The organism is Streptomyces sp. NBC_00572, assembly GCF_026341815.1.
GTDB lineage: Bacteria > Actinomycetota > Actinomycetes > Streptomycetales > Streptomycetaceae > Streptomyces.
Map to the genome: position 1 here is coordinate 6,947,318 of NZ_JAPENX010000001.1, position 115,343 is coordinate 7,062,660.

94 protein-coding genes, 1 tRNA gene and 4 pseudogenes (1 of these 99 cut by a window edge) are annotated in these 115,343 nt (G+C 71.3%); 40 read left to right on the forward strand and 59 right to left on the reverse strand.

Annotated features, from left to right (window positions below; all coding sequences use genetic code 11):
- Positions 1 to 99: the 3' portion of a type I glyceraldehyde-3-phosphate dehydrogenase gene (gap, locus tag OG514_RS31320; protein ID WP_266900498.1), read on the forward strand. 897 nt of this gene lie to the left of the window's left edge; only the last 99 of its 996 coding nucleotides appear in the window; the start codon falls outside the window, past its left edge; the stop codon is at positions 97 to 99.
- Positions 100 to 295: 196 nt separating this feature from the next.
- A complete protein-coding gene (locus tag OG514_RS31325; RefSeq protein ID WP_266900500.1) occupies positions 296 to 1,171 on the forward strand; it encodes an acetylxylan esterase in 876 nt (291 codons plus the stop codon).
- A gap of 77 nt (positions 1,172 to 1,248) precedes the next feature.
- Here OG514_RS31325 and OG514_RS31330 read toward each other — a convergent pair whose 3' ends face one another.
- The 4 genes from OG514_RS31330 to OG514_RS31345 all read right to left on the reverse strand — a co-directional run bounded on the left by OG514_RS31330 (position 1,249) and on the right by OG514_RS31345 (position 7,368).
- A complete protein-coding gene (locus OG514_RS31330; protein ID WP_266900502.1) occupies positions 1,249 to 1,803 on the reverse strand; it encodes a hypothetical protein in 555 nt (184 codons plus the stop codon).
- On the reverse strand, positions 1,800 to 2,171 hold the full coding sequence (locus OG514_RS31335) for a PadR family transcriptional regulator (protein ID WP_266900504.1): 372 nt from the start codon (positions 2,169 to 2,171) through the stop codon (positions 1,800 to 1,802). Before OG514_RS31335 ends, OG514_RS31330 begins: the two co-directional genes overlap by 4 nt.
- A gap of 96 nt (positions 2,172 to 2,267) precedes the next feature.
- Positions 2,268 to 5,348, reverse strand: coding sequence for a glycoside hydrolase family 3 N-terminal domain-containing protein (locus OG514_RS31340; RefSeq protein ID WP_266900506.1), 3,081 nt, complete (start codon positions 5,346 to 5,348; stop codon positions 2,268 to 2,270).
- 55 nt (positions 5,349 to 5,403) lie between these two features.
- Complete coding sequence (locus tag OG514_RS31345; RefSeq protein ID WP_266900508.1) at positions 5,404 to 7,368, reverse strand: lectin; 1,965 nt, start codon at positions 7,366 to 7,368, stop codon at positions 5,404 to 5,406.
- Between the two features lie 192 nt (positions 7,369 to 7,560).
- On the opposite strand from OG514_RS31345, the gene OG514_RS31350 reads away from it, so the two are divergent.
- The 8 genes from OG514_RS31350 (at position 7,561) to OG514_RS31385 (ending at position 23,759) form a co-directional block, all read left to right on the forward strand.
- On the forward strand, positions 7,561 to 8,571 hold the full coding sequence (locus OG514_RS31350) for a LacI family DNA-binding transcriptional regulator (protein ID WP_266900510.1): 1,011 nt from the start codon (positions 7,561 to 7,563) through the stop codon (positions 8,569 to 8,571).
- 295 nt (positions 8,572 to 8,866) lie between these two features.
- Entirely contained in the window at positions 8,867 to 12,241 is a 3,375-nt protein-coding gene (locus tag OG514_RS31355) for a CARDB domain-containing protein (RefSeq protein WP_266900512.1), read from the forward strand.
- Positions 12,242 to 12,272: 31 nt separating this feature from the next.
- Positions 12,273 to 16,559, forward strand: coding sequence for a discoidin domain-containing protein (locus OG514_RS31360; protein ID WP_266900514.1), 4,287 nt, complete (start codon positions 12,273 to 12,275; stop codon positions 16,557 to 16,559).
- A gap of 322 nt (positions 16,560 to 16,881) precedes the next feature.
- Positions 16,882 to 18,300 (forward strand): ABC transporter substrate-binding protein, encoded by a 1,419-nt coding sequence (locus OG514_RS31365; RefSeq protein ID WP_266900516.1) that lies wholly within the window; start codon positions 16,882 to 16,884, stop codon positions 18,298 to 18,300.
- Positions 18,301 to 18,392: 92 nt separating this feature from the next.
- Positions 18,393 to 19,358: a carbohydrate ABC transporter permease gene (locus tag OG514_RS31370; RefSeq protein ID WP_266900518.1), complete on the forward strand. Its 966-nt coding sequence runs from the start codon at positions 18,393 to 18,395 to the stop codon at positions 19,356 to 19,358.
- A gap of 16 nt (positions 19,359 to 19,374) precedes the next feature.
- Positions 19,375 to 20,250, forward strand: coding sequence for a carbohydrate ABC transporter permease (locus OG514_RS31375; RefSeq protein WP_266900520.1), 876 nt, complete (start codon positions 19,375 to 19,377; stop codon positions 20,248 to 20,250).
- 141 nt (positions 20,251 to 20,391) lie between these two features.
- Positions 20,392 to 22,002: a glycoside hydrolase family 13 protein gene (locus OG514_RS31380; RefSeq protein WP_266900522.1), complete on the forward strand. Its 1,611-nt coding sequence runs from the start codon at positions 20,392 to 20,394 to the stop codon at positions 22,000 to 22,002.
- 146 nt (positions 22,003 to 22,148) lie between these two features.
- A complete protein-coding gene (locus OG514_RS31385; RefSeq protein WP_266900524.1) occupies positions 22,149 to 23,759 on the forward strand; it encodes a serine/threonine-protein kinase in 1,611 nt (536 codons plus the stop codon).
- Positions 23,760 to 23,777: 18 nt separating this feature from the next.
- On the opposite strand, the gene OG514_RS31390 is transcribed toward OG514_RS31385, so the two are convergent.
- From OG514_RS31390 to OG514_RS31405, 4 genes are all read right to left on the reverse strand, one after another.
- Complete coding sequence (locus tag OG514_RS31390; protein WP_266900526.1) at positions 23,778 to 24,530, reverse strand: NUDIX hydrolase; 753 nt, start codon at positions 24,528 to 24,530, stop codon at positions 23,778 to 23,780.
- Entirely contained in the window at positions 24,530 to 25,168 is a 639-nt protein-coding gene (locus OG514_RS31395) for a methyltransferase domain-containing protein (RefSeq protein WP_266900528.1), read from the reverse strand. Before OG514_RS31395 ends, OG514_RS31390 begins: the two co-directional genes overlap by 1 nt.
- Positions 25,165 to 25,650: an NUDIX domain-containing protein gene (locus OG514_RS31400; RefSeq protein WP_266900530.1), complete on the reverse strand. Its 486-nt coding sequence runs from the start codon at positions 25,648 to 25,650 to the stop codon at positions 25,165 to 25,167. Before OG514_RS31400 ends, OG514_RS31395 begins: the two co-directional genes overlap by 4 nt.
- A gap of 81 nt (positions 25,651 to 25,731) precedes the next feature.
- On the reverse strand, positions 25,732 to 26,775 hold the full coding sequence (locus OG514_RS31405; protein WP_266900532.1) for a phosphotransferase enzyme family protein: 1,044 nt from the start codon (positions 26,773 to 26,775) through the stop codon (positions 25,732 to 25,734).
- Between the two features lie 142 nt (positions 26,776 to 26,917).
- Between OG514_RS31405 and OG514_RS31410 the strand changes: the two genes are divergently transcribed.
- Positions 26,918 to 27,295, forward strand: a complete 378-nt coding sequence (locus tag OG514_RS31410; RefSeq protein ID WP_266900534.1) for an MFS transporter — start codon at positions 26,918 to 26,920, stop codon at positions 27,293 to 27,295.
- On the opposite strand, the gene OG514_RS31415 is transcribed toward OG514_RS31410, so the two are convergent.
- From OG514_RS31415 to OG514_RS31475, 13 genes are all read right to left on the reverse strand, one after another.
- Complete coding sequence (locus OG514_RS31415; RefSeq protein WP_266900536.1) at positions 27,292 to 28,695, reverse strand: hypothetical protein; 1,404 nt, start codon at positions 28,693 to 28,695, stop codon at positions 27,292 to 27,294. The genes OG514_RS31410 and OG514_RS31415 overlap by 4 nt on opposite strands.
- Positions 28,696 to 28,802: 107 nt before the next feature.
- Positions 28,803 to 30,062: a zinc ribbon domain-containing protein gene (locus OG514_RS31420; RefSeq protein ID WP_266900538.1), complete on the reverse strand. Its 1,260-nt coding sequence runs from the start codon at positions 30,060 to 30,062 to the stop codon at positions 28,803 to 28,805.
- A gap of 5 nt (positions 30,063 to 30,067) precedes the next feature.
- Positions 30,068 to 30,658, reverse strand: coding sequence for a phage tail protein (locus tag OG514_RS31425; protein WP_266900540.1), 591 nt, complete (start codon positions 30,656 to 30,658; stop codon positions 30,068 to 30,070).
- Positions 30,655 to 32,643: a putative baseplate assembly protein gene (locus OG514_RS31430; protein WP_266900542.1), complete on the reverse strand. Its 1,989-nt coding sequence runs from the start codon at positions 32,641 to 32,643 to the stop codon at positions 30,655 to 30,657. The genes OG514_RS31425 and OG514_RS31430 overlap by 4 nt, the downstream gene beginning before the upstream one ends.
- Positions 32,644 to 32,653: 10 nt before the next feature.
- Positions 32,654 to 33,052: a GPW/gp25 family protein gene (locus tag OG514_RS31435; RefSeq protein WP_030317086.1), complete on the reverse strand. Its 399-nt coding sequence runs from the start codon at positions 33,050 to 33,052 to the stop codon at positions 32,654 to 32,656.
- A gap of 46 nt (positions 33,053 to 33,098) precedes the next feature.
- Positions 33,099 to 34,913, reverse strand: coding sequence for a VgrG-related protein (locus OG514_RS31440; RefSeq protein ID WP_266900545.1), 1,815 nt, complete (start codon positions 34,911 to 34,913; stop codon positions 33,099 to 33,101).
- On the reverse strand, positions 34,910 to 35,650 hold the full coding sequence (locus OG514_RS31445) for a LysM peptidoglycan-binding domain-containing protein (RefSeq protein ID WP_266900546.1): 741 nt from the start codon (positions 35,648 to 35,650) through the stop codon (positions 34,910 to 34,912). The genes OG514_RS31440 and OG514_RS31445 overlap by 4 nt, the downstream gene beginning before the upstream one ends.
- 1 nt (position 35,651) lies before the next feature.
- Entirely contained in the window at positions 35,652 to 36,089 is a 438-nt protein-coding gene (locus OG514_RS31450) for a phage tail protein (RefSeq protein ID WP_266900547.1), read from the reverse strand.
- 53 nt (positions 36,090 to 36,142) lie between these two features.
- Positions 36,143 to 36,937, reverse strand: a complete 795-nt coding sequence (locus OG514_RS31455) for a hypothetical protein (RefSeq protein WP_266900548.1) — start codon at positions 36,935 to 36,937, stop codon at positions 36,143 to 36,145.
- Positions 36,938 to 39,184: 2,247 nt separating this feature from the next.
- A complete protein-coding gene (locus tag OG514_RS31460) occupies positions 39,185 to 39,337 on the reverse strand; it encodes a DUF6760 family protein (RefSeq protein WP_266900549.1) in 153 nt (50 codons plus the stop codon).
- Positions 39,334 to 39,753: a hypothetical protein gene (locus OG514_RS31465; RefSeq protein WP_266900550.1), complete on the reverse strand. Its 420-nt coding sequence runs from the start codon at positions 39,751 to 39,753 to the stop codon at positions 39,334 to 39,336. Before OG514_RS31465 ends, OG514_RS31460 begins: the two co-directional genes overlap by 4 nt.
- On the reverse strand, positions 39,753 to 40,196 hold the full coding sequence (locus OG514_RS31470) for a phage tail protein (protein ID WP_073814308.1): 444 nt from the start codon (positions 40,194 to 40,196) through the stop codon (positions 39,753 to 39,755). The genes OG514_RS31465 and OG514_RS31470 overlap by 1 nt, the downstream gene beginning before the upstream one ends.
- A gap of 93 nt (positions 40,197 to 40,289) precedes the next feature.
- On the reverse strand, positions 40,290 to 41,879 hold the full coding sequence (locus OG514_RS31475) for a phage tail sheath subtilisin-like domain-containing protein (protein ID WP_266900551.1): 1,590 nt from the start codon (positions 41,877 to 41,879) through the stop codon (positions 40,290 to 40,292).
- A gap of 399 nt (positions 41,880 to 42,278) precedes the next feature.
- Here OG514_RS31475 and OG514_RS31480 point away from each other — a divergent pair, with 399 nt between their 5' ends.
- Entirely contained in the window at positions 42,279 to 43,952 is a 1,674-nt protein-coding gene (locus OG514_RS31480; protein WP_266900552.1) for a peptidoglycan-binding protein, read from the forward strand.
- A gap of 90 nt (positions 43,953 to 44,042) precedes the next feature.
- Here the strand turns inward: OG514_RS31480 and OG514_RS31485 are convergent, their stop codons facing one another.
- The 5 genes from OG514_RS31485 to OG514_RS31505 all read right to left on the reverse strand — a co-directional run bounded on the left by OG514_RS31485 (position 44,043) and on the right by OG514_RS31505 (position 50,957).
- Positions 44,043 to 46,043 carry an ATP-binding protein gene (locus OG514_RS31485; protein ID WP_266900553.1) on the reverse strand — a complete coding sequence of 667 codons (2,001 nt, stop codon included), beginning with the start codon at positions 46,041 to 46,043 and terminating at the stop codon, positions 44,043 to 44,045.
- Positions 46,040 to 46,717 (reverse strand): DUF4255 domain-containing protein, encoded by a 678-nt coding sequence (locus tag OG514_RS31490; RefSeq protein WP_266900554.1) that lies wholly within the window; start codon positions 46,715 to 46,717, stop codon positions 46,040 to 46,042. The genes OG514_RS31485 and OG514_RS31490 overlap by 4 nt, the downstream gene beginning before the upstream one ends.
- Positions 46,717 to 47,367: a response regulator transcription factor gene (locus OG514_RS31495; RefSeq protein ID WP_266900555.1), complete on the reverse strand. Its 651-nt coding sequence runs from the start codon at positions 47,365 to 47,367 to the stop codon at positions 46,717 to 46,719. The genes OG514_RS31490 and OG514_RS31495 overlap by 1 nt, the downstream gene beginning before the upstream one ends.
- A gap of 305 nt (positions 47,368 to 47,672) precedes the next feature.
- Complete coding sequence (locus tag OG514_RS31500; RefSeq protein WP_266900556.1) at positions 47,673 to 49,820, reverse strand: FUSC family protein; 2,148 nt, start codon at positions 49,818 to 49,820, stop codon at positions 47,673 to 47,675.
- Between the two features lie 138 nt (positions 49,821 to 49,958).
- Positions 49,959 to 50,957: a helix-turn-helix transcriptional regulator gene (locus tag OG514_RS31505; protein WP_266900557.1), complete on the reverse strand. Its 999-nt coding sequence runs from the start codon at positions 50,955 to 50,957 to the stop codon at positions 49,959 to 49,961.
- Between the two features lie 251 nt (positions 50,958 to 51,208).
- Between OG514_RS31505 and OG514_RS31510 the strand changes: the two genes are divergently transcribed.
- Entirely contained in the window at positions 51,209 to 52,183 is a 975-nt protein-coding gene (locus OG514_RS31510) for a YncE family protein (RefSeq protein WP_266900558.1), read from the forward strand.
- A gap of 98 nt (positions 52,184 to 52,281) precedes the next feature.
- On the opposite strand, the gene OG514_RS31515 is transcribed toward OG514_RS31510, so the two are convergent.
- From OG514_RS31515 to OG514_RS31535, 5 genes are read right to left on the reverse strand one after another with little or no spacing between them, the layout of a single operon-like run.
- On the reverse strand, positions 52,282 to 53,712 hold the full coding sequence (locus tag OG514_RS31515; RefSeq protein ID WP_266900559.1) for a cellulose binding domain-containing protein: 1,431 nt from the start codon (positions 53,710 to 53,712) through the stop codon (positions 52,282 to 52,284).
- A 55-nt stretch (positions 53,713 to 53,767) separates the two neighbouring features.
- The gene (locus OG514_RS31520; protein ID WP_266900560.1) at positions 53,768 to 55,273 is read right to left on the reverse strand and encodes a beta-N-acetylhexosaminidase; all 1,506 of its coding nucleotides are present in this window, start codon (positions 55,271 to 55,273) and stop codon (positions 53,768 to 53,770) included.
- Between the two features lie 9 nt (positions 55,274 to 55,282).
- Entirely contained in the window at positions 55,283 to 56,116 is an 834-nt protein-coding gene (locus OG514_RS31525; protein WP_266900561.1) for a carbohydrate ABC transporter permease, read from the reverse strand.
- The gene (locus OG514_RS31530; protein WP_266900562.1) at positions 56,113 to 57,039 is read right to left on the reverse strand and encodes a carbohydrate ABC transporter permease; all 927 of its coding nucleotides are present in this window, start codon (positions 57,037 to 57,039) and stop codon (positions 56,113 to 56,115) included. Before OG514_RS31530 ends, OG514_RS31525 begins: the two co-directional genes overlap by 4 nt.
- Positions 57,036 to 58,295, reverse strand: a complete 1,260-nt coding sequence (locus OG514_RS31535; protein ID WP_266900563.1) for an extracellular solute-binding protein — start codon at positions 58,293 to 58,295, stop codon at positions 57,036 to 57,038. Before OG514_RS31535 ends, OG514_RS31530 begins: the two co-directional genes overlap by 4 nt.
- 180 nt (positions 58,296 to 58,475) lie before the next feature.
- Here OG514_RS31535 and OG514_RS31540 point away from each other — a divergent pair, with 180 nt between their 5' ends.
- Entirely contained in the window at positions 58,476 to 59,243 is a 768-nt protein-coding gene (locus OG514_RS31540) for a GntR family transcriptional regulator (protein ID WP_266900564.1), read from the forward strand.
- 34 nt (positions 59,244 to 59,277) lie between these two features.
- Positions 59,278 to 60,057: a GntR family transcriptional regulator gene (locus OG514_RS31545; protein ID WP_266900565.1), complete on the forward strand. Its 780-nt coding sequence runs from the start codon at positions 59,278 to 59,280 to the stop codon at positions 60,055 to 60,057.
- A 120-nt stretch (positions 60,058 to 60,177) separates the two neighbouring features.
- On the opposite strand, the gene OG514_RS31550 is transcribed toward OG514_RS31545, so the two are convergent.
- On the reverse strand, positions 60,178 to 61,176 hold the full coding sequence (locus OG514_RS31550; RefSeq protein ID WP_266900566.1) for a TIGR03620 family F420-dependent LLM class oxidoreductase: 999 nt from the start codon (positions 61,174 to 61,176) through the stop codon (positions 60,178 to 60,180).
- Between the two features lie 122 nt (positions 61,177 to 61,298).
- On the opposite strand from OG514_RS31550, the gene OG514_RS31555 reads away from it, so the two are divergent.
- Complete coding sequence (locus OG514_RS31555) at positions 61,299 to 61,886, forward strand: TetR/AcrR family transcriptional regulator (protein ID WP_266900567.1); 588 nt, start codon at positions 61,299 to 61,301, stop codon at positions 61,884 to 61,886.
- Between the two features lie 343 nt (positions 61,887 to 62,229).
- Positions 62,230 to 63,081, forward strand: a complete 852-nt coding sequence (locus OG514_RS31560; protein WP_266900568.1) for an MBL fold metallo-hydrolase — start codon at positions 62,230 to 62,232, stop codon at positions 63,079 to 63,081.
- Between the two features lie 187 nt (positions 63,082 to 63,268).
- Here the strand turns inward: OG514_RS31560 and OG514_RS31565 are convergent, their stop codons facing one another.
- Genes OG514_RS31565 through OG514_RS31575 form a run of 3 tightly spaced genes read right to left on the reverse strand, consistent with a single transcriptional unit; the run spans position 63,269 to position 64,930 of the window.
- Entirely contained in the window at positions 63,269 to 63,571 is a 303-nt protein-coding gene (locus tag OG514_RS31565) for a hypothetical protein (protein WP_266900569.1), read from the reverse strand.
- Positions 63,572 to 63,611: 40 nt separating this feature from the next.
- Positions 63,612 to 64,001 carry a hypothetical protein gene (locus tag OG514_RS31570; RefSeq protein ID WP_266900570.1) on the reverse strand — a complete coding sequence of 130 codons (390 nt, stop codon included), beginning with the start codon at positions 63,999 to 64,001 and terminating at the stop codon, positions 63,612 to 63,614.
- A gap of 20 nt (positions 64,002 to 64,021) precedes the next feature.
- Positions 64,022 to 64,930, reverse strand: a complete 909-nt coding sequence (locus OG514_RS31575; protein WP_266900571.1) for an ADP-ribosylglycohydrolase family protein — start codon at positions 64,928 to 64,930, stop codon at positions 64,022 to 64,024.
- Positions 64,931 to 65,076: 146 nt separating this feature from the next.
- On the opposite strand from OG514_RS31575, the gene OG514_RS31580 reads away from it, so the two are divergent.
- Positions 65,077 to 65,538, forward strand: a complete 462-nt coding sequence (locus tag OG514_RS31580; protein ID WP_266900572.1) for a hypothetical protein — start codon at positions 65,077 to 65,079, stop codon at positions 65,536 to 65,538.
- Between the two features lie 69 nt (positions 65,539 to 65,607).
- Here the strand turns inward: OG514_RS31580 and OG514_RS31585 are convergent, their stop codons facing one another.
- From OG514_RS31585 to OG514_RS31600, 4 genes and pseudogenes are all read right to left on the reverse strand, one after another.
- Positions 65,608 to 66,807, reverse strand: coding sequence for an ABC transporter permease (locus OG514_RS31585; protein WP_266900573.1), 1,200 nt, complete (start codon positions 66,805 to 66,807; stop codon positions 65,608 to 65,610).
- 248 nt (positions 66,808 to 67,055) lie between these two features.
- Positions 67,056 to 67,772, reverse strand: a pseudogene (locus OG514_RS31590) (ABC transporter ATP-binding protein); the annotation flags it as partial.
- On the reverse strand, positions 67,769 to 68,863 hold the full coding sequence (locus tag OG514_RS31595; protein WP_266900574.1) for a peptidoglycan-binding protein: 1,095 nt from the start codon (positions 68,861 to 68,863) through the stop codon (positions 67,769 to 67,771). The gene OG514_RS31595 and the pseudogene OG514_RS31590, both read right to left, overlap by 4 nt.
- Entirely contained in the window at positions 68,860 to 69,375 is a 516-nt protein-coding gene (locus OG514_RS31600) for a hypothetical protein (RefSeq protein WP_266900575.1), read from the reverse strand. The genes OG514_RS31595 and OG514_RS31600 overlap by 4 nt, the downstream gene beginning before the upstream one ends.
- A gap of 89 nt (positions 69,376 to 69,464) precedes the next feature.
- On the opposite strand from OG514_RS31600, the gene OG514_RS31605 reads away from it, so the two are divergent.
- On the forward strand, positions 69,465 to 70,124 hold the full coding sequence (locus tag OG514_RS31605; RefSeq protein WP_266900576.1) for a response regulator transcription factor: 660 nt from the start codon (positions 69,465 to 69,467) through the stop codon (positions 70,122 to 70,124).
- A 92-nt stretch (positions 70,125 to 70,216) separates the two neighbouring features.
- Entirely contained in the window at positions 70,217 to 71,437 is a 1,221-nt protein-coding gene (locus tag OG514_RS31610) for an ATP-binding protein (protein ID WP_266901024.1), read from the forward strand.
- Between the two features lie 138 nt (positions 71,438 to 71,575).
- Here OG514_RS31610 and OG514_RS31615 read toward each other — a convergent pair whose 3' ends face one another.
- Positions 71,576 to 72,877: an MFS transporter gene (locus OG514_RS31615; RefSeq protein WP_266900577.1), complete on the reverse strand. Its 1,302-nt coding sequence runs from the start codon at positions 72,875 to 72,877 to the stop codon at positions 71,576 to 71,578.
- A gap of 154 nt (positions 72,878 to 73,031) precedes the next feature.
- Here OG514_RS31615 and OG514_RS31620 point away from each other — a divergent pair, with 154 nt between their 5' ends.
- From OG514_RS31620 to OG514_RS31650, 7 genes are all read left to right on the forward strand, one after another.
- Positions 73,032 to 74,105: an ABC transporter substrate-binding protein gene (locus OG514_RS31620; RefSeq protein ID WP_266900578.1), complete on the forward strand. Its 1,074-nt coding sequence runs from the start codon at positions 73,032 to 73,034 to the stop codon at positions 74,103 to 74,105.
- Positions 74,095 to 75,258: an iron ABC transporter permease gene (locus OG514_RS31625; protein ID WP_266900579.1), complete on the forward strand. Its 1,164-nt coding sequence runs from the start codon at positions 74,095 to 74,097 to the stop codon at positions 75,256 to 75,258. Before OG514_RS31620 ends, OG514_RS31625 begins: the two co-directional genes overlap by 11 nt.
- The gene (locus OG514_RS31630) at positions 75,255 to 76,052 is read left to right on the forward strand and encodes an ABC transporter ATP-binding protein (protein WP_266900580.1); all 798 of its coding nucleotides are present in this window, start codon (positions 75,255 to 75,257) and stop codon (positions 76,050 to 76,052) included. The genes OG514_RS31625 and OG514_RS31630 overlap by 4 nt, the downstream gene beginning before the upstream one ends.
- Before the next feature lie 115 nt (positions 76,053 to 76,167).
- Positions 76,168 to 76,971, forward strand: coding sequence for a DUF364 domain-containing protein (locus tag OG514_RS31635; protein ID WP_266901025.1), 804 nt, complete (start codon positions 76,168 to 76,170; stop codon positions 76,969 to 76,971).
- The gene (locus OG514_RS31640) at positions 76,968 to 78,101 is read left to right on the forward strand and encodes a GHMP kinase (protein ID WP_266900581.1); all 1,134 of its coding nucleotides are present in this window, start codon (positions 76,968 to 76,970) and stop codon (positions 78,099 to 78,101) included. Before OG514_RS31635 ends, OG514_RS31640 begins: the two co-directional genes overlap by 4 nt.
- Positions 78,022 to 79,038, forward strand: a complete 1,017-nt coding sequence (locus OG514_RS31645) for a pyridoxal-phosphate dependent enzyme (RefSeq protein WP_266900582.1) — start codon at positions 78,022 to 78,024, stop codon at positions 79,036 to 79,038. The genes OG514_RS31640 and OG514_RS31645 overlap by 80 nt, the downstream gene beginning before the upstream one ends.
- 121 nt (positions 79,039 to 79,159) lie before the next feature.
- Complete coding sequence (locus OG514_RS31650; protein ID WP_266900583.1) at positions 79,160 to 80,395, forward strand: sensor histidine kinase; 1,236 nt, start codon at positions 79,160 to 79,162, stop codon at positions 80,393 to 80,395.
- Between the two features lie 104 nt (positions 80,396 to 80,499).
- Here the strand turns inward: OG514_RS31650 and OG514_RS31655 are convergent, their stop codons facing one another.
- The 6 genes from OG514_RS31655 to OG514_RS31680 all read right to left on the reverse strand — a co-directional run bounded on the left by OG514_RS31655 (position 80,500) and on the right by OG514_RS31680 (position 88,315).
- On the reverse strand, positions 80,500 to 81,192 hold the full coding sequence (locus OG514_RS31655; RefSeq protein ID WP_266900584.1) for a D-Ala-D-Ala carboxypeptidase family metallohydrolase: 693 nt from the start codon (positions 81,190 to 81,192) through the stop codon (positions 80,500 to 80,502).
- Positions 81,193 to 81,507: 315 nt separating this feature from the next.
- Entirely contained in the window at positions 81,508 to 82,587 is a 1,080-nt protein-coding gene (locus OG514_RS31660) for a C40 family peptidase (protein WP_266900585.1), read from the reverse strand.
- Positions 82,588 to 82,603: 16 nt separating this feature from the next.
- Positions 82,604 to 83,086: a poly-gamma-glutamate biosynthesis protein PgsC/CapC gene (locus OG514_RS31665; protein ID WP_266900586.1), complete on the reverse strand. Its 483-nt coding sequence runs from the start codon at positions 83,084 to 83,086 to the stop codon at positions 82,604 to 82,606.
- A 75-nt stretch (positions 83,087 to 83,161) separates the two neighbouring features.
- The gene (pgsB, locus tag OG514_RS31670; protein ID WP_266900587.1) at positions 83,162 to 84,667 is read right to left on the reverse strand and encodes a poly-gamma-glutamate synthase PgsB; all 1,506 of its coding nucleotides are present in this window, start codon (positions 84,665 to 84,667) and stop codon (positions 83,162 to 83,164) included.
- 7 nt (positions 84,668 to 84,674) lie between these two features.
- Complete coding sequence (locus OG514_RS31675; RefSeq protein ID WP_266901026.1) at positions 84,675 to 86,930, reverse strand: HAMP domain-containing protein; 2,256 nt, start codon at positions 86,928 to 86,930, stop codon at positions 84,675 to 84,677.
- 206 nt (positions 86,931 to 87,136) lie between these two features.
- Positions 87,137 to 88,315 (reverse strand): CapA family protein, encoded by a 1,179-nt coding sequence (locus OG514_RS31680; protein ID WP_266900588.1) that lies wholly within the window; start codon positions 88,313 to 88,315, stop codon positions 87,137 to 87,139.
- 17 nt (positions 88,316 to 88,332) lie between these two features.
- Between OG514_RS31680 and OG514_RS31685 the strand changes: the two genes are divergently transcribed.
- From OG514_RS31685 to OG514_RS31705, 5 genes are all read left to right on the forward strand, one after another.
- Positions 88,333 to 89,325, forward strand: a complete 993-nt coding sequence (locus OG514_RS31685) for a hypothetical protein (protein ID WP_266900589.1) — start codon at positions 88,333 to 88,335, stop codon at positions 89,323 to 89,325.
- Positions 89,326 to 89,564: 239 nt separating this feature from the next.
- Positions 89,565 to 89,640: transfer RNA gene (locus OG514_RS31690), tRNA-Trp, on the forward strand.
- A gap of 120 nt (positions 89,641 to 89,760) precedes the next feature.
- Positions 89,761 to 90,150, forward strand: a complete 390-nt coding sequence (locus OG514_RS31695) for a hypothetical protein (RefSeq protein ID WP_266900590.1) — start codon at positions 89,761 to 89,763, stop codon at positions 90,148 to 90,150.
- A gap of 39 nt (positions 90,151 to 90,189) precedes the next feature.
- Positions 90,190 to 92,268 (forward strand): NAD-dependent DNA ligase LigA, encoded by a 2,079-nt coding sequence (ligA, locus tag OG514_RS31700; protein ID WP_266900591.1) that lies wholly within the window; start codon positions 90,190 to 90,192, stop codon positions 92,266 to 92,268.
- Between the two features lie 103 nt (positions 92,269 to 92,371).
- A complete protein-coding gene (locus tag OG514_RS31705; RefSeq protein WP_266900592.1) occupies positions 92,372 to 92,971 on the forward strand; it encodes a TIGR03086 family metal-binding protein in 600 nt (199 codons plus the stop codon).
- A gap of 58 nt (positions 92,972 to 93,029) precedes the next feature.
- Here OG514_RS31705 and OG514_RS31710 read toward each other — a convergent pair whose 3' ends face one another.
- The 4 genes and pseudogenes from OG514_RS31710 to OG514_RS31720 all read right to left on the reverse strand — a co-directional run bounded on the left by OG514_RS31710 (position 93,030) and on the right by OG514_RS31720 (position 94,879).
- Positions 93,030 to 93,584, reverse strand: a complete 555-nt coding sequence (locus tag OG514_RS31710) for an SUKH-4 family immunity protein (protein ID WP_266901027.1) — start codon at positions 93,582 to 93,584, stop codon at positions 93,030 to 93,032.
- 15 nt (positions 93,585 to 93,599) lie between these two features.
- A pseudogene (locus OG514_RS31715) lies at positions 93,600 to 93,857 on the reverse strand (hypothetical protein); the annotation flags it as partial.
- Positions 93,858 to 94,089: 232 nt separating this feature from the next.
- The gene (locus OG514_RS39490; RefSeq protein WP_353962706.1) at positions 94,090 to 94,206 is read right to left on the reverse strand and encodes an RICIN domain-containing protein; all 117 of its coding nucleotides are present in this window, start codon (positions 94,204 to 94,206) and stop codon (positions 94,090 to 94,092) included.
- Positions 94,169 to 94,879, reverse strand: coding sequence for a hypothetical protein (locus tag OG514_RS31720; RefSeq protein ID WP_266900593.1), 711 nt, complete (start codon positions 94,877 to 94,879; stop codon positions 94,169 to 94,171). Before OG514_RS31720 ends, OG514_RS39490 begins: the two co-directional genes overlap by 38 nt.
- A gap of 83 nt (positions 94,880 to 94,962) precedes the next feature.
- Here OG514_RS31720 and OG514_RS31725 point away from each other — a divergent pair, with 83 nt between their 5' ends.
- Together OG514_RS31725 and OG514_RS31730 are read left to right on the forward strand one after the other, a co-directional pair.
- A complete protein-coding gene (locus OG514_RS31725; protein ID WP_266900594.1) occupies positions 94,963 to 96,213 on the forward strand; it encodes an MFS transporter in 1,251 nt (416 codons plus the stop codon).
- Between the two features lie 837 nt (positions 96,214 to 97,050).
- On the forward strand, positions 97,051 to 97,866 hold the full coding sequence (locus OG514_RS31730; protein ID WP_266900595.1) for an alpha/beta fold hydrolase: 816 nt from the start codon (positions 97,051 to 97,053) through the stop codon (positions 97,864 to 97,866).
- Positions 97,867 to 97,997: 131 nt separating this feature from the next.
- On the opposite strand, the gene OG514_RS31735 is transcribed toward OG514_RS31730, so the two are convergent.
- The 3 genes from OG514_RS31735 to OG514_RS31745 all read right to left on the reverse strand — a co-directional run bounded on the left by OG514_RS31735 (position 97,998) and on the right by OG514_RS31745 (position 102,909).
- Positions 97,998 to 100,526: a DEAD/DEAH box helicase gene (locus tag OG514_RS31735; protein ID WP_266900596.1), complete on the reverse strand. Its 2,529-nt coding sequence runs from the start codon at positions 100,524 to 100,526 to the stop codon at positions 97,998 to 98,000.
- Positions 100,527 to 100,697: 171 nt separating this feature from the next.
- On the reverse strand, positions 100,698 to 101,726 hold the full coding sequence (locus OG514_RS31740) for a tellurite resistance/C4-dicarboxylate transporter family protein (RefSeq protein ID WP_266900597.1): 1,029 nt from the start codon (positions 101,724 to 101,726) through the stop codon (positions 100,698 to 100,700).
- A 184-nt stretch (positions 101,727 to 101,910) separates the two neighbouring features.
- Positions 101,911 to 102,909 (reverse strand): hypothetical protein, encoded by a 999-nt coding sequence (locus OG514_RS31745; protein ID WP_266900598.1) that lies wholly within the window; start codon positions 102,907 to 102,909, stop codon positions 101,911 to 101,913.
- A gap of 277 nt (positions 102,910 to 103,186) precedes the next feature.
- On the opposite strand from OG514_RS31745, the gene OG514_RS31750 reads away from it, so the two are divergent.
- Positions 103,187 to 104,680 carry a tetratricopeptide repeat protein gene (locus OG514_RS31750; protein ID WP_266900599.1) on the forward strand — a complete coding sequence of 498 codons (1,494 nt, stop codon included), beginning with the start codon at positions 103,187 to 103,189 and terminating at the stop codon, positions 104,678 to 104,680.
- Positions 104,681 to 104,950: 270 nt separating this feature from the next.
- On the opposite strand, the gene OG514_RS31755 is transcribed toward OG514_RS31750, so the two are convergent.
- Positions 104,951 to 106,078, reverse strand: a complete 1,128-nt coding sequence (locus OG514_RS31755) for an NADH:flavin oxidoreductase (protein ID WP_266900600.1) — start codon at positions 106,076 to 106,078, stop codon at positions 104,951 to 104,953.
- Between the two features lie 118 nt (positions 106,079 to 106,196).
- On the opposite strand from OG514_RS31755, the gene OG514_RS31760 reads away from it, so the two are divergent.
- On the forward strand, positions 106,197 to 106,631 hold the full coding sequence (locus OG514_RS31760; RefSeq protein WP_266900601.1) for a MarR family winged helix-turn-helix transcriptional regulator: 435 nt from the start codon (positions 106,197 to 106,199) through the stop codon (positions 106,629 to 106,631).
- A gap of 204 nt (positions 106,632 to 106,835) precedes the next feature.
- Here the strand turns inward: OG514_RS31760 and OG514_RS31765 are convergent, their stop codons facing one another.
- Both OG514_RS31765 and OG514_RS31770 read right to left on the reverse strand, forming a co-directional pair.
- On the reverse strand, positions 106,836 to 107,276 hold the full coding sequence (locus OG514_RS31765) for a VOC family protein (RefSeq protein WP_266900602.1): 441 nt from the start codon (positions 107,274 to 107,276) through the stop codon (positions 106,836 to 106,838).
- A 645-nt stretch (positions 107,277 to 107,921) separates the two neighbouring features.
- Positions 107,922 to 108,179, reverse strand: a complete 258-nt coding sequence (locus OG514_RS31770; protein ID WP_266900603.1) for a WhiB family transcriptional regulator — start codon at positions 108,177 to 108,179, stop codon at positions 107,922 to 107,924.
- A 599-nt stretch (positions 108,180 to 108,778) separates the two neighbouring features.
- Here OG514_RS31770 and OG514_RS31775 point away from each other — a divergent pair.
- From OG514_RS31775 to OG514_RS31790, 4 genes and pseudogenes are all read left to right on the forward strand, one after another.
- Positions 108,779 to 109,123, forward strand: a complete 345-nt coding sequence (locus tag OG514_RS31775) for a hypothetical protein (RefSeq protein ID WP_266900604.1) — start codon at positions 108,779 to 108,781, stop codon at positions 109,121 to 109,123.
- A gap of 755 nt (positions 109,124 to 109,878) precedes the next feature.
- Positions 109,879 to 110,033: pseudogene (locus OG514_RS31780) on the forward strand (hydrophobic protein).
- A gap of 24 nt (positions 110,034 to 110,057) precedes the next feature.
- Positions 110,058 to 110,187: pseudogene (locus tag OG514_RS31785) on the forward strand (RNA polymerase sigma factor SigF); the annotation flags it as partial.
- Positions 110,188 to 110,994: 807 nt separating this feature from the next.
- A complete protein-coding gene (locus OG514_RS31790) occupies positions 110,995 to 111,708 on the forward strand; it encodes a hypothetical protein (protein WP_323181646.1) in 714 nt (237 codons plus the stop codon).
- 472 nt (positions 111,709 to 112,180) lie between these two features.
- Here the strand turns inward: OG514_RS31790 and OG514_RS31795 are convergent, their stop codons facing one another.
- From OG514_RS31795 to OG514_RS31805, 3 genes are all read right to left on the reverse strand, one after another.
- A complete protein-coding gene (locus OG514_RS31795; RefSeq protein ID WP_266900606.1) occupies positions 112,181 to 112,987 on the reverse strand; it encodes a polysaccharide deacetylase family protein in 807 nt (268 codons plus the stop codon).
- 114 nt (positions 112,988 to 113,101) lie between these two features.
- Positions 113,102 to 113,938 (reverse strand): pyridoxamine 5'-phosphate oxidase family protein, encoded by an 837-nt coding sequence (locus tag OG514_RS31800; RefSeq protein ID WP_266900607.1) that lies wholly within the window; start codon positions 113,936 to 113,938, stop codon positions 113,102 to 113,104.
- Positions 113,935 to 115,281, reverse strand: coding sequence for a globin domain-containing protein (locus OG514_RS31805; protein WP_266900608.1), 1,347 nt, complete (start codon positions 115,279 to 115,281; stop codon positions 113,935 to 113,937). The genes OG514_RS31800 and OG514_RS31805 overlap by 4 nt, the downstream gene beginning before the upstream one ends.
- Positions 115,282 to 115,343 lie beyond the last annotated feature (62 nt).

Here is a 115,343-nt window from a genome sequence, read left to right on the forward strand (position 1 = left end):
CGCGTCGAGGGCCGCCACATCAAGGTCGTCGCCTGGTACGACAACGAGTGGGGCTTCTCGAACCGCGTGATCGACACCCTCCAGCTGCTGGCCCGCTGACCCGGCCCGCCACCACCGCCCGCTGCCCCCACCGAACCACGGATTCGGCGGGGGCGGCGGGCGTTCTGGGCAGATGCCCAAGGAGACCCCCGAAGGTCTGGGCTCCTGCGGACAGACACTCGCCCCCGCGAGCTCGATCATGGCCTGGTCACGCTTGCGAGGACGCGCAACGTGCCGGATCCGTAAAGGAGTTCGTATGCCAGGGAGAACGAGCCGTGTGTTCGGCGGCCTTCTGCTCGCCGCCGTGATGGCCGTGTGCACCACACCGGGGACTGCCGGCGCGGCCGCCGACGCGGGGACCGCGGGCACCATCCCGTCCGTCGGCACCGACTGGGGCCGGACGGGCCCGTACGAGGTGAGCGTCGACATCGAGGCCGTGCACACCTTCTACTACCCGCGGACCATGGGGCAGTCGGGGGAGCGCCACCCGGTGATCATCTGGGGCAACGGCACGGGCGCCGTGCCCGGCATCTACAGCTCGCTGCTGCGCCACTGGGCGAGTCAGGGCTTCATCGTCGCCGCCGCCAACACCCCCACGTCGAACTTCGCGATCAGCATGCGCGCGGGAATCGACGTCCTGGAGCACCGGAACGCCGACAGCTCCAGCAAGTTCCACGGCAAGGTGGACCTCGAACACATCGCCTCCGCCGGGCACTCGCAGGGCGGAGCAGCCGCCGTCAACGCGGCGGTCGACCCGCGGGTCGACACTGCCGTCCCGATCCAGCCGGGTCCGCTGACCGACCCCGACCTGATGGACGAGCCCGTCTTCTATCTGGCGGGCCAGCGCGACCTGACCGTGTGGCCGGCCCTGGTGAAGGCCCTGTACCGGGACACGGATCACGCCCCCGCCGTGTACGGCGAGGTCCGCGGCGCCGGACACCTCAGCTCCATCGGCGACGGCGGGGACTTCCGCGCCCCGACCACCGCCTGGCTGCGGTTCTGGCTGCTCGGCGACGAGAACGCTCGTGGGGAGTTCTTCGGCCCCGGGTGCGGCTACTGCGTCGACACCGATCTGTGGTCGGGCTGGGACCGTAACGCCAAGGCGCTCCAGATCCCCGGGCCCACCGCCTGACGTCACCTCGGCACGTACGAACGGCTCCGGGCCTCCCTCGGCAGGAGGGCGTCCCGGAGCCGTGTCGTGCCCCGGCGTCAGCGGCGTACGGCGCGCCGCAGGAGGACGGCGCCGAAAACCGGGACGACCAGCGAGAAGGCGATGAACAGCAGGAGTTCCGTCGGGCCGATCCGGGACGAGGCCCCGAGCAGGGAGCCCAGCACGACCAGGGCCGGAACGGCCAGGGCGGTGAGGGCGCCGATCCGCCTGTGGCGCCTGTCCCACTGGGGGGAAGCCCACAGCAGTGCCAGAACGACGATCAGTACCACCGCCCCCACGTACGGCGCGAACACGAACAGCAGTCCGGAGATGCCGAGCAGGACGGTGATCGGCTTCGTGCGGCCGGGCGCGGCCGGGGAGGCCGAGCCGGCCGGCGCCTCCTCGGCGAGGGCGGAGGCGGCGACGGTACGGGGCTCGCCGAGCTCGGCGAGGACCGCGCGGACCTGGTCGTCGCCGTCCGCGCCGCTGACCTCGATGTGCTCGCGGAGGTCCGCGAGGAGCTCGGCCCGGCGCTCGGCGGGCAGCTCGGCCGTCTCGCGCGCGACGGCGTCGAGGTAGGCGGCGACGAGTGGGTGCTGGTCGGTGGCGTTCATGCGGAATCCCCCTGTGGGTCGGTGAGGAAGTGGTCGACGGCGTCCCTGAACAGCGGCCACGCCTGGGCGAACTCGGCGAGGGAGGCCCGGCCGACGCCCGTGAGCGTGTAGTAGCGGCGCGACGGCCCGCTGGGGGAGTCGCGCAGCTCGGTGTCGACGAGCCCTTCGCGCCGCAGCCGCGACAGCAGGGGGTAGATCGTGCCCTGGCTGGTGGTCATGACGCTGACCGCGGAGAGCTCGGCGACGAGCTCGACGCCGTACTTCGGCTCGTCCCTGAGCAGCGCGAGGACGCAGTACTCCAGCACTCCCTTGCGGAGCTGACTGGGGACCCTGTCGCCCGCCTCGTTCATTGCGTTACCAGGAACCATGCAATGCAAGATAGCTCGGGAAGGTGATCATGACAAGCGCGACCCCCCGAGGGTGTCTCTCCCTCGGGAGGTCGGGCCCTGTTCCTGCGCTCTCCGTCAGCCCGCGGCCCGGTACGCCTCCGTCAGCTTGCCGACCGCGCCCCCGAGATCACCCGTGAGCAGCAGATGGTCCGCGTCGGCGAACGGCTTCGCCGACGCCTCGGTGATGTTCTGGCCGATCTTCTTCTGCGCGATCTGCCGCGCCACCGCGAGGAGCTTCCGCCCCTCGGGGGAGTCGCCCCGGCCGACCGCCTGGAGTGCCTTGGCCGCGACCCGCAGCGCTCGCAGCGCGGGCTCGCCTCCGGTCGGCGCCGGGGTGAGGGTGGTCAGCCCCCAGCCGTACGGGTACTGCGGGTCGTAGCTGCTGTCACCCACGTTGAGGGGCAGCTGCGCCTCCGACTTCGGCCAGGTCACCGGAAGCTGACCGGTGAACGGCTGCCTGCCGTAGAGGACGTCGGCGACGCCGTCGCCCTCCGTGCCCGGCAGCCAGGACGCGACCAGGGTGTCGACGGCCGGCAGCCGGTCGCCGATGAGCTGAGGCCGTCCCGACACCACCAGGACCGCGCACGGCATCGCCGCGCAGACCTTGTCGACCGCGTCCTTGTCGGCGGCCGTCAGGTCGAGGTCGTTGCCGTTGCCCACGTCCCCGAAGCCCTCGGCGTACGGGGTCTCGCCGACCACCACCACACCGACGTCATAGCCCTCGGTCGGCGCGGAGGCGTCCTTCGACCAGCCGATCTCGGCCCCCGGCGCGGCCTTCCGCATCCCTTCGAGGATCGTCGTACCGGTCGTCGTACGCCCGGAGGAGCCCTGCCAGCTGATCGTCCACCCACCGGCCTGGTTACCGAGGTCATCGGCGTTCGACCCGGCCACGTAGACCTTCTGGGAAGGCTTCAGCGGCAGGACGGAGCCCTCGTTCTTGAGGAGCACCTGCGACTTCGCCACGGCCTCCCGCGCCACCGCGCGGTGCTCGGCCGAGCCGATCGACGGCAGGTTCGTGGTGTCCGCGTACGGCTTCTCGAACAGACCGAGGCGGAACTTCTGGGTCAGGATGCGGGCCACCGCGTCGTCGATCCGCCCGGTGGTGATCCGCCCGGCCCCGACCTCGGCGGTCAGGGTCCGGGTGAAGTCCTGGTAGTTCGTCGGCACCATGATCATGTCGAGGCCGGCGTTGACCGAGGTGCGCACATCGCTGGGGTAGTCGCCGGGGATCTGGTCGATGGCCTGCCAGTCGCTGATGACGAAGCCCTCGAAGCCCATCCGGTCCTTCAGGACGCCGTTGATCATCTCGGCGTTGGCGTGCATCTTCACCGGACCCTGCTCGTCACCCAGGATGTCCAGGGACGAGTACGAGGGCATGACCGTGCCGGTGCCGCGCTTCACCGCCTCGGCGAACGGCGCGAGGTGCACCGCTTCCAGCTCCGCGCGGGTGACCTTGGTGACGCCCTGGTCGATCGTGTACGAACCGGTGGCCGAGGAGCCGAACGCGGTCCCGCCGTCGCCGACGAAGTGCTTGGCACTGGTGAGGACCTTGTCGTTGCGGTCGAGGTCCTTGCCGTTCCGCGCGCCCTGCATGCCGTTGATGACGGTCTCCATCGCGGTCACCAGCGCCGGATCCTCGCCGAAGGCCTCGTAGGAACGGCCCCAGCGCTCGTCGCGGGTCACACAGAGACACGGGGCGAAGTCCCACGGGACGCCGGTCGCCCGTACCTCCTTCGCGGTCACCGAGCCGGTCCGCGCGGCGAGCTCCGGGTCACGGCCCGCGCCGATGCCGATGTTGTGCGGCATGATCGTCGCGCCGATGACGTTGTTGTGCCCGTGCACCGCGTCCACGCCGTAGATCAGCGGGATCTGGAATCGGGTCGCCTGCGCGCGCAGCTGGTAGGCGTCCACCATCGCGGCCCAGGCCGCGGGCGTGTTGGGCGTGGGGACCGAGCCGCCGCCCGAGAGCAGGGACCCGAGGGAGTATCCGGCGATGTCGCCCGGAGCCCGCAGCGCGTTGCGCTCGGCCTGGGTCATCTGGCCGGCCTTCTCCTCCAGGGACATCCGGGAAAGGAGATCGGCGACCCGCTTCCGTACCGGCAGCCTGGTGTCGAGGTACGGCAGGCCGTGGGCGTTCACCACGACCAGCGGGGTCTCGGCCGGGGCCTTGGCGCCGTCCACCGTGAGCCGCAGCGGAATCGTCTCGGCGGACTCGGCGGCACCGTCCTTCAGGGTCTGCACGGTGATCGAGCGCGTCGTACCCGAGGGCGTCCCGGCGGGGAACACGACGCTGCCCGTGACCGGTCGGTAGTCCTTCCCGGGCTCGGCGCCGCCGCCGGTCTCCGTCTCGTACGCCACGGTGACCGGCTCACCGATCGGCCCGGAGCCGGTGGTGGCCACCGAGACGTCGACCCGGGCGCTGCCGCCCTCGTCGACGGGGTGCACGACGGACTTCGTGACCACCTTGGTGTTCAGGGCGGGCTCCGCCGTGCCGTACAGCTCCACGCCGTCCAGGGCGAACGCCCCCGGCGCACCGGTCGGGAGCGTGACGGCGTACCCCCACATCCGGTCGAGCCCGAGCACCTGGTCGATTCCGCCGACGGGCTGGTAGTCGGCCCGGTACTGGAAGGTGGAGAACGGGATCTCCACGAGGTGCCAGCCCTCCCAGTCGTCGGTGAAGGAGGTCGTCCACAGCTCGGACGCCTCGCCGTTCGCGCCGCCGTCCTTGATCTCCAGGGCGATCCGCTTGCCCGAGCCGGGCGGCAGCGGCGCCGTGTTCTGGCCGTACCACCAGAAGCGGATGCCCCTGTACGCCGTCCAGTCGTGCGCCGGCTGGTCGAACGCGAAGTCGTGGGTGAAGCCGCCCCAGCCGCTGATGTCGTAGCGGCCTTCGAGGACCTTGCCGCCCTCGGGGGCGTCGGCGCGCTCCTTCAGTTCGAGCTTCGGGTGGGACTCGGTGGCATTGCCCCAGGTGAACAGGCCTTCCGCGGGCGGCGGCGCGAACGGGATCTCCCCCTCGAACCGGTCGACGGCTCGGGGTACGGGTTCCTGGGCGGCGGCACTCGGCAGGCCGCCGGTGAGCAGACCGGTGAGGACGGCGGTCGCGGCGACGACCGCGGCGCTCACCGTTCTTCTGCTGGGACGAGCGGGGGGCATGCGGGCTCCTTGAAGGGCCTTCTGATGGGGGAGGAGGGCGGAGGGGCGGGCCGGATCAGGCCGCGTTGTGCGTCCACTTCTGGTTGGCCCCGCCGGTGCAGGACCAGATCTGGGCCCGAGTCCCGTCGGCGGAGGAGTTGCCGGTGATGTCCAGGCACTTGTTCGCGCCGGTGTTGACCACGTCGTGCGTGGTGGCGTTGTACGTCCAGCGCTGCGCGGCCGTGCCGTTGCAGTTGTACAACTGGACCTGGGCGCCGTCGGCCGTCGAACCGCCGCTGACGTCGAGACACTTGCCGAGCGCCCGCACGCTGCCGTCGGCGGCGAGCGTCCAGCGCTGCGCCTCGGTGCCGTTGCAGCCGTACAGCTGGACGGGGGTGCCGTCGGCGGTGGCGCCACCGGCCACGTCCAGGCACTTCCCGGCCAGACCGGTCAGCGTCCCGCCGCCCGTCTCACCGCCGCCGGTCGTCCCCGACCAGGTGAAGGTCGCCGTGGTGCGGGCGGGCAGGGTGTACGTGAAGGACTGGTTGCCCCAGTTGACCCGGACGGACTGGGCGGAGGTGCCGCCGTTGTGGGCGATCAGCGCCTTGGAGCCGTCGGAGTTGCGCCAGGCCACGTTCTGGACCGTGCTGTTCGCGGTGGAGTCGATGCGGTACGCGCCGGGCTTCACGAACTTGGTGAGGTGACCCGTCGTGTAGTACTCGACCGTGTAGTCGACCTGGCCGGCCCGGGCGCCCCCCTCCTGCACGGTGATGAGACCGGTGCAGGTGCCGCAGCCGCCGTTGTGCGGGCCCATGCTCTGGTTGAGCCCGAGGCTCCACTTGACCAGGCTGCCGCTCCAGTTGCGGGCGTAGTTGACGATGTCGCTCAGGTCCTCGTTGTGCTGGTTCCCGATCCAGGTGCCGCCCGAGTGCTCGGTGCTGAACTGCTTCACCGACGGGTACTGGTTGTGGACCTGGGTGCCCACGGCCGGGTCGCCGGCGTAGCCGTGCCAGGCGATGCCGCCGAACAGCGGGTCGTTGCGCACGCCCGCGTCGTTGAGGATCCCGGCGCCGAAGTTGGCGTAGTCGCCGTAGTTCCAGTCGTGCACCAGGACCTTGGTGGTGATGCCCGCGGCCCGGAAGGCCGGGTAGACGTGGTTCTTGGTGAACTCGACGAGCCCGGCCGGGTTCCAGCTCATGCCCGGGTAGTTCATGGCGGTCGGGTTGCCGGCCTGACAGCAGTTCGGCTCGTTCTGCACGGAGAGGTAGTCGACCTTCACCCCGGCGGCCTGGTAGCTCTGTACGTACTTCACCAGGTACTGGGCGTACAGCGGGTAGTACTCCGCCTTCAGCCAGCCCATCTGGTCCATCCGGCCGTTGTCCTTCATCCAGCCCGGGGCGCTCCACGGCACGCCCTTGACGCGCAGGGCCGGGTTGAGCTGCTTGGCCTGGGCGGTCAGCAGCCGGACGTCGGTGTCGTAGCCGTTGCTCCCGAAGTCGTTGAGGTCGCAGCAGGTGTCGTCGAGGGAGACGTTCCCGGGCCGGGAGAGGTCCGAGGCACCGATGGGGTTGCGGACGAAGGACAGGCCGATGCCCTCGGTCGGCGAGAACAGCTTGCGCATCACCTCGTCACGGGTCGCGGCGCTGACGGCTCCGCCGCGCAGCAGATGCGCGGTGGTGTCGGTGATGGACGCGCCACCGCCCTCGAACTGCTGGTACGTGGTGTTCTCGTTGACGGTGATCGTGTGGTTCGCGGTGCCACCGGACGGGCCGAACGCGAGGGGCGCCTGCTGGGCGAGACCGCGCGTGACGGTACGGCCGCCGGAGTCGGAGGTGGTGGTGAGCCAGACGTCGACCCGCTCGCCGGCGGCCTGTGCGGTGCCGGGGCCGGTGAGGACGAGGCTGCTCGCGACGAGGGCTCCCGCGGTGAGTGCGGTCAGTGGCCGCAGACGGTGGGTGCGGGGCCCGGCGTCGTCTCCTCGCTCCGCTCTCCCCGCTCCTCGCCGGAGGAACGTGCGTACCCGCATGCGTGTGGTCTGCACCTGACAACCCTTTCGCCGTTTCGCGCCCGACGGACAACAACAGCAAGCCTTTTATCAAGGCCTGAAGTTATGAGGCGCCCTTCTGCCCGTCAACCCTTCAAGCGTTGTCGGCTCTCATGGGTTGCGTTCGTCGACCGCAAGAGCATGCCAACGACGCAACTCGCTTGCGAAGTTTGCGATACTCTTGCGTTCATGACGCGACGACTTGCTCAAGTGGCCAAGAAGGTGGGAGTCAGCGAGGCGACGGTCAGCCGTGTCCTCAACGGAAAGCCCGGTGTCTCCGAGGCGACACGGCAGTCCGTTCTCACCGCTCTCGACGTGCTCGGCTACGAGCGGCCCACGCAGCTGCGGGGCGAGCGCGCCCGCCTGGTCGGCCTGGTCCTGCCGGAGCTGCAGAACCCCATCTTCCCCGCGTTCGCGGAGGTGATCGGCGGCGCGCTCGCACAGCAGGGCCTCACTCCCGTCCTGTGCACCCAGACCAAGGGCGGCGTCTCCGAGGCGGACTACGTGGACCTCCTCCTCCAGCAGCAGGTGTCCGGAGTCGTCTTCGCCGGCGGCTTGTTCGCGCAGGCCGACGCGCCGCACGACCACTACCACCAGCTCGCCGAGCGCAACATCCCGGTGGTCCTGATCAACGCCTCCATCAAGGGGCTCAACTTCCCCTGCGTCTCCTGCGACGACGCCGTCGCCGTCGAACAGGCCTGGCGCCACCTGGCCTCCCTCGGGCACGAGCGGATCGGGCTCGTGCTCGGCCCCAGTGATCACGTCCCCTCGCGCCGCAAGCTCGAAGCGGCCCGGGCCGTGGCCGAGGCCGCCGGCGGTGCGCTGCCGGACGAGTTCGTCGTACGGTCGATCTTCTCGCTCGAAGGCGGGCAGGCCGCCGCCACCCGTCTCCTGGAGCGCGGTGTCACCGGCATCGTGTGCGCCAGCGACCCGCTCGCCCTCGGCGCCATCAGGGCCGCGCGCCGCCGCGGACTCTCGGTCCCCTCGCAGGTGTCGGTCGTCGGCTTCGACGACTCCGCCTTCATGAACTGCACCGAACCGCCGCTCTCCACCGTGCGCCAGCCCATCGAGGCGATGGGGCGGGCCGCCGTCGAGCTGCTGTGCGCCCAGATCTCGGGCACCCAGACGGATCCCGGCGAGCTTCTCTTCGAGCCCGAACTCGTGGTGCGCGGTTCGACGGCGCCGCCGCCCACCGTCTGATCCTTCCGCTCTCCGTTCCCCGGCTCCGGCGCCGGGGAGGCCTCACCGCCTCCCCGGCGCCGGAGCCGTTTGTCGTTGACCTGCGCGGATGTGAGCCCTCAACTTCCGTTTCTGCCACGGCTGTTGACAAAGCGGTGACCTGCTAGAAACCTGACACCCCGGCGGCGCAAAAGATTAACGAAAATGCTCAATAAGTCTGTATCTCGCCGTCATTCATTGTCAGAGTTCCGCTGGGTTCCTGGCGAGAGGCCCTGTGTCGGCTCCGAGCCGTGGCCCAGCAGACGGAGAGGCCCATATGAGAGGCAAAATCCTGAGCTGGCGGCTGACGGTCGGCGTACTGATAGCCGGACTGATCGCCGTCGGACTCCTGCCCGTCACCGCGTACGCGGCAGCCGCACCCAACCTGGCCCTCGGCAGAACGGCGACGGCAACCGGCGCCCACGGCGCGTACCCGGCCGGCAATGTCACCGACGGAAGCCAGCAGTCCTACTGGGAGGGCCCGGCCGGGTCGTTCCCACAGTGGGTCCAGGTCGACCTCGGCGCCGGAACCCGCGTCGACAGCGTCGTACTGAAGCTCCCCACCACCTGGGAGGCCCGCTCCCAGACCGTCGCCGTGCTCGGCAGCACCGACGGCGGCACCTTCACCACCCTCGCCGCACCCCAGTCACGGGCGTTCGACCCCTCCTCGGCGAACACCGTCACCCTCGGCGTCACCTCCGCCACGACCCGGTACCTCCGCGTCCAGGTGACCGCCAACACCGGCTGGAACGCGGCCCAGCTCTCCGAGGTCGAGGTCTACGGCGAGGGCGACCAGGGACCGGTCGACCCGCCGCCCAGCGGCACCAACCTGGCTCGCAACAAGCCCATCGAGGCGACCTCGACGACCCAGACGTACGTCGCGGCCAACGCCAACGACGACACCACCGCCTCCTACTGGGAGTCCGCGGGCTTCCCGTCCAGCCTCACCGTGAAGCTCGGCGCCAACGCGAACGTCACGGGCGTCGTCGTCAAGCTCAACCCCGACCAGGCCTGGGGCCCCCGGACGCAGGCGATCCAGGTCCTCGGGCGTGAGCAGGCCGCCTCCGGCTTCACCTCGCTCAAGGCGCGGGCCGACTACGCGTTCAGCCCCTCCACCGGACAGAACACCGTCACCATCCCGGTGACCGGCAGCTATGCCGACCTGCGGCTGACGTTCTTCTCCAACACCGGCGCCCCCGGCGCCCAGGTCGCGGAGTTCCAGGTCGTCGGCACGGCGGCACCCAGCCCCGACCTCACCGTCACCGACCTCACCTGGAGTCCGTCCGCCCCCTCCGAGACGGACCCCGTGACCGTCAACGCCACCGTGCGCAACGCCGGCACCGCCGTGGCCGCCGCCACCACCGTCGAGGTCAGCGTCGAGGGCGCCGTGGCAGGGTCCGCCCAGGTCGGCGCGCTCGCCGCCGGTGCCTCGGCGACCGTGCCGGTCACCATCGGCAAGCGGCCCATGGGCTCGTACACGGTCTCGGCCGTGGTCGACCCGACCGACACCGTCCCCGAGCCGGACAACGGCAACAACAGCCGGACGGCCTCGACGAAGCTCGTCGTCGGCCAGAGCCCCGGCCCCGACCTGCGGGTCACCGGCATCACCACCAACCCGACCAGCCCGGCAGTCGGCTCCGCCGTCACCTTCACCGTCGCGGTCCAGAACCGCGGCACCACCACCGCACCCGCCGGCACGATCACCCGGCTGACCGCCGGAACCAGCACCCTCAACGGCTCCACCGGCGCCATCGCCGCAGGCCAGACGGTCAACGTGCCGATCTCCGGGAGCTGGACCGCCACCACCGGCGGTGCCACGCTCACCGCGACCGCCGACGCCACCGCCACCCTCACCGAGATCGACGAGACCAACAACGTCTTCTCGCGCTCCCTCGTCGTCGGCCGGGGCGCGGCCGTTCCCTACACCGAGTACGAGGCGGAGGACGCCCGCTACCAGGGCACCCTGCTCACCGCCGACCAGAAACGGACCTTCGGACACACCAACTTCGCCACCGAGTCATCCGGCCGCAAGTCGGTCCGCCTCAACACCACCGGCGAGTTCGTCGAGTTCACCTCCACCAACCCGGCCAACTCCGTCGTCGTCCGCAACTCCGTGCCCGACGCGGCTGCCGGCGGCGGCGCCGAGGCCACCATCAGTCTCTACGCGAACGACGTCTTCGTCCGCAAGCTGACCCTGACGTCCAAGCACAGCTGGCTGTACGGCAGCACCGACGACCCCGAGGGACTCACCAACCGGCCCGGCGGCGACGCCCGGCGCCTGTTCGACGAATCCCACGCGCTGCTCGCCCAGTCGTATCCGGTGGGCACGAAGTTCCGCCTCCAGCGCGACGCCGGGGACTCGGCGTCCTTCTACGTCATCGACCTGATCGACCTGGAGCAGGTCGCGCCCCCGGCCGCGAAGCCGGCGAACTGCGTGTCCATCACCGAATACGGAGCCGTCCCCAACGACGGCATCGACGACACCGACGCCCTCCAGCGCGCGGTGACCGCCGACCAGAACGGCCAGATCCCCTGCGTCTGGATCCCCGCCGGCCAGTGGCGCCAGGAGCAGAAGATCCTCACCGACGACCCGCTCAACCGCGGCCAGTTCAACCAGGTGGGCATCCGCGACGTCACCATCCGCGGCGCGGGCATGTGGCACTCCCAGCTCTACACCCTCACCCCGCCGCACGAGGCCGGCGGCATCAACCACCCGCACGAGGGCAACTTCGGCTTCGACATCGACCACAACACCCAGATCTCCGACATCGCCATCTTCGGCTCGGGCGCGATCCGCGGCGGTGACGGCAACGCCGAGGGCGGCGTCGGCCTCAACGGGCGCTTCGGCAAGGACACCAAGATCAGCAACGTCTGGATCGAGCACGCCAACGTCGGCGTCTGGGCCGGGCGCGACTACTCCAACATCCCCGAGCTGTGGGGCCCCGGAGACGGCCTGGAGTTCACCGGCATGCGGATCCGCAACACCTACGCCGACGGCATCAACTTCGCCAACGGCACCCGCAACTCGACCGTCTTCAACTCGTCCTTCCGCAACACCGGAGACGACGCCCTGGCCGTCTGGGCCAGCAAGTACGTCAAGGACACCGCGGTCGACGTCGGCCACGACAACCACTTCCGCAACAACACCATCCAGCTGCCCTGGCGGGCCAACGGCATCGCGGTCTACGGCGGCTACGGCAACACCATCGAGAACAACATCATCTCCGACACCATGAACTACCCCGGCATCATGCTGGCGACCGACCACGACCCGCTGCCCTTCTCCGGCCAGACCCTCATCTCCAACAACGCGCTGCACCGTACCGGCGGCGCGTTCTGGAACGAGGACCAGGAGTTCGGCGCCATCACCCTCTTCGCCCAGGGCCAGCCCATCCCCGGCGTCACCATCCGGGACACCGAGATCCTCGACTCGACCTACGACGGCATCCAGTTCAAGACGGGTGGCGGCGAGATGCCGGACGTGAAGATCACCAACGTCCGCATCGACAAGTCGGTCAACGGCTCCGGGATCCTCGCGATGAGCGGCGCCCGCGGCAGCGCGACGCTGACCGGCGTGACCATCACCAACTCGGCCGAGGGCGACGTCCTCGTCGAGCCCGGTTCCCAGTTCGTCGTCAACCGGACCGGCTGACCCCGTGCACACGAATCGAGAGCGAGGACCGATGAGTTTCCGCCACTGGCGATCACGGGGCCTGAGCGCCGCGATCGCCACCAGCCTCCTGGCACTGGGAGGACCCCTCATGTCCGCCCAGGCGGCGGGCGGCCCCAACATCGCCCTGGGCGACGCCGCCGCGGCGTCCGGTGCCCACGCCGAGTACGGCGCCGCGAACATCACCGACGGCAATCAGGGCACGTACTGGCAGAGCGCCGGCAGCACCCTGCCCCAATGGGTCCAGGTCGACCTCGGCGCCACGACCCGCGTCGACGAGGTGGTTCTCAAGCTGCCGGCCGGCTGGGAGAGCCGTGACCAGACGCTCTCCGTCCAGGGCAGCGCCGACGGCACGAGCTTCGCCACCCTGAAGAACTCCGCCTCCTACACCTTCAGTCCGGGCGCCGCCAACACCGTCACGGTCGCCTTCCCCGCCACCCAGACCCGGTTCGTACGGGTCGACATCACCGCCAACACCGGCTGGCAGGCCGCGCAGCTCTCCGAACTGGAGGTCCACGCGGCCGACGGGTCCTCGGCCGACCTGGCGAGCGGCCGCACCCTCACCGCGAGCAGCCACACCGAGGTCTACGCGGCGGGCAACGCCAACGACGGCAACCGGGCAACCTACTGGGAGAGCACCAACAACGCCCTCCCGCAGTGGATCCAGGCCGACCTCGGCGCGTCCGTCCGCGTCGACCGGGTCGTCCTCCGGCTTCCCGACGGCTGGGGCGCGCGAAGTCAGACCCTCAAGATCCAGGGCAGCGCGAACGGCACTGCCTTCACCGATCTGACCGCATCCCAGGCGTACACCTTCGACGCCGCCGGAGGACGGGCCGCGACCATCACCTTCGACGCGACCACCACCCGGTACGTCCGGGTCCTCGTCACGGCGAACAGCGTCCAGCCCGCCGCCCAGCTCTCCGAGCTGGAGATCTACGGACCGCAGACGGGCGACACCCAGGCCCCGACCGCCCCGGCGAACCTCGCCTTCACCCAGCCGGGCACCGATCAGATCCGCCTCACCTGGAACGCCGCCAGCGACAACACCGGCGTGACCGGCTACGACATCTACGCCAACGGCACCCTGCTGACCAGCGTCGCGGGCAACGTCACCACCTTCACCGACACCCGGCCGGCGAGCCAGACGGTCACCTACCGGGTCCGCGCCAAGGACGCCGCCGGCAACCAGTCGGCCGACAGCAACGCCGTCACCCGCACCGGCGACACGGGGGACACCCAGGCCCCGACGGCTCCCGCGTACCTCGCGTTCACCGAGCCCGCAGCCGGTCAGATCAAGCTGACCTGGAACGCCTCCTCGGACAACACCGGCGTCACCGGCTACGACGTCTACACCGACAACGTCCTCCGGGGCAGCGTCGCCGGGAACGTCACCACCTACACCGACACCCAGCCGGCCTCCGCGACCGTCACCTACCGCGTCCGCGCGAAGGACGTGGCGGGCAACCAGTCGACCGACAGCAACTCCGTCACCCGCACCGGCAGCGGCGGTGCCGGCTCCAACCTCGCTGTCGGAAGGGAGATCAACGCCTCGTCCGTCGTGCACACCTTCGTCGCGGCCAACGCCAACGACAACAACACCAGCACCTACTGGGAAGGCGCGGGCGGCAGCTACCCGAACACCCTGACCGTCAAGCTGGGCTCCAACGCCGACGTCAACAGCCTCGTCCTCAAGCTCAGCCCGGACACGGCCTGGTCGACCCGCAGCCAGACCGTCGAGGTCCTCGGCCGCGAACAGAGCGCCACAGGCTTCAGCGGCCTCGCCGCCGCGAAGAGCTACACCTTCGACCCGGCGAGCGGCAACACCGTCACCATCCCCGTCTCCGCCCGCGTCGCCGACGTCCAGCTGAAGTTCACCGCCAACACCGGCTCCGCGGCGGGCCAGCTCGCAGAGTTCCAGGTCGTCGGCGTCCCCGCCCCCAACCCCGACCTCGAAGTCACCGGCCTCACCACCACACCCGCCTCGCCCGTCGAGTCGGACCCGATCACCGTCAGCGCCACCGTCCGCAACAGCGGCCCGGCCGCCGCACCGGCCAGCGCCGTCGCACTGCGCCTCGGCGGCACCAAGGTCGCCACCGCCCAGGTCGGCGCCCTGGCCGCCGGCGCCCAGACCACGGTCACCGCCTCCATCGGCGCCCGCGACGCGGGAAGCTACCAGCTCAGCGCCGTCGCCGACGAGGCGAACGCCGTCATCGAGCAGAACGAGTCCAACAACACCTACACCCGGCCCACCGCCCTGGTGGTCACGCCGGTGTCGAGCTCCGACCTGGTCGCCGCCTCGGTGACGACCTCGCCCTCCAGCCCGTCCGCCGGTGACGCCGTCACCTTCAAGGTGGCCGTCAAGAACCAGGGCACCGCGGCGAGCGCGGCGGGTGCCCACGGCGTCACCCTCAGCCTCACCGACTCGACGGGCGCCGTCGTCAAGACCCTGACGGGCACCCACAACGGAGCCCTGGCGGCCGGCGCGAGTTCCGAGGTGAGCCTCGGTCCGTGGACGGCGGCCAACGGTTCCTACACGGTGAAGACGGTCATCGCCGACGACGCCAACGAACTCCCGGTCAAGCGCACCAACAACACCTCCACTCAGCCCCTCTTCGTCGGACGCGGCGCCGACATGCCGTACGACATGTACGAGGCGGAGGACGGCACCGTCGGCGGCGGAGCCACGGTCGCAGGGCCCAACCGCACCATCGGTGACATCGCGGGCGAGGCGTCCGGCCGCAAGGCCGTCAACCTGGACGCGACGGGGGAGTACGTCGAGTTCACCGCCCGGCGCTCGACCAACACGCTGGTGACCCGCTTCTCCATTCCGGACGCCCCGGGCGGGGGCGGCATCGACTCCACCATCAACGTCTACGTCGACGGGGTGTTCAAGAAGGCGCTCCCGCTGACGTCGAAGTACGCCTGGCTGTACGGCGCCGAGGCCGGGCCCGGCAACTCCCCGGGCTCGGGGGCACCGCGCCACATCTACGACGAGGCGCACCTCCTCCTCGGCGAGACCGTCCAGGCGGGCAGCAGGATAAGGCTGCAGAAGGACGCGGCGAACACCTCCACGTACGCGATCGACTTCGTCAACCTGGAGCAGGTCGCCCCGGCCTCGAACCCGGACCCGGCCACGTACACCGTGCCGGCCGGATTCGGCCACCAGGACGTGCAGAACGCCCTGGACAAGGTCCGGATGGACACCACCGGAACTCTCGTCGGTGTCTACCTGCCGGCGGGTGACTACCAGACGTCGAGCAAGTTCCAGGTGTACGGGAAGCCGGTCAAGGTGGTCGGCGCCGGACCGTGGTTCACCACGTTCCACGCGCCGTCGACCCAGGACAACACCGACGTGGGCTTCCGCGCCGAGGCGGCGGCCAAGGGCTCGCTGTTCAAGGGCTTCGCCTACTTCGGCAACTACACCTCGCGCATCGACGGACCGGGCAAGGTGTTCGACTTCGGGAACGTCTCCGACATCGTCATCGACGACATCTGGAACGAGCACATGGTGTGCCTCTACTGGGGCGCCAACACCGACCGGATGACGATCAAGAACTCCCGGATCCGCAACATGTTCGCCGACGGAATCAACATGACCAACGGCTCGACGGACAACCACGTCGTCAACAACGACGCGCGGGCGACCGGTGACGACAGCTTCGCCCTCTTCTCCGCGATCGACGCCGGCGGCGCCGACATGAAGAACAACGTCTACGAGAACCTCACCACCACCCTGACCTGGCGAGCGGCGGGCGTGGCCGTCTACGGCGGCTTCGACAACACCTTTCGCAACATCCACATCGCCGACACGCTCGTCTACGCGGGCATCACCATCTCGTCCCTGGACTTCGGCTATCCGATGAACGGCTTCGGGACCGAACCCACGACCTTCGAGAACATCTCCGTCGTCCGGGCGGGCGGCCACTTCTGGGGCTCCCAGACCTTCCCCGGCATCTGGGTGTTCTCCGCCTCGAAGATCTTCCAGGGCATCAGGGTGAACCATGTGGACATCGTCGACCCCACGTACAGCGGGGTGATGTTCCAGACGAACTACGTGGGCGGTCAGCCGCAGTTCCCCATCAAGGACACCGTTTTCACGGACGTCTCGATCACGGGGGCGCGCAAGAGCGGTGACGCCTTCGACGCCAAGTCCGGCTTCGGCCTCTGGGCCAACGAGATGCCCGAGTCGGGGCAGGGTCCCGCCGTGGGTGAGGTGACCTTCAACGGACTCCGGCTGAGCGGCAACGCCGTGGACATCCGTAACACCACGTCCACCTTGAAGATCAACGTCAACCCGTAACCCCGGCCCCATCGACGTCGACCCCTAACCCCGGCCCGCCTACCCCGCGAGACCGATGCAGGTGGCTTGCAGTCACTTGCATCGGTCTTGCGTGCGTTCTGCCCGCCCCTTGAAACCGTCGAGCCGGTCGACTGCTCCGGCAGACCCCTGAACTGTCGGTTTCCTGAGCGGCTGACCCTACTCATCTCCCGATCCCTGTCAGGCAATTACGAAATCAGCGCGATATCTTGCGTTCACTTGTTGAGGGTGGTTGAGTGTGCGGCGCCCCACAACGCACAGGCGGTGGGGCGACCTCCACGTTCAGGCCCGAAGGGGACCACCCATGAGAAGAGCCCGGTTCCGCCGTACGCGCCGCGCCAGCGCGGTCACCCTCGTCTCCGCGCTCACGCTGACCGCGCTCGCCGCCTGCGGCACGAGCAGCAGCGACAACAACGGCAGCGGCGGTTCCGAGGGCGGTGGGTCCTCCGACCCCACCGCCCCGCTGGACCCGAAGACCAAGGTGACGCTCACCATCGACTGCATGCCCCCCGCGGCGAAGGCGGCCGAGCTCAAGGAGTGGAAGGAGGACGTCGCCGAGTTCAACAAGACCTATCCGAACGTCACCATCGAGGGCCGCTCCACCCCCGGCCAGTGCCTGGAGCCGCCGCGTTTCACCGCGATGCTCAAGGCCAAGTCCCAGCCGGACGTGTTCTACACCTACTTCACCGACCTGCCGCAGGTCCTCGACAACGACGGCGCCGCGGACATCACCGCGTACGTCAATGACAAGAGCGTGCCGCTCCTCAAGGACATCGACCCGAACGTCCTCGACTCCCTGAAGCAGGACGGCAAGCTGTACGGCCTCCCCACCAGCAACTACACGATGGGCCTGCTCGTCAACCGCAAGCTCTTCACGGACGCCGGCCTGGACCCCGACGCCCCGCCGCGCACCTGGGCCGAGGTCCGCACCGCCGCCAAGAAGATCGCCGGGCTCGGCAACGGCATCGCCGGCTTCGGCGAGTACAGCGCGGGCAACACCGGCGGCTGGCACTTCACCGCGCAGATGTACAGCGTCGGCGGCGAGGTCGTCGACGCGAGCGGCAAGAAGGCCGCCTTCAACAACGAGCTCGGCAAGCAGGTCGCGAAGAACCTCCACGCCATGCGCTGGGAGGACGACAGCATGGGCAAGACCCAGCTGCTCAAGTGGGGCGACCTGCAGAAGCAGATAGCCACCGACAAGCTCGGCATGTTCCTCGCAGCCCCCGACGACATCGCGTACATGGTCCAGCAACTCGGTGCGAAGTACGAGAACTTCGGGATGGGACCGATCCCCGGTGAGAAGAACACCCTGGCCGGCGGCAACAACTACATGATCAAGAAGGGGATCTCGGGAGACAAGGTCAAGGCCGCGATCGCCTGGCTGAACTTCAAGAACCTCACCGTCGGCAAGGGACAGTTCGACTGGGCCCGCACCAAGCAGGACGCCCTCCCCGTCGGCGTCCCGCAGCCCAACTTCTGGCTGAACGACTCCAAGACCAAGGACGACGCGGCACGCGTCACCAACGCCACCATGCCGGTCCAGAACTTCAAGGCCTTCATGGACAACCCCGTCGCCGGCAAGGCCGAGCCGCCGAAGGCGCAGGAGGTCTACAAGGTCCTCGACAACGTGATGTCCGGCCTCCTCACCAACAAGGACGCCGACATCGACAAGCTCCTCGCCACCGCCGAGGCGCAGGTCAACCAGGTCCTCGCACAGCAGTGACGGGACCCGGCGGGGGCGGACCGAACCGCCCCCGCCGGCCCACGAACCCCACCCAGGACTCCACCCCGGCAGACCAGCACCAAGGAGCGACGATGTCGGCCCCCAGCGTGACCCCGAGCAAGGCGGGCAGCCCCCGCCCCTCCCCGCCGCCGGCGGCGGGCCCCGTACCCCCCGGTGGCCGTGACCGCTTCGCGAAGAGCCTGCGGCGCAACCTCACCGCCCACGGCTTCCTCATCGGCGCCGTCCTCTGCTTCGCGTTCTTCTCCTGGTACCCGATGGTCAGGGAGTTCCTCCTGGCCTTCCAGAAGACCGAGAGCGGACAGACGACCTGGGTCGGCCTGGACAACCTCGTCACCGTCGTCAACGACCCGGCCTTCTGGCAGGCCTGGCGCAACACGCTCCTCTTCACCGTCCTCGCGCTGGTCTTCGGCTTCGCGGTCCCCTTCGCCGTCGCCCTCGTCATCAACGAGTTCCACCACGGCCAGGGCTATCTGCGGCTGCTCGTCTACCTGCCCGTGATGCTCCCGCCGGTCGCCTCGGTCCTCCTCTTCAAGTACCTGTACGACCCCGGCTACGGACTCCTCAACGAACTCTTCCGCTTCCTCCACCTCCCCGAGCAGCAATGGCTTCAGGACCCCGACCTCTCCATGCTCTCGGTCGTCATCGCGTCGACCTGGATGAACATGGGCGGCGCGGCCCTCATCTACCTCGCCGCGCTCCAGAGCATCCCCGGCGAGCTGTACGAGGCCGCCGAGCTCGACGGCGCCGGGCTGTTCCGCAAGATCTGGCACGTCACCATCCCGCAGACGCGCCTCATCCTCTCCCTGATGCTGCTCATGCAGGTCATCGCCACCATGCAGGTCTTCGTCGAACCGTTCCTGCTCACCGGCGGCGCGGGCCCCGAGGGATCGACCACGACCGTCGTCTACCTCATCTACCAATACGCCTTCAACTTCAACAACTACGGTGCCGCGTCGGCGCTCGGTCTGCTCCTGCTCGTACTCCTCGCCGGATTCTCGGCGGCGTACGTGAAGCTCAGCCGCGCCGAGGACGAGTAGGACCGGGGAGACCAGCATGTCCACACGCACACTCATCTCGCCCGCGCAGCTCGCCCGCCCGCGTGGCAAGGTCCTCTACTGGGTGGTCTTCGCCGTGGTCGTCGGCGGCTTCACCCTGGCGTTCCTCGGACCCCTCTACTGGATGGTGTCCAGCGGCCTCAAGGACACCCAGGAGGTCATCCGGACCCCGCCGACCCTGGTACCGGAAACCTTCGCACCGGAGAACTACTCCCGCGCCTGGGAGGTCATGGACCTCTCCACACTCCTCTTCAACACCCTCTACTACGCGTTCGGCGCCCTCGCCTTCCAGCTCGTCCTGGACGTGGCCGCCGCCTTCTCCCTCTCCAAGCTGCGGCCGATCTTCGGCAAGGCCGTGCTCGGCATGATGCTCGCCACCCTGATGATCCCGGCGACCGTCCTCGTCGTACCCCAGTACCTGACCGTCCTGGACCTGCCGATCTTCGAGCGCAACCTGCTGAACTCACCCTGGGTGATCTGGCTGCCCTCGGTGACCAACGCGTTCAACATCTTCCTGCTCAAGCGCTTCTTCGACTCGATCCCCAAGGAGCTCCTGGACGCCGCCTCCATCGACGGGGCGTCCCCGATGCGGATCCTGTGGTCGATCGTGCTGCCCATCTCACGGCCGATCCTCGGCGTGGTGTCCATCTTCGCCGTCGTGGGGGTCTGGAAGGACTTCCTCTGGCCGATGCTCACCCTGCCCGACCCGGCCGGCCAGACCCTCAACGTCGGCATCTACTCCCTCTCCAACGGAGTCCCGGTCAATGTCCTGATCGCCGCGCTCGCCATCGCCTCCGTGCCGACCCTCCTCATCTTCCTGGTCTTCCAGCGCAACATCATGAGCGGCCTCACGGCGGGCGGCCTCAAGGGCTGACCAGCCGGCCTCCCGGGCCACGGCCGTCGCCCCCGCCCCGCCCTCCGCACCCCGAATCCTTCGTCGCCGGCCTGCCTTCCCATGCCCCGCAGCATCCGGGCCGGCGACGAAGCACCCCGACCTGCCCGAAAGGACCGTCACGTGGCAGCCCCTCACTCGCATCGCACCGACGACTGGTGGCGCGACGCCGTCATCTACCAGGTGTATCCGCGCAGTTTCGCCGACGGCGACGGTGACGGCACCGGGGACCTCGCGGGAGTCCGGGCGAGACTGCCCTACCTCGCCGAACTCGGCGTCGACGCCGTCTGGTTCACACCCTGGTACCTCTCGCCGCTGGTGGACGGCGGCTACGACGTCGCCGACTACCGCACCATCGACCCCGCCTTCGGCACCCTCGCCGAAGCCGAGAAACTGATCGCCGAAGCCCGCGAGCTGGGCATCCGCGTCATCGTCGACATCGTCCCCAACCACGTCTCCGACCAGCACGCCTGGTTCCGCGCCGCCCTCGCGGCCGGCCCCGGCAGCCCGGAGCGGGAACTCTTCCACTTCCGGCCCGGCCGGGGCGAGTACGGCGAACTCCCGCCCAACACCTGGCCCTCCCAGTTCTCCGGACCGACCTGGACCCGGGTCGAGGACGGCGAGTGGTACCTCCACCTCTTCACCCCCGAACAGCCCGACCTCAACTGGGCCCACCCGGCGGTCCGCCGGGAACACGAGGACGTCCTGCGCTTCTGGTTCGAACGAGGAGTCGCCGGCGTACGGATCGACTCCGCCGCGCTGCTCGCCAAGGACCCGGCACTCGCCGACTTCGTCGAGGGCGTCGACCCCCACCCGTACATCGACCAGGACGAACTCCACGACATCTACCGGTCGTGGCGCGCGATAGCCGACGAGTACGGCGCCGTCTTCGTCGGCGAGGTCTGGCTCCCCGACTCCGAGCGCTTCGCCCGCTACCTCCGCCCCGACGAACTCCACACCGCGTTCAACTTCACCTTCCTCTCCTGCCCCTGGGAGGCGGGCCGGCTGCGCCGCACCATCGACGACACCCTCGCCGAGCACGCCCCCGTCGGCGCCCCCGCGACCTGGGTCCTCTGCAACCACGACGTCACCCGCACGGTCACCCGGTACGGGCGCGCCGACACCGGCTTCGACTTCGCCACGAAGGCCTTCGGCACACCCACGGACCTCGCCCTCGGAACGCGGCGGGCCCGCGCGGCGGCCCTGCTCACCCTGGCACTCCCGGGATCGGTGTACGTGTACCAGGGCGAGGAACTGGGGCTGCCCGAGGCGGAGGTACCGCTGGACCGGATCGAGGACCCCATGCACGCCCGCTCCGGCGGCACCGACCCCGGCCGCGACGGCTGCCGCATACCCCTGCCGTGGACCGCCGGAGCACCCTGGTACGGGTTCGGCTCCGACGCCGGCTCCGAGCCGTGGCTTCCCCAGCCCCGGGACTGGGACGACCACGCGGTGGACCGGCAGCAGGCGGACGGGACGTCGATGCTGGCGCTGTACCGCGAGGCCCTGAGGCTGCGCGGCTCGGTCGAGGGCTTCGGGGACGGCCCCATGACCTGGCTGCCCGCGGCGGACGGAGTACTCGCCTTCGCCCGCAGCGAGGGCCTGCTGTGCCTGGTCAACCTCTCCGCGACCCCGGCCGAACTCCCGGCGTACCAGCGCCTGCTCCTGGCGAGCGGCCCCTTGGCCACCGACGGCCGCCTGCCCGCCGACACGGCGGTGTGGCTGCGCACCTGAAATCACGGCGGGCGACCCTCCGGGCGCTCCCGGCGCCGAGAACCGGCACCGGGAGCGCCGTGCAGCGTCCGATAGTTTGACCGGCGTCACGCATCGGCGGCCGGCTCAGGGGACTTGAGGAGTCGGCCCTGCACAGGGGGAAGTACATGCGGCAGCTCACGCCCGACGATCCGACACACATCGCCCGCCACCGGCTGCTCGGCCTGCTCGGCGAGGGCGGGATGGGCCGGGTGTACCTCGGGCGGTCCGAGAGCGGGCGCACCGTCGCGGTCAAGGTCATCCAGCGGGAGTACGCGCGGGACCCCGAGTTCCGGCGACGGTTCGCGCGCGAGGTCCAGGCCGCCCGCAGCGTCGGCGGGGAATGGACCGCCGCCGTCCTCGACGCCGACACCGAAGCCGCCGTGCCCTGGGTCTCCACCCAGTACGTCCCCGGCCCCGACCTGCACACCGTCGTCTCCCGGGACTACGGCCCATTGCCCGAGCACTCCGTCCGTACCCTCGCCAACCGGCTGGCGCTCGCGCTCCAGGCCATCCACGGCGTCGGCCTTGTCCACCGCGACCTCAAGCCCTCCAACGTCCTGGTCACCGTCGACGGCCCCCGGGTCATCGACTTCGGGATCGCCCGCGCCCTGGACGCCCTCGCGGGGGACACCGTCCTGACGCGCAGCGGAGCGATCGTCGGCTCGCCCGGGTTCATGTCCCCGGAGCAGGTGAGGGGCGAGGAACTGACCCCGGCCAGCGACGTGTTCTGCCTCGGAGCGGTACTCGTGTACGCCGCGACGGGCCGTCAGCCCTTCGGCGGCCCCGCCGGGGGCAGCCCGCACGCCCTGATGTTCCGCGTCGTCCAGGAGGAGCCGGATGTCACCGGCGTCCCGGACACCCTGGCCGCTCTCGTACGCGCCTGCCTGAGCAAGGACCCCACGGCCCGGCCCACACCCCGGCAGATCGCCGAGGCGACCGGCACCCTGCCCGCCGGGACCTGGCTGCCCGGCGAAGTACTGGCCCAACTGGGCAGCCACGCCGCACGATTGCTCGACCTGGAACCGGGGCCGGAACCGCAGCCCGCCCGGCCGACACCGACGGCGTACGACAACCAGACGGCTCCCCTTCCGGCCGCACCGGTCCCCGCGCACGCGCAGCCCACGCAACCGGCCGCCGTGCCACCTCCACGACCGCCGATGCCGGCCGCTCCTCCGGCGGCGGAGCTCCGGGCGCAGCCCGGCGCACCGGCGCGGAGAGTCCGACGCGGCGCCCTCGTGGGCGCGGTACTGACCGTGCTCGCCATGCTGGGGCTGTGGGGAGGCGCCATGCCGCTGATGGCCTTCCAGCTCCACCTCTGGACGGGCGACGGGCGGAGCATCGACGCCAACGAGTCGACGTACGAACTGCTGGGCCTCGACCAGTTCCCCGAACCGGCCCCGGAGAGCGGCCTGCTGTCCTGGTCCTGGCTGCTCATCGCGCTCCTCGCACAGGCCGTCCTCGTATACCGGGCCACCGAACCCCGTCTCCCACCCGCCCTCTTCCTGCGCCTGCTCGGCTACGCGTGCGCGCTCGCCCTCCCGGTCCGCCTCACCGCGGCCGACGTGTGGTGGGAAGTCCGGGACCTGACGAGCTCGCTCCCTTCCCACGTCGTGGAGAGCGCCACCTTCTCGTACGAGGGCGGCTGGTGGCTCCTGCACGCGGGCGCGCTCCTCGGTCTCGCCGCCTTCGTCTGGCAGGACCTCCGGTCGTTCCGTGCACGAGCGTCCCAGCTCTGACCTCCGCCGGGTGCGGGCTCAGACCGAGTCGCCGAACCGGCGGAGGACCTGAGGCAGATAGTCCGCGCCAGGGCCGAGGCGGGCCGCCTCGGCAGGCGAGCCCACGAAGGCCACCGCGTCGAGCTCGGGCCCGGCGCCACGCCCGGTCTCCGCGGCGACGATCTCGGCATGGCGACGGAGCACGAGGGCGCGGGCCACGGGCGGGGCGAGAAAGTGGAAGCCGAGGCTGCCGAACCGGCGTCCCCGGGTGACCGCGAACAACCGCAACTCCTCTTCGGCGATCCGGAGCCCGACCTCCTCGGCCAGCTCACGCACCGCCTCCCGCCGCAGGGCTCCCGCATCGAGGGGCCGACCCTCCTCCGGTGGCTCCACCGAGCCCCCGGGAAGAGACCAGCCGCCGGGGGCGGCGGTGGAGGGCGACCCCCGCCCGACCACGAGACCGGCCTCGGTGGGCAGCAGAACGGTGACGTACACCGACCCGGGCACGTCCTCGGGAGGCCGGAGCCGACGCAGCGCCCGGTAGCGGTAGGTGACCCGCGCCCACCGCGCCACCAGCGCACCAGGTGCGGGGAGTTCGATGCCCAGGCTCGCGACCAGGGGGCCGTCGAAGGTGTCGGGGTCACGGGCCTGCGTACCCACCCAGATCCGGTCCATCTCCTTCCGCTCCGCCGGTGACAACACGGGTGGCGGATGTTCGACGAAGGTGATCCGGCGGGCGTCGAGAAACTCGACGGGCGCGATCGGGCCGAGCCGGCTGGGACGGTCACTCATCACGGGCGAGACCTATCGTCGGGGGCGGGCAGAGAACGAGGACGGAGTCCATCCGAGCCCTCCGACCTCCGGCGGGCCACGGTGTGCACGAGGCGGGCCAGATCGCGGAACGGGCTGCGCCAGGAGGCGGTCCACTCGGTTTCCAGCGCCGCCGGGTAGGCGTCCTCCCCGGGGCGCCAGCCGTCGTCCAGATGGTCGTGGAAGATCCGTACGCCCTGCCACGGCAGGGGGACCAGGCCGTGGTCACGTGCCAGTGCGTCCAGGGCCTCGGGGGTGTCGCCCCGGGTGCGCAGACCGAGATTGCCGATGCTGGCGTCGCTGCCGCTCTCGATGAGCGCCCGCGCCTCCTCGTACGCTCCCCGGAGCGCCTCACGCGCACCGATCGACCGCCGATTCCTGGTCAGGACGCTCAGCACCCCGCCGGGCGCGACCAGCCCGGAAAGCCGGGCGACCGCTTCGGTGGGCTCCTCCAGGTACATCAGGACGCCGTGACAGCACACCGCGTCGAAGTGCTCCTCCCCGAAGGGCAGCGAGAGCACGTCGGCCTCGACGAATCGCCCCCCGACGGCGGCGAAGTCCACGGCGCATTCCACGGTGAGGCCGTCGGTCACCGCGTCACCGTCGCGGCCGGGCGTCACCACCCCACCTCCGAGTACGTCAGGCCCGCCAGAACGCCCTCGATCGCCACACGCGTGTACGGGACGATCGGTTCGGGCAGCTCCTTCGCGCTCCACCAGCTCCACGCCAGACACTTGTCGGGTTCACGGAGCCGCGGCGTGCCCTGCCACCGGCGGGCGCGGAACACCAGCTGCATGCGCGGCCGCTCCCCGGGCCGGTCCACGACGTGGGCGACGTGGACGAGTTCGACGTCGCCGGGTTCGATCACGAGCCCGGCTTCCTCCCGTGCCTCACGGACGAGGCACGCGACGGCCGACTCGGCCTCGCAGTGCCCGGCCAGGAAGTGCCAGGTGTTCCCCGCGAACGCGGAATCCGGGTGGCGAAGCCCCAGCAGTACCTTGCCGTCGCGCTCCAGGAACAGGTGCACGCCGACGACGTGCAGCACGGTTCCGTCCCGGTGCGCGGTGTTCTGGTCGGAGCCGTCGGGAGGGGTGGGTGACACGGGCGGTACCTCACGTGGGTCGGGGAGCGGGTGACGGGGACTTCGGGGAGCGGGTGACGGGGACCGAGGAGAAGGCGCGCGCTACCTGAGGTGGTCGCGGAGGACCTCCTCCGCCTCGTCGAGCCGCTCGCGCAGTACGACCGCCGCCAGGACGCGACTTCGGGCGTACGCCTCCAGGGACGGGGTGACCGGTCCCAGCCCGTCGGCGACGGTGTTCAAGGGATAGACCATGCACCCGAGGTACGCCGCCGTCAGCCGCACCACGCTCACCAGCTCCTCCACCGGCAGTGTCGGGTGCAGTTCGTGGTAGGCGGCGGCGAGCCGGGCGAGACCTTCCGGCCAGTCCGCGTGGGTCAGCACGGTGCGCGGGTCGAGCGCGAGGCGCCCCAGCTCCCACACCGGGTTGCGCCGGGCCGGCGGGTGGAAGTCGATCACGGCGGCGACGTGGTCACCGCGCAGCAGTACGTTCGGGCCCGACAGGTCCCCGTGCACGATCTGCGAGGTCGTCTCCGGCGGAGCCTTCTCAAGCAGCCGTTCCACGAGCGGCAAGGCGGCAAGCCGTTCCCCCGCGACTCTCGACGCCCACTGCTCGAAGCTGCTGCGCGGCGGCTCCGCCTCGTACCGGCGCACCAGGTCCATGAGCCGCACGCGGGCGCGCGCCGGGTCGAAGGACCGATCCCGTACGCCGAGCGTGGGCGGGCCGAGCGGGTGGCGGGCCAGGCCCCGGTGCAGACGTCCGATCGCCGAGCCGACGGCTTCCCATCTCCGGCCCGCGAGCTGTCCGTCGGCCGTGACCGCCCCGACGACGTACGCCGTCACGGAGAGGGCCGTGCCCTTGTACGAGGCGACCAGCCGCTCCTGGTCGACGACCGGGCGGGCCCGAGCCACGGGCACGCCGCAGAGCCCGGCGTACTCGCTCAGCCGGGCCGCGCTCTCGGCCCGTCCGAGATCCGTCCCGGCCGCGTACGTCTTCACGAACCAGCGGTCGCCCGCGGCGGTCTCCGCCACGTAGTTGCGGGTCGCGGTACCCGACGGACCTTCGGCGAGGGAGGCCGGAACGATGCCGAACTCGCCGGCGAGCAGGAGCGTGACTCGGTCGAGTCGCGAGCGGGAGCTGATGGTCACGACCCAGCCTTCCCGCTGCGCCCGGCGATATACGTACCGACACCGTCACCGACCACGGCGTGACAGCGGAGAACACAGGGGTACGGTGGCCGGTCCTCGTGATCGAGCTGCCCGCCGAGCCGACACGACACCGGGTAGCCGTGTGGCGGGCCGGGCCCTGGACGAGGGGCGTCTGACCACCCGCACCGGTCTGACGGCAGGACTCCTCATCACCGCCGCGGGCCTCGGCTGCGCGATGCTGCCCGGACTCCTCGGGGTGCTGACCGGGGCAACCCTCATCGGCGCGGGCACCGGCCTGATCACCCCGCTCGGCTTCGCCGCCCTCGCGGCCGGCACCCCGCAGGAGCGGCTCGGGCAGACCATGGGCTCGGCCGAACTCGGCCGAGAACTGGGCGACGCGGGCGGCCCCTTGCTCGTCGCCGCCGTCGCGACGGTCACGACCCTCACCTACGGCTTCGCCGCCCTCGCCCTCCTGCTGGCGATCGGCCCACTCCTGGCCCTGCGCCGCAGAGTCGCCTAGAGCCGGGCTTCGCCCTCCCTCACTCCCGCATCCCGGATCATCTCCATCACCGCCCCCGACACCGCGTGCATCCGGGGCTTGCGGAGGTCGAGGACCGGTTTCGGGTTCGAGATGCCGTGGGTGACGAGCAGGTTCATCAGGGGCCAGAGGGCTGCGGAGCGTCTCGGCAGGGGGATCACACGACCGTCCGGCGCGATGACCCGGGCCGTCGTGACGCCGGCGAGAAGATGGGTGCGGGCCCAGTCGACCACCTGGGACCTGCCGTTCGGGCTGACCCGGAGGACGACGTCCCTCGTGTGGTGAAGGACCGTGAGGTAGTTCATCGGGACGGTGAGACGCCGGGTCACGTCGTACGCGGGAGAGCCGTCCGCCGGACGGACGCGCAGCAACGTGTCCAGGACCGGACCGTGGTCCTGGAAGGTGGTCCGCCCGCGCAGCGCCAGGAAGCGGGCGAGTACCAGGTGCCCACCGCGGCGCGACCAGCGGCGGGGGACGGAGCCGAAGGTCCCCTCGCCACCCGGGAGGAACTCCGCCAGCCAACGTGCCTCCTCGCCCGGCTCGGTCACCGGCGCCCGTTCCTCGGTGACGTCGCGGGCCACGGCGGCGTACCGGGCCGCCGTGGCCGCGTCGAGGAGCCGGAGGTCGATGAGGTCGCCGTCCATCACGACGCCGCCGACCGACCGTGAGATCCGCATCTGCTCCAGCTGACGCCGGGCGTGACGGGTCACGTCGGTCATGCGTCCGTCGAGGTCGATCACCCGGCAGGTTCTCGTCCCGGCGAGGAGGAGGCTGCGCGGCCAGAGGACCGTGACCCTCCCCGGCGTCGGCGCCTCGGGGGGATCGACGAGGACGGCCAGGCGCCCCGCCGTGATCGCCGACAGGCACAGGGACGGCACCTGGACCTCTTCGGTGACCTCGCGTCCCCCGGAACCCCGGCCGGAGTCCTCCCCGTCGTGGACCCACAATCTCAGCTCGACCGTCGCCTTGAATTCCGCCGGATCGTGATTGCCCCCGTACGTCGTGAACGTCGCACCCCCTTCGGGGCTGTACCGCACGAACGACGCCTCCAGGACATCCGCTCTCACCAACCGCGCGCCCGGCGCACCCTGCGGGGACCGGGGTGCCCACACCACCGAGGTGTCGTCCCCGTACGCGAGGCCGGCGTCCCGCGTACGGCTCCGCCGCGTGATCCGGGGAAACTCCTGCCCCGCGCTCCTGACGGCCGAGAACGGGATCATGATCGTTCCCACCGCGCCGATGCCCAACGCGCCGGCCACCCAGAACCATTCGGCACCCTCGACCCAGGCGACGTACCCCACGACGAGGAACACCGGTCCGGCCAGACCGGCGAACGAGGCGAGGATCAGATTGCCGATGAGCACGCCCGTGTAACTGCGCATGCACCCCTCCTTCAGTCAGGAACCCCAGGGATCATCGTTCTTCCCGGTCCGGCGCCTGAGAAGGGGTCCCGCCGTGATTTCCGGCCGTTCCCCGCTCTCACGGGGTGTCAGGACACGGACCTGCCGAAGAACTCCAGCTCCGCGACGGCCACCTGCTTCGTGGGATCGGCCCGCCACGCCGTGCGCAGCACCAACTGCACCGTCAGCGCGTCCCGCACCCGCACGTCGACCCGCTGGGTGCCGCCGTCGTTGATGAGGTGCTGCGAGACATGCGTCTCGCCCGAGGAGTCCTTGACCACGAGTTCGAACGTGCGCGGAGTCGCCTGGCCGTCCGCCTGCGTGGTGTTCTTCGAGCTGCCGGGGGTGATCAGGACGCTCAGCAGATCGGTCGGCTCGGCGAACCGGGCCTCCATGTACTGTCCGGCCGAGTCACCCGCGTACCCGGTGCCCCACCAGGTGTTGGAGTACCCGTCGCCCGCCAGCCTCGCGTCCTGCTTCGGCGCGGAGTGGGAGGCCGCCCAGGCCACGGGGTGGACCGGAACCCGCTTGGCGAAGTGGTCCTGGACCGCGCGGACGGCCGGCGGGCCGCCGACGATGCCGCCGACCACCACCACCACGATCCCCGTGACGATCAGGGCGCGGACGATCCAGCGGCTCCGGTCGCGGGCGAGCCCGGGACGTCGGCCCGCGTACGGGCCCTCGGCCGTGGAGAGCTGCTCCGGGACCATGGGGGTGGCGCAGAAACGGCAGAAGTGACGGCCCGGGGTGTTGGCGAGCGAGCAGGCCGGGCAGGGGGTGCCGCCCTGCACGGGGGCGGGCGCGCCGGCGGCCCGCACCGTCGGCCGGGCGGCCTCCGGACGCGCGGGGAGCACGGGCGCGGCGACGGCGGGCTCCGCGGCCCTGTTCCCGGGGACCGGGACGAGGAGGGACCGTACGAGCGTGTCCGAGGGCCCCTCGGTCGCCGGACTCGCCTCCGGTACGGGGGTGGGCGCGGGCGCGGGTGCCTCCGAGGCGGGAGCCACGGCGGGCAGCGGGGCGGTCACTTCCTCGGGCCCGACGGAGGACCGGTCGTCCGTCACTTCGGCGGGGGAGTCGGCCGGACCCTCCGCGGCGGCGGGCTGCGGCGCTGCGTCCGCCGACGAGGTGTCCGGCTCCTCCCGGACCGTCCCCACGGATTCCGAAGCGAACGGGGCGGACGACGCTGACACGGCGGACGGGGCGGCGGCGGACCCGCTCTCCGTGCTCGCCGCTCCGGCCGGGCTGTCCCAGCGCAGGAACGCTCCGCAACTGTCACAGAACGACTGGTCCACCGCACGCACCGGGCTCGCGCAGTCCGGGCAGGGACGGGACTGGGACGCGTCACTCATCAGGGTCAAGCTCCTTCGGATGTACGGGAAGAGGTCACCGGCGGCGGGGAGGTCGTCACCGAGACCGTGAACGGCAGGTGCGCGGGGCGGGCCGCGGCCACGACCGCGCGCAGTCGGTGCGGATCGACGGAGGCGGGGTCGGCGACCCGGAGAACGACGTGCAGCCCGGCCACCGGCGCCCCGGGGAACGGGCCGAGCGGCGCGGCCGACCAGCTCGCACCCCCGCTCTCGGTGATCTCCGGAGGAACGCCGAAAGCGAGCCGGACCGCGGCCGCCAGACCCTGCCGGGTGCCCCGGACCCGGTGCAGCGCCACGGCCGAGGCGACCGCGTGCCGACGCAGCGGCAGCGGCTCGTCGCCGTCCAGCTCCGCGCCGACCCAGGTCGCGAGATAGTCCACGAAATCGGCGGGGGCGAGCGCGGGCGAGAAGTACGCCTCCAACGAGTCGAGGACGTTGAAGAGGGGAGCGAGGACGACGTCCAGGCCGGACACGAACCGCTGCCCGAAGTCGTCCTCCGCGTAGACGGCGGGCAGCGCCGCACCCAGCGGGTACGGGGTCGCGAGCCCGGGAACCGTCCCCCGCGCGGACCCGCTCACCGCGCCTCGATCACACGGACACGGTGGTCGAACGGGAAGAGCAGCGCGGACGGCGCCAGCTCGATCCGGTCCGTCGTGTCACCCCTGCGGCCGGTCAGCGGATCGGCCGGATGCAGCAGGACCTCGTCCACCAGCTCCACGCCCGGCACCCGCTGTAGCGCCGCGAAGACCTCACCGGCCCGCAGCGGACGCCCGAACGGCCAACCCTCACCGTGCGCCCCGCCCGTCAGCGGGTCCAGGTACGCGTACAGCGTGTCCAGCGCGTCGGCGCGTACGCGCTCCGCCTCGGCCGCCCGGAAGGAGTGCAGCGTCGCCACCACCGTCACCCCCTGGTAGAACGGCGGTCCGACGGCGAGCCGGGTGCCCAGCGGGCGCCTCTCGTCGAGGAAACCGGTGACCCGGGACAGGAGTTCCTCGCCCGGGACGAGCTGCTCGAACCGCAGCCGGCCGCCCCGGTCCGGAACGGCCTGCGGCACGACCAGGACCCGGACCGCGTTGTCACCCGCCTCGGCCGCGTCCGCCGCCAGGCAGGAGATACGGGCGGCCTCGGGCGCCGCCCGTCGGGCCAGCTCCTCGTAGTCCCGGGCGGTGACCGCCCGTTCCTGTGCCCGCAGGCTGATCGGCGCCCGGGACTTGGCCTCCTCGACGGTCTCCCCGTCCACCCCTCCCCGTGCCGCCTCGCGGTTCTCCACGCGCGCGATGTACGGGATCGAGCTGCGCAGCACCGTGATCGTGGACCGGGCCACGTTGCCCGCCCGGCCGCCACCGGTCCCGTAACGGACCGCGCGGATCGCCGCGCCCTTCGGCGGCACCGCCCCGAACTGCCGCAACGTGCCGTCCGGTTGACGTACACACGGCCCGAAGGCGATCTCCCCGGTGGTCGCGTCGAGGGTGAAGTGCCGGTCACCGGGACGCGAGGAGGCGAAGTCGCGGACGACGGTCCACTCCTGCCAGCCGGCCTCGGGGTCCTCCTCGTCCATGCCGCTGTCCGCCCGCTCGGCGACCTGGAGCAGCAGCGGCGGCCGGTCCACGACCGGCGCGTGCGCGAGCCGCACCCGCTGCGCGGGGACGCCCTCGGACTCGCCGAGCTGCTCGTTCCGTACCGCCTCGGCGTGCGCCGCGCGTACCGTCCCGCCGATGGTGAACGCCCCCGCCGCCCGTACCGTCGGCGACTCGCTGTACGAGGGCAGACCCGCGGCGGGTTCCACCACCCGGCAGCGCACCCAGCCCGCCTCGTGCCCCCCGAGGCGGGAGACCGCGTGACCGGACGGCATGTGCAGGACCACCTCGCCCGGGCGGTTGAGCCCGCCCGTGGAGTCCTCGTCGATCTCACACACGACCCAGCCCTCGGACCCGGTCCACGCCTCCCACACCAGCGGAGGCCTGCGCGGGTCCACACCGACGCCGTCCACCCGGCTGTCCAGATCGAGGACGAGCACACAGTCCGGCACGGCCGCTGAGAGCCCGAGCAGCAGCAGATCACCGACGCGCGGCAGCGGAGAGAAGGCGGGGACGTCCTCACCGCCGAGCAGATCCTGCGAGCGGTCCTCGGGCGAGCCCCCGGCCTCCTGGCGCAGGAGATGGGTCAACGAGCACGGCACGACGGTCAGATCGGCGGACGTCGCGAAGACGACCGCCTCCTCCGTCTCCGTGCGCCCCGTGGACACCTCCGTGCCCGTAGGCAGCACCACGGGCTCCGGCTGCGGCGCCGAGAGCCGGAAGGTGATGTCGGCGCGGGCGGCGGCGGGTGGGAACAGGGTCACCCCGAGCAGGTCGAGGAAGGCCAGATGGTTCTTCTCCGGGACCCGGTTGAGGCGGTAGACGAGCTGGTCCGCCATGTGCGCGACCGCCTCGACCAGGGTGACACCCGGGTCCGAGACGTTGTGGTCGGTCCACTCGGGGCACGCCTGCTGGATGTAGCGCTTGGCGTCGTCGACGAACTGCTGGAAGCGGCGGTCGTCGAGATGGGGTGCGGGCAGGGCCATGGCGGCTCTTTCAGTCCTCGGAGGGGATGACGTAGAAGGGGAAGACGAGGTTGCGCGGGTTGTTGGCACCGCGCACCCGGTAGCGGATGTCGATGAAGAGGGTGGTCGGCTCCCCGGGGGCGGGAGAGACCGTGACCTCCTCCACGTCGATGCGCGGCTCCCAGCGGTCGAGCGAGGACATCACCTCGTACCGGACCCGGCCCATCGTCGAATCGTTGACCGGAGCGAACACCAACTCATGGACCGCACAGCCGAATTCGGGGCGCATCGGCCGCTCGCCCGGCGCCGTGGCGAGGACGAGCCGCATCGACTCCTCGATCTCCCGATCGCGCCGGACGAGCGCGATGGAGCCGCTCGGGCCGGTCCGCAGCGGGAAGGCCCAGCCCGCGCCGACGAAGTGCTCACTCAAGGGAAGGTCCTCCTCTGGATTCCACGGGAAGGGGCGGGGGCGGTCATCAGAACGGCAGGTTCGCCACGACGGGATTGGGCATCGGGACGGTCGAGGTGACGAAGGACGGTGCGTTGACGACGGCCTGCGTCAGTGCCGAGACCTTGAACTTCGCCCCGGCCTTGATGTCGACGCCGAGCCCCGCGTCGAGCTTGATCCGCCCCTTGGCCGAGAGCGTCAGATCCATCCCCGACTCGACCGTGACCCCCCGCGCCCCCGAGATGGTGACGGTGCCGTCGCTGTCGATGGTGAGAGTGGTCCGCGCCTCGTTCAGCTCGACGCTCAGACCGCCCTTCGCGGTGCGCAGCCGGATGCCGTGCGAGGCACGCGTCCGGCCGCCCTCCTCGCGCAGCTCCACGGTGTGGCCGGTACGGGAGGTCAGAGCGCGCCACTGGATCCGCCCGCTGGTCGGATCGACCGGCGGGACCCGGTCGGTCGCCGGAGTGTGCTTGTCGACGCCGTTGTACAACCCCGCCAGGACATACGGGTGTTCAAGGGAACCCCGGTCGAAGGCGCACAGCACCTCGTCGTCCACCTCGGGAAGCATCAGGCCCCCGCCACCGCGTCCGCCGAGCTGGGCGACCCGGCACCAGCCGCTCTCGTACGTCGCCGAGAGCCACGGAAAACGCAGTCTGACCCGGCCGAGCGAGAGCGGGTCCTTGGTGTTGGTGACCAGCGCGACCGCGACACCGGGCATGGGCGGCGCCGCTTCACCGCCGCCGGACGCCGTCCCGTACAGCGAACGGAACTGCCGGCCGGACACCGTCAGCCAGGTCGCGAACTGCCGTCCGGACGCGAAGACATGACGCACACCCGTGGCCGTGTAACGCCCCTCGAAGGGGAAGCCCGCGCCCTTCACGGCCACCGGCTGCCCCGGCTTCAGGGACGGATTGCCGGTGACGGCGACCTCCACCTCCGCGAACGAACCCGTGACGTCGTCGGCGAGCGCCGTGGCCGCCTGCGTCACCTCCGACTGGGTGGTGAACGGCGTGTCCGTCGCGGCCAGTTCGGCCGGACCGAACGGGGCGGAGAGCTGCGCGGGGGTGATGTCGGAGACGATCTCCTTGCTCGCCACGGCGGGCGTCGGCGAGGAGAGCGCCTGCTTGGTACGGGGATCCCAGCCCCGCACGTCCACCTTCCCGACCTGCCCGGCGGCGGTGACCGACACCCGGCTCTGCAGGGTGTTGCTCCCGAAGTCCAGGACGTACGGGCTCGCCGCGGCCGGCGTGGTGTCGGCGGGCGCGGAGGAGGCGGGGGGCAGCGCGGCGAACACCAGGCGCCCCGCCGTGTCGAGGGAGAGCCGGACGTCGTTCTCCCGCGCGAGCCGGGACAGGAAGTCCCAGTCGGTGATGTTCGGCTGGGTCGCCAGCTCGTACACCGTCGGAGTCGCGTCGATCTTGCCCAGCGGAATGCGGTTGAGTCCGGCGAGCTTCCGGACGATGTCGGACGCCGTCATGTTCGGGTAGCCCTCGACGCGCCGACTGCGCAGCAGACGGTGGCCCGGGTCGTAACCGCGCACGATCAGATACCGGCCGTGGCCGGGAGCCGCGTCCACCTCGACGGCCGTGACCTCGCCGGTGAGCATGGGCTCGCCGAGCTTCCCGTCGGTGAAGGGCGAAAGCACCGCCATCGCGCCGACCTTGAGGAACGGGAACTTCGTGGTGAGGGTGCCGTCCTTGTCGCTGAAGGTCAGCTGGAAGGCTGACGGGACATTGACACTCGCGTCCACCCAGCCCTCGGTGAGGCGGACCGCGAGCGGGTCCGGCAGCGGCGTGCCGTCGAGCTGCACGTGGAGGACGGTGGTGAAGGTCTTCTCGCTCATGAGGCGCCCTCGGTCTCCGGCGTTTCGGTGGTGGACGGGAGCAGCAGTTCCGTGCCGGGCCGCAGCCGCATCGGATCGTCGATGCGGTTGGCCTCGGCGATGACACGCCAGCGGGTCGCGTCGCCGTACTCGCGCCAGGCGAGGGAGGCGAGGGAGTCCCCGGCGACCGTGCGGTGCACCCGGCGGGCCGAGAGCGCGCCGGACGTCGGATTCTGTTTCTTGGTCGCGCTGGAGATCTCGGTGAGGGAGAGCGAACACGTCGCGCGGATCGGAATGCCGCTGGGGCTGAAAAGGGTGTACGTCGCCGACACGGAGGTCACGTACGCGACGAACTGCACGGTCGAGAACGACCCCCAGGAGAACTGCACCCACGGCGGCGACGGCGCCTTCGCGGCGATGCTCTGCTGGGTCACCTCGCAACACGAGAGCAGCAGTTCCACCTGCTGCTGCACGTCGTTGGAGGACGGATCACCCGAGCGGTCCAGGAACACCTCCAGCTGGAGCTGGGCCGGCTCGCTGCCGGTGAACTTCGGCGGCGCACCCCGGTCGTACGCCACGGCCTGTTCGGTGAACCAGTGCGCGGACCTGCTCAGTTGGAGCTGGTCCGGATTGAACTCGAACTTCACCTCGCCGAGCTTCCCGCCGTACGAACTGGACAGGTCGGTCGGCGGCTGGTGGATGGCGAGCGAGGCGCGGGAGAGCCCGCTGGCCGTCAGCCCGCCGAAGGACGGGGCCATCTCAGGCGCCTCCCGCGTCGGTGAAGCCGTGGTGCGCGATCTCCAGGGTCTCGGTCGCGACGGCCGGGTTGGCCGGGTCGAGCGTCGGCCCCGTCCAGCGGACCGGCAGCACCTCGACCAGGCCCCACTGGGCGACCGTCGAACCGTCGGCACGCAGCGCCGCGATCTGCGCGGTCGGACGGGTGATCCCCGTGGCGAGCGACGAGATCCAGGCGGCGACCTGTGCCGTCTCGGGAGTGAGGGGGCGGGTGAGACGGATGGTGGAAAACGTGACGCGGGTGGGCAGCTGCCAGACGAAGCCGTTGTTGCCCCCCTCCCGGCGCTGCTCCACCTCCACCTCCGAGGCGAGACCGTCGCAGCTGTTGAACAGGCCGAGGTCCTCGCCGTCGATGGTGAGCTTGAAGAAGACGGTGGATGCGGGGTCCAGCTGCTGGGGCATGGTGGCGGGTCTCTCGGATCGTCGGTCTGTGGTGGTGGTTGACGGGCGGTCGGTCAGCGGCCGTGGTCGCGGAGGCGGCCCACCCGCTCGCGGTCGGCACGGAGCTCGGCGCGGAGGAGCCGCGAGAGCGGGGTGACGAGACGGCGGGCCAACTCGTCCAGCTGGGTGGGCGATTCGGAGTCGGCGGGGGCGGGGCCGGGAGAACGCTGTACGGAGACCTCGGCGGATGCGCTCCGGCTGACCGTGGTGACGCGCGGGGCGTGCGGGGCCGGAGCAGGGGTGGCCGAGGTCCGCTGGAGCGAGGTCGGAGTCGAGGTCGAGAGCGAGGCCGGGTTCGGGGCCGGGGTCACCACGGGCGGGGCCGGCCTCGACGCGGTCACGGCTGCCGGGCCGGCCTCGGGAGCGCTCTGACGCTGGACGACCACTGGCCGGGCGACCGGCCGCGCGGCGGAGGGCGGGGCGAGGGGGACGACCGGACGGGGGGAGGTGAGAGGTGCGACGGCAGCGCGCTGGACGGTGGGGGTGGTCGGCACGGTCGAGGCAGTCGAGGCAGTCGAGGCAGTCGAGGCAGTCGAGGGAGTCGAGGGAGTCGAGGGAGTCGAGGCGGTCGGTACGGAAGGGGCGGGGGCGGCGGCGGTCGGCGAGAAGAGAGGAACGGGCGCGGGCGCGGTCGGCTGGTACCCGGGTGAGGTGCGGCCGACCGGGCTGTGGGAGTTACGGGGATGGGCGGGCGCGTTCGCGCTGCTCGGCAGACTCGGGGTGAGCGGCCGGTTGGTGGCGAGCGGAAGGGTGGCCCTGCGCTGCACGGTGGGCGCGGTGGCTCGGGGGAGGTCGGTGACCGTGACCACGGGCGTGGCGGGCCTGGCGGTGGGTACGCGGACGGGCGGCTGCGCGGCGGACGGGGTGTGCGGGCCGGTGACCGACGGGGGAAGGGGGGAGTGGGCGGGGCTCTGGGGTCGGGATGCGGCCGTGGCGCGTTGGACGACGGGGGGAGCCGGCGTGGCCGGAGGGTGACCGGCTGCGGCGGCTTGAGGCGCCGAAGTCGTTGAGGGGACGGCCGGTGCCTGGTGCTTGTGCGCGGTCGATCGCTGCAGGGGCGCGGGTGCGGCCGGGCTCGGGGCCGCGGCGGCCCGCGGGGGCGCCTGCGCCGGCAGCGGGGCAGTGGGGAACGGGCCGACCGGCTGAGGGGCGGGCACGGCGGGGGGGCCAGGGGCGGGCGAAGCCTTGACCGGAGGGGCGGTGGTCTCCGGGCTCGTGGACGCACGCGTGATCGGCGCGCCGATCGGGGAGCGTCGCGGTGCGGGGTTCGCCCGCGGTGCCGGTGCTTCGGCGGTGGCGCGCTGAACGGGTGCACCGAGTCCCGGCCGGACCGGGGGAGTAGCGGTGGCCGGGTTCGGCCGGGCTGCCGGGGCCTCCGGGGTTGCGGGGGTGGTGGCGGGGGCCCGAGCGATCAGGGGAGCCGGGGCTGCCGGGCTCGCGGGGGCCGCCGCCGAGGTGGGAGTGGTGGGAGGTGCGGGCGTGGCCTTGGTTGTCGGCAAGGTGGCAGCCGAGGGGGCAGGGGTTGCCGGGGCTGCGGGAGTGGCGGGGGTCCGAGCGACCGGTGACGCCGGTGTCGGGGGGTGCGCGGGTGCGGCGGGACCGGCTTTGGGTGCCGCCGCCGGGGGCGAGGGCGTGACGGGGGTCCTGGCCACCGGGGTTGCGGGCCCTGCCGGAGCGGTGGAAGCAGCCTTGGGTCGCGGTGCCTGAGGCCCGGTGGGTGCGGTGGAACTGCTCTTCGGTGCCGGAGCCTTCGGAGCCGCCGGACCGGCGGGAGCGGTTGCCGACGCAGGACCGGCAGGGCTCGCCTGCGGTCGTGGGGCCACCGGGGCCGCGGGGGCCGTCGGAGCCACGGGGGCCGCCGGGGCCGCCGGGGCAACCGGCGGCGTGGAAGCCGTCGTGCTCCAGTCGGCGCCCGGGGCGCGTCGCGAGCGCCGTACGGGAGGGCGCCGCTGCACCGGAGTGCTCGGCGCGCCGTCGGGAGTCCCGGGCCCTGCTACGGGGGAAGCGGGGCCCGGGACGTTCTGGGGCCGCCCGGCAGCCGAGGGCTCCGGTGCGGCGGTGACGGGCGCGGGCCTGGGCGGCGCCGCGCTCTGGGGTGTACGGGCAGGTTCCGCCGCCCGCTGGACGGGAGTGGTGCCGGCAGGCCGGGCGGCACCGGCCGGGGCGAGCTGCCGGGGCGGCTGTACGGGCCGGGCGGTGACCAGCGGCGAGCGTCGGACGGGCGCGGGGCGTACGGGGCCCGGGCGTGGAGCATCGGCGGACGGCGTGGCCGCACCAGGCTTGTCCGCGCCCGGGGCCGCAGAGGTCCGAGCAGCCCGGTCCGGACCACTGGCGGGCGCGGCGGCACGCTGAACCGTCTGAGGCGCGGACGGGGACGCACCCGAGGCCGCCGTCGCCCGCTGCGTGCCGCCACTCCGTACCGGAGCGGCCGGCGCCACGCCCCGTACGGGACCGGCGGACTCACTCCGTACGGGACGAGGGGTCGCCACGCTCCGACCGTCCGGCGCCGCGGCCACGCGCTGGACAGCCGACGGCGCGGCGCCACGACTGCCCGCATGCGGATGCGCGCCCGGGGCCGACGGCCCGATGCCGCCCGCGGCCGCAGCGGACGACGAAGGCCTGGCGGACTCCGCCGCCGGTCCAGCGCCCGCCGCTGAGCCCGCCACCGGGAGCCGCAGCCCCGGCAGCTCCGCCGTATCGGCGGTGCTCGCCGACTCCCGTACGGGTACGGGACGTACCGCGTCCAGCATCACGCCGCCGGGCGCGTCCGGTACCGCCCCATGGCCCAGGTCGGTGTGGAAGGAGGGGTTCCAGTGGGTCGCGAGCGAGGTGGCGAAGCCGTGCTCCGAGACCGTGCGCGGACCGGCGTCCAGCACCCGCTGTACGGGCGGCAACCCCCGCCACGCATCCCCGGGCGCCGCCGCGGGCGCGACGGGAGCCACGCTCTCGGCGGACGCACCGGCCTCCGCGCTGTGCGAACCGCGCGATCCGCGCGACGCCCGCCACTTCCCGAACATCCCCACTGTCTCCTCCAACCTCCTTTCCCTGCCCTGCTGTTACGCCTGCGACCGCTCCACCAGCGAGGCCACCTGGGCCACGTACTTCCGCCGGTCCGCGTGTTCCAGATCGAGGATGTCGTCCATGCCCCAGTGGAAATGGAAGGCGAGGTACGCGGTCTCCTCCTCGATCCGGTCGGCCGCGTACGTCACGATTCCCCCAGGCGGCTCCCGGCCAGCTCGACCTCGAAGGACTCCTCGCAGTGCGGGCAGGCGACGGCGGCCCTGGTGTGGCCCTCCGCGTTGATCTGCCGGTAGAAGTCCTGGAGGAACGCCAGGTCGGAGGCGAACATGTTCTCCACCGTCCCGTCGTGGACCGACGGGAGCGTGCCGAGCCGGGTGATCACCCGGCCGAGCAGCACCACGGACAGGTACGCCGGGTTCTCGCGGACCCGGATGTCCCGCAGCGGGAGCAGTTCGTCCCTGGCCGTGGCCAGCCGCATCGCCCCGTTGCGGTGCACGGTGCCCGCCTCGTCGACGAACCCGCGCGGCAGCTCGAACTCGAACTCCGTCCGGAGCGGCTCCTGTTGGCGGCCCTGCAGTGCTCCCGCCGATCCCTCGCGTCGCATCAGCCGAGCGTCAGCTCTTCGAAGGTGATGGTGACCTGCTCGGTCAGGGCCGCGGCGTCGCCGGCCTTGGTCGCGCTCAGCTCCACCTTGGTGCACCAGGCGTTGCGCAGGTTGTACCGCTTCACCTCGGTGAGCTGGTAGTCCAGGAAGATGATGGACGCGTCCTTGCGGGCCGAGCCCATGTCGCCCGCGATGGAGGACGTGATCCACTCGGTGAAGGCGGCGGACTGGGTGGCGCCGCGGGTCACCGTGCACTCGCCGGCCTTCTTCACTCCGGGCAGCTTCTTGATGATCGGCTTGCCGTCCGCCGAGACCTGCTGGAACTCGATGACGTCCTGCTCCATCGAGAGGCCGCTGATCTCCTGCAGGGTCTCGACCATGACGCCGTCGATCTGCAGGCCGAAATTGTGGGTAGTGAGGGCGTCACCGGTGTCGAGGGACATGGGGGTTCACTCCTGTTCAAGGGGTGGATCCGCGCGACAGGCGCACGGACCCGAGGTCACAAGGGGGCGGGGCGACGAGAGGGACGGGGAGGACTACTCCTCCAGCTCGCCCCCACCGCCCTGGATCTGCGCGAGCCGGAAGACCACGAACTCGGCGGGCTTCACCGGGGCGATGCCGATCTCGCAGACCACGCGGCCGAGGTCGACGGACTCCGGCGGGTTGGTCTCGGCGTCGCACTTCACGTAGAAGGCGTCCTCGGCACGCTGGCCGAACAGGGCGCCCTGACGCCACTCGTTGACGAGGAAGGCGGAGATGTTGCGGCGGATACGGGCCCACAGCGACTGGTCGTTCGGCTCGAAGACGACCCACTGGGTACCGACGAGGATCGACTCCTCGAGGTAGTTGAAGTAGCGGCGGACGTTCAGGTAGCGCCACGCCGGGTCGGAGGCCAGCGTCCGCGCGCCCCACACCCGGATGCCGCGGCCCGGGAAGGCGCGGATGCAGTTCACGCCGATCGGGTTGAGGAGGTCCTGCTCGCCGCGGGTGATCTGGAGCTCCAGGTCGACCGCGCCGCGCACGATCTCGTTGGCGGGGGCCTTGTGGACTCCGCGCTCGGCGTCGTTGCGGGCCCAGACGCCGGCCATGTGGCCGGACGGCGGAACCGTGCGGGTCTGCCCGCTCGCCGGGTCGAATGCCTTGATCCACGGGTAGTAGAGGGCCGCGTACGCGGAGTCGTAACCGGCGATCTCCTGACGCCACTTGCGGACGTCACGGGCGTTGAGCGACGGCGGCGGGTCGAGGATCGCCATCCGGTCGCCCATCAGCTCGCAGTGCGCGATGAGGCCGATCTGGACCGCCTTGACCTGCTCCAGGTCGATGAGGCCCTGCTGGTAGGCGGCCATCAGGTCGGGCACGGCGACCATGTTGATCTCGTCGTACGCCTCCAGACCGCCGAAGCCGGTGCGGTCGGCGGAGTCGCCGATGAACTGCCCGGACTCCAGGGCGGCGGCGACGTCGGCTCGCACGTCGACCTGCGCCGGAATCTGCACGGGCGGGGCGAGGGTGACGGACTGCGCGTCGGGCTTGGCGAGCTGCCCGCCGGCCACGGCCTCTTCGAGGACGATGGTCTTGGAACGCTGCTTGACCTGCGCGACGACGTAGTTGCGGGCGCTCTTCTTGGCGGAGGCGTCGAAGCTCTCGACGACCTTCTCGCCGTCCTTGACGACCAGCTTGAAGCGCTCGGTCTCGCCCTCGACGTCCTGCACCTCGACGGTGAGTGCCCCGCCCGCCTCGGATCCGGCGGCGATCGCGGCGACCTTGAAGGTGCCGAGCGCGACGGCCTCACCGGAGACGAGCTGCGGCGCGGCGGCGACGGCGGCCGCTGCCGATCCGACGGCCCGCGTGGCGCCCTGTGCGTCCCCGCCGCCGACGCGCACGACGTACGCGGCCGTGCCGCCGTTGTTGAAGAACCCGTACACGGAGTGGGCGAGGTAGTACCCGTCCGTGAAGTCACCGAACGACGCCACGTACTGGGACCAGTTGGTGACGAGCACGGGCTCGTTGAGCGGCCCGACGGGCGAGAGCCCGACGAACGCGGCGACGGAGGTTCCGAGGCCCTCGATGGGACGGGAGCCGCTGGCGACTTCCTCGACGTAGACGCCGGGGGACAGGTACGTGGGCATGGTGCGTGTTCTCCTCGGAGAGCGTGGTTCTGCGGAATGCGGTGGCTCGGCGGTGTCACAGCGTGGGGCGTGCGGTTGCCCGCGTCCGGCGTGCTGCGGTGCTCGACCTCGTCCCGCTCGCCCTCCCCCCGACCGTGGACAGCGGTCGTACGTCTCCGACTCTCGCCGAACCGTGCCGCCCCGAGCAGGGGAGAAGGGGCGCTCACGAGGGCAGGGCCGATTGCCCTCGCGGACATCGGACACCCGACGTCCGGCCCGCGGTTCGTGCGCCGGGGACCCCGGGCCCGGGCGCTACGGCGGCCCACCACCCGCCGACGGGCCGCCGGGGCACGTCGCGCTGCCCCCGAGCAGGGACTTTCGGGCAGCCGGACACCGCCCCCGCGCCCTTAACGTTCGCCCATGACCATGTGGACCTCTCTGGACCCGGCCGAGGTGACCGTCGAGCCCGGAGCACGGGCCGGCGCCCGACTGCGGGTGCGGAACACCGGCGACACCGTCGAGGAATACCGCCTCTCCCTCGTCGGCAAACCCTCGGGCTGGTCCCGGATCGAGCCGGACGTGCTCCGCCTCTACCCGGGCAGCGAGGGAACCGCCGAGATCTCCTTCGCCCCGCCCCGCTCCTCGGACGTGGAGGCAGGGCCCGTCGCGTACGGCATCCGTGTCGACCCCCGCGAGAACGCCGGCGCCCGAGACGTGGTGGAGGGCCGGCTGACCATCACGCCCTTCACCGAGACCCGCGCCGAACTACTGCCGCCCGCCCTCCTCGGCCGCTTCCGCGGACGCGCCCGGATCGCCGTGGACAACCTCGGCAACATCCCGCTGACCGCGTCCCTCGTGGCGCGCGACGAGGCGAACCGGCTCACCTTCGACGTGACACCGAACGCCGTACAGATCGCCCCGGGCCGCGCCGCCTTCGGCGAGCTCGTGGTGCGACCGCAGGCCGTGCGATGGACCGGGGCCGAGGAGTCGCACCGGTTCACCGTGGCCGTACGGCGGGCCGGCGACGACACCGCCCTCGACCTCGACGCGACATTCGACCAACGCCCCGTCTTCGGGAATTGGCTCGTGGTGGCCGGCGGACTCCTGCTGACCGCCGTGATCGCCTTCATCGTGCTCTGGATCAACTTCTCCCCCACGATCGTCAGCGCGGCGAAGGAGATCCGGGCGACCAACGCGCCCAGGCCCGCGCCGCAGGGCAAGGGGGACACGCTCCCCGACGCACCGCCGCCGCCCGGCGAGTCCGGAGGACCCACCCCCGGCGGGCCGCCGCCCGGCTCCCTTCCTCCCCTCACGGACGACGGGCCGCCTCCGGGCGGCGGAGACGACGGGACGGGTGACGGCCCGGGCGGCGGCGGACCGACCGACGGCGGCGCCCCCGGAGGCGGAGGCGGCGGCAACGGCGGTGGCGGTGGAGGCGGCGGTGGCAACGACCCGACCGAAGGCGGCCAGGACCCCGGTGACAGCGGGGTCCAGCAGCCCCTGACCCCGACCGCGCCGGCCGAGCAGGTCACCGTGCCGCCGTGGCGCACCGGCTACCCGAAGGACCCGGTCGTCGAGTTCGCCCAGGAACGCCTCGCGGCCCTGGGGAACAACGCGTGCACGCTCAAGCCGGGCTGGAGCCCCGGTGTGATCGACGCGCGGACCCGCGCCTCGATCGCCTGCTACCAGCACGCCGTCGAGGACGACGGAGTCAACAACAACAAGAACTCCGCCGCGATCCTCAAGACGGACAAGGAAGGCGAGCTCGGCCGGGCCACCCTCACCTCCCTCTGGGCCCAGCGCATCACGCCCGACTCGGTGAAGTCCGGTTCGAGCACCATGCAGACCACCCAGCTGATGGCGGCCTTCTGGTGGGCGTACAACCGTCAGTTCAGTTCGAGCGACCTCGACAAGGCGCGTGTGCGCGCCCGGATCGGCATCGACTACTTCCGCACCGGCAAGCAGACGCCCACCCGGTACGACAGCAGCGTCGCCGAGCACATACGCCAGTACCAGACGGCCGTGGGACTGTCCCCGACCGGCACGGCCGACTGGGCCACCATCCGCATGATGGTCGGCGGAAGCGTCATGTGACCTGACGGGCAAGGGATCCGACAGCGCACGAGAGGGGGCCACCCGCACCGGGTGGCCCCCTCTCGGCTGCCGCTTCAGCCCTTCACATCCTTACGGGGCCCAGGGCGCCCCCGCGTCCGGGACCAGCCGCCCCGCCTTCCGGTACTCGCGCCGCGCCCCGGCCCGGACGTCCTCGCCGGTCACCGCCGAACCACGGGCAGCCGCCAGATACCCGGCCGTCACCGCCGCCGACCGGATCGCACCGCCCGCCAGCTCGAACTCCTTGGCGCAGCGGACGATCTCCTCCTCCACGTCCTCCGCCTTCGGGGTGCCCGCGAGGCAGGAGTGCCAGAGCGAGACCCGCTGCTCGGGGTCCGGGAACGGAAAGTCCACGACCAGGTCGAGCCGGCGCGTGAACGCGTCGTCGATATTGGCCCGCAGGTTGGTGGTGAGCACCGCGATCCCGTCGAACGCCTCAAGACGCTGAAGCAGGTACGCGCTCTCCAGATTGGCGTACCGGTCGTGCGAGCTCTTCACCTCGGACCGCTTGCCGAAGACCGCGTCGGCCTCGTCGAAGAGCAGCACGCAGTCCGTGCGGTCCACCTCGACGAAGATCCGCTCCAGGTTCTTCTCCGTCTCGCCGATGTACTTGTCGACCACCGACGAGAGGTCCACCACATAGAGGTCCAGGCCGAGTTCGCCCGCCACCACCTCGGCGCCGAGCGTCTTGCCGGTGCCCGACTCCCCGGCGAACAGCGCGACGACACCGCGCCCCCGCCCGCCACCGGTGCGCAGCCGCCACTCGCCGAGCACCCGGTCCCTGTTGCGGGCCCGGCCGGTCAGCTCGTGCAGCAGCCCCAACGGCTCCTCGGGAAGGACGAGATCGGGAAATCCGACCGCCGGCCGGATCCGCCGCGCATGACTGTCGAGCAGCGGCGCGGAGACCAGCCGAGCGCTCTGCTGCACCTGCGCCAGGGTCACCGCGGTGCCCTCGAACGCGGCGAGAGCCCGTGCCGCCCGCGCCGCACGACGGATCTGATCACCGCTGAGGCGGTACGGAGCCGTGGCCTCGGTCAGATCGAAGTCGCCGTCCAGCGAATCGAGTTCGCGATGCCACAGACCGGCCGGTCCCGCCCCGGCGTCCGGTGCTTCAAGGGTCACGAGCTCCGCGTCCGGCGCCCATCCGGGGTCGGGCGCCTCACCGCCGGCGAGGACCACCGTCGTACCGGACGAGGCGAGTACCCGCACCAGCGGTCCGGGCCGCGACGGCAGCGGCTCGACGACCACGGCGGCTCCGCGCAACCGGGCCTCGCGCAGCAGCGCCCGCGCCACCACCACGTCGACGGACTCCGGCCGGTACCGCAGCACGGGCCGCCCGGCGCCGAGCAGTGCGGCCACCACGTCTTCGGTGGCGGCCCCGGGGACCCGCTCCCGCAGATGGACCGTGACGGGCCCGGCAGCGGCGACACGAGCGCCGAGCGGGGAGGGGGTCGCGTCCGACACCGCACCGGCGGAAAACGGTGTCAGCAACTCCACGCCCACCCCCGCCAGTTGGGGATCCATTCGAGTGTCGTCACCCAACAGGTGCGCCACCACCCGCTCCGGTACGCGCAGCGCCCGCCCCGGCAGCGGCCGGTCCTCGTCCTCGACGTCGAGCAGCCCCCCGGAGCGCAGCGGCGCCGCCGGATGGAAACGGTCACGGCCCACCGGGTCGTAGGGGCCGGTACCCGCGAGGTCGAGGGCGAGCGCCACGGTGGCGCGCCGCCGCCCCACGTCATCGTTGAGATACCCGTACAGCGCCTCGAAACCCCGGTCCACGTCGGGCGCGAGCGCCGCGAGCAGGATGTGCGCGTCGAGCGAGGACAACGCGAACGCCTGCGCGAGCGCGCCGAGCCGATCGTCCCGACCCAGGTCCGGCAGCGGGACGCCGACGTCGTGACCCTCGCGCCCACCCGGCCCCGTGGCGATCCGACGGGCCGCCTCCTCGGTGACGTAGAGCCCGCGCAGGGGATCGCCGGCCGTGGGGTCCCCGGCACTCCGGGCGTCCACGAGCGCGGCGACACGTGCGCGCAGGGCCTCGATGGAGTCGAGGACGACGGAAGGCTCGCTCATGCGTCGCCGCCCCCGTCCCGCGATCCGGCGACAGCACTGCCGCTCTCCTTGCTCTCCCCGGTCTCCTTGCTCACCGGGCGCCGGATCATCCGGGGCCTGGACGCGGCGGGCTCACCGGCGATGCCACGGACGACGATCTCCGCCTCGGTCACCGGCGGGGCCACCTCGTACACCGGCGTGACCGGGAACGGAGTGGTGATCACGACGTCGAGCGAGGGCTTGAGCTCACCGCCGAGCGCCGACCAGATGTCGGCGAGCGAGCGCGATTCGGCGGGCGGGACCGCGACGGAGATCGGAAGGGAGGTGGCGATCGAGCGCACCGACTCCGGTACGGCGTCCCTGGGCAGCACCTCGTGGGGGAGCAGCAGTGCCATCGCCCCCGACAGCAGCCGGTGCTCGTCCTCGGGCCGGGAGGTCCAGGCGGTCACCAGGTAGGAGAGCCGGAACCAGCGCGGCGGCTGACGCCTGCGCGTCACGATGCCCTGCGAGTCCCACTCGGCGTAGGCGCCGCGCTCCCGCCGGGCCACGTCCTCCCGGATGTCGTACAGATAGGCGTTCAGGGTCGGGGCGTTGCGGCGGGCCGCCCAGTCACGGGTCGGCGCGTCGAAGGCGACGTCGCCGGTGACGGCGGGCGTGAGCAGACGGCGCAGCGCCTCGTCTATCTCATGGATCATCAGATGTAGCCTTCGCGGAGCGCGTACGCGACGGCATGCGCCCGGTTGGTGAGCTGCAGACGCGTCATCAGCGCGTGCAGGATGTTCTTGACGGTGCGTTCGGAGTAGGCGAGCTTCTCGCTGATCTGGCGGGTGTCGAGGCCCTCGGCGAGCAGCCGCAGGACGTCCACCTCACGCGGCGCCATCCCGAAGAGCGGCGCCGCCCCACCGGTGGCCGCGCCCGCCGTCGTCGCCCGCTGCAAGCGGCCCACCTGGTTCAGGAGACGGCTGACGAGATCCGGCGGGAGCTCTCCCTCCCCGCGTGCCGCGCTGTGCACGGCGCTCAACAGCCGCTGCTCGGTGGCCTGATGGCGCCAGATGATGGCCCGCACCCCGTACTCGACCACGGCCAGCAGGTCGGGCTCGCGCAGTTCGCGCGCGACGAGCACGACCCGCTGGTCCCTCCCTCGCAGCAGGCGCCGCAGTTCGGCCGTGGTGGGATCGTCGATCCGTTCCGCGAGCATCACCGCCACCGCCGGGGCGTCCCGGCACCCGTCGTCCTGGTCAGGAACGACGTCTATGGTCGGCTGGTGCCGCAAGTGGCTGATGAGGCCGGCCCGACTGAGTGGGTCGGATGCGTGGACGGTCACCGTCACCCGCTTGGTGAGCACTTCCGCTACCTGCTCTTTCTCACTCGCCTCGACGCCCGGGCGCGGCCGGGACGCCCGGCCGCGGCCGCCGAGGCGACCGCTCCGTCGTCTTCCGGCCGATGGTCGGCACGCATGGTGAGGTCCCCGTGGTCTGCTGATTTACCGGTCTGCTGTGGTGCTGTCCGTGGCCGGCTCGCCGGCCACGGTGGTCCCCTCCAGGTTCCCGTGCGCCGCTCACGTCCCGCTGCCGCCGTGCTAACGCATCGCTGTCGTCGTTCAGAACCAGTGCGCCAGGGCCTGAACAGCCAATCCTCATGTGGTTCAGCTCACTTGTGGCCGTCTGCGATCCGCTCCACGTCCGTCATCAGCGAATCCAGCCACTCCACGGCCGCGTAGTACGGCCGAGGAGCACCCGGTGGCTCGGCGTCGAAGTCGGAGAAGGCGCGTGCGCCGAGGGCGACCGGTGCGCCGGGCGTGTCACCGCTGGGGTCCAGACGGGCGGAGACCAGCAGCATGCCCGCGGCCACCCGGTCGCCGATCCGGGTGACCGCCTCGGCCGGCTCCTGCGGCAGGGGCGGGACCACAGCCGGCTCGGGCGGCACGAGCAGCCGGTCCGCACCCCACAGGGTGTGGTGGCCGGACATCAGGGCGGCCTGCCAGTCCCGTGCGTCGTCCGGCGGCGCGTTCAGCTCCTTCGGCTCGCTCCGGTACTGCGCGTACGCCGCTTCCGCCATGATCAGGGCGTGCTGCAGGGACCGGTGGCCCGGCGCGGTGGGCACAGGGGCACGCGCACCGCCCGTGGCGAGCTGAGCGGTCGTGGCCACCACGGTCTCCGCGGCGCTCCGGAGCATCGTCGCCACCGACCGCCGCAACTCGTCGTGGGCGCCCCGGGGCCAGGCGAGCAGCCCGAACACGGCGCCGACCGCGCTGCCCGCGATCACGTCGAGGAGCCGGAACTCGGCGAGCCGCCAGGTCGCGGGGGCCAGCTGGGCGAAGACCAGGGCGATGACCATCGTGAACATCGCCTGGGCCCACCCCACTCCCTTCACCGGCCCCAGCGTGAAGGCGACCAGCATCAGCGGAGGCAGCGCGGCGGCGTACACCGTCGTGTCCGTCCCGACCAGGGCAAGGAACGCGGCCACCACGAGCGCCCCCACGAGGGTCCCGGTGAGCGCCACCCGCACCGTGCTCCTGGTCTCCCGCGCCGTCGTACGGGTCAGGGTGAGCGTGGCGAGAAGCATCCAGAATCCGTGCGGAAGCGTGTCGAGGCCGGCGATCGTCCGGGCCGCCGCGAGCGCCAGAGCGATGCGCACCGCGTTCTGGAAGAACACCGACCGCTGTCCCGCATGCCCGGAGAGCCGCCGCCACCACAGTTGGGGCGCCCGCATCCGCGCGTACCAGAACCGCCCCGGGGCCGCCGCCGGGGCGGCCCTGCCCCGGACGGCGATCTCCGCCGCCATGGACATCGCAAGCGCGGCGTCGGCCACCTCCAGGACCGCCGCGTGGCGGCGCAACGCGGCGGCCGCGGCATCCGGCTCGGCGCCCGCGGCCAAGGCCTGACGGGCCTCCTGGAGCCGGGAGCGGGCGTCTTTGGCCCCGGCGACCGCGTCCCGGCCGCGCAGCAGGGAGGCGGTCTCCCGGGACGCGTCGCGCACCGCGAGCAGGACCTCCGGCCCCGCCCGGCCCACCGCGGGGTCGCCGGAGAGCGGTGGGAGCGACGTCAGCCTTGCGAGGAGGGTGCGGGCGGCCAGACCGGTGTGGGCCAGGGCCCGGGCCCTGACCCCCGGACCCGCGGGCCGTTCCGCCTCCGGCACCCGTGAGGACCGCAGTCCACCGCTCAGCTCCCGGGCGGCCCGCAGCGCCGCGTTGCCGAGCGTGTACGGGGCGGCGGCCAGCTCGTCGGCGCAGCGTCCCGCGCGGTCGGCGGCCCGGGCGGCCAGCTCGCGGTACGGGACACGCGGCGCGCGATCGGGCAGCAGGAACGCCTCGGCGAGGATCAGCAGGGCCAGACCGACCGTCGCTCCCACCAGCCGCTCGCCGAGCGACTCGGGGACGTAGGGCGGGAAGGACGGCAGGATGTACATCAGTTGGAGCCCCGGAGCGGCCCCGGCCGGCCGGGGCCCTCCCACGGCCATGAAGGTCAGGACGAATCCGACGACCAGCATGCCGAGGACCGCACTCCACGTCCGTACGGACAGGTAGGTGCCGATCGTGATGAGGACCCAGCAGGCGGGCACCACGGGCAGCAGGGTCGCGGCGCGCTGCCGCCCGGTGCCGGGGATGTGCGACAGACCCGCCATCGCGACCGCGGCGAAGAGCGCGTACGTGGCGGCGACGGCCGAGTCGAAGCCGTACAGGAAGAGGTAGAAACCGGCGGTACCCGCGAGCGTGACGCGTACCGACCGCCGTACGGCAGCCGCGTAGGCGGGCGGGAGCCGGGCCTTCGACGGCCGCACCCCTGGAGTGCCACCCATACCCCCAGGATCCACCGGGACGCCCGGTCCGGCATGTGGCGGCAGTCCGGCCCCCTTGCCGGCCGGGTGAGCGGCCTCGGGGCCGGGAGAGCGGGCCAGAGAGCACCGCCCCGCTCTCACACGGCGTGTCGCCGTCGCTCAGAGCCCGGCCAGCAGGGAGGCGCCGAGCGGCGTCACGCTGTGGAGGACCGACGTGCCCGTCCGTACGGTCGTGATCAGACCTGCTCCCCGCAGGACACCCGCGTGCTGGCTGGCGGCCGCGAGCGAGACGCCGGCGCGCTCGGCGAGGGCCGTCGTGGTGGCCGGAGCACGCAGCAGGGCGAGCACCTGCGCCCGGGTGCGGCCGAGCAGCGCCGCCAGTGCCTCCGGCCGGTCGTCGGACCCGCCCGCCGGGCCCGCAGCGGCACCGTCGTCGTACATGGGGTAGACGAGCACGGTCGCCTCCTCGGGGCGGTACATCACCATCGGACCGGTCGCGAACCACGAGGGAACGAGATGCAGTCCGCGCCCGCACAGCGGGATGTCGTACGTCGACGCGGAAGGCAGGTGGAGCGTCGGCGCCTGCCAGCACCAGGTCGTGCCCAGGGTGGTCAGAAGGGCGTCGACACCCCCGCGCAGCAGCATCTCCGCCCGTAGCGCCCGATCGGTCAGGGCATCGCTCCGGATCCGTGGCCAGAGCGGTTCCACCGCCAGCCGGAAGTAGCGGCGCGTGTCGTCGACCAGCGCCGTGGACGCGGCGGGGACGCCCTGGGCGAGCTCGTAAGCCCATCGTCCGGGCCTGGCCAGAGCACCGTTCCAGCCCGAGGCGTCCGGTATCCCGAGGTCGAGCGCCAGCCGCTCGGTGGGCGTCGAGGCCGCCGCCTCCAGGGCGTCGCCGAAGTCCCGCGCCGACGGCTGCGTCAGGAAGTCAGGGACGAAACCGTCCTGGGTGACCAACTCGGCGAGAACACCCGCCCTGGCGCTCGCGCCTCCCGGCAGAGACCGGTGCCACTGCCGGGCCGCCGTGCGCGCCCGCCCGGCACGCGGACCGGTACGGAGGCCGAGACGCAGACTCAAGGCGGTCTCCGACAGTGCGTCGGCCGTCGGCGCGAGCGTGACCCGACGCAGATCGGCGGCCGTGAAGTGAAGGCGGATCATGCCGACCGATTATCGGCCCGACGGACCCGTTCACCCAGAGGTGAAAGCAGAACCCTTTCACCCAGACGTGAAAGGCCATGCGTTCGGCAGGACGACGGAGCACGCTCCTGGTGTCCACCTCGCCGAACTTCCCCGCGCCGGGCCCCGGTCGCCGTAACCCTGCTCGCCGCATCCCTGCTCGCCGTAACCGTGCTCCTTGCATCCCCGCTCGCTGTACCCCCGCTCCCGTACCCCTTCCGGAGGTCACATCCATGCGCCGCGCCCCCACCCGTACCGCCTGCCTCGCCGCCGCGGTCCTGCTTGCCGCCCTCGCCGGCGCGCCCGGCCCCGCCGTCGCCCGGGACCTGCCCGACACCTATGTCGTCTCCCGCGCGCCCGGGGTGCTCCCCGAAGGGATCGCCGTCACTCCTGACGGCACCCTGTACGTCTCCTCGGACGGCACGGGCGCCCTGTACCGCGGCCACATCGGCCGCCCGGATCTGAGGCCGTTCCCCGCGCGGGGCCTGGAGAGCCGTCCCAGCACCCTCGGCGTCCACACCGACCGGCGCGGCCGGGTCCTCTCGGTGGGCGGAGCGACCCTGACCGTCCACGACCGGCACGGGCGGCTGCTCGCCACCCGCACGGCCCAGGGCGGCCCGCTCGGCGCGCCGCACCTCAACGATCTCGTCGTGACGAAGGACGCGGTGTACGTGACCGACTGGGCCAACCCCGTCGTTCACCGGGCGGAGCTGCGAGGCGGCACCGTCGGCCCCCTCGAACCCTGGTTCGACATCCGCGACGCCTTCCCGCAGTTCCCGGCCCAGTACTGGCTGTTGAACGGCATCGTGGCGAACGAGTCGGGCAGCACGCTCCTGGTCGCCTCCAACGGCACCGAAGCGGTCTGGCGGATCGACACCGCCGATCGGAAGGCCACCCGACTCGACCTGGGCGAGCAGTCCTTCGGAGCCGACGGCATGGTGCTGCGCGGCCGGACGCTCTACGCCGTGCTCAACTACGGGGCCCCGCACGGCGTCTACATCGCCCGCCTGGACGAAGAACTGCGTACCGGCACGGTGACCCACCGCCTGACGAATGAATCCCTCGGCGGCGAACCCTTCGACCTGCCGACCACCCTCGCCCGGCACGGCTGCCGCCTCTACGTGGTGAACAGCCAGCTGGACGAGCCGCCGGGCCGTCCCCCGTACACCGTGAGCGCGCTCGACGACCCGACCTGCGACACCCCCTGAGGCAGCCGGACCCACGACACCTCCCTGACCCGGCCCGCGACACCTTCTGCCGCGGTCCGGCGGGCCGCCGCCGCAGGGCGACGGCCCGCCGGAACGTCCTACTGCGCGGACGGCACGGTGTCCTCGAAGGCCGTGCCCGCCGCCCGGTAGGCCCCGACCTTGGCGGCCACCTGGGCCGGCGTCAGGACCTGGTCCTTGACGTGCAGGACGTAGTCGACCTTCTGGTCGTAGGCGCGCGGGGTCGTCGAGCTCTGGCCCGCGAGGTCGATCAGCCACTGGTTGAAGTTGATGGACATCGGGCGCTCGGGCAGGTAGCGGGCGTCGTGCCGGCCGAACTCCTGGCCGTCGACGTAGTAGACGATCGTGTTGTCGTCGATGGTCAGCACGAGGTCGTGCCAGCCGGCGTAGCTCGTCCGGGACTCCGAGTGCTGGTTGACGGCCTCCCAGGGGTCGGGCCGGTACGTCTCCCACGAGGTCGTGTAGAGGATGTTGGCGGGCTCGCCCCAGCCGCCGTTGGGGAGGTACTCGAAGTCGTACTCGGCGTAGTCGTCGGCCATCGGCGCCTTGAGGTCGTTGATGGTGAAGAAGGTCTGCACGACACGGTCGCCGTCCGGGCCGGACACCGGCGCGTCGGAGAAGCGCACGCGCGCCGCGTACGTGCCGTTCTTGAACTTCGTGGCCCGCGTGAGGATCTCGGTGTGCCGGGTCGACTCACCGGTTCCGGCGGTCGAGCTCCGCAGGTTCATGATCGAGTTCGTGCCCTCCTTGGCGAAGGTGACGTTCTCGGGGGCCCAGGTGGCACCGGACACGCCGGGGCCACCGGAGTTGGAGCGGACGCTCCAGCCGTGCGCGTTGATCGCCGGGTCGGTGTGGCCGGTGTAGTCGAAGTCGTCGAAGAGCGCGGCCCCGGTGGGCGGCGGGGTCGTGGGGTCGGTCGGTGTGGGCGTCGGGGTCGGTTCGTTGCCCGCGGGGGCGGTGCCCCAGACCGGCACGCCGCCCACGGCCGCCGTGACCTTGGACCAGTTGGCGTACGTCGTCTGCGCCGGTCCGAAGGAGTAGTCGTCGTTCTGGTTCAGCGGCTGCCAGTTGGAGCGGTGGAAGCGCAGCTGCATGTCGCCGGTGTCGGCGCCGGGCGCGAGGGAACCGGCACCGGCGGTGAAGCCGACCTCCAGGTAGCGGTCGGCGGTCGCCGTCGGGTTGGCCAGTGTGCCGAACGTACCGGTGAGGTTCGCGCAGCCCTTCACGGCCCAGGAGCAGGCGTAGGTGTACGAGGCTCCCGCGTCGGCCTTGAAGTAGTAGCGCACCTTGACCTGGCTCAGCGGGACGCTCGACGAACCGGTGTTGACCACCTTGAGCCAGGGCTCGACCTGGTCGCTGCCGGTGGCGCTCTGCCGGTACTGGACGGTGACGGCCTCACCGGCGGCCGCCGCCGGAAGTGCGGTGAGGGCGGTGGCGCCGAGCCCGGTCACCGCGGCGACGGCGAGCGCGGCACGGATCCGCAGGTTCCTGTTCCTTGTGGTGTCGTTCATCGTTGTTCCTCTCCTCGGGTGGGGTGGTTCCCCTGCACGGGGCGCGGATGGGTGGTCATGGAGCGGGGGTGAGGAGCGGCGCCGGGGTGGTGGCCAGGTGGCGCGGCACCCCGAGGACGTCGAGCCGCGTCCTGTGGTGGCGCAGGCGTTCCTGGAAGCCCGGCCAGTCGTGACGGCCGGTCCAGACGACCTCGGCGAGGGCGCAGAGCCGAGGAAACGTGAGGTACTCGGCGTGCGCGGTGGTGGGCACGTACTCGGTCCACAACTGGACCTGGGAGCCGAGGACCCGGTCGGCCTCCTCGGGGCTCCAGTCCGCGGGCGCCGGCTCATTGCCGTGGACGGTGCGCAGGTCGACGACCTCGCCCGCCTGCCCGGGCGGCTCCGTGGGGCTGGTGGACTGGGGGTAGTCGAGGTAGGTGGTGCGGTGCGGCGCCATGATGACGCGGTGTCCGCGGCGGACGGCGGTGCGACCGTGGTCGGCGTCGCGCCACGGCATCACGGTGAAGTACGGCGGGAGATCGGCGCCGTTCTCGGTCCAGCTCAGCGGCCGGCGGCCGGCGTCGACGAGATGGCGCCCGATCCGCTCCATGAACCAGCCGTGCAGGGCCGCGGGGCCCGGCAGTCCCTCCTCGGCGGCCCGTCGGCGCGCGGCCGGCGAGTCGTGCCACTCGGTGGTGGGGCACTCCTCGCCGCCGATGTGGACGTACGAGGACGGGAAGACGTCCATCACCTCGTCCAGGACGGTGCGGCAGAAGTCGAGCGCTCCGTCGTGGACGCCGAGGATCGTGTCGCACACGCCCCACCGCTCCCAGACGTCATAGGTGCGGCCCGGGTGGTTGCCCAGCTCGGGGTAGGCGGCGAGGGCGGCGCGGACGTGGCCCGGCATCTCGATCTCGGGTACGACGGTGACACCGCGCTCCGCCGCGTACGCCACCAGACCGGTGAGTTCCGCACGGGTGTAGGCGCCGCCGTGCGGCAGTCCGCCGATCTCGGTCAGCCGGGGAAGCGCGGCGACCGGCATGCGCCAGCCCTGGTCGTCGGTGAGATGGAGGTGGAGGACGTTGAGCTTGTGGAGGGCGAGGAGGTCGACGTACCGCCGGAGATAGGAGACGGGGCGGAAGCGGCGGGCGACGTCGAGCATGGAGCCGCGCCAGGGGAAGCGGGGGGTGTCCGTGATCTGCACGCAGGGCACGGACCACACGACTCCGGTCACGGGTTCGGCGCGGAGTGCCTCGACGGGCAGCAGCTGGCGGAGGGTCTGGATTCCCGCGAGGAGCCCCTGGGGCCGGGCCGCCCGCAGCAGCACCCCTTCGGCGCCGATGGTGAGGCCGTACCCCTCCTCGCCCAGACCGGTGAGCGCGCCGTCGAGCGCCAGGACGACGGAGCCGTCCGCACGCGCGGGCAGCGGCAGACCGGTGGCCGGCCCGAGGAGGGTGCGCAGCAGTCCGGCCGCGCCTTCGGCGCCGGGCGAGACCTTGAGCGCGGTCGAGTCGTCGAAGGTGAACCTGCCGGGCAGGAGCTGGAGATGGGTGGGTTCGGGTACGAGTCGGGGCTGGGGCATCGCTGAGCGTTATCCCTTCACGGCTCCGCCGGTCATTCCGGCGGCGACCCGGCCCTGCAGGGCCAGGAAGAGGACGAGGACGGGCAGGGCGAAGAGGGTGGAGGCGGCCATGGTGGCGCCCCAGTCGGTGCCGAAGACATTGGAGAAGGACGAGAGCCAGACGGGCAGCGTGCGGTCGTCCTGGTTCTTGATGATGAGCATGTTGGCGAAGGCGAACTCGTTCCAGGCGGTGATGAATCCGAAGAGCGAGGTCGCGAGCAGTCCGGGGGCGAGCAGGGGGAGGGTCACCCGGCGGAAGGCGGCGGCACGGGTGCAGCCGTCGACCTGAGCCGCCTCTTCGAGCTCGGCCGGGACGGCGGCCAGGAAGGAGCGGAGGGTGACGATGGTGAAGGGCAGGGTGATCATGAAGTAGATGAGGCTGAGGGTCGCGAGCCGGTCGAGCAGGTCGGCGTCCCGGGCGATCACGTACATCGGGATCAACAGCGCCTCCCAGGGCGCCACTTGGGCGATGAACACCATGAGGATGAAGCCCCGCCGGCCGCGCCAGCGCATCCGGGCGACGGCGAACGCCGCGGCGAGCGCCACCACGAGGGCGAGCAGGACGCACCCGGCGGTCACGAGCAGGCTGTTGCGCCAGAAGATCCAGAAGCCGTCGGCGGCCACGGCGTTCCGGAAGTGCTCAAGGGTGACGGACACGGGCAGGAACCGCGGGGTCTCGGACTGGATGTCGCGGGTCGGCCGGAAGGCGGTGAGGACCATCCAGTACACCGGGAAGACGGCCAGGGCGAAGACGAGCGCCGCCGCGGTGTTCAGGGGGAGTCGGCGCAGGGCGCGCGGGGTCACCGGTCGGCCTCCTGTCGGAGCATCTGACGGAAGTAGGCGATCAGTACGGCGACGAGGAGAAGGACGGTGAGCGTGGAGACCGCTGCCCCGAGGTCGTAGCGGTGCAACGACTGGGCCACCCGGTAGGCGTAGACGGGCAGGGTGGTCGTCGCCTCGCCCGGCCCGCCCTTGGTCACGGCCCAGATCTGGGCGAAGCAGCGGAACACCCAGATGACCTCCAGGCAGAGGACGAGACCGAAGATCGGCCGCAGCAGGGGCAGCGTCACCGAGCCGAAGATCCGCCAGCCCCCGGCGCCGTCGAGCCGGGCCGACTCGTAGAGCTCGGCGGGGACGGTCAGCAGCGCCGAGTGCAGGGTGATCGCGGCGAAGGGAACCGACTGCCAGACCACGAGCAGCACCATGACGGTGAAGGCGGCGGGACCGTCCGCCAGCCAGGAGTAGCCCTCGAAGGACTCGAACCCGAGCCGGACGAGCACCCAGTTGACGACGCCCAGACGGGACGCGAAGAGCCACTGGAAGACGGTCGTGGTGGCGATGACCGGGCTGGCCCACGCGAGGACGAGCCCGGTCGTGACCAGGATCCGCATCCGCCGACCGAGCCGCTGCATCATCAGGGCGACCAGCGTGCCGATCACCATGATCAGTACGACGTTGACCAGGGTCCACCAGAAGGTGCGGCGGACGACCTCCCAGAACTCGGGGTCGGTCAGGACGGTCCGGTAGTTGTCGAGCCCCACGAAGTCGGCGTCGCCGCGGATCAGTTCGCCCATGCCGTACTGCTGGAAGGAGATCAGCAGGTTGCGGACGAAGGGGTATCCGAGCAGGAGCACGCCGCCGAGGACGGTGGGGGTGACCAGGAGGTAGGGCCAGAGGGCCGCTCCCCGCGGCGGGCGCGGCCACCCGGGCCGGTGCGGCCGTCTCACGAGCCGAGGGTCTTGGTGATGCTCTGCGAGGCGGTCGCGGCCGCCTGCGCGGGTTCGGTGCCGGTGAGCACCGCCGTCATGTACTGCTTGATCGGGTTGGTCGCCTCGACGGCCGCCCACTGCGGGGAGTTCGGCGTGGCCCGGCCCTGGGCCGCGCCGGCGGCCATGGCGGCCGTGCCCTCGTCGTCCTGGATGACGCGTGCGAGGGAGGTGCGGTTGGGGACGTAACTCATCGTCTTGGCCATGTCCGTCTGCCACTTCTCGCCCGCCAGCGCCTTGACCACCTCGTACGCGGCCTCGGGGTGGGTCGATGCCTCCGGCACGATGAGGTCGGAGCCGCCGGTGAACACCGCGCCGGGCTTCGCCGCGGTCTTGCCGGGTACGGGGAAGAAGCCGAGCTTGCCCTTGAGCGCCGGGTTGATCTCCTCGACGATCTTCGCTCCGCCGGGTACGGCGATGATCTGGGCGACCTCACCCTTGGCGAAGACCTCCGCCTGCGGGGGCTTGGCCTCGTCGGCGTCCTTGGGTCCCTTGCCGAGGGCCTGGAGCCGACGGTAGAAGTCCATGGCGGCGAGGGCCTGTGAGGTGTCGAGCGCCCCCTTCCACGCGGCGCCGTCCTTGACCGCGAGGTCGCCGCCCTCCTCCCAGACGAACCCGGACAGGGTGTACCAGTTCTGGCCGGGCAGGTAGATGCCCTGCGTCCGGCCCTTGTTGAGCTTCGCGGTGACCGTGAGCCACTCGGCCTGCGTCTTCGGGGGAGTGGTGACGCCCGCGCGGGCGAAGAGGTCCTTGTGGTAGATCACGACGCGGTTGGCCGCGTACCAGGGGATGCCGTACTGCTTGCCGTCGACCCTCCCGGGCTCGGCGAGCCCCGGCAGCCAGTCCGCGCCGCTCAGCTCGGCCGTGCGGCCGCTGAGATCACGTACGCCGCCGCTCGCCGCGTACTGCGCGACCTGGGTGTTCCCGACCTCGATGACGTCAGGGGCGTCCTTGCTGGCGAGGGCGGCCGTGACCTTCTCGCCGATGCCGTCCCACTCCTGGATCTGGATGTCGAGGTCGATGTCCTTGTGCTCCGCCTCGAAACCGGTGCGGAAACGGGTGAGGAAGGCGTCGGTGACGCTGTCCTTCATGATCCATACGGTGACCTTCTCCGGTCCGCCGGAGACGGCCGGGTCGCCGGACCCGCCACAGGCCGTGGCGGTGAGGACGACGGTCGCGGCGAGCGCGACGGGGCCGGCGAGGGGACGAGTCTTCACGAGCACCTCGATGAATGATTGACCAATTGGTCAAGTGGTCAGGTGTGTGACCAGAAGGTGGCATGGACCGCTGGAGTCGTCAATCCCTTGAAAAAGATGGGTTGTTCACCCAGCAACAGGTCAACCGCTCCGGCTAGTATCGGACTTACCAGTTGACCAGTCAGGGTGAGGGTGTGCGGAATGAAGGACGGCTCCTCCAGTGGGGTGCTGAAGAGGGAGCGGGTGCGCGAACACCTGCTGGGCCTGATCGAGGCGGGCGGCCCCGGCGACCCGATCCCCTCCGAGCGCACGCTCTGCGCCACCCTCGGCGTCTCCCGCCCCACCCTGCGCGCCGCGGTCGACGAACTCGTGGCCACCGGCGCGCTGGTGAGGGAACACGGTCGCGGCATGTTCGTCGCACCCGCCAAGATCACCCAGCGGCTCGCCCCGGACGACGCGGCCTTCACCGTCCCCCGCGCGTCGGGCACGTGGTCCAGCGCGGTCCTGGAGTCCGCCACGATCCGGGCCGGAGCCCGCATCGGCCGCAGGCTCCGCCTCTCACCCGCCGCCGAACTGCTCTACGTCGCCCGCCTCCGCCTCGTCGACGGCTCACCCATGGCCATCGAGCACCTGCACATCCCGGCGGACCTGGTGGGCGCGTCGCTCACCCCGGAGGAGCTCGAAGCGGGCGACCTCTACGACCACCTGCGGGAGCACCACCGGGTCCACGTCCAAGAAGCCACCCAGTCGATCGAGCCGACCGTCGTCAGCGAGGACGAGGCCGCGCTCCTGGACGTCCCCGTCCTCTCGCCCGCCCTGCTGATCGAACGCCTCACCCTCGACACCGCGGGCCGCCCCGTCGAATACGTCCACTCGGTCTACCGCGGCGACCGCTACCGCATCGTCTCCCGCCTCGACTTCACCCGCGACGGTCTCGTGACCTCGTCCACGGAGGGGGATGCATACTGACCGGCAGCGAACGGCGTACGGGGGAGTGGACGGCATGGAGCTCAAGCGGGAGCGTGTACGGGAGCATCTGCTGACCGTGATCGAGAGCCGCCGCCCCGGCGACGCCATCCCCTCCGAGCGCACCCTCTGCGCCACCCTCGGCGTCTCCCGCCCCACCCTGCGGGCCGCCGTGGACGAACTCGTCGCCACGGGCCTGCTGGTACGGGAGCACGGCCGCGGCATGTTCGTCGCACCCGACAAGATCACCCAGGAGCTGGTCGCCGAGCACCAGGCGGCCGGCGCGCCCCGGAGCCGGGGCAGCTGGACGAGCACGGTCCTCGAACTCCGCACGGTACGGGCCGGCGCCCGGATCGGCCGCAGACTCGCGATCTCCCCGGCGGCGGAGCTCGTGCACGTGACCCGACTCCGGCACGTCGACGGCGCTCCGATCGCCCTGGAGCACCTCCACGTCCCGGCCGACCTGGTCCCCGGACTCACCGCCGCCGACATGGAAGGCGGCTTCTACGCCCACCTGCGCGAGCGGCGCGGCATCCGGCCGGCCCACGCGGTCCAGTCGATCGAGCCGACCGTCCTGAGCGAGGAGGAGGCGGCGCTCCTCGACGTGCCGGTCCTGTCGCCCGCACTGCTCTTCGACCGGACCACCATGGACCCGAGCGGCAGACCGGTCGAGTACGTCCGCTCCCTCTACCGGGGCGACCGCTACCGCATCGTCTCCCGCCTCGCCCTCGGCGACGGTGCGACCGACGACCCGAGGACCGACGGTCCGAGCGCTGACGAGGCGCGGGGCGGGACGTGGTGGGGGACGGTGGAGTGACGCCGCTCGTCCGGTGAGCGTGGTACCGAGGTCGGTTCCGCGCGGTGGGGATCCGCCGCGAAGTCCACCGGTGCCGACGGTGAAGGGGCCGTCCGGCGCGTGACCGTGAGGTTGTCGCCGTCACACCCGTTGGCCCGCCGTCGCCGTCGCCGTCGCCGTCGCCGTCGCCGTCGCCGTCGCCGTCGCCGTAGGGGCAGGGCGCGAACCGGGCACCAGCGCAGGGGCGAGCTCGCGCCACTCACGCTCGGGCAGCGCGGTCGGGTCGGCCGTCAGCACCTGCAGACAGACGTGGTCGGCCCCGGCGTCGAGGTGCTGTCGTACGCGCCGCAGGGCGGCGTCCGTGTCGCCGTACGCGACGATCGCGTCCACCAGCCGTCGGCTCGGGCCGCCGACGAGGTCCTCGTCGCCGAAACCGAGCCGGCGCATGTTGGCCGCCTGGTGCGGGGCGGCGGCGATGTACATGGCGACATGGGCCGTGGCCAGCTCCCGCGCCCGGTCGACGTCCGTGTCCAGGACGACGGCCTGCTCGACGCCGAGAAACGCCTCGGGTCCCATGATCCGGCGTGCCCGCACCGTGTGCTCCACCGGCACGAAGTACGGGTGCGCACCCCAGGTGCGCGCGGCGGCGAGCTCCAGCATCTTCGGGCCCAGGGCGGCCAGGACGCGGCGCGGCGCCGGGTCCGGCAGCGGCCCCTGGGCGGGGGCGGCGTCCAGGGCGTCCAGATAGGAACCCATCGTGGTCACCGCCTTGCCCCGGGTCGGCACGGGGAACCCGTCGACGTGGTGAACGGTCTCGTCGACCCGGTGGCCGCCCAGCCCCAGCAGGTACCGCCCGGGAAACGCCTCGCCGAGCGTGCGCTCCGCCGCGGCGAGGGAGATCGGCTCCCGGTAGGCGATGTTGGCGATGCCGGACGCGACGGTGATCCGGCGGGTCGCCGCCAGCAGGAGCCACGCCTGGCCGATCGTGTCGCGACCGAACGCCTCGCCGTACCAGATGGCTCCGTACCCCAACTCCTCCAACTCCGCGGCTGATTCGCGCACCCGCCCGGCGGGGTGTCCCTCGTAGGCCATGGTCCAGATCCCGACCGGGCCGAACGCGGACCGTGCAGCGTCTGTCATCGAGTACTCCTCGAAAAAGCAAACCGGAGAGGTTCTCCGCTTGGTGGAGGCTACGATACGGAGAAGGTCTCCGTTTGGCTACGGGGATGATCGAGCTACGGGGATGATCGAGAGGCAGGGCGATGTCGACGAGCCAGGGCAGCACCAGCTGCGCCCCACCACCACGGCGCACCGACGCACGCCTCAACCGGGAACGGCTCGTCGCCACGGCCCAGGAGGTGTTCGCCGAGGCGGGCCCGGGAGCCTCCCTCAACCAGATCGCCCAACGCGCCGGCGTGGGCCCGGGGACGCTCTACCGCCACTTCCCGAACCGCCAGGCACTCCTGGCCGCGGTCCTGAGGGACCGGATCGAGAAACTCGTCGAGCAGGCGGACGTCCTGATCGCCGCGGAGCCACCCGACGAGGCCCTGACGCAATGGCTGCGCGCGCTTCTGGCCCACGCCCGCCTGAACCAGGGGATGGGCAGCGCGTTGATGGTGGAAGATCCCGAAGTACTGGGCATGGACTGCCACCGCCTCATCCTGGACGCGGCAGAGGCGGTCCTGGCCGGAGCCCAAACCCGGGGCACGGCCCGCGCGGACCTCGCGGCGGCGGACCTCGTCCAACTCGTCGTCGGAATCGCCCTGTCGACAGCCCACACCCCGGACCCCGACCAACCGGACCGGCTGCTGGAGCTGGTGCTGGACGCGACGGTCGGGACAGCGCGCTAGGCCGTCTCTTTCGGATCTTGCCTGACCCGCGTCGCCCGGCACCGCACCTCGCCGCCTTGTCGGGACACCCGAGTGCACCCAGTACACGGGCGCCCCTCCGCCTTGCGATGCACGGCACCGGACGACGCGGCCTGACCGGCAAGATCCGAAAGAGACGACCCAGGGGTGTTTGAAAGGTTGACGGACCCCTGGCCAAGCGCGGCCAGGGATCGGCCGGCGCCGACCGTGCACCCCTCGTCACGCACTGAAGCCGACCGACGAGGTCTGCGCTTGACGACAGCCCGGCACGGGGCTGGACTGGATTCATGGACGCTGCGGCTACTCCGTCCTAGGGAGAGCAGCGATGACAACCACGGAGAGTTTCAACCTTCTGCAGCCGTACAAGATCGCCGAGGAGACGTTCGTCATCCCGTGGGCCCTTGAGGCTCCGCCGGTCGGCCACTTCCCGATGAACTCGATGGTGATTCGGGGAGCCGAACCGGTCCTCGTGGACACCGGGGCGCCCGCAGTGCGCTCCCAGTGGCTGGAGGCAGCCTGGTCCGTCGTGGATCCCCTGGACGTACGGTGGATCTTCCTCACCCACGACGACCGCGACCACGCCGGCAACCTCCTGGCGGTCCTCGCGGAATGCCCGAACGCGACCCTGCTGACGACATGGTTCTCCATAGGCCGCATGGCCGAGGAGTGGGAGACTCCCGTCAACCGGTGCCGCTTCATGACCGACGGCGACACGATCGACGCGGGCGATCGCACCCTGGTCGCCAAGCGACCACCCCTGTACGACAACCCCACGACCCGCGCCCTCTTCGACCCGAAGTCCAACGTCCTGTGGGCCGTGGACACCTTCGCCACGAACGTGCCGACCCCCATGCCCGAAACGGCGGCGCTGTCGCCGGACGAATTCCGCGACGGCCAGCTCTTCGGCGGAAGACTGGTCTCCCCCTGGGTATCCCTGCTCGACGCCCAGAAGTTCGGGACGGTCGTCACCGACTTCCAACACCTGAACGCCGAAGTCATCGCCGGCTGCCACTGCCCGGTCCTCCGCGGAGCCCAGATCCCCGAGGCCTACGACCTCCTCCGCCAACTCCCCGGAATCCCACCGTGGACAGAGTTTACCCAGACCGACCTGGACCAGTGGATGGCGCTCGCCGAGAGCTCGGTTCCGCCGGAGCAGCCGCGACCGTCGGGGACGTGAGCGGCGCTGCGGCGCGGCGTTGGGATCCGCTACCCTCCGGCACCTCAGACCGGAATCCTGCCGCGCGGCCGGCCCGTGCCGGGAACTGGCTGAGCCTGGAGCCGTGCGGAGTGCCGCGCCGGGTTGGTGGGCTCCAGCCGACACGCCCCTTTCGCACTGGAGAAGCGGATCGCACTGGAGCATCGGATCACACCTCCCGCTGGTCGGTCCGCCAAGGGATCTCCTGAAGAACGTCGTCAGGGGTCGCCACCGCGTCCGGGTAGTGCCGACGGATCTCCCGGATGACCGAGGCGTCGTCGGTACAGAGGTCCCAGCTCGTGCTGTCGAACTCCCTCAGCACCACTCTCAGCTCATCACCCGCAAAACCCGCGAAGTCCCCGTCGACGAACTGTCGGGCCGGCGCGGCCAGGGCCAGCAGCTCCAAGGTGCCGATCCCGGCACCCGAGGCGGCCTTCTCGATCTCGGCGAAACCGGCCTCGTAGATCCGCACCTTCCAGGTGAGACCGAGCCCAAAGCTCCCGAAGGAGCCGCTACGACTGTCCCGGCCCCGGAGCGGCGGTCCGCGACAGCCACTGCCGCACGCTCGGAGACGTGTCCAGGAGGCGGCCGACCCGCATCCCCTCGTCGCGCGATGTCACCTTCGGCAGAGGCGCGAAGTCCTCGGGCAGGACGTCCAGGAGGCTCATCACGCGCTCCTCGTCGCGAAGCGTGATCAACAGCTCGCACCGCAACTGCCTCGGGACTTCCGGGCGATGGGGCAAGCCGTTCCACACGGTCGGCCACAGATAGTGCGTACCGCCGGCTGCCGCGTGCGCCTCGACCCACACCGGATCCAGCCGCTGATTGAGCCCGAGCCCCAGAGCCCGCTCCTCCAGCGCGAGCAGCGAACCCGTGTCCAGGACCTTCAGTTCACGCGGCACCGACTCATCGGGATTCATCGTTACGGCACGACCGGCGGCAGCGGTTCACGGGCCGCGTGCCAGGCGGCGGGGAGGTCGGCCACTCCGGTGCGCGCGGCGATCACCCCGCCCGCGATGGCACACGTCGTGTCGATGTCACCGCGCCCGGCGACCGTGATCCACAGACCCTCCTGGAGGTCGTCGAGGTGCCCCGCCGCGCACCAGAGGGCGTAGGGGACGGTGTCGGGCCCGGACATCCTGTACCCGGAACCCAGGACCTCCGCGGCGTGCCGGACCGAGGTGTGCTCCGGCATCCGGGCCGCGACTCGCACGCCCGACCGGACGTCGCTGTCGGGAAGCCGAGCGGCGACCGCCCGGAGGAACTCCTGCCGCGCTGGAGCGGGTCCGCCCCGGCTGCGCGTCGCCAGCGCCGCGGCGAGGGCGACCGCCACAGCCCCGGCCACCGCCTCCGGATGGTGGTGCGACACCGTGCTCTGGTGGGCGGCCTGCTCGGCTACGGCGTCGAGATCGGCGGCGTGCCAGGCGCCGAGCGGGGCGACGCGCATGGCTGCGCCGTTGCCCCACGAGCCCTGGCCGCCGAACTGCCCGGCGACCACCTCTCGCCAGGACTCGCCGGCGCCGATCCGACGGAGCACGTCATGCATCGAAGCGCCGTATCCGCGGTGCGTGTCGTCGGCGTAGGCCGCCGCAAAGCGCCGGGCGAGGCGGCCCTGGTCGACACTGCCGCCACCGTCGGCGAGCTCCCGGACGAGAACCAGTGCCTGAGCGGTGTCGTCGCTCCACTGCCACAGCGACTCCGCGGGCAGCGTCCGCGCCTCCAGAGCCGCCGGACCCTCCCGGCGCAGGATGCCGAACCACCGGTCACCGAAGGCGTCACCGAAGGCAAGCCCGTGCAGCGAGTCGAGGACGGCGTGAGGGACGTTGATCATCGGATGAGTATCACAGCGGGACGAGGCTCCTGGCATTGCGTTTTCGGAGCCGACCCGCTCCTCCCCGCCGCCTCCGCCGCCTCCCTCCGCGTCTCCGCCTCCGCGTCCTCCGGCGGCCCGGTCGGCACCTGCGGCATGATTCCCGCATGGAAGCGAGAGTGACGGGGACGCGGCGTACCGCCGACGGAAGGATCTTGGCCGAGGTCGGCACGCCCATCGGTTCCTGCACCGCGGAGTGGAAGGGAAAGGCGAGCGGTGTGGCTCCGGTCGAGGGTGACTACTTCGTGGAGTTCACCGTCGACGAGCCGGTCCGCTGGGGTGCGAACACGACCTCGGCCGACGCCCACTGGCCCGCCGTCACGCAGGGGTCCGACGGCACCTTCCTCCTGCGAGGCCTGCTCACGCGCGATGGCGCCGCCGACGGCGATGGTGATGGCGCCGCCGACGGTGGTGGCGATGGTGATGGCGCCGTTCTCGACCTCGGCGGTACGCACGTCCTGCTGGACCTCGACCACGACGGCCCGCGCCCTCCGGCCGAGCCGGCCGGTATCTGGGTCGAACTCCGGGTCCCCGTCCACCTGCTGACCCTCTGGCCGTACGACCTCTGAAGCCCCCGGCCGCACGGCGGTGAGCCGAGCGGTCGGGGGCGTGCGGAGGAGCCGGGCGCCTTGGTGTTTCTACGCCGCCGCCAACGCCAGCGTCGGCGACAGTCGTGACGCCCTGACCGCCGGGTACAGCCCTGCCACGGTGCCGATGGCGAGCGTCGCGCCGAAACCGCCGCCCACCGCCCACGGCGGTACGACCCACGGCAGCCCGCCCGTGGACGCGTACACGCCCGTCGCCGCCCCGCCGAGCGCCACGCCCGCCAGGCCGCCGATGCCCGACAGCATCAGGGACTCCGTCACGAACTGGATCCTGATCTGGCCCCTGGTCGCACCCAGGGACCGGCGCAGGCCGATCTCGTGACGGCGTTCCAGGACCGAGATGATCATGGTGTTGGCGACGCCGACCCCGCCCACGAGGAGCGCGATTCCCCCCAGTCCGAGAAGCAGCGTGGAGAACGCCCCCTCCGTCGCCGCCTTGGCCTTGAGCGCCGAGGACGGATCGCCGACCGACACGTTCTGCGGGTTCTGCGGGTCGATCGTGGGGGCGAGGAGCTGCTGGACGTCCTCCACGGACGCGTCCGTGGACCGCTCGTACACCGTCGTCGGATGCCCGTCGAAGCCCAGCAGCCGCCCCGCACCCACCCAGCCGACCAGCGCCGAGCGTTCGATCTCGGGCGCGAGCGGCAGCGGATCGAGGATGCCGATGACCGTGAAGTACCGGTCGTCGACCCAGACCTGCCGGCCCGGCTCGGTGATCCCGAGCCGCTCGGCCGCGACATGGCCGAGGACCACGGACGGGTAGCGGCCGGTGGCGCCGTTCAGCCAGGTGCCGGACGCCAGCCCGCCCCTCAGAACGTCCAGGAGCCCCTCCGTCGCCGCCTTCACCGCGATCCCGCCGGTCTCCGCCTCGGGGATCTTCTCGGAACGGCGTACCGAGCTCTTGAGGTCACCGGTCCCGGCGGCCTCCTCCACCCCCGCGATCCGGCCGACCATCCCCACCGCGTCCTTGGGCAGCTTGACCTCCTGCCCGCTGAACATCCCCTCGCCCGGCTTCGCGACCAGCATGTTCGTACCGAGGGCGTCGAGCTGCCGCAGCAGCTGGGCCTGGCTGGAGGCGGAGATGCCGACGACCGCGATCATCGTGGCGATCCCGATGGCGATGCCCAGCGCGGACAGCACCACACGGACGGGACGGCTGCGCAGCCCGGCGGAGCCGACATGGAGGACGTCACGCGGGCCGAGCCGAGCGGCCGTGAGTTTCGTACGGGCCATCAGACGGCGACCTTCCCGCCACCGGACGCGTCGGACGCACCGGACGCGGCCGATGCACCGGAAGCATCGGGCGTGCCGGGCGTGCCGGACGCGCCAGATGCAGCGGTCCCGCCGGATCCGGGGCCGGCTGCACCGATCCCACTGGTTCCACCGTCCGCACCGATCTCGCCGGTCCCATCAGCCATACCGGTCCCGCCGATCTCGTCGTACGGGCCCGGGCCCATCCCCTGGTCCCCGGAGCCGCTCCCCGTGTCGTCCACCACCCGCCCGTCCCGGATCCGCACCTGCCGTGGCAGCCGGCCCGCGATCTCCGTGTCGTGCGTGATGACCGCGATCGTCGCGCCCTCCGCGTTGAGTTCGTGGAGCAGGTTCATGACCGCTTCCCCGGACGCCGAGTCCAGCGCGCCCGTCGGTTCGTCGGCGAGCAGCAGCGCCGGTTCGCCGACCACCGCGCGCGCGATGGCGACGCGCTGCTTCTGGCCGCCCGACAGCTCGTGCGGCCGGTGCTTCATCCGGTCGGCGAGGCCGACCCGGGCCAGCGCCTCGGCGGCCATCTTCCGCCGCCGGGACCGGGGAAGTCCGGAGTACAGCAGGCCCTCGGCCACGTTCTCCAGCGCGCCCACACCTGGTACCAGGTGGAAGGCCTGGAAGACGAAGCCGATGCGCCGGGCGCGCAGCGCGGACAGCCTGCGGTCCGTCAGGGAGGCGATGTCGTGCCCGGCGATCTCGACCGTGCCGGCGCTCGGCCGGTCCAGGGTGCCCACGATGTGGAGCAGGGTCGACTTCCCCGACCCCGACGGCCCGACGATCCCGAGCAACTCCCCTTCCCCGATGGTGAGATCGACGTCGTCGAGGGCCCTGACGCCGCCCGCGTACTCCTTGGTGACTCCGCGGAGCCGAACGACCGTGACCCCGGTCGTGGTGGCGGCAGTGGTCGTGGTGGGGTGAGCCGTGGTCGGGGTCATGCGGACGGCACCCCGACCTTCATGCCCTCGCGCAGCCCGTCACCGCTGACCTCGACCCGGCCCTGTCCGAACATGCCGAGCTCGACCTTCACGTCCCGGGCCGTTCCGTTCTCGACGACCTGGACGCCGAAGCCGCCGCCGGGCAGGGCCAGCAGCGCGTTGACGGGTACGGTCAGGACGTCCCGGCGCGTCTCGCCGGTGAGATCGACGGTGACCGGGGACTGGTCGATGCCTCCGACCTTCTCCGGCTGGTCGAAGGAGACCGTCACGGGGACCTTCGGGGTGCTGTCCTGCGGGTCGTCGCCCGCCGACGCGGTCTTCCCGACGGCCGACACCTTCCCCGGAAGCTCCGTACCGTCCGGCAGCCGGACCTTCACCCGCGTGCCGGTCTTCGCCGACTCGGCGTCCGACACCGGGATCTCGAAGCGTACGACGCGCTCGGAACCGGTCACGGTGAGCACCGGACCGCCCGGCGCGATCCGGTCGCCGGGCGCCGCGGTCGCCTCCTTGACCCGTACCGCACTACCCGCGAAGGCGATCCGGTCCGGCCCGACGGTGCCGGTCTGCTTCAGATCGTGGGACTTCTGCCAGCGCTTCACGGCGGCGGCCGTCTTGGCGGTGTACTCCTCGTCGACGTCGAAACCGATGTATCCGAGGGCCGCGAGGTTCTCCTCCAGCTGGCGGACGTCCTTGCCCTTGTCGCCCGTCTTCAGCGTCCGGTACATGGGCTCGGCGCCGTACATCAGCCGTACCGGACCGCCCTCGACCTCGTACAGCCGCTCATCCCGCTCGACGACCGAGCCGGTGGCCGCGACCCAGGTCAGGACCCCGGCCGGACCCGCGTTGATCTTCCGTTCGCCGAGGTGACCGAGGGTGCCGTCCTGCTGGGAACTGCTGCTGAGGTCGCCCCGGGTGACGGGGGCGGTCTCCGCCGGCAATCCCTTGGAGCCGGTGGAGCTTCCGGACCCGTCCGGTGCCTTGTCGGGCGCGGACACGGCGGTGACGGCGGCGCCGCCGCCCGCGACGGCGACGATCGCCGCGAGGGCGAGCACCAGCCGGCGCCGGGCCATCGGGCGCTCGCGGCCGCTCATCGGGCCACGCTCTCGCAGGCCTTGGCGGCCTTGTCGAACTTCTGCTTCGCCGCGCCCTGCGGTATCGGCATGGCGGCCTGCGCGCCGCCGTCGAACTTCGGGTCGGGCATGTTGAAGCCGTTCTCGCGCATGCACTTCGCATACGCGAGTGCCTTGTCCTTGTCGGCCTGTGTCGGCTCCTTGCCGAAACCGGCGCCGCCGGCCTTGTCCTGGCAGGCCTTGAACGCCTTCTCCATCTTCTCCTTCGACATGCCGTCGCCGCCGATGGTGAGCCCGACGCCCTGCTCGCCCGGCTTGGGCTCGGGCACGTCGAGGCCCTGCTCGCGCAGGCACTTGCGGTGCTCGAAGGCCTGGTCGGCCTTCTTGCCCTCGTCGCTCGCGCTCCCGTCGTTCTTCCCGCTCCCGGCGGAGGCGGAGTCGGAGCCCGATCCCGAGCAGGCAGTGGCGAGCAGGGCGAGGGCGGCGGCCAGAGAAGTGGTGGCGGCGGCCCGGGTGATCCGTCGAATCATCATGGCGTGGAGCGTGCCGCGAAGGGGTGTTTCGTTTCTCTCAGCGGTTTCGTTTACATCGGCGAAAGGTCCCCTTCGGATACACAGGGGTCATGCGCGTACTGGTGGTGGAGGACGAGGCGTTTCTCGCCGAGATGATCGCCGAGGGGCTGCGCCGCGACGCGCTCGCCGTGGACATCGCGGCCGACGGCCTCGAAGCCCTGCGGAAACTGCAGCTGGGGGAGTACGACGTGCTCGTCCTGGACCGAGATCTGCCCGGGATACACGGCGACGACGTCTGCCGCCGTGTGGTCGAGCAGCGGCTGATGACCAGGGTGCTGATGCTGACGGCGGCGGGCACGGTACGGGACCGCGTCGAGGGCCTCGGCCTCGGTGCCGACGACTACCTGGCCAAGCCCTTCGCGTACGACGAGCTGCTCGCCCGGGTCCTGGCCCTCGGCCGGCGTGCCAGGCCCGCGCTGCCTCCGGTACTGGAGCGGTCGGGCATCGTCCTGGACACCGCCCGCCGTCAGGCCAGCCGGGACGGGCGTCATCTGCAGCTGTCGCGGAAGGAGTTCGCCGTCCTGGAGGCCCTCCTGCGGGCCGAGGGCGCAGTGGTCAGCGGCGAGGACCTGATCGAACAGGTCTGGGAGGAGCACACCAGCTACCGCACGAACGCGGTCCGGGTCACGCTGAGCAAGCTGCGCGCGAAGCTGGGCGAGCCGCCGGTGGTGGAGACGGTCCCGGGCTCGGGCTACCGGATCGGGTCGTGAAGCCGGTGACGCGGGCGGCCACGAAGCGGGTCACCGAGCCGTTCATGAGGTGGGTCTCCGAGTCGCTCGTGAAGCGGGTGACGACACCGGTCATCAAGCGGGTGACGACAGGGGAGCGGGCCCGTCTGACGGCCCTGTACGGCGGGCTCCTGCTGTTCGCGGGCGCCCTGCTGACGGGCGTCGTGTACTTCCTGGTCAAGGAGGGCCTGTACTCGTCCATCAGCCTGGCCGTCACCGGGACCGTACCGGCGCGCCGGCTGGAGGAGCTGCCGACCGCGTATCCGACGGCCTTCGCCAGCGCCGCTCCGGCCAGTCCGGTACCCGCGAGCCAGGCCCCGAGCGGCGCCGCCCAGATCCCCAGCGAGGTACTGGCGATCACGCGGTCGGTGAGCGGCGCGGCCGAGTCGGCGGCCCTGGAGCGTCTTCTGACGGTCTCGTTGATCGTCCTGCTGGTGTACGCGCTGCTCTCCGTCGTCCTCGCGTGGTGGATGGCGGGCCGGGTCCTTCGGCCGGTGGCCGTGATCACGGAGACGGCCCGCCGGCTGTCGGGCGAGAACCTGCACGAGCGGATCGCGCTCGAAGGACCGCCGGGCGAGCTGAAGAGGCTCGCGGACACCTTCGACGGGATGCTCGGCCGGATGGAGGGACTGGTCTCCGCCCAGCAGCGGTTCGCGGCCAACGCGGCGCACGAGCTGCGAACGCCGGTGGCCGTCCAGCGTGCGGCGGCCGAGATCGGGCTCGCCGGGGAACCGTCGCCGGAGCGGGTCGCCCGCATCCGGGCGAAGCTGATCGAGGTCGCGGACGACAGCGAACGGATCATCGAAGGTCTCTTGCTGCTCGCCGCGTCCGACCAGGGCCTCCGGGAGCGACGTCCGGTGGCCGTGCACGAGGTGGCCCGCCAGGCCGTGGACGCGTTGGCGGCCGAGGCCGCGGAGCACGAGGTGACGGTCTCGGCGCGGACCGGGCCGCTGACGGTCGACGGCGACGCGGTACTCCTTGACCGGCTGGTCCACAACCTGGTCGTGAACGCCGTACGCCACAACGTCCCCGGCGGCCGAGTCGAGGTGCGTACGGGCCGAGGAGTCATCGAGGTGTCGAACACCGGCCCCGACGTCCCGCCCGCCACGGTCCCGCTGCTCTTCGAGCCCTTCCGCCGCCTGACGGAGCGTACCCACGCCCCCGGCGAGGGCGCGGGACTCGGCCTCTCGATCGTCGAGTCGATCGCCCGCGCCCACGACGCCACGACGGAGGCGTTCCCGAACGCGGAGGGCGGCGGGCTGACCGTGCGGGTGAGGTTCGGCGCGAAGGGCTGACGCCCGGGCCCGGAGGCTGACGTCCGACGTCGGCCAGTTCCGGGGGAGGGAAGCGGGCGCGAGGCCTGCGGCTCCTGTCGTGAACCATGGTCGGCCTGCCCGAGCTCGGGCACCCCGGAGGCTCCGGCACCCGGGCGGTCAGTCCGCCCGGACCGGGGCCGTACGGGCGAAGTGGCGGGCGGTGGGTACGAGGGCCGCGGCGGCCGGTACGAGGAAGCAGGCCCCGGCACACGCGGCGAGGACGGCCGTCACGCCGAAGCGCTCGATGGCAGGGGCGATCAGGGCGAGGCCGATGGGTGCGAGGCCGTAGGACACCAGGAAGTCCAGCGACGAGACACGGGCCAGCTTGTCCGGGGCCACCTCGCGCTGCGTGGCGGTGAACCACGGCACGTTGAACAGCTCGATGCCGATCCCGGCCACGGCGTACGCGGCCACGACCACGGCCGGGTGCACCGGCAGCATCAGGCTGAGCGGCGCGACACCGTACGCGCCGAGCCCGGCGAGCGCGGCCCATCCCTGGGAGCGCGGCCGCCACCGGGCGATGACGAGGGCCCCGCCGAGGGCACCCACGGTGTACGCGGTCATGGCCGCGGCCAGGACCCACTCGGTGCCGTAGCGGTCGCGGCTGATGAGGGGCAGCGCGACGCTGGTGGCGGAGTAGCCGAGCGCGATGACGGCGACGAGTGCGCCGAGTCCGGCGAGGAACCAGGGGTGTTGGCGGGCCTCGCGTATGCCCTCAAGGAATTCGGCGCGGAACCCGGGACGGATCCCGGCGCGCGCGGCGGCCTCCGTGGCGGGTTCTCCGGTGGACTCCGCGTCCCCTTCCCCGGCGACGACGGAGCCGTCGCAGGGGGCGAGTGCCGCGACCAGCCAGAGCAGGCCGACGCCGAGCAGCAGTGTCCGGACGTCGAGGAAGGCCGCAAGGAGCGCGGTCAGGGCAGGTCCGGCGAGTGTGGAGCCGCGTACCGCCATGGTCATGGCGGCGTTGGCCTGCTGGCGCCGCCCCGGTTCGACGGTCTCGGCGGTGAGTGCCTGGAACGCCGGACGGCAGGCGCCCTGCCCGGCCCCGGCCAGGGCCGCGGCGAACGTCATCAGCACCAGCGAGCGGCCGAGTCCGGCGGCGAGCAGGGGCGCGGCGGCCCCGGCGGCGAGGGCGGACCAGAGGACGACCGTGCGACGGGAGTGCCGGTCGGCCAGCACGCCGCCGACGGCGACGGCGGCGAGGAAGCCGGCCGTGCGGGCGGCGAGCACCAGGCCGAGTCCGGCGGCGCCGAGGTCGCGGTGCAGGACGGCGAGCCCGAGGACGAAGGGAAGGGCCCAGGTTGCGAGGCCGGAGGCGGTGGTGCCCGCCCACAGGCGCAGGAAGACGGGGTCCCGGAGGACCGAACGCGGGGGCGGGGCAAGGGTCTTGGCGGCTGTCGGCGTGGGTGTGTCGGCCACGGTGCGCGTGCTCCTCGGTGGTGGGGGAGCGGTTCGGTGAACCGCCCCCGGGGTCGTTAATGAAAATGATTGCCATTACAGTACCTTTCGAACGCGGCACTCCTGCCCGGTGCACGACCACACCCATGCCCGCCCCTCCCAGACCGGAGAACCCATGCGCCACCCCGCCCGTCTCGGCATCGCCCTGACCCTCGCCCTCGCCACCGCGGGCTGCTCCACCGCAGCCGGCGGCGGACGCGAAGCGGACACCAAGCCCGCGACAAGCCCCGCCTCCAAGCCCTCCGCCGGTGCCGCGGGCGTGCCCGGCGCCGCGAAGCCGGCCTCCGTCACCAGCTGCGGCCGCCAGGTGTCACTCGCCGGGCCGCCGCTGCGGGCCGTCGCCCTGGACCAGAGCTCGACCGAGACCCTGCTCGAACTCGGCCTCCAGGACCGGATGGCGGGCACGGCCAACCTCAAGACGAAGATCCCCGCTCCGTACGAGGCCGCGTACGCGAAGATCCCGGTCATCGCCCCGAAGATCGCCACCGGCGAGCAACTGCGCGCCGCGACGCCCGACTTCGTCGTCGCCGGCTCCACGGACCTCTACACCAAGGACCGTGCCGGCACCCGCCAGGAGCTGGACGCCCTCAAGGTCCCCACCTTCGTCAGCGCCGTGGACTGCCCCGAACACAACCCGCTCGGCACGACCCCTTTCGAGCTGCTCTTCTCCGACTACGAGAACCTGGGCAGGCTCTTCGGCGCCGAGGAACGAGCCGGAGAACTCGCGGCGAACCAGCGTGCCGCGGTCGCCCGGGCGGGGGAGAGCACCTCCAAGGCGCCCCAGGGGGCGGACCGGCCCACCGTCGTCTACCTCTACTCCGTCTTCAACGGCATGCCGTACGTGGCGGGGAAGACCGGCCTGCCCAGCGAGATGAGCCGGATCGTCGGCGCGCAGAACGCCTTCGACGACGTCGACGAGGACTGGCCGGAGGTCTCCTGGGAGGAAGTCGCCCGACGCGACCCGGACTTCATCGTGATCGGCGACCTGTCCGAGCGCGGCCGCCCCGGCGACAGCGCCGCGGAGAAGCGGGCCACGATGACCGAACACCCGGTGATCTCCCGGCTGGCCGCGGTCCGAGACGACAAGATCCTCGAAGTCCCGGGCATCGAACTCGACCCCTCGGTGCGCTCCGTACACGCCCTCGGACTGCTCGCCCAGGGCATGAAGGACCTCGGCCATGTCCGCTGACCCGCCCGTCCCCACAGGCCCGGCAGACCTCCTGCTTCCCACAGCCCGCGCACACGGACCGAAGGCGTCCCCTGTCACCCCCCAGCACCGGCAGCCCGGCGCGCCGACACTTTCCCACCAGCAGCACCAGCACCCTCACCCCCACAAGCACCAGCACCCCCTCCTCCTGGTCCTCTCCACGGCAGCTCTCGCGGTCTCGATCGCGGCAGCCGTCCGCACCGGCACCGCCGACATCGGCTGGGCCGATCTCGTCCGCGCCTTCGGCACCCGCCTCGGCCTGGCCGTCGAGCCGCTGCCCCCACTGGTGGACTCGCTCATCTGGGACCTGCGGTTGCCACGCGTGCTGATGGCCGCACTCGTCGGCGCCTCGCTCGCCGTCTGCGGCACGGTGCTCCAGGCCGTCACCCGCAACGCGCTCGCCGACCCGTACCTGCTCGGCGTCTCCTCGGGGGCATCGACCGGAGCCGTCGCCGTCGTCGTCCTCGGGATCGGCGCGAGCACGCTCGGCGTCACCGGCGGCGCGCTCGCCGGCGCGCTGCTCGCCTTCGGCCTGCTCGTCGTCCTGCTGCGGCGCACCGGCCTCGACTCCGTCCGTATCGTCCTCACCGGTGTCGTCGTCGGCCAGCTCCTCACCGCGCTGACCTCATTGATCCTGATGGCCTCGGCGGACGCGGACACCACACGGGCCGTCACCCACTGGCTGCTGGGTTCGATGGCGCCAGCTCGCTGGAGCACCGTCGTGGTCTGTGCGATCGTCACGCCGCTGGGCCTGGCCGCAGCGTGGCTGTGCTCGAACGCCCTCGACGGCCTCGCCTTCGGCACCGACACCGCGGCCTCCCTCGGCATCGGCGTACGACACACTAGGATGTTCCTGCTGGTGGTGACGGCCGCACTCACCGCGGTCGCGGTCGCCACCGTCGGCGCCATCGGCTTCGTCGGACTGATCGTCCCCCACGGGGTGCGGTTCCTCGTCGGACCGCTGCACCGGGTGCTGCTGCCGTACGCGGCGCTCGCGGGCGCGGTGTTCCTCGTGTGGACGGATGCCCTCGCCCGGATCGCGTTCGCACCCCGCGAGGTCCCCGTCGGCGTGATCACCGCCCTGCTCGGCGTACCGCTCTTCCTCCTCGTCCTGCGCAGGAGGGGTGAACTGTGAGGATCACCGCCGAGAACCTGAGCTGGTCTGTGGCGGGCACTCCGGTCGTACGAGAGGTCAGCGCCACCATCGCCCCCGGCGAGACGGTCGGCCTGCTCGGCCCCAACGGCTCGGGAAAGTCCTCCCTGCTGCGTTGCCTGGCCGGCCTCCGAGCCCCCGAAACGGGATCGGTCCGCTACGACGGCACGTCCGTACGGGACTGGAGCGCCCGCCGCATCGCCCGCCACGTCGCCTTCGTCGCCCAGGACTCGGGCGCCGACAGCGACCTCCGGGTCGCCGACGTCGTCGGCCTGGGCCGCACCCCGTTCCGGGACCGCTGGCGCGGAGCCGACGCCACCGACCGCGCGGTGATCGCCGCCGCCCTGGAGGTCGTCGGCCTCACCGCGCTCGCCGACCGCCCCTGGAAGGCGCTGTCGGGCGGCGAACGGCAGCGCGCGCACATCGCCCGCGCGCTGGCCCAGCAGCCGTACGCCCTGCTGCTCGACGAACCGACCAACCACCTCGATGTCAAACACCAGCTGGAACTGATGGAGCTGCTCACCGGCACCGGCCGGACCGTCCTGGTCGCCCTGCACGACCTGTCGCTCGCGGCCCGGTACTGCGACCGGCTGCTGCTCCTGCACCACGGCCGCCTGATCGCTTCCGGCACCCCGGGGGCCGTCCTGACGGCCGACCGGCTCGCCGAGGTCTTCGAGGTGGACGCCGAACTGACCACCGACGCCCTGGGACACCCGACCGTCGCCTGCCGCCGCCCTCTCGGCACGCCACTCCCAGCGCCCGAACCCGCCCACTGAAAGGGACACGACCTTGATCACGCCTTCGATCACCTCCTCCAGCACCACGCCCCTCCCCACAGGCCCCGTCGCCCCCACCGTTTCGCTCTCCGTCTCCCTCTCCGTCGACAAGCTCATGGCGGCGGCCCTGGCCGGCGAACACGGCCCGCTCCCCTCCGAACTCATCGCGACCAGCGTGTTCTGGATCCATCACGGAACCCGCCTGGCCGGCGGCGACACCACCTACCTCAACCAGTACGTCCTGGTCCGTCTCGGCGACTCCTTCGGCGGCTGCGCGTTCGAGGCCGGCGAACTGGCCCCGGAGGTCTGCCGCGACTACTCCGGGACGCCGCTCGACGTCCTGCTGCGCGAGGCCCCGCGCCCCCTGCGGATCGCCGCCCTCGACGCGTACCTCGCGCACACCCGCCCCCACCGGGTGGCCGCCGACGAGGGAGACGCCGAGCCCGTCACCCTCCCGGGCGGGACGCCGGAGACCCGCGCGAGGGCCCGCGACGCGGCCATCGCCGGGCTGCTCGACGTCGAAGACGGCGCGACCGTGGGACTCATCGGCGTGGTCAACCCGCTGGTCGCGGCGATACGCGAGCGCGGCGGCGAACCCCTGCCCTGCGACTTCAACCTCAGGCAGACCCAGTGGGGCGATCCCGTCACCGACGACATGCACGAAGTCCTCGACCGCGCCGACGCCGTCGTCGCCACGGGAATGACCCTGAGCAACGGCTCGTTCGACACGATCCTGGAGCGCTGCCGCCACCGCGGCATCCCGCTGATCGTGTACGCGCAGAGCGGCAGCGCCGTCGCCCGTGCCTTCCTCGGCTCGGGGGTGACCGCCCTGTCGGCGGAGCCGTTCCCCTTCTCCCAGTTCAGCGCCGAGGAGACGGTCCTGTACCGCTACCGCACAGCGGACGGCGGGGCCGCATGACCCGCGACACCCACCCGACCCCACCCACAGCCAAGGCCAAGGCCGACGCCGACACACGCGCACGCGCACGCCCGAGTGCGAGCACGGGAACGGGTACGGGTGCGGACGCAGGACCCGACGCCCTCCCCACCGGCACCGGACACGCTCCCTGCCACCACGGCGAACTCCTCCAGGGCGTCTTCCTGGACGCCGACGGACGCCGGTGCGCAGGCCTGGTCACCCTCCCCATGGCCGGCCCCGGCAGCCGGGCCGAGTTCGTCCGCCGCCCCGGCACACCGCCGGAGGCGCTCACCGTCGTCCCCGCCGACCGTGGGAAAGCCGCAAGGGCCGTCGCCTTCGCGGCGGCGGAGTGCGCACGACGGGCCGGACTGCCGCCCAGCGGCGGGCAGTTGAGGCTCACCGGCGACGTGCCGGTGGGCCTGGGCATGGGCAGCTCCACGAGTGACGTGATCGCGACCGTCCGGGCGGTCGCCGACTCGTACGGGCTCCGCCTCGCCCCCGAGACCGTCGCCCGCCTTGCCGTCCGGGCGGAACGGGCCAGCGATCCGCTGATGCTCGACGCCCGCCCGGTCCTCTTCGCCCAGCGGGAGGGCCGGATCCTGGAGGTCCTGGGGCAGGCCCTCCCGCCCCTGGTCGTCGTGGGCTGCGTACTCGGCGGGGGAGCGCCCGTCGACACCCTGGCCCTGCCCGTACGGGAGACCACGGACGCCGACATCCAGGAGTACGAACGACTGCGCACCCTCCTGCGCCGCGCGATGACCACCGGCGACGCACGGCTGGTGGGTCACGTGGCCACGGCCAGTGCGCGACGCGGCCAAGAGGTCTTGAAACACCGGGAGTTCCAGACGCTGATCGCGATCGCCCGCCGGTCCGGAGCGGCGGGCGTGCAGATCGCGCACAGCGGCGCCGTGGCAGGCGTCCTCTTCGACCCGGCCGCACCGGGGGACCTGCGGTCTCGCCTGCGCGTGTGCCGGCACGCCCTGAACACCCACGGCATCCCCACCACCCGCACCTTCACGACCTTCACCCACGCCCCCGAGGAGTTCCCCGATGGACGAGCACATCGCCGACGCGATCGGCCGGCCCGACCTGATACGCCTCGACGACCGGCTCGTCTGCCTGCGCTTTGAGACGATGAAGGTGGTCTCCGCGCTGGCCGCGGTACGCCACCTCCTCGACACCGGAGCCGTACGGCGTGGGGACACCCTCCTCGACAGCTCCAGCGGCATCTACGCGTACGCCCTGGCTCTGGCCTGCCACCGGCACGGCATGCACTGCCACGTCGTCGGCTCGACGACCGTCGACAAGACCCTGCGCACCCAGCTCTCCGTGCTGGGGGCCACGCTCGAACAGATGGAACCCTGCGACGACCTCAAACTCGACCAGAAGCGACGCGTAGAGCGGATCCACGAGATCCTCACCGCACACCCCGAGTACCACTGGATGCGGCAGTACCACGACGACATCCACTACCTCGGCTACCGCGCGATCGCCGACCGCATCGGGGAGGAGGCCGGCGCGAACCGGCTCACCCTCGTCGGCGGAGTCGGCTCGGGGGCCTCCACCGGTGCACTCACCCGCTGTCTGCGCGCGGCGGGCGACGGCTCGGCCGACGTCGAACTCGTCGGCGTCCAGCCCTACGGAAGCCTCACGTTCGGAGCCGAGCACACCTCGGACCCCGAGATCATCATCGCCGGGATCGGGAGCTCCATCCCCTTCGGCAACGTCAGGCACGAGCTGTACGACACCCTGCACTGGATCTCCTTCGACGCCGCCCTGTCCGGCGCCGTCGACCTCCTGCGTCGCCACGCGGTCTTCGCGGGCCTGTCCACCGGCGCGGCCTACCTCGCGGCCCGCCACGAACATGACCGCGCTCCCGAACGGACCGTCCTCTTCATCGCCCCCGACACCGGTCACCGCTACGTCGACACCGTCTACACCCGCCACCGCGAAGCCACGCCCGTCGCCCACCTCACCCCCCGGGACATCGTCGACCAGACCGAACTGGCCCTTCCCTGGTCCCGGATGCCCTGGAACCGAACCACGGGCCCGTCACTCGCCTCGTAACACCCCAACACCCCAACACCCCAACGCGCTGACACCCCGGGCCCAGGACCAGCTCCGTACGCCACTATGGGATGTTTGCTGAGTTCACCCCAATAGATGCGGAAAATACGGAAAGCAGGGAATGGTGCGGAACGGTGGCAGCTACGGCGAAGACACCACGGAACAAGGCGACGGCCGGCTCCGGATCCTGCTGTACGTGGCGTTTCTCCTGCTTCTGGGCTCCGCCCTCACCCGCTTCCTGATCCGGCACACGGGCGAGAACCTCGCCCCCTGGGTCATCTCCCTCTCAGCCGCTCTGGCGGTCCTCTACGTCGTCGAACCGTTCCTGGGCCCTCGCCCGTCGAGGCGCAGATACGCGTGGCTCGGGGCGGTCGTCGCCGTCTGGTTCGCCTTGGTCTGGCTGGCGCCGAGCTTCGGCTGGTGCGCGGTCCCGCTCTTCTTCATCGGCCTGCGCACCCTGCGCCCACCGGCCGCGATCGCCCTTATCGCACTGGTGACCGCGGCCTCGGTGACCGCACACCTGCGGCTGGCCGGTCGCCTGGACGTGGACGTGTTCCTCGCACCTCCGGCGATCGCCGCGATCGCCGTCGCGGTCTACGTCCAGATGGACCGCCAGGCGCGGCGCCAGCGCGAGCTGATCGACGACCTGATCCGTACCCGCCGTGAACTCGCCGCGACCGAACGCCGCGAGGGCACTCTCGCCGAGCGCCAGCGCCTGTCCATGGAGATCCACGACAGCCTGGCCCAGGGGCTGTCGAGTCAGCAGATGCTGCTCCAGGCCGCAGACCGCGTCTGGGACACCGACCCGGCCACCGCCCGCACTCACGTACACACCGCCACCGCGATCGCCGAGCACAACCTCGCCGAGGCCCGCCGCTTCGTCCACGACCTGGCCCCCGCCGACCTCGCCGACGGCGACGGCCTCGACCAAGCCCTCCGCACCCTCGCCGAACGGGAGACCTCGGACCGCCTCATCGTCCACTGCCACATCGACGGCACCCCCACCGGGCCCCTGCCCGAGCGAGTCCAGTCCGCCCTGCTCCGCATCGCCCAGGGCGCCCTCGCGAACGTCCGCGAACACTCCGGCGCGACCACCGCGGCGCTCACCCTGACGTACCTCGACGACCAGGTCGTGCTGGACGTCTCCGACAACGGCAACGGCTTCGACCCCGCATTCGGCCCCGCCTTCGACCCAGCCGACGCGCGGCACGGCGAAGAGGCGGGCACACGCGGGCACGGCCTCCCCGCCATCCGGACCCGCACCCGCCAACTCGGCGGCACCCTCACCATCGAATCCCTCCCGGGCGAGGGCACGGTCCTCTCCGCCGCGGTCCCCGTCCACCCCGCGACGACCTGACCCGGAACGCCCCGCCCCGCACCTGCTTCACGCGAAACACGGAAGCCGGCCCAGGCCGCCCGACGCGTCGGGATGCCCACGGGGCGCCCACGGTGTCGGCGTCGTCAGATGCCGCAGCTGGACGCGGACCAGAAGCGGCTGCCCCGGTGGTCGAGGTGGGTGTGGTCGCCGTGTCCGGGGTAGCCCGGGCCGAGGATCCCGTTGAAACCGTGGTTACGTGCCTGCTGGGCCAGCAGGCACAGCGAGTGGGGTCCGGAGCCGAGGTCGGCCGCGTCGCCGTAGAGGTGGCGGCTCGACGTGGCACCGCCGACGGCGTCGTTGCAGGCGTGGCTGCGGAAGCCGCTGGTGACGCGGATGCTCTGGTCGCCGAGGGCGTGCCGCAGGGCCTCCAGCTTCCACATCGTGCGCAGGGCGTTGGACTTCGCGGTGGCCGCGCTCACCGCCCCTCCGGCCCAGGTGGAGTTGCAGTCGTTGAGCTCGGCGTAGGAGAAGTGGACGGGGGTGCAGTCGTCGTCCTGGAGCGCGTAGATCTTGCCGAACGTCGCCGGGCCCGCGACGCCGTCGGCGGCCAGCCCGTAGGCGGCCTGGAAGCGCTTGACGGCAGCCGCCGTTCCCGGGCCGTAGGCGCCGTCGATCGCGAGCACCCCGCCGTAGCCGGGATACCCGGCCACGCGAATCTGCAGCGCCGTGACGTCGGCACCGGAGGCGCCCTGGGAGAGGGTCCGGGACCAGGTGTAGCAGCCATCGGCCTGGGCGGTGCCGGCCGTGGCCACCACCCCGGTCAACGAGGCAGCCATGAGCATGACAATTGAGAGGAATAGGCGCAGCGGCAGAGAACGTGGGGCGTGTCGGGACATCGATCCTCCATGGCCTCAGGAATCCGAAGTGACCCAGGGGTGAGAGTCCCCCCGAGACTGACGGCCCGGTCGACGCGCGTCAACCACGCCGGAGCGGGCGACATTTGTCGGGCCAATGGCGCCCGGATGAACGAGAAGACCCCCGGGTCTCCGCGCTGACCCCGCCCGATCCGTGGGCCTCGCCACCGGGTGCGCGAGGCCCACGGACCGGGCGGCGGAGAAGGCGGACCACACCGACAACCGATCCCCCGCGTGTCAGAGGCGCTTCGCGCTGCGCAGGGTCTTGGCGTAGTAGCCGTTCCCGTCGAGCCGGGAGACTCCGCCGACGTCGCCGATCGTCGGACCGTTGACCTCCTCGCGGCTGGAGATGAAGATGAGGTGCCCTTCGGTGTCGTGGCCGAGAACCATGCCGACGTGGTCGAGTCGCTGTCCCGTACGGGCGTCGAGCTTGAAGAAGACGAGATCCCCCGGCTGCAGCTGGTCGATGGCGGAGGGGCGGTCCCCTTCCGAGACGCCGGCGAGCGGCAGGACGTCCACACCCCGATCGGAGCGCGCCATGCCGTTCGCGGTGCGGGGCAGGCCGTCCCCGGCGGTGTCGGAGGACATCAGCGGGTAGCGCGCGCGGTAGCCGAGCACCATACGGATGTAGCCCGAACAGTCCAGGGACCGGGCACGCATGGCCTCCGGCGAGCCGACGGCGCCGTTCCGGAACGAGTACGGGATCCCGAGGTAGTCGTAGAAATCGGACTGTTCGAGACGCAGATCCCCGCCCTCGGCCCCCGAGGTGTTCAGCGGCCCGAAGTTCGCGTCACCCGCGTAGACGACCCCCTTCTCGTCCTTCTGCTGCGGCGCGCCCGCCACGTACTGGTTGGCGAAGGCGAAGATGTCGTCCTCCTCGCTGCCCGCGTACTCCGCGTACCAGTCCTTGAACCACTTCCGCTTCTCCGCGCCCTTGGCCCAGGGTTCGGGCATGAGCCGGACCCAGTCCGTCGTCGAGACCTTGGACGCCGTGGAGGCGGGCTCGGCGAAGGTCCGCGCCGGGCCCGTCAGCTTCGCCGTGCGGGCCCCGTCGGTCAGGACCGCCTTGACCTGGCCGTCGGCGCCCCGCAGCACGCTCCGTGCGGGGTTCGCGAGCCGCGTCCACCGCTCCTCGCCCGTCTTCTCGGACGTGGCGGCCTGCCCCCGGACTCCGGTGAGCACGCCGACGTTACGCACCTCGGTGACGCCTCGCTCCTCCTGCTTGCGCAGTTCGAGGGTGAGGTATCCCGAGGTGGCGACGAGCCCGAGGACCACGAGGCCCGTGAGGAGCGGGCGGGTCTTCTTCTTCCCTGCCATGGTTGGTTCTCGATTCTCAGGCGGCGGGCATGACGCCGAGCAGCAGGCCGGCGGCGACGACGATGTAGGCCATCAGGGAGACCGAGGCCGTCGCCAGAAGCGTGGGCCCCTTGGGCTGACGGACCAGCTGGTACGCGATGAGGCCGGGGACGATGAACCCGAGGGTCTGGTTGCCGTACAGCAGCGGGAACTCGAGCGAGAGCACGATCATCACCGTGGCCTGCAGCAGGACGCCCAGGAGGACCACCGCGGCGAACAGCCTCTTGCCGTACAGGATCACGAGCCGCTGCATGACCTTCGTACCCGCGTACGTCAGGGTGGTGACGCCGACGACCATGGCCGCACGCTGCAGGTCCTCGATGAGGGTGAGCGCGAGCCAGCCCGGCGTGATCATTCCGCCGGGGGAGAGGTTGGTGGTGAGGTAGCACAGCAGGGAGAAGAGCAGACCTATGGCGATGCCCAGGGCGGCCATCTCGGGGGTCAGGGCGGCGGTGGTCAACGGTGGCTCCGGGCGCGGGTACGGGTTCGGGCGGGACGGTCGGCAGGGGCCGGCGGCGGTCGGCGGCCGTCGGGGTCAGGAGCGCGGGGTTGGTTGTCCGCCCTCGTCGGCGGGCTGGTGGAACCAGCCGAAGGCCTCCTCGGCCGCCATCCCGCTGCGCCCGTCCACGATCCGCACCATGGGGACCTCCTGGGTCCTGGCGGCCTGGTAGGCCTCCTCGTAGGCCCGGGGATACGAGACATAGGGGTCGATCCAGGACGGCTGGGCGGGCACCACAGGCACCGTGCGAGCACCGGCCCTGGGACCGCCGATGTCCGCATGACCGCCGGCGCCCGCATGACGGCCGACGTCCACGTGAGCAGGGTCGTCCGGGTGAGCACGGTCGTCCGCGGGATCGCTGTCGTCCGCCGGAAGCCCCGCGAGGTACTCCAGCAGCTCCTCGCCCTGGCCGTGGATGTTGCCGATGGCGACGAGCGAAGCGCCGTCGGACATCCGGCCGAGCATCGCGGGCATGAACTCCTCGGCCGGGCGTCGCTCGCCACCCAGGTCGACCGCCCGGTCACGCCAGGAGGCGGGAATGGCGTCGACGGCGCTCTTGGCGGGGTGCCCGATGACGAACACGTTGTCCGGGCGCAGGTCGGGGATGATCTCGCCCATCTGGCCGTTGCGTTCGACGCGGTCGGGCCGGCAGTTGATCACGACGTTCACCGGACGGCTGATGGCGCCGAGGTCGAGCAGCTGGTTGACGTTCATCAGCGTCGACTCCGGGTCGTTCGCGGCGAAGACGTTCGCGAACGCGAGCCGCTTGCCCTCGGGCGTCACGTAACGCTCGACGGACAGGACACCGGGGTCCGGAGGGGCGTCGTACATCCCCTGGAGAGCGACCTGCCGGTCGATGCCGAGGAGCTCCGCGACGGCCAGCGCGATCGCGACGTTCTCCTTGAAGGTGAACCAGCTGAAGCCGCGCAGCTCGGCGTCGGTGACCGACTCGGGGTCGGCGTACACCAGACGGCAGTCGCGGGCGTCCGCCTCCTCCTGCAGGATGTGGAAGCGCTCCTTCTCCGCGGTCACGCAGATGCCGTGCTCCGGCATCGAGCGGCACAGGGAGCGGGCCACGTCGTCCAGGGTGGGGCCCATCTCGGCGAGATGGTCCTCGCGCACGTTGCACAGCACGCCGATGGTCGAGCGGATCAGCTTGCTCTGGTTCACCTCCTGCAGGGCCGGCATGACGGCCATGCACTCGATGACGAGGGCGTGGGGCCGGTACGAGGCGGCCCGGCGCACGATGCCGATCTGCTCCACGATGTTGGCGATGCCGAACTTGCGGTAGACCGGCTCCTCGGTCGCGTCCGGGTGGATGAACCGCGCGGCCGTCCCCGTCGTCTTCGCGACGGTGACGAGACCACCGCCGCGCAGGGCTCCCGCGCACAGCCGGGTGATGGAGGACTTGCCGCGGATGCCGTTGACGAGCACCCGGGTCGGGATGATGTGCAGGGCGGCGTAGTGCCTGCGTTGTTCCACGATGCCCGCGATCAGCAGGAACACCCCGCCGGTCAGCAGGACGAAGTAGAGATAGAGCACGGCCTTGTCACCTTCCGCCGTCGCCGGACCGGGGCGCCGAAGTCCGGCGCGTGTCGCCGCGCCGGTGGGCCTGATGTCTGTGGGCCTGCGCCTGCTGGCGCAGCAGTTCGAGACTGCGGACGACGGCTCCCACCTCGTCCTGGTACCGCGGGTACAGCACGGTCTTCAGGTCGCCGTCCGCGAGCCGCTCCGCCCCGGCTGCCAGCGCCCGCAGCGGCCGGACGATCACGAGGTGGACCCAGCCGAGGCAGACGATGATGGCGGCCAGCCCGAGCATTCCGGCGAGGACGCTGCGGTCCTCGCGCTCGTACGGGGCGATCTGGAAGCGCTCGGCGTCCTGGCGGCTGACGACGGTCCAGCCGATGTCGGCCGTGACGCCGCCGCCGGAGAACGGGGCTGCCGCGGCGACGGTGACGCCGTTGCCTTCGCGGATGAGCAGGGCGTTCTCGACGGGGCCCGCTCCGACCGGGACGCCGGCCGCCCGGACGAGATCGGTCAGCTCGGTCGGCAGTGTCTCGAACGCCAGGAATCCCTTGCCTGCGGCGATGGTCAGGCCGTCGGAGTCCACCACCCGGACCTCGCCGAGACCGGGCCTGGCGAGCAGCGAATTGAGGAACTCCACCCGGATCTCGCCGACCAGGGTGCGCCCCTCGCGCCCCGGTACGGGAGCCCCGGCCTGGATGACCGGCTCCTTGCCGCCCTTCCCGGACACGCGTACGAGCGGCAGCTCCTCGCCCCGGCTCCAGGCATGCGGGTCCGAGCCCGCGCGCGCACCCACCGAGCCGTCCGCGTCCACGACGTACAGGGCCCGATAGCGGGTGTGCTTGCCGAGCGTGTCCTCCAGCAGACGGGTGGCGTCCTCGGTGTCGTCCGCCGCGATCAGACGGGAGGTGGAGACGAGGTCGGCCTGCGCCTCGTTGAGGGCCCGGCGGAGCCGGTCGGCGATCAGATCCGTACGGTCGCGCTGGTCGTTGACCATGCTCGTCGGCACGCTGACCGACTCGTCCGTACGGTTGAGCAGCAGCCCGACGGGCACGCACCACACGAGTAGCAGCGCGGCCGTCAGCGCGAGCGGCCCGCGTCCGCCGATCCGGATCCGCCTGCGCGGGGTGGGGTCCGGTCCGTCGTCGTCACCGTTCAGCCGACGGCGCATGCGCTCCAGAGCGGCGCCGATGCGGGCGGCCTCCCCCCAGCGGGGGACCGTGACCGGCCGGGTCAGATCGCCGCGTGCGAGCCGGCGGGACTCGAGGAACAGCCGCAGGAGGGGCCGCTGAACGGTCGCCCACAGCACGCCCGCCGCGAGGAGCCCGAGCAGGACGAGGATGCCGGCCGCCACGAGGCCGTACAGCTCACGCCCCTGCTCGCCGGTCTGCTGCTGGACGACGGGCAGCAGCCCCACGACCGTCAGCCCGAGGCCGGCGGCCACGCTCTCCTTCTCCTCGGGATCGGAGGAGGCGAGCGACGCGTACCCGGCGGTGGCCACCCGGCCGTTGTACGCGCCGCCGACGAGGGTGCCGCTGACGCCGGGGTAGCCGCGCGAGCCCGGCTCCTTGGCACGGACGGGATGCTGCTCGGTCCGTTCGGCCGCCTGGTCGGACAGCCGGCTCATCTGCTTGTGGAGGAAGGAGAGCTCCTGGCGTTCCTGGTCGGAGTTGAGCGCCTCGGCGCGCTCGAAGCCGGCCGTGCCGAGGATCTCGCCGCCCCGCGCCACGACCGCCATGGTCCGGAACGGGCCGAGGTTGATCGCGGGTACGGAGAGGCTGCTGGACGCGATCAGAAGCTGCTGCGGCCGGTCCTTCCAGTCGAGTACGGCCATGGTCATCAGGCGTACGTCGCCGGTCGCCAGCCGCACCATGCGGGGCGTCAGAGCCTTGTCGCCGGTGAGGACGTCCTTGTCCAGCCAGGCGAGGGGAATCGTCTCTCCCCGTGTGGCGAGCACCTCCGCGCTCTCCAGGTCCACCACGGTGGTGCCGGTCCACTTCTGGTACGTCCGGCCCAGGTCCGACAGGATGCGCTCGGGCTCGACCGGCCTGCCCGCGCTCAGTGCCGTGGCGGTGCGCTGCAGGTCCGTGACCCGCTCGTCGATCGAGGCGCGCAGGGCGATGGCGCCGTCCTCCGCGAAGTACTGCTGGGAGGACAGCACCGCCTTCGGCGCGACCGTCTCCTTGCCGGGGCCGAGCACCCGGGCCGTCAGACCCGCCAGAGCGAGGACCAGGACGCACAGGAGCGCGATCGGCGGACGGATGCCGCCGAGGAGCGGCATGTCCGCGCGCCTGCGGATCCGCCGCCGCCCTCCCCGCACGGAGTACGCGGCACTGCTCGATGTCACGGCTGCTCTTTCCTGAAGTCCTGCGGCCGCGGCACACGAAGGGGCGGTGTCGAGGCGGGCACCGGGACGCCGGTGCCGAGAATGAACGGGGAGATCGCCGGGCGGTTCGCCCGGCGGCGGTACGCGGTCGGGGCCGGCGCTCAGTCCTCCAGGGAGAGCTCGGCCAGACCGTCGCCTCCCGGAGCCCCCCGGTTGAACAGGAAGCCACGCGTACGTTCGGCGGCGAGGCGGTAGCGGGCGAGCCGGTCGGCGGACAGGTCACCCGGATCGGCGAGCACCCGCCCGACATCGACGAGCCGGTGGTCCTCGACGGCGCCCCGGGGGAGCTCCTCCCCGGGCTCTGTCTCGGGTGGGATGTCCACCAGCGTGGTGCGGTAACGGGCGGCGACGTCCCACCCGGAGGCGGTCTCCCGGAACTCGAACCAGCCGATCGCGCCCTCTTCGGTCAGCCCCGTGGGCGACGAGTGCCGGGCCACCTGGTTGCCCAGGCTGTAGGCCACCCAGGTGCCGTTCAGCTTCTGGACCGGCTGCACCACGTGCGCGTGGTGACCGATCACGAGATCGATCCCGGTTTCCTTCGTGATCCGATCGGCGAGCTGCAGCTGGGGGACGCTCGGCTCGTTGTAGTGCTCCAGGCCCCAGTGGAGCGAGAGGATGACCACCTCGGCGCCCTGCTGCCGGGCCCGTGCCTCGGCCTTCTTGATCTCGTCCGTGCCGATCCGGTTGAAGGCCCAGCGCTCCTTCTGGGGCGTGGGATTGAGGAACGACTCCCACGAGAAGGCGAGGTGCGCCACCTTGACGCCCTTGACGTCGCGGATGTTGATCTTCTCCGCTTCCTCGGGCGTACGCGCCGAGCCGGCATGGCCGAGCCCCACCCTGTCCATGGTGTCCAGGGTGCGGGTGACGGCCTTCAGACCGTGGTCGTAGGTGTGGTTCGACGCGGTCGAGCAGGTGTCGTACCCGACGTCCTTGAGCGTCGTCAGGATCTGCGGCGGCACCAGGAACTCCGGGTACCCCTCGAAGGGCCCCCGGGGTGTGCCGACAGGCGTCTCCAGGTGGCAGATGGCCAGGTCCGCCTTGCTGATCACCGGCCGCACGCCGGACATCAGCGGGCCGAAGTCCAGCCCGGCGTTTCCCTTGCCCGACCTCTTCGCGTCCTTGGCGGCCTGCTGCACCAGCTCGGGGTGGATGAGAACATCTCCCGCGGCGGCGACGGTGAAAACGCGACCGCCCGGCTTGCTCTGCGACTCATCGGGGGACGCCGCGCAGCCGGCGGTGAGAACGGCGAAGACCGCCACTCCTGCCAGTGCACGACCCATGCGGAGAGAATCACAGAATGTCACCGGCCGATTTTCACACGACTCGCAAGATCGACTATTCCTGGGGCGTTACGAGATCATCACTTTCTCTCCGCATTCTCGCTTCTTTCGGTATCGCGATGATGTTGATCGCCTGTCAGGCGACACCGAGTAATGAATCGGAAGCAGAACGTCCGAATCGGCGCGAACTCGTGGACATCGAAGATCGGATCCTTGATTACGCCGAGCAGGCGAAAGCCCGCACGCCATACACACCCCCCGATGAAGCCCACCGCGAACGCCTGGTTCAAGGCGTGGGTCACCTCCTGGGCGGCGACCCGCGGAAGGCCGAAAACGTCCTCCGTGACGTCGGCTTGAAGGTGACCGGCCTCACGGATGCGACGACCGGCCGACGCTACGACGAGGTGGCTGCCCGAAATGCGAGGGGAGTCGAGGCGGGATGGGGGAGGCTGTACGTGAACGCCGACACCGGCGTCCGCTGGAGCGTGCAAGTGCCGCACCCGGTGGCCGACAGTGACACCGAAGCCCTGGCGGTGCGGCTCCTGGAGGGCGCGCCGGGCGGCGCACTGGTCCTGGCCGGCGCCCACCGCACGGCAGGACGTGGAGATGCGGCAGACGTCGCACACCGCACCGACAGCGCTTTTCACGCGATCGTCGCGGAACTCCAGAAACGGGGCATTCCGGGCGTTCAGTTGCACGGCTTCGCCCGAGCATCCGACCGCCCGTACGACGCCGTCGTCTCCACGGGCGCCACTCGGACGGCACCCGCCGAGGCGGCGGCACTGGCCGACCGCATGCAGGGCGACGGCCTCAGGGTCTGCAGAGGATGGTCCGACCGCTGCCCCCTGGAAGGAACGACGAACGTCCAGGGAAAAGCAGCGAAACGCCACGACGCGACATTCCTCCACGTCGAACTCTCCCCACAAACGCGCGGCAACGGCAGTGAGGCGGAAAAGGCGCGGACCGCCCTCTCGGGCCTCCTGGCGACGTGGTCCGAAGTGGGACGGTAGCGCCCTCACGCCCTCACGCCCTCATGACATTCACGGCCCAAGGGAACTCGAATGAATTCTGATTCCCCATCAGTCACAAGCGTCACCATGGCGCGAGAAACCCACCAACAGAGGATCGCCGCGAGGCCGCCGACGGTGGGAGTGCCGGTCCGGCGGTCCGTCAGTCCGTCGGCGACGTCGTGCACGCCGAAAACCGGTGGCGAGCCCGGTGCGACGGATGCGATGCTGACGCCAGTTGAAGGGGTGTAGCTCAGAGGCCAGAGCGCCGGTCTCCAAAACCGGATGCCGCAGGTTCGACTCCTGCCACCCCTGCCACCGAGTCGGCAGTTCCCTCACAGCCGACCGACCCACTGGTCGCGAGGGGCGTTCCGGGACGTGAAGAACCCCGTGCGGAGGTCCGCCCCCTCGGGGGGATACGGGGAAGAGGACCGCCCGATGATGGGACGTGAGATCGCGGCGAGCGAACTGCTGGCCGCGGACGAGATCGCACTCCTGCGGCGAGCGCTGCTGGAGTGGGGCGGACCGGCCAGGTGCAGTGATCCCATGGCCGTCGCCATGGGATTCGCTGACAGCCAGGACCTGCTCGACCAGTGCGGGCGGCTGAGGAGTGCGCTCCACGACGACCTCCCGCTGGCGCCAGTGGACTGGGCTCGGACTCTCCTGGCGGTGGAGATCGTGTTCGTCAGCGATCTCGCGGGTTCCGGCGTCGAGTGGCAGACGACCGCAGGACACTCCGACGAGTCGACGATCCGCTCCCTGCGGTCGATCCAGCGCAAGCTGTCCAGAACCGTGAGCCCCTACTACGGCAGATGCCCGCGGGCGTGACCAACGGCCATTGTCAGACCCTCGCGAGAGGATCACCTCATGACGATCCTTCCCGCCGAAGAGGCGCTGTCCGGCCTGCCCACCCCGTCCGACCTGTCCGGCCGCGCCGAGTACGAGGCCGCGCTCCAGCGCCTCCGCGAGGCCTCGCAGTCCTACTACGGGGATGGCGACAGCGCCATGGACGACACCTCGTACGACCGACTCCGGCAAGCCGTCCTGGCCTGGGAGGAGGAGAACCCGGACGAGGTCTCCCCGGACACTCCCACCGGCCTGGTCGCCGACGGCGCCGCCCCCATCGGCGACATAGCGCACACCACCCGACTGCTGAGCCTGGACAACGTCTTCGACGCCGAGGGCCTGATCGCCTGGGGCGCCTCCGTCGAGCGCCGCCTGGGCCGTGCCCCGGCCGGCGGTTTCACCGTCGAGCCGAAGATCGACGGCGCGGCCGTGGCCGCCCGCTACCGCGAGGGCCGCCTGGTGCAGGTCATCACCCGCGGCGACGGCAGGCACGGCGAGGACGTCAGCCATGTGGTCGGTCAGATCGACGGCCTGCCGGAGCAGCTCGCCGAACCGGTCACCGTGGAGGTCCGCGGCGAGGTCGCCTTCACCCAGGAGCAGTTCGAAACGGCGAACGAGGTCCGCACCGCCCACGGCGCGCAGGTCTTCGTCAATCCCCGCAACGGCACGGCGGGCACACTGAGGGCGAAGGGCCGCCCCTACCGGCTCCGGATGACGTTCTGGGCATACGGCGTGGTCGAGCTGGACGACGTGCCGTTCCTGCCCGAAGGCGCGACCCACGCCGAGGCACTGGCCGCGGTGGCCGCCGCCGGAGTACAGACGACAGCTGCCTCCCCGGCGGGCCTGCTCGTCGTCTCCGACCTGGCCGAAGCCCAGACACAGGTCGACGCGATCGCCGCGATGCGTGCGGACCTGCCCGTGGGAATCGACGGCCTGGTCGTCAAGCTGAACGAGGCCGCCGAGCAGGAGGCGGCCGGATACGGCTCCCGGTTCCCCCACTGGGCCATCGCGGTCAAGTTGCCCGCGATCGAGCGGCAGACGGTGCTTCAGGACGTCGTGTGGGAGGTCGGCCGCACCGGGGTCCTGGCTCCCACAGCCATCCTCGCGGCGGTCGAGATCGACGGGTCCACGGTCACCCGGGCCACCCTGCACAACCCCGCCGACATCCGCCGTCGCGACCTCCACCTCGGCGACACGGTGACGGTGTACAAGGCCGGCGACATCATCCCCCGAGTCCAGGCGGCCGTCGTCCGGCTCCGCCCGGCGGGAGCGAAGCCGGTGCCGCTGCCCGAGACGTGCCCGCGCTGCGGTGGCGAGATCAACACGGCCCAGGAGCGGTGGCGTTGCGCGCAGGGCACGGCGTGCGCGCTCCCGGCACTGATCGAGTACGCCGCCGGACGCGAGATGCTCGACATAGACGGCCTCGGCAAGACGTACGTGGCGGCTCTGGTCGCGTCCGGCGATGTCCGCGATGTCGCCGACCTCTTCACCCTGACCATCGAGCAGCTCACCACCGCCTCCGGCAGCTCCAAGCGCGCTGCGAAGCTCGCCGAGCAGATCGCGGCCGCCAAGGACCGCCCTCTCAACCGTGTCTTCTGCGCGCTGGGAGTGCTTGGCACGGGGCGCAGCATGTCCCGTCGCATCGCCCGGCACTTCGGCACGATGGAAGCGATCCGACAGGCGGACGCGTCCGACATGCAGGACGTGGAGGGGATCGGCCCGGAGAAGGCCCCGGTCGTCGTCGAACAGGTTGCCGCACTGGCCCCCGTCATCGACAAGCTGAGAGCGGCGGGTGTCAACATGAGCGAGCCCGAGGACCCGTCGGCGGCGCAGGGCGGACCGCTGGAGGGCAAGGTCGTCGTGGTCACCGGCAAGATGACCGGGCCACTGGACGGCTTCGGCCGGTCCGAGATGAACGCGCTGATCGAGAAGGCCGGCGGGCGCGCGGGCAGCAGCGTCAGTGCCCAGACGTCCATCCTCGTCGCGGCGCCGTCCGCGAACGGCAAGCCGAGCTCGAAGGCGGTCAAGGCCGCCGAACTCGGCGTCGAGGTCCTCACCCCGGAAACCTTCGCGGAGCGGGTGGCCGACTACCTGACCTGACACCCCGCCGCGCCGGGAATCCGTACGACCACCGCTCCGACCGATGAGTATGTGCTCCGTGCCCGGTCTCCCTTTCAGAGCCACCATCCACAAGGAGCGGCAGATGACTGATCAGACGACCCTCGACCTCGGACCACAGGCCGGCATCGTGGCCCGCGTCGCGGCGGAGGTCCCCGACGCGCGGCTCGCCGACCGTACGCCGTGCCCCGACTACACGGTCGGCGACCTGCTCGGCCACCTCACAGGCCTCGCCGTCGCCTTCCGTGACGCCGCACGCAAGGATCTGGGCCCGACGACGGACACGGCCCCCGACTCGGCGGCACCGTCGCTCCCCGCCGACTGGCGCCAGGTACTGCCTGGGGTGCTCGACGACCTGGCCGAGGCGTGGAGGGATCCGGCCGCGTGGACGGGCATGACCCGCGCGGGTGGCGTGGACCTTCCCGGCCAGATCGCGGGTGTGGTCGCCATCGACGAACTGGTGATCCACGGCTGGGACCTGGCCCGAGCCACCGGCCAGGAGTACGCCCCTGATCAGCCCGCACTGCTCGCCTCGCACGCGTTCCTGCTGGCGGCCGCCGAGGAAGGGGACCGTGGCGGCGGCATTTTCGGAGCCGTAGTGCCCACCCCGGACGATGCCCCGCTCCTGGACCGTGCGGTCGGCCTGAGCGGGCGAGACCCGAACTGGACGGCGGGTACGAGCTAGACCTCCGTGCGGCCGTCACCGCCCGCACCAGGGTCCGCAAGCACCCATCGCCCAGCCGCTACCAGATTCCGTGCTCAAGCTCCTCAAGGGATTGGTTCCACTGCGAGTCCTCGACCTCGAACGGCGTGGGATCGAAGGCCTCGACGGTGTCGCGGAACCCGGCGGCGAGTTCCTCCGGGTCGAGGCCGTTCGCGTGGTCGTTCTCGACCTTGCGGAACTCGACGAGAGCGAAGACGAGCGACTCGACGTCACGATGGAGCTTGACGTAGCCGAGCGCGCCTTCGGGGAAGGCGTAGATCGTGCCTGACGCGGGGTCGAGGGCAAGCAACGAGGTGAACAGGTACCCGAGGGGCCACCACGAGCGGCTCTCCGCAGGGCAGTGCAGGCCGTAGCGGTCGAATCGGCCGCCGATGGTGGAGGCGTCGACGTCGGGACCGTAAGGGTCGTCGACATCCATGCGCGAGGTGAACACATCGGAGGTCGGAAGCCCGACGCTGCTGAGAAAGCGGGCCGTACGGGCATCGAGTTCGCCGCCGTCACGATGAGGGAAGTAGGTGACGCAGCGCAACCCGTAGACGCCGGTCACGATCTGCGGGGTTACGGCGAAGGTCACGTGAGCTGCCCCGTCGTCGGTGATGCGGTGTGGTGCCGCAGCGGAGTTTCCGCAGGAGGCGCCAGCCTCTGAGGGTGGCCATGGTCTGCTCGCCGATACAACGGATCTTGGCGTGGGTGGTGTTGTGGCGGCGCTTCCACCGCTTGAGGTGGCGGCCCCGAAACGGTTCGCGGACGGGGCTGGTGGAGGCCATTCGGTCGATCGGCAGCAGGTGCCGTCGAGGATGACGAACGCCTTCTCCCGGATCGTCCGCATCGCCTCGGCCAGGGACGGGGCGATGCAAGCATGCGAAGCTCCTGGCCGACACGGGTGATCTTGGTCGAGAACCTGTCTACCAGGAGCTTCGCCGTTGCGCCCAACTCGCGTTCAGCGGATGCCCGCAACACGTTGAACGGCAAACAGAAGGGCCTCGGGTAGCCGGGGCCCTCCCTCTCATTCGCCGACGGCACCCGCGTCGCGCGCTCGGCCTTCTCCACAGGCCGGAGCAGGCCGAAGCGAGCCCGCACTACCACTGCTGATTCGGCTGGCCTGTGCAGTCCCACTGGCGGACCGGGTCGCCGTTGTCCGTACGCCAGTCCGCGACTTCAAGACACTTGCCACTGTGCACGTTGACGTACTTCATCGGCGCCACTGCGGATGCGGGCGAGGACGCCAGGCACAGCGCTATGGAAGCGCCCGCCGTCGCTACACCAACGGCCCGGCGAGCCGTACGGCTGATGCCGTTCTTCATGCGAGCGGGACCGGCCGCGGCCAGGGCCGTTCGGTCGTAGGTCATCTGACGGTTCGATCTCGATGACGGCCATGAATTCCATGCGGTATTTGTCGAGTTCAGGGTGGTTCCAGTATTCATCCGGGCGGATCTTGTGAAACCTGAATGTCGCGTTGGTCTCGTTCGTGGCGACGATCCAGCGCACGGGGCAAGGCCGGTCGAGCCCGTAGACGATTCGGCTGAACTCCAGGGCGAAGGCGATGCCATGGAGAAGCAGGATCCGCTGATCGTCGTCCGTGATGCTTGGAACGCCGTCGACGAGTTCGACCTGAACGGGGACAAGGTCCTCCAGATGGAAGGAGCTGTCGGAGCATTCCCAGGCGGTGAGGTCGTTGAAGAACGAGGGGGCGCCACCAGGATCGCCTGCGGAGTCGCCCCACGTGAGTACGTCTCCTCGGTGGCTGATTCCCGTTGAAAGCTCGTCGCGCAGACCTGGTGCGAGCCCGCCGGGCGGTGTCGCGGCATCCAGCCCGGCAAGCACTCCCACCGCGCGCACCGGGGCGTCGTTCAACTTCAGCGACAACATGGTGAGGATGATCGCAGCCGCTTCCCGGCACGCGACTCCGTGCAGCCGCGGCGGTGTCTACGGCCGGTGTTAGCCTGCTGCTCATGATCAAGCGCAGCCTCGGCGACCGAATAGCCCGCATGGCGGGGGACAGCAGGCCGGAGCGCGTGCTGATCGCCGCCAGTTTCGTCAACCGGGTCGGCAACGGTCTGTTCAACGCGGCGTCGGCCCTCTATTTCACTTTCATCGTGGGACTGCCGGCCATGCAGGTCGGCGCGGCGCTCACCATCGCCGGAGTGATCGGCTTGTGCGCGGGGATACCTGGGGGTCATCTCGCTGACCGGCGCGGCGCACGCGTGATCATGATGCTGGCCCTCGCGGTCCAGGCGGTGTCGATGGCGGCCCTCGTCCTCGTCGACAGCTGGGCCGCGCTCACGGCCATCGCGACGGTCGACCAGATCGCCGCGGCGGTCGGAGGGGCGGCGTGGGGGGCTCTGGTGGTCCGGGTCGGGGGTGAGCGACCGGCCATGTTCCGGGCGAAGCTGCGCACCTTCGTCAACCTGGGCGTAGTCCTGGGAACGGTGGGTGCCGGGCTGGCGCTGGCCGCGGACACCCGCGGCGCCTATGTCACGCTGATTCTCGGCAACGCGGCGAGCTTCGCCCTGTGCGCGGTGCTTCTGCTTCTGCTGCCCCGCTATCCGGTGCTGGCAGCGCCGCCGCGGCAGCGGCGCTGGCTCGTCTTCGCGGACCGTCCGTTCCTGACGTTCACCGCCCTCTACGGGGCCATGGGACTGCAGTACCCGGTGGTCTCCCTGCTCCTGCCGATCTGGATCTCCGAACACACCGAAACGCCGCGTTGGACGGTGGCCGCGCTGTTCGCCGTCAATGCCGCCTTCTGCGTACTCCTGCAGACCAAGATCGGCTCCCGTATCGAAACCCCGTACGACGGCGGCAGGGCGTTTCGCACTGCGGGGCTGCTCTTCCTCGTCAGCTGTCCGATGATGGCGCTGGCGGCGTACGCCCCTGTCTGGGCGGCAGCAGGACTGGTCCTGGCGGCGATCTTCGTCCATAGCCTGGGAGAGGTCTGGGAGTCATCGGCGTGCTTTGCCCTGGGTTTCGGTCTTGCCCCCGACCATGCCCAGGGCCAGTACCAAGGTGTCCTCGGCCTCGGCTTCAATGCGGGCCAGGCTCTTGCCCCTGCGATCCTCACCACGGTGGTGCTAGGCCTCGGCACCCCAGGCTGGCTGCTCCTTGCGGCGTTCTTCGCGGCGCTGGGCGCTGCCGGCCCCTCTCTCGCCCGCTGGGGCGAACGGACCCGGCCGAAGCCGGGTGTTGCTGCGGAAGCGACGGCATAGCCGGGGAGTAGCTGTCAGGGACCGTAGATGTTTCGGCAGAGGGCTCCGGCTCCCATGGGCGTGTGGATGCGCTGGGCCTGTCGGCAGAGCTGGCGCATTTCGGGTACCTGACCGGCTGTCGGCTGCTGCCGGGGAGCGGATGCCCGCTGGTTTTTCGGCGGCTGCGGTGCCGGGTTGTCGCCGGTCTTCCGGGCAGACGGGCGAGATGGCTTCCGTGTCGCCGTCTTCGGCCGCTGCTTCTTCGGTACGGCTTCCCGTACGGGCTTCGAGTCGTCCGACTGGCTCGGCTGCCCTGCGATACGACGGGCCGCTGGAACAGCGGGCGGGGGCGGGGGTGCGATCTTGGGCGCGGTCCGGGGCTGGGATCGGGGTTGGGGAGGGGTGGTGGCCAAGTCTTCGCGGGGCGCCGCCTGGGTGGCGTCGGGCCATGCAGGGATGGTGGTGGGGGGTCGCTCGGCGGCAGGCGCAAGCTCTGCGGGCCGGACCGGCGGACGTGCGGCCGGGGAGTCGGGGATGGCGACGCACCCGCTGCTGAGGAGCGCGGCGAGGATGAGGGACGTCGTACGGCGGGGCTGCATGACGATCACGCTGCCCGAGCGGTCCGGGGCCCGACCACGGCATCGCCTCGCGCCACTGGGACGAGTGAACAGCCCTTGCCGGTGGACATGGCCGCGTCCCGCACGGGACGAGGCGTGTGGCAGGCGGGGCCGCGCTTCGCGGACGAATGGGGGCGGGAGTTCGGTCGTGGGCATGGCCATGGGCGTGCTGTGAGGAGCGACCGGAAGTGGGGCGCACGGCAGCCCTCTCCGTGTTCGAGCGTTCTGAGATGATCACGTCATGAGATCGAACACCGAGAGGCCGGCCCCCTTAGGGGTGGCCGAAGTCGACATTCCCGCCCCGGGCGGCGGCCGGCTGCGGGCCGAACGCCGTGGCATCGGCAGCCCAGTCGTCCTGCTGCACGGCGCGGGCATGGATGCCCGCCTGTGGGATGCGGTTGTTCCGGAGCTGGCCCGTCACCACGACGTCGTCCGCTACGACGCCCGCGGTCTGGGGCGCTCCAGCCTGCCGGACCGGCCCTTCGACGATGTCGAGGACTTGGGCGCCGTTCTTGACCACTTCGGTCTGGATCGCGCCGCTCTGGTCGGGCTGAGCATGGGAGGGGAGACGGCGCTGGACTTCGCGCTGGCCCACCCCGGGCGGGTCAGCGCACTGGTCCTGGTCGGTGCGTCGGTCAGCGGCCACGTCTGGCCGCAGGACCCGCACTCCTCGGCCTACGCCACCGCCCGCCGACAGCGGGACGCGGCGGCCCTCGCCGCGCTGGAACTGTCGGTCTGGGCTTCGCTGGGCCGCACGGCCGTCGGCGGAGAGCTCATCGAGGCGATGGTGGCGGACAACGCCGAACGCCGAGTCGCCGGCGAACCGTTCTTCGCGCACTTCCCGGACCGCAACGCCGAATCGCGACTGTGCGACATCGCCGCGCCGACCCTGGTCGTCCACGGCGAGCAGGACCACCCGGAGATCGCGGCGATCTCCGACCGGCTGGTCGCCGACATTCCCGATGCCCGCGGCGCGGTCGTCCGGGACGCCGACCACTACCTGCCGCTCCGCAGTCCCGAACGACTCCTCGAACTGTTGCTTTCGCATCTGGCCTGACCGAACGACTGCAATCGATCAACAACCATGGACGATCGCACCCGTCCTCGGACGGCCTTCCGCAGCAGGACGGGCCGGGCTGTGGGGCTCTCTGCGGGCTGGTGTGAGGTCTGACGTCGTGCTGCCAGTGGCTACGGCCATCGCATGTCGATGGCGGACAGCCGTTCGGTCCGCTCCCGGGTCAGGGTCGCGGCTCGGGTGCGTTGGTTGTTGATCCAGGCTCCGAGCTTGATCTCCCGTTCATCTCGGCCGTCCCCGTCCCCGTCCCTGCTCAGGGTGATGGTCTCGATGTGTTTGCGGGGTACGTCCAGGTGTCCTTCGCGTGTGTGGAACTGTCGGGCTGCGGCGTAGTGGATGGCCCATTTCTCTGCCTGGCTTGTCCGCGGCTTGGGCTTCTCGTCTTCGCCGGCGGGCCTGATGCCGAGGACCTGCTCGCACATCCACTGCTGCACGCTCGTGAGCTTGTCCCAGCCGAGGCGCTGCGCGCGGACCCAGCGTCCGAGATCTTCGCCCTGGTGCATGACGACGCCCGGTCGGGTGGGCAGTTCGCTGCCGATCTCCTCGAGGTGGAGGCGGGTGAGGTGGAAGGCGCGCTGCCATTCCACCGGCCAGGCCGGGCACCAGGAGGGGTCGATCGCTTCGAGTTGCTCACGTCGTTCCGGTGGCAGGGTCCGCGTCCATGATGCGACCGGGAGTCCCTGGGCCTGGCGTTGTTCGAGGTCCTGGGCGCGCCGGTTGGCGGCGCGGGCGTTCTTCAGCCAGATGCCGACCTTGTAGCCCTGGTGGGAGGCGTCGAGCGGGGCCAGGAGGTGGCCGTGCTCGGCGGCCCACCCGCGCGCCGCCGACAGACCCTCCTCCCAGGCGACGTCGAAGTGCGACCACACCATGCCGAGTGTCTCCAGCTGGGCGATACGGCCTTGGTCCATGTCGCCGCGGGCGTAGAACCGGCGGGCGTCGGCGGTCCACTGCCCGAGGGGGAAGTCTGCGAGCGAGGTCGGCCACCCGACTCCTTCCGCCTCTTCGCCTTCTGGGACGCGGTACGTGAAGGGCACGCGGAGGTCGCCGTGCTCACGGGCGTAGATGACGGCGGCTTCCACTCCGCGTCGCCAGTGCTCGTGCTCGGGGTCGAGGACACGCAGGCTGATGAACGCGGCGAGGACGGCCGGGTCGCGGGGCGTGGAGAACTTCAACAGGGCCCTTGCGGGGGCGCTGACGCCCCCGGAGCTCCCTTCCGCCCTCTTGCCCTCCTCGTCTGTGATGACCGGCTTGGAGCGGCTGGGGGCCTGCTGCTCGGCGAGGGCTTCCACGACCCGGGCGTCGTGCGCCCGCAGCGCCTCCAGGAGCTTGGCGAGCCCGCCGTAGGCCCGGGAGGTGAGCATGGTGTCGGCCGTTTCACCCGGTCCGAGGAGGATCGGCACCACGAGCGACGCCGTCTTCCCTTCGCCCGGCTGCATCCGCAGCGCCCGCCCTACTGCCTGGACCAGGTCGGGCATCGAGCCGCGTACGTCGGCCCAGTAGACGGAGTCGCAGTTCTTGGTGTCCACGCCTTCCCCGAGGACCTTCACGGACCCCAGATAGCTCTTCTCCGCCACAGTGCCGTCGGTGGCGATCCCGTCGGCGAACTCGCCCAGCACGCGGCGCCGGTGAAGCGGCTTGTGCTCGCCGCACAGCCAGTCGGCCCGGATCGTCCCGGGGTACAGCTCGGGGTCGGCGGCGTGCAGCTGTGCGGCGACGCCCGGAAGGCCGGCGGCGAATGCCTCGGCCTCCTTCACGACGTGGTGGAAGACGAGCGTCCTGCGGAAGTTCCCCTCGGAAGACGCCTTCACCAGGGCGGTCTGCAGGGCCGCGAGCCGGGCCCCGCGGACCTCCTCGGAGCGCCCTTCCGTGCCCAGGAGCTGCGCGGCTTGGAGCTGGGTGTCGGCGACGTCGACGCACACGACCTGGTAGGGGGCGCAGATTCCCCGGTCGATCGCCTCGGAGAGCGTCAAGGTGTAGCAGCGGCTGCCGAAGGCCCCGTCGGGGTCGTCGTCCATGCTCGCGACCAGGTCACCGGGCGCGCTCGCCCCGTCCTCGTCCCCGAGCTGCCACAGCCGGGGCGTGGCCGTCATGTAGAGGCGACGCAGCGAGGGAATCCTCTGGTTGTCGTGGACGACCGCCCAGGGTTTCCCGATCCGGCCCGAAGTCCGGTGCGCCTCGTCGACCACGATCAGGTCCCAGGCGGAAAGCCCGGCGGCATGCGCCCGCTCCAGGGTGCCGAGACCCAGGCTGGCGTAGGTGGCGTAGACGGTGACTTTGTCCAGGCCGTGGGTCCACTCCACCAGCTCGTCGACGTCCGTGGTGTTGGGGAAGGACGCCTCCTCGCCCCGCAGGGAGGAGACCCCGATCATCGGGCCACGACGGCCCCCCGCACGCCAGGCGTCCTCGGTCTGGGAGAGCAGGTCCAGTGAGGGCACGAGGACCAGGACACGGCCGGCATGGAGCTCCTCCGCGCTGCGGACCGCCACCCGGGTCTTCCCGGATCCGGTCGCCATGATGACCTGGGTCCGGAGCCCCCGCTCGGGCACAAGTGATCGTGCGGGCAGTTCGAGGGCCCGCAGGACCGCGTCGACGGCTTCACGCTGAGCGGCTTCGCGCTGATCAACGCGGCTTGTGGTCGACATGTCCCGCCTGCCTTGTCCTGGGCGCCGCCCGGTCGGTTCGGGCGGCGATAAATGGTAAACCCGCACGCAGGAGAGCCGTGAAGGCTGTGGCCGGGCTGGTGCGGTGGAGCGCTCTCCAGGCTTCCTGGAGGCCCCGGGGCGCGCGGTCACGCCACGCAGCAGATGGTCACGCTACCGGGAACGCTGATCACCTGGAGTACGACGGACCCGGGGCGGTCGACGGTCGCCGACAGCGCGTGAGGAGCGGTCACGGGCGTGCCCCATGAGCGAGCGGGCGAAGCAGTAGGAGGTCGGAAGCCACACGGCGGCGGCGATCCACAGCAGCACGCGCCCCAACACTTCCAGCCACCCGACTCCGGTGGCGGCCGCGACCGACAGGGAGGCCACCGCCGTCATTCCGAGCGGGAAGACCGTCGCCCAACGACGGACGTCGTAGCCGAGGCGGGGGCGGACGAACTCGCCGCACAGCAGGACCACGTACCAGGCCAGATCAAGCGCCACCAGGACAAGGGTGGTCGTGCGCAGCGTCGTGGCCGCGCCGCCCGACCAGACGCCCGAGGCCAGGAGCTTCGATCCGGCGAGCGCCGAGATCGCCAGGGCCCCGCCCGCGATCCATTGGTCGCCCGCGCCCGTCACCACCTGGCGGACATCGAAACGGGCCAGGGCGTCGACGTACAACACGAGTCCCAGCAGGAACAAACCGAGGGCCACCCGAGCAAGCCAGTCACCGGCTTCCGGCGCGAGGACGGCACACAGCACCGCGAGCCCCTGGGTGGCCACACAGATCAGGAACACGGCGCCCGGTGCCCGCCGGGGCAGGTGCCGGAGGACGGCGACCAACATCACGGGCCACACCACCGCGGCGAGCACCAGGAGTGACACGGCCACCGGAGTGAGGCCGAGGCCCTCGAACCGGACGCCGAGCACGGTCGTGGCAGCTACCGCGGTCAGGGCCGGAGGGGTGTCGGCGGTCACCGCCCAGCGGCGCCGGTCCCCGAGGAGCAGGGCCGCGAAGTCGAACGCCAGCAGCAGCCACAGCGCCGTGGCCAGGCACAGCGCCACCACGGAGACCACCTCGAAGCCGGTCAGGCTCAGACCGACCGACAGGATGCCGGTGGCCATGACCGCGGCACCGGTCACCGGCGGCCACGCGGCCCAGTGCCCGGCGTACCGGTTCATGACATGCTCGCGCTCCTGCATGTCCCCATCGCATCGCTGCTCCCGGCACCCCGCCAGTCGTCGGGGCGGAGGAACGGGCGGAGAGGCACCCTTTCGGCTCTACGGGGGGATGCCAGTACGACCGTTCGTGGAACTGGAGACCGCGGTCGAAGGGCGCTGCCGAACGACCGGATGGCGCGGACGGACGGCGCTCGGCGAGAGCGTGTCAGCGTCGCAGGGCCGTTCGCAGCGTGAGTCCGTGGTGGCGCCGTAGCCGGTACAGCTCCCAGCACGACAGGGCCGTCACCGTGACGGGGGCGCCGAGGATGAAGACCACCCGGGCTCCCGTCGGCACCTGGCCGTAGGCTCCGGTGATCACATCCAGCAGGGCCATCTCCCACACCAGGACGCCGGCGAGGATCGGCGGCAGCACCTCGTGGATGTCGGCGGTGCGGAACACGTGCACCAACGACAGTCCGATGCCGTAGAGCGCGAAGCCGATCGACCACAGGAACAGCACGACGATGAGGATCCTCCCGGGAAGCCCCACGGCGTCCCGCAGGCCCGCCAACTCCGGGGCCATGGCGAGGGCGGAGGTGCCCATGGACACCATGATGGCCAGGACCGAGCCGATCGGACGCAGGGCCCGGCGCAGGTACACCCGGCGCAAGCCGTCCCTGGCGGCTGCCACGAAGGCGCCGACCACTACGGGGAAGGTGCAGACGAGAACGAGCACACTCGACCAGCTTTGGTCGAGGCGTTCGCTCGCCACGCCCTGGACGTCGTCGGCGGTCACGATGGCCTTGTAGGTGAGCATCAGACCCACCCAGGCGACGAGTCCCAGCCCGGTCCGCCACAGCTGGAGCTTCCGGACCTCCCGATCGTTGACGATCTCGGGGCGCGAGGGACGGAACGTCCGCTGGGCGGCGTACAGGGGGTTGTAGAGGCCGCGGAGGATGTTCCGGGCCCGCGAGGGCTCTGCGCGCGGCGTCGGGACCGGTCCGTATCCCGGCGGGTACGGGTATCCCGGCGGAGGGCCGGATTGTGCGTACGGGTATCCCGGCGGAGGGCCGGACTGCGCGTACGGATATCCCTGTGGCGGACCGAAGGGGGCGTTCGGGTGCCCCTGCGGGGGCACCGGAGGCGCGTAGGGGCGTCCCTGCGGCGGGTTCGCGCCGCTGCTGCCCGCCTGGTCGCCGTACCCACCGCTGCCGTAACCGCTCATGCCACGTACCCCCGATGTCCTGCACGTTCGAACCCGGGCATCCTAGGTCCTGGACGTCCGGCGGCGGGTCTCCGGCCAGGGATCGTTCCACAGAGGCGGCGGTTTCATGCGAGAACGCACCAGCGATGGAACGGTGAGGCAGATCATGGCACTTCGCCGGATCGCGCATGTCCAGGTGGCGCCGGCCGTGCCGGTGGTGGCTTCATGAGGGGTGCGGTGGTGTTCCCGCTGCCTTGCTTCTCGCAACCACCCCGTAGACGCGTCGAGGTGATCTCCGATGGTGACAGACCGGTACGGCAACCCCTTGCACGAGTGCACCGAAGAGACGGCCGCACACCTGGACCGGGCCGTCGACTCCCTGCTCCACTTCGACCCCGAGGTCGAGCAGGCGGTCGGCGATGCTCTCGAAAGCGCGCCGACCTCACCTCTCGCCCAGTCCTTCGCCGCCTATCTCGGGGCGTTGGGCACGGAGCCCGGCGACGCCCTCACCGCGCGGCAGCGGTTCGGCCGGTACACGGCCGGCGTGGACGGCTCGTCCCTGCCCGTGCGGGAGCGCCTGCACCTTGCCGCGGCCGGGGCATGGCTGGCCGGAGATCTGCACCGTGCGGGCGGGCTGCTGGAGGAGTTGTCCCTGGTGTGCCCGAGGGACGCGCTCGCCCTGGCCGTGGGGCACCAGCTGGACTTCTTCACCGGTGACTCGGTCCGCCTGCGTGATCGCATCGGGGGAGCCCTCTCGGCCTGGGACGCCGCCGACCCCCACCGCGGCCTGGTGTTGGGCATGTACGCCTTCGGGCTGGAGGAGTCGGGTCACTACCGCTTGGCCGAGGAGGCAGGACTCGCCGCGGTCGAGCAGAACCCTCGCGACGTCTGGGCGATCCACGCCGTGGTGCACACCTACGAGATGCAGGGACGGGTGTCGGAAGGCATCGGCTACCTCGATGCCCGCCGCGAGGACTGGGCGCAGGGCAACTACCTGAACGTCCACAACTGGTGGCACTACTCCCTGTACGCCTTGGAGGCGGGGGACACCGGCACCGCCTTGAGCATCTACGACGCCGCCCTGCACAACGACGCGTCGGCCGGCGTGGCCATGGAACTGCTGGATGCCGCAGCGCTGCTGTGGCGGATCCGACTCGCGGGAGGGGAGTCCGGCCCCCGCTTCGGGGCGCTGGCCGATGCGTGGGCCTCGCGAGCCGATCCACCGTTCTACGCGTTCAACGACGTGCACGCAGTCATGTCCTATGTGGGTGCCGGGCGGCTCGCGGAGGCGGCGCGGCTCATCGCGGACCGACGACGATGGCTGGCCCAGGGGGGTCCGGACACCGTCACCAACAGACGGATGACCGCGGACATCGGTCTGCCCGCGTGCGAAGCGCTGGTGGCGCACGGGCAAGGGAAGCACGCCACCGTCGTGGAGCTCCTGTGGCCGCTGCGCCGTAGGCTGCACGAGTTCGGCGGAAGTCATGCGCAGCGCGACGCGCTCCAGAAGACCCTGATCGACTCCGCGCTCGGCTCCGGACGGCGTGAACTGGCCCGTGTGCTCATCAGTGAGCGGATCGGGCTTCGGCCCGACAGCTCGTACAACTGGGCGGCTCGGGCTCGCCTCGCCGATGCCCTGGGCGATGCCGCCCTGGCCACCGCCGCCCGCGGCCATGCGAGGGACGCCGCTGCGACAGCTGCCGAAGCACTCCCGCCCTTGCCCCTTCGTCCGGACGCCCACGCACCATCCGGCGAAAGTGCTGCGCCTGGAGCCGGTCCCGTATCTCGGTGAATTCCGGAGCGGCGGGGGTCTCCGTCTTCCGTCAGCGGCCGGAAGACGGAGACCCCCAGCAGCCGGAAGACGGAGACCCCTGCGGAGACGTGGGACGGAGACCCCCTGTGGAGACCCGCTGTGGAGGCGTCGGCGTGGATGCGACGCCGACTCACCCGGCCCAGCCGGGCCTCCGGCTTCCTGCCCGGCGAGGCCGCCACCTTCTGCGGATCCACGCCGAACCGGAACGGCTTGTCGGCTCCGTCGGCGAACCGCCACGAGGATCCGGGGCTAGCTGAGCGTCTTCACCGCGGCAGCGTCGTACGGCTTGAGCTCGTCTGTCCGCCCTGCGAGTACCTTCGCCGCCCACTCCGGGTCCTGGAGCAGCGCGCGGCCGACGGCGACCATGTCGAACTCGTCCCGCTCCAGGCGGTCGAGGAGGTCGTCGATGCCCTGTACCGGGGCGCCTTCGCCCGCGAAGGCGTGGATGAAGTCGCCGTCCAGGCCGACCGAGCCGACCGTGATGGTGGGCCTGCCCGTGAGCTTCTTGGTCCAGCCCGCCAGGTTCAGGTCCGAGCCCTCGAACTCGGGAATCCAGTGGCGGCGGGTGGAGGCGTGGAAGGCGTCGACGCCGGCCGCGGCGAGCGGAGCCAGAATTGCCTCCAGCTCCTGCGGGGACTGGGCGAGCCGTGCGTCGTAGGCGTCCTGCTTCCACTGCGAGTAGCGGAAGATCACCGGGAAGTCGGGCGAGACGGTCGCGCGGACCGCGCTCACGACCTCGGCCGCGAACTTCGTACGGGCCACGGGGTCGCCGCCGTAGGCGTCGGTACGGCGGTTCGTCCCGGCCCACAGGAACTGGTCGAGGAGGTAGCCGTGGGCGCCGTGCAGTTCGATGCCGTCGAAGCCGATGCGCTCGGCGGCCGCGGCGGCCTCGGCGAAGGCGCCGATGACGTCGTCCAGGTCACTCTGGGTCATCGCCTTGCCCGTGCCCTCGGTGCCGTCGGGGCGGATTCCGGAGGGGCCCACCGCCGGGGCGTCGGCGTAGGGCGCCTGGCCCTGCTGGCGCACCATGCCGATGTGCCACAGCTGCGGGACGATCGTGCCGCCCGCCGCGTGCACGGCCTCGGCGACCTTCGCCCATCCCGCCAGCTGCTCCTCGCCGTGGAACCGCGGCACACGGTCGCTCTGCCCGGCCGATTCGTGTCCGACGTAGGTCCCCTCGGTGACGATCAGGCCCACGCCGGCGGCGGCGCGTCGGGCGTAGTACGACCGCACGTCCTCGCCGGGGACTCCGCCGGGGGAGAACATGCGCGTCATCGGCGCCATCGCGATGCGGTTCGGGACGGTCAGCCCGTTCAGCGAGACGGGCCGGGACAGGATCTCGGCAGCGCGGGAGGTGGGGGACGCGGTGACGGTCACAGGGACGCTCCTCGTGGCGATTACTTGACAACCTTGATGCTTGAGAACTTCATGCAACGAAAGGACGGTAGAGGCCAATGCTTGAGATAGTCAAGCATCTCCGGCTAGAGTGACCCTCATGACAGAAGCTCCCCGCGTCGACACGGCCCAGCTCATGGAGCTGCTCTCCGTGTCGCTCGGCGTCTACTACGGCGACTTCACCGTCGCCGCGGCGAGCGAGAACCTCACGGCCAGCCAGGGCAAGGCCCTGACCGTGCTACGTCGGGGACCCGCCGCGATGCGCTCCCTGGCCGAGACCATGACCTGCGACGCGTCCAACATGACCGGGATCATCGACCGGCTGGAGAAGCGGGGCCTGGTGCGCCGCGAGGCCAGCGCCTCCGACCGGCGCGTGAAGAACGTCATCCTCACAGCAGAGGGCGAGCGCGTCACCGACGCGATCCGCGCGAAAATGCGCACGACGCAGGAGGGCCTGGACAGGCTCACCGGCCAGGACCGGGACTCCCTGTACACCCTGCTGGATCGGGTCTTCGTCTCCCAGCCCGACGCCTGACCCCCTGGCCGCTTGTGCCGGCCCTTCACGGCACCGCGGGCGAGGACGTACCCCAGAACGAGAACGGCCTGCCGGTCCGCTTCACCTCGGTGCTCGTGGCCGAAGAGAAGTGCCGGGAGATGCGACGAAGGCGAGAGGCCGACATCGCTCACCGAGGGTGCGTCGGACCCGGGGTGCGTCGGACCTTCGTGGTCCGACCCGTCCTCAGCGAAGCTGTTCGGCCAGTCCGACGATGATGCCCTCCGGGCCGCGGACGTAGCAGAGCAGATAGCTGTCCTCGAACCGCGCGATCTCGCCGACGAGTGTGGCGCCGTGAGGGCGCAGGCGGGCAACGGTGTCCTCGATGTCGTCGACGGCGAACATGACGCGGTGCGTGCCCAGAACGTTGTGCGGCCGGTTGCGGGGGCCGCCGCTGATCACCGCGGGGCTGCGGTACTTCGCCAGCTCGAGCCGACTGTGACCGTCGGGGGTCCGGACCATCGCGATGTCACAGTGGACGCCTTCGAGTCCGGTGCACTGGTCGGCGAAGAGGCCCTCGACCTCCCCCCTGCCCTCCAGCTCCATACCGAGTTCCACGAAGAACGCGATGGCGGCATCCATGTCGTCGACGACGATGCCGACGTTGTCCATCCGCTGAATCGCCATGCTGACTTCTCCTTCTTCCGCGCGCGGCCGGTGGTGGCCGCCGATGACCCGGGGACGGATCCGGTGACCCGTTCTCGACATCCTCGGACCGCCGATCTCCGAAGAATCTGGATCGTGTCTCAGCACCGATACAGCAGCTGGCGAGCCAAGGGTGAGTGCGGGGCAGATGGCCCCTCCCATCACGATGGTGGATGTGGGAACGACGCGACGACATCCACGAGGACTTCCTCGGCCTGGCCGCCTGCCTCATCACCCACCGACGCGTCTCGCCGGTCAGGGTCTCCACTCCTTCGGGCGCCATCCACGAGTCGCTCGCCCGACCCACGGCGTCGTTGGTGCGCAACAGTGACCGTCTGCGCCCGAGCGACGCTCCGCCCACAGTCGCCGGTCGGCGCTCATTTGTCGCAGTGCTCGGCGGGCTCCTGACGACCAGGCGCGTCATCACCGAGGTCTTGGCCATCCACCCTTTCGTTCTCCCCGGCAGAGCCCCCTGTCGGGTCGCGCAACCTTGGCCGAAACGCGCCGTCTGTTGGTGACACCTGCCCGAGCGATGCGACCCGGAGGCAGTCCGGCTCGGGCGACCCGTGATGGTGTCACGGGTTCCCGCGGTGGGTGCCCGGGCCGGGATCTCCCGGGGCCGGGTCCTCACCGCGCCTTTGCCGTGCGGTGGTGCAACCGCCGCTTCAGGCAACGGCGTTCGTTCTCGTCGAGACCGCCCCACACTCCTGTCACCTGACGGGAGTCGTCCATGGCCCAGCGAAGACAGGCCTCCTGAACGGGGCAGCCTCGGCAGATGCGCTTGGCCTCTTCGGCCTGGACCAGAGCGGGGGCGCCGGTCCCCACGGGGAAGAAGAGGTCGGGGTCGATGTTCTGGCAGGCGGCGGATGCGCGCCAGTTGTCCATGGCGTTCCTCCTGTCTACGGGTGCGAGTGTCCTGCCATTCGGCTGACCGGTCGGCGGCACTTGAAACGCTGTCAGCCTCGCGAGTACGCCCCCTTTCCGGCGCGACGATGGGTGGCGGCCCGGCCCGTCAGCCGACTGGCCAGGGCCGTAGGGGCGGGTGATCGAGCGGGCTTCGTGGCGCGCGGGCTGCTGTACCTTCTCGTCGGAGCCCTGGCCGTACGCATCGGCCTGACGTGCACGAGCGATCAGGCCGACCGGCCCGCGTGCGGATCTGGTGAGCCGATCGTGCCGGAGGAAGACTCCCTCTTCGTCGTCAAGGCACGGCATTCCGCCTTCAGGGCGGCCGCCCTCCTGCCGGCGGACGGCATCACGTTCGACCTTCCGTGCGTTCACCGCTGTCCGGACCCGCCTCGCTGAACGCGCGCATGCCGGGGCCGGGTCGAACCGTCGTCGGCGGCGATGCCGGCGTCCGTCGGCTCATCTCACTTGTGACGAGATGCCATAGGGGACATCCGGGTGGCTTTCTCCCTGGCCCGCAACGGGTCGCGGTGCCCACGTCGTCATCATCTGCACGTTGCACGACGACTGAGGAGACGCTCATGACCGAGTTCCAGGCGCTCACCACGGCTCCGCGCGCACTGTTGGATCTCGACCCGTACCGCTTCCCTGCCGTGTACGTCGACGACCGGCCCAGGGAGACATCGGCGGTCTTCGGCATCATGGAGTACGACGACTTCCCCGAGCCGGAGCCTGCGCCTTCAAGCAGCCTGTCCGACCGTCTGCAGCCGGCCGACCGCCGCCGGCTGGAGCTGCACGCCGCTCTCACCACGGCGGGTATCGCACCCATGCCGGGCGATCTCGACGTCATCGAGGTGCTGTGCACCTTGGACGACACCACCCACAGTGCGCTCCGTCGATGGCTCAGCCGGTCTGGCACCCACTGACACATCACAAGAGTCGGCCGGTTGAATCCGCCATGCCTCGCCTCCCTGCCCATGCAGCTCCTGGTCCGGGATAGTCAGCCACTTCGTCGGCTGATCCAAGGAACGAGGTAGGAAGAGATGTATTCCTCTTTGCGGTCGGTGCGGTGGCTGGCTTCCGTCTGCGATGACCCCAACAAGTGCCTGAGCGAGTGGGGGCTGAGCGATCGGGGTGTGGTGCTCTTGCCGGCGGGGCGGCTCTGGGACGCCCTTGCAGTGCCGGAGACGCTGGGACACGGCCTGCTGAACGCAGTCGCCCGCCGCGGGCGTTCAACGACCGGCCCGGTGCTCCGCAACAGCAGGCGTCAGGAGCTCGTGCTGCTGATGACTCCAGGCAGCCCCGCCACGAAGCTGGGGCGGGCCGCTCGGTACCTGACGACGGGAACCTGGCTGGCCGTCCCCGACCCCGGCCGGAAGGTGACCGGCCTTTCGTGGCTCGTCCCGCCCGACGGGCGGGGAGCGCTTTTCTCCCCACACGAGGTCTATGCCGCACTCGAGCCACGGTGACGGCGGGTGCCGTCGCAGGCACGGCGGCCGAGCTCACCCTCGCGTACGCGCTGGGACGGCGGGCGCGGCGACGCGGCCTCGGACCGGCGGCCCTGCTCTTCGAACGCCGCTTCTGAGGGGGGCGAGGTTCCCGGCCCTTCCCAGCGTCGCGTACTGACCGAACCCCGTCCATCCGTCTCCTTCACCACCTGTCCTTCGGGAGGTAGACGCGCATGGTCCCGCTGCTTCTTGTTCTTCTGCTCGTCCTGCCGCTCTCGGCGCCGGCTTCGCGGCCAAGGCGCTGTGATGGATCGCCGTCCTCGTCCTGTGGCCGCTGGGCTTCGTGGTCCGGCCCAAGAGCGGCCCGGCCCGCTGGCATCGCCGGTAGACGGCCCCAGTCGTCCACCGCTGGAGGACGGTCGAGTTCACCACCTTCGCCGTGCCCTACTACATGGTCGGAGAGATCAAGACGTTCTTCCGAGACACTTGCTGGGCGTGCACGTACCCGCCGCTTGCAGGAGGCCCGGGTGCACGTATCCCGCCTGCTCTCGCGCCCCATGAAGCGCCTGCGTCAAGCCCTGTTCGATCCGGATGATTCGGCCGACCGCCCGCGCGCGCCCCCGTGGACGTGGTGCGGCGCGTGGAGATCGGCCGAGGCCCCGGCCCTTCTTGGGCTGATCGGTGCGTCTCCAGGGTGTCTGCCGGGCGAAAGCCTTGGGGCAGGCGCCCTGTCCATGCCTCCGTGACGAGTGTCCCCAGCGGGCGCGCTTCCACAACTGGACTCGGTGAGGTCGGTCCTGGCGTCACCGTGCGTGGTCGCCGGGGGCGTATCGGGTCCAGGTTCCGCCGACTTCGCCGCCCGACGGCCGCAGCGTGCGCATGTGCGGACGTGCCACCGCTTGTGAGAAAGCAGTTGCGCACCCGTGCGTTCCCGGATGTACCGCCTGGAGAGATGGTTGCCCCGAGGCGGCTGCGGGTCGGTCCCGTTGTCATAGCCAGTTGGCAAGATCGAGTTCATGAACCGCACCCCGACCACTTCGCCGCGGCCGTTCGACGTGACCACGGTCTTTCCTCAGCTGGCTCCGCTGGCACGCACGGCGACCCGGTTGCACCCCCGCCCCGGGTCTCCGTCACCGCAGGACAGCTCCATCGGCGGACCGCTGCTATGGCCCGCCGACGAGCCGTGGCCGCACTGCGACGGACCTCATGTGGTGGACGGAATCAACCGGGCCCTGTCCCCAGCGGACGTGAGGCTGGAACGACGGATCCGTGCTGCCTCGCGCGGCAGGAGCCTGACCTCACAGGAACGAGAGACCCTTGAGCGAATCCGACCCCCTCGGAAGTATCCAGTGACGCTGGCGGTCGCCCCGTATGAGGGTTCCCTCGCGATGCTGCCGGTCGCACAGTTGTACACACGGGATGTGCCCGATCTGCACGCGCCAGACGGAGCGGACCTGCTCCAGGCCCTGTGGTGCCCCTTCGACCATCCGATCATGCCCAAGACCGCGCTGTTCTGGCGGTCGGCAGCCACGGTCACCGACATCCTCACCACGCCCCCCGAACCGCCCGCGATGCAGTTCGACGGCTACCTGCCCGAGCCGTGCCTGCTCAACCCGGAGCAGGTCACCGAATACCCGGACCACCTGGAGTTGAGCAAGGAACTCCAGGAGCAGATAGGCAACTGGAGCGTGTGGCAGGCAGCCGAAACAGGGGTGGACAGCGCTTACGCGTCGTACCCGCAGAACTTCTACGACAATGAGTTGGCCGGCGCACCCGGCTGGAAAGTCGGCGGCTGGCCTCTCTGGGGCGCCACCGACCCCGCCCCCCGGCTCTGCCCTGCCTGTGGCAGCGACATGGATGCCCTGCTGACCATCGCCACGTTCGAGGCCGACGACGACAGCAGTTGGCTCCCGCACGAGGGCCCGGCAGATGAAGCATCCCTGGGCTTTGACCACTTCGAACCTGGCAAGCCCACTGCGGTCCAGATCGGCAGCGGCTACGCCCAGCAGCTCTATGTCTGCCCGGCGGCGCCCGAGCACCCCCACTCCGAGCTGATGCACTAGCCGGCCACACGAGACCGGCCCCCCAGCCCCTCCACGTTCGAGTTGAGACCTATGCCTATCGGCACGTGGCGGGGCGGGCGGTGTGGACGTCGCGGACTGCTTCGCGAACACCGCGCGCACGGCGGGCTCATCGAGGGCCTGCTGGGCCGCCATCCGTCATGTAGCGCTCAATGACCACACACACCGGCCTCCGTCGCACTGCTGGAGGACAGCCGCGCGACGGAGGCCGCTCGCGGGCCAGGTCACATCCGGCCCAGTATTCGGTTCTGTGACAGACCGGTACAGCCGCGGAGACCCAGATCAGTAGCAAGGCCGCCACCCACCTCTCCCGGGTGTTCCGCAAGACCGACGTCGCCACACGTGCCGGCCTCGCCGCCCTCATGGCCCGTTTCTGACACCGGGACACCTCGTGGCCGCGGACCCGGCGGTGGGTGACCGGCGTCCGGTCACCCACCGCCGGTCCGGTACGTCCTCAGGGCGTGGTGCGCACGGGGAAGCTGAAGGTGCGTCCCTGTTCCTTGAGCCACGGCAGCACCTGCTTCAGGGCCTCGACGGTCTGATCGCGGTCGCCGCCGCCGTCGTGGAAGAGGATCGTCGGCCCGTTGGACAGCTCGTTCTTGACCGTGCTGACGATGGCGCCCGTGCCGGGCTTCTCGAAGTCCTTGGTGTCCACGTTCCACCCCAGCGGCCGCATCCCCGCCTCGGCGGCGATGCGTCGGCTGTCGGGGGTGAACGCACCGCCCGGCGCCCGGTAGTACTCCACCTTGGCGCCCCCGGCGGCGTCCTCGATCATCTTCTTCGCGTCCAGGATCTGCTGCCGCTGGTACGCGACGGACTTCTTGTCCATCGCGGTGTCGTGGGACGTGGTGTGGTCGCAGAGACGGTGCCCGTCCGCGACGATCCGCCTGACCAGGTCGGGGAACTCCTTCGCCCGCGGCCCGACCATGCAGAAGACCGCCTTGACGTCGTGCTGCTTGAGGACCTCCAGCACCTTGGGCGTCCACTGCGGGTCGGGCCCGTCGTCGATGGTGATGTTCACGGCCTTCCCGCCCGCCTCGGCGGCATGAGCGATCCCCTGAGGCATCCTCACCTTCGAGACCGGCGGCGGCCCCTGCGCCGGATCCTTCGTCCGTCCCTCGGGCGTGTCCTGCGCGCCCGCCCCCGTTCGGGCGGCGGCCTCGGTGTCCGTCAGCGTGGTGGCCCCCCACGCCGCCAGGCTGATCGCGACCGCCGAGGCCGCCACGGCTATGTGCGCGGTGTACTTGCTCTTCAGCCCCATGTCCTGCTGCTCCTCGCCCGTTCTCAACGCTCTCCCGGAGAAGGGGACGGAAGAGACGGCCGAAAGGTTTCACCCGACCCGGCCCCAAGAGCGTAAACGTGCGGAGCGGGGGACTCAGACCGAGGTACCCCTGCTGAACCAGCCGCTGAACGGCGGCGCTCCCGCAGGGGATTCCGCCCCGGCGCCGGCGCCTTCGCCGAGGGCGTACCGCTCGGCTCTCGCCAGTACCCTCTCCGCCTCCGCACGCCAGGTCGCCGCATCCGCGTCCGGACGGGGCGGCGGCAGGTACGGGCCGCGGTCCGGTGCTTCGGAGGCCGCTCCGAAGAAGTCACCGCCCTTGCGCTTGAAGTCGTCCGTGCCCCACGGGCGGCCGTGGCCGCGCGCGGGGACCTTCTGGAAGTGGGGGATGTGCTTGGCGCAGTGGATGTACGCCTCCTCGACGGTGATCACCACCCACACCAGCGGCCGTCGGCCGGGCACTTGGTCGGCCGGGAGCCAGGGGTGGGCGCGGCGCATCTCGTCGTCGGCCACGCCCCTGGCCCTGCCGTTGACATGGAGCCCGATGCGGTCCCGGAGGAAGTCGACCATGAGGATGCCGACCTGCGGGTTCTCCTCGATGTTGCCGAGGCTGGCGTGGACGCCGTTGCCCCGGTACTCGGGGTAGGTGAGCGTCGCTTCGTCCAGGACGTGGAGGAAGCCGGGCGGGCCGGCGCGGAAGGTGTTGTCACACGCACCGTGTCGGTCGGCGGTGGCCAGGAAGAACATCTCCTGCCGGTTCACGAACTCGCGCATCCGGGGGTTCAGTCGGTCGAGGACCTGGTCTGCGTAGAAGCGGTCCGCGCGGTCCGTGGTGCCCATGCGCTGCTGGACGAGGTGTTCGCCGTCACTGCCCGGGCGGGTGGTGCGCAGGGTCGTCGTCGCCTGCTGTCCGGCGTGTTCGAAAGTACTCACGTCGTTGCCCCGACCAGTTCTTCGATGGAGTCGTGCCGTATGCGGTGGGTGGGTATGCCGATGCCCACGAGGGTGTCGACGCTGCACCGGATCATTCCGGGCGGGCCGGACAGGTACGCGTCGTGGGTGTGCCACGGGCCGAACTCGCGTACGGCCTCCGGGATGCCTCCGGACAGCAGGCCGACGGGACCGTCGTCGAGGACCGGGCGCACCGAGAGCCAGGGGTGCGCCTGCTGCAGCCGGAGCATCGTGTCGATGTCGTACAGGCCCTGGTTCTGGCGAGCGCCGTAGAACACGTCGACGGAGCGGCGCCGACCGTGCTGGGCGACATCCTCCACCAGGGCCTTGATGGGCGCGATGCCGGTGCCGCCGCCGAGACACAGCAGCCCGTTGTCGCTGGTGTGGTCCACGGTCATGGAACCGGCGGGAGGACCGAGCCGGATGACGTCTCCGGTGCGGGCGCGGTGGACGAGGGCGTTGGAGACCCAGCCCGCCGGTACGGCCTTGACGTGGAAGGAGAGGAGTCCGTCGGAGCGGGGCGCGGAGGCGAAGGAGTAGTGCCGCCAGATCCGCGGCCACCAGGGGGTCTCAAGGGCCGTGTACTGCCCGGCGAGGAAGGGATACGGCCCGTCGGGCCGGACCGTGACGACCGCGACGTCCTTCGTCCGCATGACATGGGCGACCACCTCCGCCTGCCACCAGGCCGGCGCACGCAGCTCGTCCTCGGTCGCCGCGTCGATCATGATCTGGGAGATCGTGGTGTAGGCGCCCACCCACGCGGCCTCGGTCCGTGGCCCCCAGGTCTCCGGGGCGTGGCGGGCGAGGGCGCCGATCAGGGCCTCGCCGACGGCCGGATAGTGCTCGGGGAGAGTGCCGTACTTCCGGTGCCCGCGGCCGAGGTGGGTCAGATACGTGGTCAGGGTGACGGGGTCGTCCGCGTGGGTCGCGGCGGTGAGCAGGGCCTTGAAGAGCCGGTCGCGCTGGGTGTCCATCGCGGCGGGGAAGAGGTCCCGCAAACCGGGGTGGCGGAGGAAGAGCAGTGCGTAGAAGTACGAGGTGACCCGGTCGGCGATCGGCTCGATCTCGGCCATCGTGCGGCGCAACAGCTCCGTGGCGGACGGGACCGCTGCCGCTGCCGGGGTCGCTGCCGGGGTCGGGGTCGGTTGGCGTTCCGCCGGGCGCGCGGCTTCCGGGGCCGACCGGCCGGTCTCCGGATGCCCGGGTCGCCGGGGCCCGTGCGCTCCCTTCGGACCTCGCGCGAACCAGCCCCCGTCCTGACCGCCGGCAGTGGCAGCGGCACCGGGGCCGTAGCCGTCGGCCGACGGGGTGGTCGGAGCTTCCATCGGTCTGCCTCGCCTCGAACGTCTTTGGTCGGTCTTCGCCCACGGGGTCTGCATGTGCCCCG

What these genes read in the sequence shown, in the direction of transcription:
- OG514_RS31750 (WP_266900599.1), top strand. Translation starts at nt 103,187, where the DNA reads ATGGTGACAGACCGGTACGGCAACCCCTTGCACGAGTGCACCGAAGAG.
- OG514_RS31650 (WP_266900583.1), top strand. Translation starts at nt 79,160, where the DNA reads ATGGTGCGGAACGGTGGCAGCTACGGCGAAGACACCACGGAACAAGGC.
- OG514_RS31555 (WP_266900567.1), top strand. Translation starts at nt 61,299, where the DNA reads ATGTCGACGAGCCAGGGCAGCACCAGCTGCGCCCCACCACCACGGCGC.
- OG514_RS31375 (WP_266900520.1), top strand. Translation starts at nt 19,375, where the DNA reads ATGTCCACACGCACACTCATCTCGCCCGCGCAGCTCGCCCGCCCGCGT.
- OG514_RS31805 (WP_266900608.1), bottom strand. Translation starts at nt 115,281, where the DNA reads ATGGAAGCTCCGACCACCCCGTCGGCCGACGGCTACGGCCCCGGTGCC.
- OG514_RS31415 (WP_266900536.1), bottom strand. Translation starts at nt 28,695, where the DNA reads ATGCGCAGTTACACGGGCGTGCTCATCGGCAATCTGATCCTCGCCTCG.
- OG514_RS31775 (WP_266900604.1), top strand. Translation starts at nt 108,779, where the DNA reads ATGACCGAGTTCCAGGCGCTCACCACGGCTCCGCGCGCACTGTTGGAT.
- OG514_RS31795 (WP_266900606.1), bottom strand. Translation starts at nt 112,987, where the DNA reads ATGGGGCTGAAGAGCAAGTACACCGCGCACATAGCCGTGGCGGCCTCG.
- OG514_RS31500 (WP_266900556.1), bottom strand. Translation starts at nt 49,820, where the DNA reads ATGGGTGGCACTCCAGGGGTGCGGCCGTCGAAGGCCCGGCTCCCGCCC.
- OG514_RS31420 (WP_266900538.1), bottom strand. Translation starts at nt 30,062, where the DNA reads ATGAGTGACGCGTCCCAGTCCCGTCCCTGCCCGGACTGCGCGAGCCCG.
- OG514_RS31465 (WP_266900550.1), bottom strand. Translation starts at nt 39,753, where the DNA reads ATGCGACGCGAGGGATCGGCGGGAGCACTGCAGGGCCGCCAACAGGAG.
- OG514_RS31365 (WP_266900516.1), top strand. Translation starts at nt 16,882, where the DNA reads ATGAGAAGAGCCCGGTTCCGCCGTACGCGCCGCGCCAGCGCGGTCACC.
- OG514_RS31485 (WP_266900553.1), bottom strand. Translation starts at nt 46,043, where the DNA reads ATGAGCGAGCCTTCCGTCGTCCTCGACTCCATCGAGGCCCTGCGCGCA.
- OG514_RS31340 (WP_266900506.1), bottom strand. Translation starts at nt 5,348, where the DNA reads ATGCCCCCCGCTCGTCCCAGCAGAAGAACGGTGAGCGCCGCGGTCGTC.
- OG514_RS31545 (WP_266900565.1), top strand. Translation starts at nt 59,278, where the DNA reads ATGGAGCTCAAGCGGGAGCGTGTACGGGAGCATCTGCTGACCGTGATC.
- OG514_RS31770 (WP_266900603.1), bottom strand. Translation starts at nt 108,179, where the DNA reads ATGGACAACTGGCGCGCATCCGCCGCCTGCCAGAACATCGACCCCGAC.
- OG514_RS31725 (WP_266900594.1), top strand. Translation starts at nt 94,963, where the DNA reads ATGATCAAGCGCAGCCTCGGCGACCGAATAGCCCGCATGGCGGGGGAC.
- OG514_RS31360 (WP_266900514.1), top strand. Translation starts at nt 12,273, where the DNA reads ATGAGTTTCCGCCACTGGCGATCACGGGGCCTGAGCGCCGCGATCGCC.
- OG514_RS31370 (WP_266900518.1), top strand. Translation starts at nt 18,393, where the DNA reads ATGTCGGCCCCCAGCGTGACCCCGAGCAAGGCGGGCAGCCCCCGCCCC.
- OG514_RS31660 (WP_266900585.1), bottom strand. Translation starts at nt 82,587, where the DNA reads ATGGCAGGGAAGAAGAAGACCCGCCCGCTCCTCACGGGCCTCGTGGTC.
- OG514_RS31330 (WP_266900502.1), bottom strand. Translation starts at nt 1,803, where the DNA reads ATGAACGCCACCGACCAGCACCCACTCGTCGCCGCCTACCTCGACGCC.
- OG514_RS31635 (WP_266901025.1), top strand. Translation starts at nt 76,168, where the DNA reads ATGGCGGCGGCCCTGGCCGGCGAACACGGCCCGCTCCCCTCCGAACTC.
- ligA (WP_266900591.1), top strand. Translation starts at nt 90,190, where the DNA reads ATGACGATCCTTCCCGCCGAAGAGGCGCTGTCCGGCCTGCCCACCCCG.
- OG514_RS31445 (WP_266900546.1), bottom strand. Translation starts at nt 35,650, where the DNA reads ATGGCCCCGTCCTTCGGCGGGCTGACGGCCAGCGGGCTCTCCCGCGCC.
- OG514_RS31390 (WP_266900526.1), bottom strand. Translation starts at nt 24,530, where the DNA reads ATGAGTGACCGTCCCAGCCGGCTCGGCCCGATCGCGCCCGTCGAGTTT.
- OG514_RS31680 (WP_266900588.1), bottom strand. Translation starts at nt 88,315, where the DNA reads ATGGGTCGTGCACTGGCAGGAGTGGCGGTCTTCGCCGTTCTCACCGCC.
- OG514_RS31385 (WP_266900524.1), top strand. Translation starts at nt 22,149, where the DNA reads ATGCGGCAGCTCACGCCCGACGATCCGACACACATCGCCCGCCACCGG.
- OG514_RS31640 (WP_266900581.1), top strand. Translation starts at nt 76,968, where the DNA reads ATGACCCGCGACACCCACCCGACCCCACCCACAGCCAAGGCCAAGGCC.
- OG514_RS31625 (WP_266900579.1), top strand. Translation starts at nt 74,095, where the DNA reads ATGTCCGCTGACCCGCCCGTCCCCACAGGCCCGGCAGACCTCCTGCTT.
- OG514_RS31620 (WP_266900578.1), top strand. Translation starts at nt 73,032, where the DNA reads ATGCGCCACCCCGCCCGTCTCGGCATCGCCCTGACCCTCGCCCTCGCC.
- OG514_RS31475 (WP_266900551.1), bottom strand. Translation starts at nt 41,879, where the DNA reads ATGCCCACGTACCTGTCCCCCGGCGTCTACGTCGAGGAAGTCGCCAGC.
- OG514_RS31335 (WP_266900504.1), bottom strand. Translation starts at nt 2,171, where the DNA reads ATGGTTCCTGGTAACGCAATGAACGAGGCGGGCGACAGGGTCCCCAGT.
- OG514_RS39490 (WP_353962706.1), bottom strand. Translation starts at nt 94,206, where the DNA reads ATGAAGTACGTCAACGTGCACAGTGGCAAGTGTCTTGAAGTCGCGGAC.
- OG514_RS31430 (WP_266900542.1), bottom strand. Translation starts at nt 32,643, where the DNA reads ATGGCCCTGCCCGCACCCCATCTCGACGACCGCCGCTTCCAGCAGTTC.
- OG514_RS31450 (WP_266900547.1), bottom strand. Translation starts at nt 36,089, where the DNA reads ATGCCCCAGCAGCTGGACCCCGCATCCACCGTCTTCTTCAAGCTCACC.
- OG514_RS31575 (WP_266900571.1), bottom strand. Translation starts at nt 64,930, where the DNA reads ATGATCAACGTCCCTCACGCCGTCCTCGACTCGCTGCACGGGCTTGCC.
- OG514_RS31695 (WP_266900590.1), top strand. Translation starts at nt 89,761, where the DNA reads ATGATGGGACGTGAGATCGCGGCGAGCGAACTGCTGGCCGCGGACGAG.
- OG514_RS31515 (WP_266900559.1), bottom strand. Translation starts at nt 53,712, where the DNA reads ATGAACGACACCACAAGGAACAGGAACCTGCGGATCCGTGCCGCGCTC.
- OG514_RS31560 (WP_266900568.1), top strand. Translation starts at nt 62,230, where the DNA reads ATGACAACCACGGAGAGTTTCAACCTTCTGCAGCCGTACAAGATCGCC.
- OG514_RS31760 (WP_266900601.1), top strand. Translation starts at nt 106,197, where the DNA reads ATGACAGAAGCTCCCCGCGTCGACACGGCCCAGCTCATGGAGCTGCTC.
- OG514_RS31605 (WP_266900576.1), top strand. Translation starts at nt 69,465, where the DNA reads ATGCGCGTACTGGTGGTGGAGGACGAGGCGTTTCTCGCCGAGATGATC.
- OG514_RS31740 (WP_266900597.1), bottom strand. Translation starts at nt 101,726, where the DNA reads ATGCAGGAGCGCGAGCATGTCATGAACCGGTACGCCGGGCACTGGGCC.
- OG514_RS31595 (WP_266900574.1), bottom strand. Translation starts at nt 68,863, where the DNA reads ATGAGCGGCCGCGAGCGCCCGATGGCCCGGCGCCGGCTGGTGCTCGCC.
- OG514_RS31765 (WP_266900602.1), bottom strand. Translation starts at nt 107,276, where the DNA reads ATGGCGATTCAGCGGATGGACAACGTCGGCATCGTCGTCGACGACATG.
- OG514_RS31490 (WP_266900554.1), bottom strand. Translation starts at nt 46,717, where the DNA reads ATGATCCATGAGATAGACGAGGCGCTGCGCCGTCTGCTCACGCCCGCC.
- OG514_RS31350 (WP_266900510.1), top strand. Translation starts at nt 7,561, where the DNA reads ATGACGCGACGACTTGCTCAAGTGGCCAAGAAGGTGGGAGTCAGCGAG.
- OG514_RS31705 (WP_266900592.1), top strand. Translation starts at nt 92,372, where the DNA reads ATGACTGATCAGACGACCCTCGACCTCGGACCACAGGCCGGCATCGTG.
- OG514_RS31355 (WP_266900512.1), top strand. Translation starts at nt 8,867, where the DNA reads ATGAGAGGCAAAATCCTGAGCTGGCGGCTGACGGTCGGCGTACTGATA.
- OG514_RS31730 (WP_266900595.1), top strand. Translation starts at nt 97,051, where the DNA reads ATGAGATCGAACACCGAGAGGCCGGCCCCCTTAGGGGTGGCCGAAGTC.
- OG514_RS31645 (WP_266900582.1), top strand. Translation starts at nt 78,022, where the DNA reads ATGGACGAGCACATCGCCGACGCGATCGGCCGGCCCGACCTGATACGC.
- OG514_RS31720 (WP_266900593.1), bottom strand. Translation starts at nt 94,879, where the DNA reads ATGTTGTCGCTGAAGTTGAACGACGCCCCGGTGCGCGCGGTGGGAGTG.
- OG514_RS31685 (WP_266900589.1), top strand. Translation starts at nt 88,333, where the DNA reads ATGTCACCGGCCGATTTTCACACGACTCGCAAGATCGACTATTCCTGG.
- OG514_RS31480 (WP_266900552.1), top strand. Translation starts at nt 42,279, where the DNA reads ATGACCATGTGGACCTCTCTGGACCCGGCCGAGGTGACCGTCGAGCCC.
- OG514_RS31745 (WP_266900598.1), bottom strand. Translation starts at nt 102,909, where the DNA reads ATGAGCGGTTACGGCAGCGGTGGGTACGGCGACCAGGCGGGCAGCAGC.
- OG514_RS31440 (WP_266900545.1), bottom strand. Translation starts at nt 34,913, where the DNA reads ATGAGCGAGAAGACCTTCACCACCGTCCTCCACGTGCAGCTCGACGGC.
- OG514_RS31510 (WP_266900558.1), top strand. Translation starts at nt 51,209, where the DNA reads ATGCGCCGCGCCCCCACCCGTACCGCCTGCCTCGCCGCCGCGGTCCTG.
- OG514_RS31540 (WP_266900564.1), top strand. Translation starts at nt 58,476, where the DNA reads ATGAAGGACGGCTCCTCCAGTGGGGTGCTGAAGAGGGAGCGGGTGCGC.
- OG514_RS31470 (WP_073814308.1), bottom strand. Translation starts at nt 40,196, where the DNA reads ATGTCCCTCGACACCGGTGACGCCCTCACTACCCACAATTTCGGCCTG.
- OG514_RS31325 (WP_266900500.1), top strand. Translation starts at nt 296, where the DNA reads ATGCCAGGGAGAACGAGCCGTGTGTTCGGCGGCCTTCTGCTCGCCGCC.
- OG514_RS31520 (WP_266900560.1), bottom strand. Translation starts at nt 55,273, where the DNA reads ATGCCCCAGCCCCGACTCGTACCCGAACCCACCCATCTCCAGCTCCTG.
- OG514_RS31550 (WP_266900566.1), bottom strand. Translation starts at nt 61,176, where the DNA reads ATGACAGACGCTGCACGGTCCGCGTTCGGCCCGGTCGGGATCTGGACC.
- OG514_RS31585 (WP_266900573.1), bottom strand. Translation starts at nt 66,807, where the DNA reads ATGGCCCGTACGAAACTCACGGCCGCTCGGCTCGGCCCGCGTGACGTC.
- OG514_RS31675 (WP_266901026.1), bottom strand. Translation starts at nt 86,930, where the DNA reads ATGCCGCTCCTCGGCGGCATCCGTCCGCCGATCGCGCTCCTGTGCGTC.
- OG514_RS31580 (WP_266900572.1), top strand. Translation starts at nt 65,077, where the DNA reads ATGGAAGCGAGAGTGACGGGGACGCGGCGTACCGCCGACGGAAGGATC.
- OG514_RS31600 (WP_266900575.1), bottom strand. Translation starts at nt 69,375, where the DNA reads ATGATGATTCGACGGATCACCCGGGCCGCCGCCACCACTTCTCTGGCC.
- OG514_RS31655 (WP_266900584.1), bottom strand. Translation starts at nt 81,192, where the DNA reads ATGGCTGCCTCGTTGACCGGGGTGGTGGCCACGGCCGGCACCGCCCAG.
- OG514_RS31505 (WP_266900557.1), bottom strand. Translation starts at nt 50,957, where the DNA reads ATGATCCGCCTTCACTTCACGGCCGCCGATCTGCGTCGGGTCACGCTC.
- OG514_RS31735 (WP_266900596.1), bottom strand. Translation starts at nt 100,526, where the DNA reads ATGTCGACCACAAGCCGCGTTGATCAGCGCGAAGCCGCTCAGCGTGAA.